Below are 115,343 nucleotides of genomic sequence, written 5' to 3'. Positions count from 1 at the left end.
CATAGTGCAAATGCGCGCCAGTGCTACGGCCTGTGTTACCCACAAGTCCAATTTTAGTTCTGAAATTGATTGTATCACCTTTTTTCACAAGTGTCTTATGAAGGTGACCATAACGTGTTTCAATACCATTACCATGGTCAATGATGATAAAGCGACCGTAGTTGCCTTTCCAGCCAACAAATTTCACATTGCCAGGTGCTGATACGTAAACGGGCGTTTTCTTCGAGGCAGCCATATCAAGACCATAGTGAACAGCCCAACGTTTGTTCACCGGGTCGCGGCGCTTACCATAACGGCTACTGATGTAATAATAATCCAGTGGCTGTGCCAACGGGAGAGACTGTTTGATTTTTTGCAAGCCCTGCCAACGTGCAAGATGGCGATCAACTGCGTTGAGTTGTATCTGTTCAGCTTCTTGAGTTTCTTCACCGTTTTTATTAAGGGCTGCGATAAACGGGCCGCCAGAGGCCGTCGTATCTTCGCCAACAGCGCTCAGCATTTTGTCAGGGTCAAGGCCAGCAAGGCTCAAGATATCTTCAATATCTGAAATCTCTTCACTCGCTTGGTTTGTGACGCGCGCAATCAAGTCTTCTTGAGAATGATTAAGGCGGGCAACCTGAATTTCTGTTTCGCGTAGCTGTTCTTCAATACGTTCTTTTTGAAGCCGTGCTGTGTTGCGTTCCGCTATGGCTGTCTGCAAATCCATTTCCTTTAAAGACAGGTCGCCTTTAAGGGAATAGTTGCGGTTTGCCAATTCACGCATTGAATCTTCAATAGAATTAAGCTGCGTGTTAAGATGCATGCGCGCGATTTGTGCTTCTTTGCGTGCGGCATCAGCACTGACGAGCTTATCTTTATTCTTAAGTACATCCTGACCAAGGCTTGCCACCATCATGGAATGGTTGGCTTCCAACTCGTCACTGATGTTTGTAAATTTTGCTTGGTATTCAGTCACTTCGGTCAAAAGACTACGATACGCAACTTGCACACTGAGGACTTCTTTGTCTTTTGCAAGCAATTCTGAATCATGCATGAAATGCGTGATGCTTGTAAAACTTGTCCAGCTGAGCAATGCAAAGGCACTGGCGGCTACGGACATCTGCAATCGTTTGGAAGCGCGGATATATTTGATATCGGCGTCAGTACGCAAAACGAGTTGACGTTCTGGAAAATATTTATCGGTAATCTCGATGGTTTTGTCTTTTAACTCATCAAACCGTTTTTTAAAGTCGCTCATGTGTCCCTAGAAACTGTTTTACAGACCCTGAATATTTACATTTATTTTTCAAGCGTTTAAGTAGCTTGTTATAAGAGGTCGAAAACTACTATGCAGCCATTCTTCCCTAAAACCCAAGCATTTATACAGTGCTTTGCCCTTTAACGCTATGCCAATAATAAAAAAAATGTAATTTCTTTGCCTATTGGTTTTACTTCATCTTATGATACATCACGATGTGTTAATAATAAGTTTCCAACCATATGGGACGGTTCATTGTGGGTAACGACCAAAAATTAAACAGAGAATTCCTCGTTTCACCTGCAGGTATGCTTGCAACATGGTTTGGCTCCGGCCTTTTACCAAAGGCACCGGGCACATGGGGTTCGCTTGCTGCCCTGCCCTTTGCATGGGGCATTCAGTATTATACGGGCTGGATTGGTTTAACCATTGCGACTGTCGTGGTCTTTCTTATTGGCTGGTGGGCAGCCCATGTTTTTGAAGAAAAAGCGGGCGTCAAAGACCCCGGTGCTGTTGTAATTGATGAAGTTGCCGGGCAATGGATGGTGCTTATTCCTGCTGCACTGGATTGGAAACTCTATATTGTTGGTTTTGTGCTGTTTCGCATTGTTGATATTTTCAAACCTTGGCCTGCCTGTTGGTTTGATAAAAATGTTCACGGTGGATTGGGGATTATGCTGGACGATGTGGTTGCAGCCATTTACGGTCTAATTGCGATTTATTTTATTCAAATCCAGTTGGCGGGGATGTAAAGGCATGTCACTGAATAGTTTAGCAAAAGAAACACTCGTTGCTTGTCGTCGCACTGGCTTGATGGTTTCAACAGCTGAATCTTGCACTGGCGGTATGATTAGTGCAGCCCTTACATCTGTTGCAGGTTCTTCTGATGTGGTGGAATGTGGTTTTGTGACCTATTCAAATACTGCCAAGCAAGCCATGTTGAATATACCTGCCAAAAAGCTGGAAAAACATGGCGCGGTGAGTAAGTCCGTTGCAAAGGCAATGGCTGAAGGCGGGCGCGAGGCGTCCAGAACCGATATTTGCGTTGCGGTCACAGGTATAGCTGGCCCCACAGGCGGCAGTGATGAAAAGCCGGTTGGGCTTGTGTATATCGCATGTGCTAAAAAAGACGGCGAGACCATCGTTGAAAAGCACAAGTTTGAGGGGGAGCGTGAGCAAATACGCCACCAAACGGCAGAACGTGCTTTAAAGCTTATTCAAATTCAGGCCTTGGTGCCGTAAAGCTCAAGCGCGCGCTTTTCAAAAGCGCCGATCATCAGCTGGACCGCTTCGTTAAATACAGCGCCCATAAGTTTTTGCAGTAAAGCTGAGCGAAATTCAAAATCCACGAAAAAATCAATGGTGCAGCCGCCATCGGCCTCATCTTCAAATTTCCAATGGCTATGGAGATATTTGAAGGGGCCGTTTTTATAGACGATTTTAACCTCTTTATCCTGATCAAGGGTGACTTCAGAGGTATATTTCTCACGGATCATTTTAAAGCCGATAACCATATCGGCAACCATATGGTTACCTTCAAGCGAGCGCACACGCGTTGCCACGCACCATGGTAGAAACTCAGGATACTTTGCCATATCGGCGACGAGTGCATACATCTGCGCCGCCGAAAATGGGCTTTTCTTTATTTCTGCATGGGTTGGCATTTATGCGCTCAGGCCTACTTACTTTTGCTTAGCTAACTGTTCCTCACGCGCGGCGCGCAGCTTGGCAAAATCATGATCGGCATGGTAGCTCGAGCGAGTCAAAGGCGTACAAGAGGCCAGCAAGAACCCCTTGCGTTTGGCGATTTTTGTATACTCTTCAAACTCTTCCGGCGTCACAAAGCGATCAATAGCTGCGTGCTTCGGTGTAGGTGCTAAGTACTGCCCTATGGTGAGAAAGTCAACATCTGCGCAACGCATATCATCCATTACCTGAATGACTTCTTCTTTTGTTTCGCCAAGGCCAACCATAATACCGGACTTGGTAAAGATATGCGGATCAATCTCTTTAACCTGTTGAAGAACGCGCAAAGAATGAAAATAGCGCGAGCCTAATTGCACAGATGGAAACAGGCGCGGCACGGTTTCAAGGTTATGGTTAAATACGTCTGGTTTGGCCGCAACCACATGTTCAAGCGCGCCTTCTTTACCACGAAAATCCGGTGTCAGGATTTCAATGGTGGTTTCAGGGGATTTTTCACGAATGCGCTCAATACATTGAACAAACTGATCGGCCCCGCCATCATCAAGGTCATCGCGATCAACTGATGTGATAACTACATGTTTGGCCCCCATGGTGGCAACGGATACGGAAACATTTTCAGGTTCCATCGGGTCGGTTGCCTTGGGCTTACCTGTGATGACGTTGCAGAATGTGCAGGCGCGCGTGCAAATTTCACCAAGGATCATAAAGGTGGCATGTTTGCGCTCCCAACATTCCCCAATATTGGGGCAGGAAGCTTCTTCACAGACCGTATGCAGATTTTTATCACGCATAAGTTCGCGTGTTTCCTTATAGCCCTTGGATACAGGGGCTTTAACGCGGATCCAGGCTGGTTTGCGCTGAATCGGGTTATCCGGGTTTTTCTGCTTTTCGGGATGACGTAGCTTGTTGGCTTCGCTCATGATCTTTTGATCCTTTTCTATGCTTTAGGTGTTCCTACCCACAGCATTTGGTGTTTGGCTTAACCGCTTCGATTGAGGCAGAGGCCACATATTGTTCAATACCGCGCCCCGGTGCCCAGTCTTTAATATAGTCGCGGCTTTCTTCTTTGATATCAATCTTAATATCGCAAAAACCTGCGGCTTTTAGCCATTCTTGCAGGTCTTTTACAGCAGCTGCACCAGAAACACAACCACACAGCAGTTCTGTGTCATTTTGGATATCTTCCGGCATATCGTGGGTTTCAACGACATCGGAAATGGCAACACGCCCGCCCGGTTTCAAGACACGAAAGGCTTCTTCAATCACGCGATGTTTGCGCGGGCTTAGATTAACCACACAGTTAGAGATAATCACATCTGCGGTGTTATCGCCAATGGGCAGGTTTTCAATTTCACCAAGGCGAAATTCGACATTACTTGCCTTTAACTTATCGGCATTGTCTTTTGCTTTGCGCAACATATCGTGGGTCATATCCACGCCAATGACAAAACCATCTTCACCGACTTGTTTTGCTGCAAGGAAACAGTCAAAGCCACCGCCAGAACCAAGGTCAACCACCACCTCGCCTGCTTTCATAGCAGCAATTGCAGATGGGTTACCACAGCCCAAGCCCATATTTGCCCCGTCTGGCACGGCAGCAAGTTCTTCATCGCTATAGCCGAAGTTTTTGGCAAAAGCCTCAGCTGAGGGTGTGTCTGGACCACTTGTTGCAGGTAGGCAACAACCCGCATTGCCACCATCATTGGCGATTTTTGCATAACTTTCTGAGACGTCCTTGCGAACATCATCATCTGTTTTAGGGCCACAACAACCAGACATAAAGAACCTCAATAATAAAAAAAGAACGAGGAGGAAACTATAGCCCCCTCCCCGTCTTAATCAATTCACTTTTTTGTCAACCTTTTCCCAATCGTCATGCTGGACTTGATCCAGCATCTAGCAACGGTCTGGGGCTGACGAGATACTGGCCTTCGCCAGTATGACAGCTTAGGACAGCCTAGAAGTGAATGGCTTTGCCATAGGCATCCAGCACACTTTCATGCATCATCTCAGACAATGTTGGGTGTGGGAAGACAGTATGCATGAGGTCTTCTTCAGTTGTCTCCAGTGTTTTTGCAACACCAAAGCCCTGAATAAGCTCAGTTACTTCTGCACCGACCATATGAGCACCCAGCAGTTCGCCAGTTTTCTCATCAAACACGGTTTTGACCATGCCTTCTGGCTCACCCAACGCAATCGCTTTACCGTTACCCATGAATGGGAAACGACCGACTTTGACTTTATAACCTGCTTCTTTAGCAGCTTTTTCTGTCAAGCCAACGCTTGCGACTTGTGGCTGACAATAAGTACAGCCCGGAATAAGCGATTTATCAAGGGGATGAACGCCTTTCTGGCCTGCAATTTTCTCAACACAGATAATCGCTTCATGAGACGCTTTATGGGCCAAACAGGGGGCACCTGCCACATCACCAATGGCATAAACGCCCTCAGCGGATGTTTTGCAGTAACCATCAATGGCAACAAAGCCACGTTCGTCCAGTTTTACACCCGCAGCATCTAGGCCGATGTTTTCAACGTTTGGCACAACACCAACAGCAGTGATGACTTTATCCACTTTGATGGTTTCAGTCTTGCCGCCTTTTTCAAGGGTTGCTGTAACGCCATCAGCCGCTTTATCAAGTTTCTTCACCAGTGTCCCGGTTTTGAACTTAAGGCCGCGTTTTTCCATGGATTTTTTCGCCATGCCGGAAATTTCTTCATCTTCGACAGGCATGATGGTGTCAAGGGCTTCAACAACCGTCACATCTGCACCAAAGGTATGATAGAAATTGGCAAATTCAATGCCGATGGCACCAGAACCAATAACCAACATGGATTTTGGCACTTCCGTTGGCACCAAGGCTTCCATATAAGTCCAAACCTGCTTGCCATCTGGCTCAAGGCCGGGGAAGGATTTGGCACGTGCGCCTGTGGCCATGATGATGTTTTTGGACGTTAGCGTTGTGAAAACCTTACCGTCTTTTTCAACAGAAAGCTTACCGCCACCCAAAAGTTTGCCATAGCCATCAATGACGGTGACTTTGTTTTTCTTAAGCAAGTGACCGACACCGCCGGACAGCTGCTTTGATACGCCACGTGAACGCTCAACAATTTTGGCGATATCGAAAGAGACCTCTTTCGCACCAAGACCAAATTGTGAAGCATGTTTCATATGTTCGTAGATTTCGGCTGAGCGAAGCAGTGCTTTTGTTGGGATACAACCCCAGTTCAAGCAAATGCCGCCCAGATGATTGGCTTCAACGAGGGCTGTTTTCAGCCCCAGTTGTGCCGCACGGATCGCGCCAACGTAACCACCAGGGCCTGCGCCGACAACAATGACGTCAAAATTTGTATCAGACATCTTAAATTTCCTATCTCTTAAAGCATCAACGCGATTGGGTCTTCAATAAGGCCTTTGAGTTCCTTAATGAAGGTTGCACCCGTGGAGCCATCAATACAACGGTGATCAACAGCAAGCGTAAGTGTCACAACCGTTGCAACGGCAAGGGCACCGTCTTTCACGACCGGGCGTTGCTCACCTGCACCAATAGACAGAATACCGCCTTGTGGTGGGTTGATGATGGAGTTGAAGCTCTTAATCCCGAACATGCCGAGGTTAGAGATAGTGAATGTACCGCCTTGATATTCTTCAGGCGACAGTTTGCCTTCACGCGCACGTCCAGCTAAATCTTTGGCTTCGTTTGCCAAGGTTGCAAGGCCTTTAGAAGCTGCATCTTTGATGATTGGTGTAATCAAGCCACCCTCAACAGCAACCGCGATAGCCATATCAACCTGTTTAAACTTCAAGATCGCACCATCGGTATAGGCAACGTTACAATCAGGAACACGTGACAGCGCCAGCGAAGTTGCTTTGACCAAGAAATCATTTACAGAAATCTTATAGTCAGCGCCATCGCGGGAGTTGAGCTCTTTGCGAAGGGCCATGAGCTTATCAATTTCCACGTCAACCTGAAGGTTAAAGTGTGGAATGTCGCGTGCTGATTCAGTCAAACGTTTGGCAATTGTCTTGCGCATGTTTGTGTTAGGCACAGCTTCAAATTCAGGCAGAAGCTTGAAGATTGGATCATCAACAGAAAGCGCATTGCTTTCAGCGCCAGCTGCTTTTGGTGCAGGGGCTGCTTCAGCTTTTGCGGGTGCTTTACCTGTGCCAGCAGCGATTGCTGCATCAATGTCGCGCTTAACGACACGACCACGTGGGCCAGTACCGGAAACGGCTGTCAGATCCAGACCTTCTTGAGCTGCAATGCGACGTGCAAGCGGGCTTGAGAAGATACGATCACCATTATCAGCTGTTGGTGCAGCCGGGGCTGGTGTGTTTGAAGCAGCTGCGGGTGCAGCTGAGGCTTCAGCAGGCGCTGCTGCAGCTGGTGCAGGTGCGCTTGAGGCAGCACTATCGATGCTTGAGGCATCTTCACCGTCTTCAAGTAACCAAGCGATAAGCTCGTTTACTTTGACAGCTTCGGTGCCATCGGGAATGACAATCTTGCCGATTGTCCCTTCATCAACAGCTTCGACTTCCATTGTGGCTTTGTCTGTTTCGATTTCACACAGAATATCGCCGCTTTCAACAGTGTCGCCTTCTGCAACGCACCATTTCGCCAGATTACCTTCTTCCATTGTTGGAGAAAGCGCAGGCATTAAAATTTGAATAGGCATAATGCTGATTTCCTCTATTTATAACACACAGCTTTTGCTGCTGTTGTGATGTCATCAATGGTTGGCATGGCGAGTTTTTCCAGATTTGCAGCATATGGCATAGGAACGTCTGCACCTGTGATGCGCGTAACGGGTGCATCAAGGTAATCAAACGCATGTTCCATAACTTGCGATGAAATTTCAGAACCGATATTGGCAAAAGCCCACCCCTCTTCAATTGTAACCAAGCGGTTTGTCTTCTTAACCGATTCAACAATTGTATGGGTATCCAGCGGACGAATAGAGCGCAGGTTAATGACCTCAGCAGAGATACCTTCTTCAGCAAGCTTTTCAGCAGCTTCTAAAGCCCAGCCCACTGTGATGGAATAAGCCACCAAAGTTACATCAGTGCCGCTGCGTTCAATTTTGGCTTTACCAAATGGAATGACAAAATCTTCATCCGTTGGGCAATCAAACGTACGCCCATAAAGAAGTTCGTTTTCCAAAACGATAACAGGGTTTGGATCGCGAATGGCTGCTTTCAACAGGCCTTTGGCATCTTCAGCAGAATAAGGTGCGACAACTTTCAAGCCTGGGCAATGTGCATACCAAGAGGCATAACATTGTGAGTGCTGGGCAGCAACACGTGAGGCTGCACCATTACATCCACGAAAGACGATCGGACAAGAAATCTCGCCACCAGACATATAAAGTGTCTTGGCTGCAGAGTTGATAATGTGATCAATGGCTTGCATGGAGAAGTTGAATGTCATGAATTCAACAACAGGCTTTAAATCAGACCAGGCTGCACCAACAGCAACACCTGTGAAACCGATTTCGGTGATCGGTGTATCAACAACGCGTTTGGCACCAAATTCATCCAATAAACCTTGGGAAATTTTATAGGCACCTTGGTATTCAGCAACTTCTTCACCCATGATGAAGACTTTTTCATCTTTGCGCATTTCTTCAAACAAAGTGCTGTTTAAAGCTTGGCGTACTGTAATGGCTTCTGTTGGGCCATCATAGGCATCTTCAACAACAGCGACAGGAGCTGCTGATGCTGTTGGGGCTGATGTTGCTTCTGCTGCGGCAGGGGCAGCGTCTGTTGTGGGTGCAGGGGCTGCACCGCCCGCTGCGTAATTTTCAACAGCAGAGGCGTCTTCACCTTCATCAAGCAACAAGGCAATCAGTTCGTTTACTTTTACGTTTTGAGTGCCTTCTGTAACAAGAATTTTCCCCATAACACCTTCGTCAACGGCTTCAACTTCCATTGTGGCTTTATCAGTTTCGATCTCGGCAATCACATCACCGCTTTCAACGGTATCACCTTCTGCCTTGCACCATTTTGCAAGATTGCCTTCTTCCATTGTTGGAGAAAGCGCAGGCATAAGAATTTCAATAGGCATATTATTTCCTCTTATCTAGCTTTACGCTTCGACCAACACGTCGGTCCACAGCTCACTTTCGGCTGGTTCCGGGCTGGTTTGGGCAAATTCTGCGGATTTTGTCACAACGGCTTTAATCGATTTGTCGATCTCTTTAAGACCGGCTTCATCCATATGACCGCCATCAATAAGAAGCGCGCGTACGAAATCAATCGGATCACTTTCTGAGCGAACTTTTTGAACTTCTTCTTTAGCGCGATATTTCGCAGGATCAGACATAGAGTGACCGCGATAACGATAGGTCTTCATTTCAAGAATGACAGGTCCTTCGCCACGGCGACATTTTTCAGCAGCTTCTTTTGCAGCTTCGCGAACTTCAAGAACACTCATACCGTTAACCTGAATGCCGGGGATACCGTGTGCCGCACCGCGCTCAGAAAGGTTTGTGTTGCTTGAGGCACGTTCAATTGATGTACCCATGCCGTATTGGTTGTTTTCAATTACATAAACAACAGGCAATTTCCAAAGGGCTGCCATGTTAAAGGCTTCATAGACTTGGCCTTGGTTAACAGCGCCATCACCCATATAGGCAAAGTTCACGCCGCCGTCTTCATTGTATTTGTGACCAAAAGCAAGACCTGTTCCCAACGGGATTTGGGCGCCAACGATACCGTGGCCGCCATAAAAACCGCTCTCTTTTGAGAACATATGCATGGACCCACCTTTACCTTTTGACAAACCGCCCTCACGGCCTGTCAATTCAGCCATAACACCGTCTGGGTCCATACCACAGGCGAGCATATGACCGTGATCACGATAAGATGTGATTAAGGTGTCTTGCGGGTTTGCAATGGACTGAATGCCGACAACGACGGCTTCTTGTCCGATGTAAAGGTGACAGAACCCACCGATAAGACCCATGCCGTATAATTGACCTGCTTTTTCTTCAAAGCGGCGGATCAACAACATTTCCTTATAATACTGGATAAGTTCTTCTGGTGTCGCCTCGGGTGCTTTTTTCTTTCCCCGAGTTGTGCGTTTAGTTTGTGTTGCCATAAGGGCTCCCCTTGGCTGACCGTGAAAGGCATTTGTGCGAAGCAAATTTGATGTTCCTTTGAAACGCATATGGAGCTTTATGGCAAGTTTTTCGCACAGGCGAAGGTATTGTTTTGCAATGCAAAATGAATGATTAACTCGATTATGATTAACTTACTTGTCAGGGTTTGTGCGTACGCCCTGTGTGAATATGCAAAAAGGCTAAATTTTAAACCCCTTGGAAAATAAGGGTTTTAACTATAATGCAGTTAATAAAACTGTTGTTAAAGTTGTTCAGTCAGTAAACAAAAACGTCATTTAACTGAAATATAGCTATTTTGCAGTGCGGAAATGGTACTGAAAATGAAAAACGGTATGTCAGTACCAATTGGCTTGTGCGATTCGTTTAATTACGGATCCAGCGATAACCATGTTCGACTTTGGCAATTTGAAGTTGGTAATCTTCATACCATTTATCTTTACCCTTTTGTCTGGCTTCACAATGTTCAACATCGTTTTTCCAGTTTTCGATTGCCGTGGTATCTTTCCAATAAGAAACGGTGATCCCCTTGCCTTTTTCATCGCGCACGCTTTCAAGGCCAAGAAAACCGTTTTGCTGTTCTGCCAGCTCAACCATTTTATCAGCGGTGTGGGAATAGCCATCGCTATCTTGTTCGGTTCGTTGATTAACGAAAATGACTGCATAATAAGGTGGGTTGGGTAAAGATTGAGCAGTCATGGCAGATGCCTCATTTAATAATAATGGCAATTTCATTTGGATGAGCGAAGTTTAAAACGGCGCGGGCGCGTTCTTCAAGCAGGTCGGGATCAAGACTGTCTGAGCGCAACAGAGAAACGCGATGTTCTAGGCGTTCACGTTTGGCTTTGACCTTGGCAAGCTGTACTTTGGTTTTTTCAACGCGGGCTTCATAATCCAAAAGCGCACGAATACCCCCATCACCTTGAACAAAGTAATAAGCAAAATACAGAACTACGAACACACCAAGCACCGGCAGGAATACCCCCGGCTGAAACTTGGTAAGAATGTTGCGCAGTGCCTTCATTTAATCCGACTATCCAAAAGATGTATCAATAGACATTCTTTATGACTCTAAATGGTAAACAAATCCTAACCTGAATTAAGACTCTTGGGGAAAAAATAAAAAAAGGCTGCCTCAATACAGAGACAGCCTTTCTCATGATAAGTCTGACAGGTTAAGACCTGTAGATTCTTTAGCGTAGAACTTTACGACCAGCGTAGATTGCTGTTGAGCCGAGTTCTTCTTCAATGCGGATCAGTTGGTTGTATTTCGCAACACGATCAGAACGGCTCAGTGAGCCTGTTTTGATTTGACCAGCATTTGTTGCAACAGCGATGTCAGAGATTGTTGAATCTTCTGTCTCACCAGAACGGTGAGAGATCACAGCTGTGTATTTTGATTTTTGAGCCATTTCTACAGCTTCCAATGTCTCAGAAAGTGTACCGATCTGGTTTACTTTCACGAGGATGGAGTTTGCTGTGTTGTTCTCAATACCTTTAGCCAAGCGAATTGGGTTTGTCACAAACAGGTCGTCCCCAACAAGTTGGCATTTGTCGCCAATTTTGTCTGTAAGGATTTTCCAGCCGTCCCAGTCATCTTCGTCCATACCGTCTTCGATAGAAACGATTGGGAATTTCTCAACCAGATCAGCCAAGTAATCAGCCATTTCTGCAGAAGAAAGGGATTTGCCCTCGCCCGCCAGCTCATACTTGCCATCTTTATAAAATTCAGAAGAAGCAACATCAAGGGCAAGAACGATATCATCACCCGCTTTGTAGCCAGCATTTTCAATGGCTGTCATGATGAAAGAAAGGGCTTCTTCAGAGGAGGCAACACCCGGTGCAAAACCACCTTCGTCACCCACGTTGGTGTTGTGACCGGCAGCTTTCAAAGCAGCTTTGAGTGCATGGAAGACTTCAGCGCCCATACGGATGGCTTCGCGAATTGAAGCTGCGCCAACTGGCATGATCATGAATTCTTGAATATCAACTGGGTTATCAGCATGTGCGCCACCGTTGATGATGTTCATCAATGGCACTGGCAATTCACGGGCAAATACACCGCCGAGGTATTTATAAAGCGGCAGGCCAGCTTCATCAGCAGCTGCGCGTGCAACAGCCATGGAAACACCCAACATTGCGTTGGCACCAAGGCGGCCTTTATTTTCTGTACCATCCAGATCGATCATGGTGCGATCAACTGCAAGCTGGTCGTCAGCTTCCATACCGCAAAGGGCATCAAAGATTTCGCCATTTACAGCTTCAACAGCATTTTCAACACCTTTACCGAGGTAACGGCCTTTATCGCCATCACGCAGTTCAACAGCTTCGTGTACACCCGTAGATGCACCAGATGGAACAGCAGCGCGACCAAACGCACCGGATTCCAACAAAACGTCAACTTCAACAGTAGGGTTACCACGGCTGTCGAGAATTTCGCGACCGTGAATATCGATAATGGCGCTCATTAAAAAGCCCTCTTTGATCTGGGAAAACAGAAATGTAAATTAATGCGCCCTAGATACTTCTTTGAGGCCCAAAATGCAAGAAATTTAGGGCTGTTTTTTGTTGATTGCTTTTAAGCCTTGATTGACGAGCTTAATAATCTCTCGTCCACGTTTTGTATCATGACACATGATAGCTTCGGCAACCGTTGCAATTTTAGGAGAGATTTCAAAGGTTAGATCCTTCAGCTCTTCTCTTTTTGCAATGAGTTTTGTCAGACCGACTTGGGGAAGAATGGCAATGTCATTTCGTCTTGCTGCAACTTTGCGCAAAATGGTGCTGTGGTTTGGAATGACATCATAGACAACGCCTTCTTGTGGCACGATTGAGGCAATTTCTTCAGGTGCATAGAAACTTCCAACGCTTAAACCAATAAGGTCTTTTTTGGACAAGATCGGCTTTGTGCCTTTACGTTGCACGATGACCCAATCAACAGAACTGAGCGCAGTGGAATCTACAAAGTCGTTTGGCAGGTCGTAATAGGATTTACTGTCTGGCGTCACACAGGAATATCTGCCCTTATAAAAGGCTTCATAGGCATGTTTAGGTGAGGTCAGGTTAAAACTGATTTTATCAGGATATTGGTCAAGGATTTGTTTGACGATTTTACCATGATAGCCATCAAATTTTTTATCAAGATTTAAGCTGATCTCTTCAACGAGAGGAATTGATAAATCAGCATAATACTCTGAGTCAGCACGCGAACCATTGCTGCAAATGAGCAAGGTCAATACGACTATAATATGCAAAACTATGAAGTTTTTATTCATCAGAACAATCTAAAGAAGATGTTTGTTCATGTAAATACTCAATAAGTTGCCATACCAATAAGATCGACAGGGTTTGCTTTTGCCACTTCATCAATGGCTTTGAGTGTTTGCAACACGCCTTTGAGTTTTTGAACCGGGATCATGTTCGGCCCATCTGAAATGGCTTTATCCGGGTCTTCATGTGTTTCGGCAAAGACACCAGCAATACCCAAGGCCAATGCTGAGCGTGCAATAACAGGGGCGAGTTCACGACGTCCACCAGAACTTGTGCCATGTCCGCCCGGCTGTTGAACCGAATGGGTACAATCAATAATCACCGGATAGCCTGTATCAAGGGCCATTTGCGGCAGGCCGCGCATGTCAGTCACAAGCGTGTTATAGCCAAAGCTTGAGCCCCGCTCGGTAATCAGGATATTTTCATTACCTGTTGAGGCGACTTTTTTGACGACATTGGGCATATCGCCAGGTGCCAGGAACTGACCTTTTTTAACATTAACCGCTTTGCCGGTTTGTCCTGCGGCTAACAACAGGTCTGTTTGGCGACATAGAAAAGCTGGGATTTGCATCATGTCACAGACTTCGCCCACAACCGCGCATTGGTCTTCGGTATGGACATCTGTAATTACAGGGCAGCCAAAAACTTCTTTAACTTCTTGAAAGATGGACATGGCCGGCATAATGCCAATCCCGCGGTTACCTTCAACCGAGGTACGGTTGGCTTTATCAAATGAGGATTTGTAAATCAGCCCGATGCCCAGTTCACTGCACATTTCTGTCAGCGCATGGGCCATTTCCAAAGCATGGGTGCGCCCTTCCATTGAACAGGGGCCCGCAATCAAACAAAACGGAAGATCATTGCCAAATGTGACATTGCCGACCTGAACGTGTTTTGGTGCAACCATGCTTTTAATTCCTTATTTTCTTTAAACCAAGCGGCTCTGCTGGATTGCAGCTTCAATGAATGCTGTAAAGATCGGATGTGGGTCTGTTGGGCGTGATTTCAGTTCAGGGTGGAACTGCACGGCAACAAAGAAAGGATGGTCTGGAAGTTCAACGATTTCTGGCAGAACCCCATCAGGAGAAAGACCAGAGAATTTCATGCCAGCTTTTTCAAGCTGATCTTTAAACTCAACGTTTACTTCATAACGGTGACGGTGACGCTCAGAAATTTCATCGGCTTCATGATAGATTTTCCATGCCAATGTATCAGGCACCATCTTACAAGGGTAAGCGCCCAAGCGCATGGTCCCGCCCAGATCACCATCTTGGTCACGGGTTTCTTTGGAACCGTCTTTTTCCCATTCGGTCATCAGGCCAACGATTGGTGTTTTACAGCCACCAAATTCAGATGACCCTGCCCCGTCAATGCCGGCCATATTGCGCGCCATTTCCACAACTGCCATCTGCATACCCAAACAAATCCCAAAATATGGGACCTTGTTGGTACGGGCATAGTTAATAGCCGTAATTTTACCTTCTGCACCACGTTCACCAAAACCACCGGGAACGAGGATTGCATCTTTATCTTCAAGTTGCTTTAAACCATCTTCTTCAAGAAGTGTTTCGGCATCGATCCAATGCTGGTTTACCTTGACCGTATTGGCAATACCGCCATGGGTAAGGGCTTCAGCCAGTGATTTATAAGCTTCTAGAAGTTCAGTATATTTACCAACGATGGCAACATTGACTTCACCTTCTGGCTCAAGCACACGGTGAACGATCTCTTCCCATTTGGAAAGGTCAGGCTCAGGTGCGGCCATGCCGAAGTGTTTCAGAACAACCGTATCAAGTCCTTCTGCATGATAAGAAAGTGGCACACGATAAATGGTGTCTACATCCAATGCCGGAATAACCGCATCTTCAGCCACGTTACAGAAAAGCGCGATTTTGCGGCGCTCACCTGCTGGAATTTCACGATCACAACGACATAGTAATGCATCCGGGCTGATACCCAGACCAAGTAATTCTTTTACAGAGTGTTGTGTCGGTTTTGTCTTCAGCTCACCTGCAGCCGGAATGTAGGGAACCAGTGTGGTGTGCAAATACATGGCACGACCACGGCCCAGCTCATTGCCCATTTGGCGAATGGCTTCCAAGAATGGCAGAGATTCGATATCACCAACCGTACCGCCAACTTCAACAAGAATGAAGTCTTCATCGGTCACATTGTCTTTGGTGAAGTTTTTTATGGCTTCGGTCACATGGGGAATAACTTGTACTGTGGCACCAAGATATTCACCAGCACGTTCTTTTTGAATGACGCTGGAGTAGATTCGACCCGATGTGACGTTATCACTTTGCATGGCGCTTACAGAGGTGAAACGCTCATAGTGACCAAGGTCAAGATCGGTTTCGGCCCCATCATCAGTCACAAAGACTTCACCATGTTGGTACGGGCTCATTGTACCCGGGTCAACGTTTAGATAGGGGTCGAGTTTGCGCAAGCGAACCTTAAATCCACGGGATTGCAAACAAGCGCCTAAAGCCGCAGAACCCAAGCCTTTTCCTAATGAGGAAACCACACCGCCAGTAATAAAGATATAACGTGCTGCCATGTCAAAAACCTAAACGTCGATAAATTTCATTCAAAGAAGAAGAGGCAGCCATTTGACCGCCTCTTTCATCTAATTTCAAGTTCACTTTTAAAAAAATAAAGCGAAAAATTATTTTGCCAGAGGCGCGCCCGGCTCAGTCGGCTTGTCAGCTTTTGGTGCAGCCGGTTGTTCCTGAGCAGCAGGTGCTGTTGTTTCTGTATCCAAGATGGAGGTGTTGTTGCGATCTGCATTGGCAAGCAATGACAGGATCAAGCTTGTCAGCATAAAACCACCAGCCAGAAGGCCTGTTGCGCGTGTAAGTAGGCTGGATGCTGAACGACCTGTCATCAGGCCACCCATGCCACCGCCACTAGCGCCACCGCCACCAAGGCCGCTAAGTGCGCCACCTTCAGAGCGTTGGATCAAAACCAAAATGATCAGGCCGAGGCACAAGACCAAGTGAATAACGAGAAGTACGTTTGTCATCGCTTCTCTTCCATCCTTTAAATCAAACAAGTCAAACGAGCGGGAAAAATCATTTTCACGCCCGTGGTATAAATCTTGGCGCTTCTTTTAGCGCGAAGTTTTGTTAAATGCTAGGACAACTTTGTGCAATTGCCCAAAAATCTTCTGCTTTTAATGATGCACCACCAATAAGCCCGCCATCAACATCGCCTAAAGCCAGCAATTCCTTGGCATTTTCCGGTTTCATGGAACCACCATATAAAATACGAATGCCGTCGGCTTCTTCTTGGCCAAGTTTCTCTGCCAAGACTTTGCGAATGTTGGCGTGAACTTCCTGAACATCATCTGGAGTCGCAACTTTTCCTGTGCCAATGGCCCAAACGGGCTCATAGGCAATGACCGTATTGCCATAAGAAGAATCATCAGGAACGGAGGCTTTAACCTGTTCTGCAACAACTTCTAGGGCTTTGCCGCTTTCGCGTTCTGCTTCGGTTTCACCAACACAGATAATCGCAATCAGGCTTTGTTCATGGGCTGCTTTGGCTTGAGCGTTAACTTGATCATTGGTTTCTGCATGATTTGTGCGGCGCTCAGAATGACCTAAAATCACATGGGAGCAACCTGAATCTGCCACCATGGCGGCACTGATATCACCCGTATGAGCGCCTTTTTCTGCAACATGGCAGGTTTGAGCCCCCAGATAGACACCTGTGTTTTCAATCATCTGACTGACAGCTTCAAGAACAGTAAAAGGTGGGCAGACCAGCAAATCAAAGGCGGCATCAGGCTTGAATTGGCGCAACGTGCCAATCTCAACAGCAAGGCGACGTGCATCTGCGCGAAGGCCGTTCATTTTCCAGTTACCAGCGATCAGGGGGCGACGCTCAGTCATTATAATATGTCCTCTATATCTACAGTGATATTTGATGCTGTTTTTACACAATTCTTATGCTGAGTTCCATTGATTTATTCACTTTGTCACAATCTTGGCAAAATTAACGTGTTTAACCATTGCGGGGTTGTGTTTCCTTTCTTATGATGCGCAACAATTTATAACTTATTTCTATCGGATAGACTTCATCATGCTCGAAGGTTTTCGCAAAAATTCAAATTCAATTGTCGTAAAGACTCTTCTCTTCCTTTTGATTGCAAGTTTTGCAGCTTGGGGAATTGGCGATATGTTGCGCCCTGCTACAACAGGAAGCAGTGTTGCGACTGTTGGGGGTGTGGAAATCTCAGCACAGGAAGTTTATCGCGACTTTCAGCGCGAAATGGCACGTATGCGTCAGCTCACCGGTGATCAGGCTGTGAACGATAACCTTTCCATGGCGATTGGCGGCAGTGTTGTTGATCGTGCTGTAAACCGCACGCTTTTAGCCGTAAGTGCTAATGACATGGATGTTGCCATTAGTGACGAGCTGGTGCGCAAGTCTATTCACGAAACTGAAATGTTTCAAGATAATGGCAAATTCAGCCGCCCACGTTTTGAACAGGTCATGTTTTCCAACCAGTTAAATGAAGCACAATATATTGAGCTGGTGCGTGATGATCTATCGCGCGAACAAATCATTAGCGTCTTGGTGAGTGGCGCAACAATGCCTGAGCAGGTCGCCAAAGACCTTTATAAGCATCGTCAGGAAAAACGTTCTGCCGATGTGGTCTTGATCAAGAAAACGGACGTTGGTGAACTCCCTGCCCCATCTGATGCGGATGTGCGTAAATATTATGATGAGAACATCAAAAACTTCATGGCACCGGAATATCGCAAATTAACTTTGCTACATATTACACCGGGTGATGTGGCTGAAAATATCGATGTGCCATTAGAAAATATCGAAGATGCATTTGCTGAGCGCCAAGGTGATTTCAAAAAGCCCGCGCGTCGCACGGTTGACCAAATTGTCTTTTCAACTGAAGACGAGGCAAAAGCCGCCGCTGCTAAATTAGCCGCGGGTAAAGAATTTTCAGCACTCTCAAGTGATGTTCTCTCCCTTGGTGATGTAACCAAAGAAGAACTCCCTGAAGAATTGCGCGAGGCGACTTTTGCCCTATCTGCGGGTTCTGCCAGTGCGCCGATCAAATCTTTACTGGGCTGGCACATTGTTCGTGTCTCTGCTGTTACGCAAGCGGTGAACCCTTCTTTTGAGGAAGTCCGTGACCAGCTTCGTAATGCACTTGCCACTGAAATGGCGGGTGAAGAATTGTTTGGTATCTCAAACGATGTAGAAGATGCCATGGGTGGCGGTGCAACCATTGAAGAAGCCGCCAAGACAGCAGGCTTTGACCTCATGGTGATTGAAGCGGCTGATAAGTCAGGCTCAAACACAGAAGGCACGCCGATTAAAGCGCTCTTTAATCAGGCGACAATCCTTGAAGAAGCCTTCAAGCTCGATATGAATGCTGAGCCAGCCATGAAGGATGATGGCAATGGCGGATATTTCATGGTGCGCGTTGATGGTGTAACGCAGAGCAAAGCACGTTCGTTTGAAACGGTAAAAGAGGTGGCTAAGACAATCGTTGCCGATAACCAGAAAAGCAATGCAGCCAAAACAAAGGCTGAAGAATTGCTGAAAAAAGTTAAAGGCGGCACGTCTTTGATGGTTGCAGCGAAAGAAGCGAGCTTTGAAGTGAAATCAGAAGCAGGCTTTACACGCTTTAACGCGCCTTTGCCACAAGATGTGGTTAAGGCCTTGTTTGCAGCCAAGGTTGGTGAAACAGCAAGTGGTGAAACACAAGAAGGTCATGTTATCGCGGTTTTGCGCGACATTAAATCTATGGAAGGTACGCAAGATCAAAACCAGATCAATGAATTGCGCCGCTCTATGGCAAATGGTGTATCAACAGACTTGCAAGGTCAGTTTGTAAATGCGCTACGTACGCGTTATCAGGTTAAAGTTGACCGTGGCACAATGAACCGTCTCTTCGTACAAGAGCAGCAGTAACATGAAGACATATCCGGCATTTAAAGATTTTGAGGCGAGCTATAATAAAGGCGAGGCTCAAGTCGTCTGGACAAAGCAGGTTGCGGATTTAGAAACGCCTGTTTCTGCCATGATGAAACTGGCTGATGGCAAGCCTGATAGCTTTTTGCTTGAATCCGTTGAAGGTGGGGCAAAACGTGGTCGTTATTCCTTCCTTGGCTTAAAGCCGGACCTCACATGGCGCTGTTTTGGTCAAAAAGCCGAAATTAACCGCAAGGCTGGCATTGATCGCGATGCGTTTGAGCCTTGTGATAAAGAGTCTTTAAACAGCCTGCGTGCCCTTATTGATGAAAGCTCCATTGATCTACCAGACCATCTGCCCCCTATGGCAGCGGGTCTTGTGGGTTATATGGGCTATGATACGGTACGCTTGATGGAAAAGCTGCCAGATAGTAATCCAGACCCAATTGGCGTTCCCGATGGTTTGTTTATGCGCCCCACCATCATTGCCGCATTTGATAATATTGAAGATGTGGTGACCATTGTTACCCCTGTTCGTGTAGAACAAGGTGTGGATGCGAAAAATGCCTATGATGGCGCGCTTGATCGCCTTCAGGAAATCGTTGAAGATATGCAACAAAGCCTGCGGGTGAATAGAAACTTTAATGATGACATCGGGGATTTGCCCCAACCTGTATCAAACATGTCGCGTGAACAGTTTCATGACATGGTTCATAAGGCACAGGAATATATTCTAGCTGGTGATATCTTTCAGGCGGTTTTATCGCAACGTTTCACCCTGCCCTTTGAATTACCGCATTTTTCCCTTTATCGCTCCCTTCGTCGCCTTAACCCGTCGCCGTTTTTGTTCTTCCTGAATTTTGGTGAATTTACCCTTGTGGGTTCAAGCCCAGAAATTTTGGTACGTCAACGCGATGGTGAAGTGACAATACGCCCAATTGCAGGGACGCGTGTTCGCGGTGCTGATGCAGCAGAAGATCAAGCTTTGAAAGAAGACCTGCTTTCAGACCCAAAAGAGTTGGCAGAACATTTAATGCTGCTGGATTTGGGGCGCAATGATGTGGGGCGTGTGGCAAAAATCGGCACGGTCAAAGTAACCGATCAAATGATTGTCGAGCTTTATTCCCACGTGATGCATATTGTTTCAAACGTTGTGGGTGAGCTGGATAGCGAGCGTTTTGATAATATGGATGCGCTTGTGGGCGGTTTCCCCGCTGGTACGGTTTCCGGTGCGCCAAAAGTGCGCGCTATGGAAATCATTGATGAGCTGGAGCCTGAGCGCCGAAGCTTTTATGCCGGATGTATCGGCTATTTCGGGGCCAATGGCGATATGGATACAGCCATTGCCCTGCGCACAGCCTTGTTAAAAGATGGCAAGATGTATGTGCAAGCTGGCGGTGGTGTGGTTGCTGATAGTAGCCCTGAGGGTGAATATCAAGAAAGCATCAACAAGGCCCGTGCCTTAGTGCGCGCAGCAGAAGAAGCTTATAAATTTGCCTCTGATGAAAGCTCATCAAATTAAGCGATAAATAATGTGTGACACTGGCAAAAGCCAGTGTCCACCTTTGGCCTGATACTGGATGGCTGGCTTTTGCCAGCATGACAGTTTTACCTTATGCCTTACCCATAAAATCAAAGCCCGCATCTTCAACGGCTTCTTTAATGGCAGCTTCATCATCAAGGCCATTGATGGTGACTTTTTTGCTGTCTAGTTCAATTTCAATCTCTGCAGAGTCCTTAATAGACTTAAGCGCATTGGTTACAGCTTGGGCGCAGTGACCACAGGTCATCCCCTCTACGATATAGCTATTAGACATTTTAAACTCCTTAACTGAGGCCTTGGTTTTTCAAGACGATTTGGGAAATGGGAACAAGGGTAAAACCCTTTGATTCAATGAGAGGAAGCCATTCTTTAAGAGCGGCAATTGTGCCATCACGGGGGTGACCAATACCAACAGCGTAACCTGTTTTTAAAGAAACTTTTTCCAATAAACTTAATTGTTTGAGCACAGCATCTTTTTCATTCACATTATCAAGAAAGACGTTGCGCTCAGCAAAAGGCACGCCTTCTTGCAGGGCAATCTTCGCCCCCACAGAACTGGCATTGGTACGGGAGTCTAAAAACAACATTTCACGTGTGCGCAGCTCTTCCATGAGGGCTGTCATGACTTTTTTATTGGCGGTTGCCAAGCTGCCCATATGGTTGTTGACCCCGACATAACCTTCAAAACGCTCAAGGTTCCAATGAATGCGTTCTTTTAAATCTTCATCAGCCAAGCCGGTGTGAAGATGGTTGGGACCTGCATCAACCTTTTGATTAATGGGCTCCATCGGTAAGTGAACAAGCAGTTCGTGGCCTGCCCTTCGTGCCGTACTCGTTTGTTTGCGCAAATTCTTTGAATAAGGAATAAAGGCCATGGTCATGGGGCCGGGCAAGGCCACTGTGCGTGCCGTGCGTTTGCGATCAAGCCCAAGGTCATCAATCACCAGTGCAATCATCGGCTTATGTGGTGTTGGCTTGACTTTTAAGGCATATTTCATCCAGCGCGGCTGTGTCGTGCGAGGGGCTTGGGTTGGTGCAAGAACAGGTTCAGGCTTTTGTACTGTTTTTGGCTTTACGGGAACAATGACCTTAGGCGTATAGACGTCTTGGGGTAGCGCCTCCTCATAGATTGTTGGTGCAGGCGGCTTGGGTTTGGCTGCTAGCTCCACATGTGCAACCCGTGGGGCCTGTTTTTGCTTAAACTCAAGAGTAACAGGCTTTTTGGGTTTGATTTCAACAATCGTTGTATCAATTTCTGCTTCCGTATCGCTTAAGATCAGCGGTGCATCGGGCATACGGATCATACCAACAGGTTCGGTATGGTTTTTATACCAAGCCATGGTGACTTTTTTAGGCGTAACGACTTCTTCCTTGGGCAAAATACGGTCTTTAAAATAGACCCCGCCATAAACAAGTGCGCCCACCAGCAAGACACCAAACATCACCGGATAGTTCAGGCCTTTTTTCTTCGCCTTGCTGCGGCCCTTTTTCTTTTTGCTGTTTTTTCGCTTTTTATTCGGTGCAGCCACAATCACTTTCCTTTGCAAAGCTATTGAGGATCGGACAATCGGGGCGATCGTCACCTTGGCAGCAATCAACAAGGTTTTTCAATGTATTACGAATATCTTCAAGTTCCTGAATGCGAGATTCAATTTCATCGATATGACGCTTGGCAAGTTCGCGCACATCACGCGAGGCACGGTTTTTATCGTTCCATAGCGCCAGAAGGTTACCGACGTCTTTTAGCGGAAAGCCCATTTTGCGCGCACTTTGAATAAAACGCAGAATTTCAACATCTTGGTCGCAATAATCGCGATAGCCATTTTCTGCCCGCGCAGGCTCCGGCATCAAGCCAATGCTCTCATAATAGCGAATGGTCTTTGAGGTTACGCCTGTGAGTTTTGAAACCTTGCTGATATTCATGGCTTCCACCGTTTTAACAATAACGAGTTGGTGACAACACTTACACTACTGAGCGCCATTGCACCACCGGCAATTACCGGATTTAAAAGACCAAAAGCAGCGGCGGGAAGTGCGATCACATTATAGAAAAAGGCCCAAAAAAGGTTCTGTTTGATCTTTTTATAGGTTTCTTTTGAAATTTCAATGGCTTGCGGCACAAGGATCGGGTCTGAGCGCATCAAGGTAATACCCGCGCTATGAATGGCAACGTCTGAACCTGTCCCCATAGCAAAGCTTACATCAGCCGTGGCTAAGGCCGGAGCATCATTGACTCCGTCACCAACCATGGCAACGACAGCGCCTTGTTTTTGGAGTTTAGAAACATGGCTTGCTTTATCTTGGGGAAGCACTTCTGCAAAGGTCGTTTCGATACCGACTTGAGAAGCCAGTTTTTCGGCTGTCCTTTGAGTATCGCCGCTAATCAGGATGGGGTTAATATTTTTTGATTTCAATATATTAACGGCCTGAGTTGAAGTTTCCTTTGAAGTATCGCCAACCGCGAAAATAGAGAGAATTTGCGCCTCGTTTTCAAGCCAGATTACGCTAAATCCGTCATTTTCAAACGTCTCAGCCTGCTCTTGGAAAGCAGATGTATCTGCTTTCATATGCTTGCGGTTACCAAGGCGATAGTGGGTTCCTTCAAGGCTGCCTTCAATGCCGTGGCCTGTTGTGGCTTTGAAATTTTCCACTGTGATGGGGCTATCGGTTGGAAAGGCCTTGGCAAGGGGATGTTCGCTGCCATGTTGTAGGCTGGCGGCAATGTTGAAATATTTGCCACGTTCAGAGGCGATCTGCGGCTTACCTTCTGTGAGCGTGCCCGTTTTATCAAAGATAACCGTATCGATTTGGTTGGCGATTTCAAGGGATTGGGCATCCTTTATTAAAATCCCATATTTGGCCCCAACACCGGTGCCTGCCATAATGGCTGTGGGTGTTGCAAGGCCAAGGGCGCAAGGACACGCAATAACAAGCACGGTGACCGCATTAATGATGGCTTGATCAAGGGTAGCGCCATAAAGGGTCCAGCCGATCAAGGTCACAAGCGCAATCAAACAGACAATGGGGACAAAAACAGCGGCAATTTTATCAGCCAGTTTTTGCACAGGGGCTTTGCTGGCTTGTGCGCCCTGGATCATTTCAATGATTTTGGATAGGACGGTTTCTTTACCCACTGACGTGGTTTTGACAATCAAAAGGCCTGAGCCATTTACGGACCCGCCAGTAACCTTTGCCCCAAATGCCTTGGCAACGGGGAGGCTTTCCCCTGTGAGCATGGACTCATCAACTTCGCTTTCCCCGCTCAGTACTGTGCCATCAACAGGAATATGCTCCCCCGGCTTAATGAGGATTTTATCACCAACGATGATTTCATTGATGGGAACATTGGTTTCACGGTTGTTTTCAAACTTGCGTGCCGTTTCAGGGCGCAGCTTGATAAGGGCGCGAATGGCTTGTGTAACCCCATGCTTGGCGCGGTTCTCCAGCCACTTGCCCAGCAGTACAAGGCTTGTCACGGCTGCGGAGGCTTCAAAGTAAAGGGCGGGATGTGTGTCTGTTGTACCAAAAAGCATATAGAGACTAAGTCCAAAGGCAGCTGTGGTGCCAATGGCAACCAAAAGGTCCATATTGCCTGTAAGCCCCTTTAAAGCCCCCCAAGCAGAGGGATAAAAGCGATAAGTCGCGACAATCTGTACAGGTAAGGCTAAAAACAGCTGAATAAGCCCATCAAGATGGAGGTCTTTGCCAAAAGGCATGGCAATCATAGGGGCAACAAGCGGTGTGGTTAGGGCGAGGCAACCAATTAGCAGGTAAAGCTCGTTTGAATTTGGCTTTTCCTCCTCCTGTTTTGGGGCATCTTCCACAGGGGTTGCGCCAAAACCAGCTTTTTCGATTTTGGTAATGATATCGTCTTGGCTTAAAGTCTCATTGCGAACAAGGACATTGGCCTGTTCAATAGCCAAATTGACACTTGCTTCTTCCACATCATCCATGCGGTTGAGGACTTTTTCGATACGTGCTGAACAGGCTGCACAGCTCATGCCCGTGATTTGTAGTTTATAGGTTGCCATTGTTTTAACTTTCCATCTTACTGTAATGTTATATGCTCCTTCCAGTAAGGGCAAGGTCAAGTGATAAAAATTGCGTCTTGACCTCGCGTCGGTCACCTTGCATTCTGCCCCTTCATGACGGTTTTGAGTCGCTTTTAGTGCTTAGTGTGGTGCTTTAAGTATAGTAAATAAGATATTGAAATGTTTTTATTAATTGATAACTACGATAGCTTTACATACAACCTCGTTCATTATTTTGGTGAACTGGGTGCAGATATAGAAGTACGTCGTAACGATGTGTTAACGGCTGATGAAGCCATGGAAATGGCACCGGATGGAATTATTTTATCGCCCGGTCCATGTGATCCTGATCAGGCTGGTATCTGCCTTGAGTTGATTGAAAAAGCAGCTGGTAAGTTGCCGATCTTTGGTGTGTGTCTTGGTCATCAATCAATCGGTCAGGCATTTGGTGGCAGCGTTGTGCGCGCCCCGCAGCCCATGCATGGCAAGGTCAGCCCCATCGTACACACCAACAAAGGGGTGTTTGTTGATATCCCCTCCCCGCTGGATGTGACGCGTTATCATTCTTTAACGATTGATCCAATGAGCGTACCTGATTGTCTTGAAGTTACAGCAGAAACCCAAGATGGTGTCATCATGGGGGTTCAGCATAAAGAATATCCAATCCATGGGGTGCAGTTCCATCCAGAAAGCATTGCTTCTGAGTATGGACATAAAATTTTGGAAAACTTCCTCACACTTGCCAAAGAACAGGGATAAGCAAATGAGTGACGCAATGAAACCAACCATCGCCAAGGTCGCAGATGGTCAGGCTTTAAGCCAAGATGAAGCCAAAGCCGCCTTTGATCTGATTATGACGGGTGAAGCCACCCAAGCCCAGATCGGTGCGTTTTTGATGGCTTTGCGGGTGCGCGGTGAAACGGTTGATGAAATCACAGCCGCAGCCACAACCATGCGCGAGCAGATGAATAAGGTTTCCGCCCCTGCTGATGCCATTGATATTGTGGGGACAGGCGGGGACGCCAAGGGGACATTGAATATCTCAACAGCCACTGCCCTTGTGGTGGCAGGCTGCGGTCTTTTTGTGGCAAAGCACGGCAATAAAGCTTTGTCGTCAAAATCTGGCGCCGCAGATGTTCTATCTTGCCTTGGGGTGAATATGCAGGCTGAAATCCCGGTGGTAGAAAAAGCTATTGCACAGGCTGGGATCGGTTTCATGATGGCACCGCTTTATCATAGCGCCATGCGCTTTGTCGGTGGACCACGCGTTGAAATGGGCACGCGCACGGTTTTTAACCTGCTTGGGCCTATTTCCAACCCTGCTGGTGTGAAGCGCCAGATGACAGGTGTGTTTGCCAAAGAGTGGGTACGCCCGCTTGCAGAAGTTCTGGGCCGTTTAGGTAGTGAAAAAGTCTGGGTCGTTCATGGTTCTGACGGGATGGATGAGCTCACAACAACAGGTTCGTCCTTTGTGGCAGAATATGCTAACGGCACTGTGCGTGAGTTTGAAATAAATCCGGCAGATTACGGCATCACCCTTGCTCAAGAAGATGATTTAAAAGGTGGCGATGGTGAATATAACGCTGCTGCTATTCATCGCTTACTTGATGGGGAAAAAGGGGCGTACCGCGATGTGGTATTGCTTAATGCCGCAGCGTCCTTAATGGTGGCTGATAAGGTGGAGAGCATTGAGGCGGGTATGGAACTTGCTGCGCAATCCATTGATAGTGGCAAGGCAAAGGACGTTTTGCAAAAACTTGTTACCATCACGAATGAGGGTTAAGCCAGTGAGTGATATTCTTGCAAAAATCTGTGATGACAAGCGTGAGTATGTTGCAGGCTGTAAATCCCGAAAAGATATCAGCATATTGGAAGTCGCCGCCCAACAGGCCTCAGCACCACGTGGTTTTATCAGTGCGTTGCGCTCGCGCGTTCGTGCCAAGCAATATGGCCTGATTGCCGAGATTAAAAAAGCCTCTCCATCTAAAGGGTTGATCCGCGCAGATTTTGACCCGATCACCATTGCCAAATCATATGAGGCAGGTGGGGCGGCATGTATGTCTGTGCTTACCGATGTGCCGTACTTTCAAGGTGCGGATGAATATCTGGTAGTGGCGCGCCAAGCCGTAAACCTTCCGGTCTTGCGCAAGGACTTTATGGTTGATCCTTATCAGGTGGTTGAAGCGCGCGCACTTGGTGCAGATTGTATCTTGATCATCATGGCAGCCCTTAATGATGAAGAAGCTGGCCAGTTAGAAGAACTTGCCATGTCTTATGGGATGGATTGTCTTATTGAGGTCCATGACGAAGAAGAGATGGAACGCGCACTAAAGCTTAAATCCAAATTGATTGGGGTGAATAACCGTAACCTCAAGACCATGGAAATCAGCCTGACAACCACAGAGCGCCTTTCAACCATGGTGCCGCAAGACCGTATGCTTGTGTGTGAAAGCGGGATCTTTAGCCCCGAAGATTTATCACGCATGTCCAAAGTCAATGCGAACTGTTTCTTGGTTGGTGAATCATTAATGCGTCAAGACGATGTAGAAGAAGCAACAAGAACGCTTCTGGCAAAAAAGGACTAAGAAGATTATGGGCGAGAATTTTACGCATATCGATCAAGATGGTAATGCCGTAATGGTGGATGTCTCTGAAAAAGACATTACCGAGCGTGTTGCCACGGCTAAAGGCAGTATCATTATGCAGCCAGAAACATTGGCGCGCATAATGGATGGCACCATGAAGAAAGGTGACGTTCTGCCCGTTGCGCAGCTTGCTGGTATTATGGGGGCGAAAAAGACGCCTGATCTTATTCCGCTATGTCACCCATTGGCATTGACCTCTGTAAAGGTGGAGCTCACCTGCGATCCTGAGCGCAACGCTGTTGATGTGGAAGGCACCTGTAAGCTTAAGGGCCGTACCGGGGTCGAAATGGAAGCTTTAAGTGCGGTCTCCATTGCTTGTTTGACGGTTTATGACATGTGTAAAGCCATCGATAAGGGCATGACGATTACGGATGTGCGCTTGACCTATAAGGACGGCGGTAATTCAGGAAAGTTTATAGCCTCATGAGTTTGCTGCCCCTTGATGAAGCCTTTGCCAAGGTAGAGGCCGGTATCCATACCCTTGCCTCAGAACAAATCAGTGTGGCACAAGCCGTAGGCCGTGTGTTGGCAGAAGATGTAGCAGCGCGCTTAACCCAGCCGCCATCTGCTGTCTCCTCCATGGATGGATATGCGGTTTTATCCTCTGATATTCAAAACCAGCCTGTGAGCTTGACCCGCGTGGGTGAATCACAAGCGGGTGGCCCCTTTGAAGACACGCTTGTGTCAGGTCAATGTGTGCGCATCTTTACAGGTGCTCCCCTACCCGCTGGTGCGGATGCGGTGATCATGCAGGAAGATAGCGATGTAGAGGGCGATCAGATCACTTTTAAAGAAGTGGCCTTTGAAGGTAAGTTTGTGCGCCGTGCGGGCTTGGATTTTAGTGAAGGTGATGTTCTGGTCAAAACGGGGCAATTGCTCAGTGCGCGTGACATCGGCCTTTTATGTGCCATGAATGTCCCATGGGTTAAGGTCTATCGCAAGCCACGCGTTGCCATTCTTGCCACAGGTGATGAGCTGGTCATGCCCGGTGAAGCGGTACGTCAAAGCCAGATTATCAGCTCTAACAGTTTGATGGTCGCTGCTATGGTTACAGCCATGGGCGGGGAAGCAATTAATTTGGGTATTGCAGGCGATACAGAAGAGTCCTTGCGCGCCACATTGGCCGGCCTTGATGGGGCAGATATCCTTGTGACCTCTGGCGGTGTATCAGTTGGGGAATATGACCTTGTGCGCAACGTACTGGGTGAAGAAGGCTTGGATATTGATTTTTGGCGCATTGCCATTAAGCCGGGTAAGCCATTTATGTTTGGCAAAATCGGTGATACGCCTGCCATGGGCTTGCCGGGTAACCCGGTGTCTTCCTATGTAACAGCCTTTATTTTCTTACGTGCCGCATTGCGCAAAATGCAAGGCTTGCCATTTGAGCAGGATAAACCGATCCGGGCGATCCTTGGTGCAGATGTGCCAAAGAACGGTATTCGCCAAGAATATATGCGTGCTGTCTTTTCACGCGATGATGCGGGTCGTTTAGTTGCAACACCGTATGATAAGCAAGATAGCTCTATGCTGGCAAACCTTGCCCATTGTGAAGGGTTTATCATTCGCGCGGTTCATGGCGAAGCTTTAAAGGCAGGTGATGAGACAGACGTGATTTATGTGAATGACAGTTTGCTTTCGGTCTAAGAAAAGTACTTCTTTTGTTCTTGACGATAAGAGGGAACTAAAGTAGAACATTATATGTGTTTTACTTTTGTTCCTTTTTTATTTTGAAGGATGCGACCCATGCTGACGAAAAAACAATATGACCTGCTTTTGTTTCTGGAAAAGCGTTTAAAAGATACAGGTGTGTCGCCCTCTTATGATGAAATGAAAGAAGCGCTGGATTTAAAATCAAAGTCCGGCATTCACCGCTTGATCACAGGGTTGGAAGAACGTGGCTTTATTCGCCGCCTGCCCCATCGTGCCCGTGCGGTTGAAGTGTTGCGCGTGCCTGAAAACCAAGATCAGCTTAATGCGCCACTGCGCTCAGACAGTTCCAAAATCACTGATTTCAATGAAATGAAAAATCAGGTGGGTGGTGTTGAAGCGGCCATTGGCACCAATACAGATGTTCTACCTGATTCTGAAGCGGTCGAGCTGCCCATGGTTGGCAAGATTGCAGCGGGTACGCCCATTGAGGCCTTACAGGATAATTCTAACCATGTGGATGTGCCGGCAAGCCTGTTGGGGCTTGGTAATCACTATGCGTTGGAAGTTGAAGGTGATTCCATGATCGAAGCAGGTATCAATGATGGTGATACGGTTGTGATCCAGAAATGTACCACAGCAGAAAATGGTGCCATTGTTGTGGCACTTGTGGATCAGGAAGAAGCAACTTTAAAGACATTGCGTCGCAAAGGCGGCGCTGTTGCGCTGGAGCCTGCAAACGCAGCTTATCAAACCCGCACCTTTCAGCCAGAACGAGTGAGAATTCAGGGTCGTCTTGTTGGGTTGATCCGTAAATATTAAGGGCTTTGTGTCTGCACGCTTTAATCCCCGTAAACCGTCCAAGGGCGTTGCCCGCGCTTGTCTTTTACGGAAACGATATGAATGTCACCCTCGTTAAAATAGATGGCATGAGCCCCTTTTGTCTTTAGGTCGTGCGCATCAATAATATGGTGCGGTTTTGGGCAATTGAGCGGGCTATTTAACGGGGTAATCAGCAAGTCTGCATTTTGACAGTCTTCTCTTAAGGCAAGGGATTGCCGGTTAAAAATTACTTGCTGGGTTGATTTATGCAGATAACGGCACCCTTGTTGATCACAGTCTAAAAGTTGATCATATGTTTGTGCCGCTGTATCCATCTCTCCCCAGCGTTTTAGCCAGTTGTTTCGGGTATAGCTGCTGTTGCGCATTTGAGACATAAGCACGTGCCCGTTTTCCTGATGAATAGCACTGAGTTTTCCATCCCCATTAATCAAAATATCGGGTGTCTGGTTAAAAAGGTTAAAGCTTAAACCAATCATAAGAACAGCGATGCCAGTATGACGCAAAGGCCCTGTCATAAAGCAAACGATTATCCCGCCTAATGTGATGAGGATGAGGGAGCCAGTTGAGATGGCCTCAATAGAAAGTTGTGCAAAAGGAAGCTCAGCGGTCTGTTGAGCGACCCAAAGCAGGCTTTCAATCCCCCACCCCATGACCATTAAGGGGAAATATTCAAACCCTATTGGCATCAAAGCGAGTGAGAGTAAGCCAAAGGGCATGACCCAGAATACCGTGATGGGAATAGCCAGAAGATTTGCGCCAATCCCCCAAAGGGCGATGCGGTGAAAATGATAGGCCGCAAAAGGCATGGTCGCGCCTGAGGCAATGAGGCTGGAATTAAAAATCTCTTTCACATAACGCACAGGCGCAAAGGAATTGAAATCGGTTTTGCGATTTTCATAAAATGCCACAAGGGCTGTTACGGCAGCGAAAGAAAGCTGGAAGCTGGCCCCAAGCAGGCTTTCTGGGTAAGTCAGTAAAATAACAATGGCGGCTAAGGCCACAGTGCGAAGAGAGATGGCTTTGCGATCAAGCAAGATGCCGCTAAAGACAACTGCGCACATGATAAAGGCGCGCACCGTTGGCACGCTCGCCCCGGTGAGTAATGTAAAGAAAAGGGCTGCGAGTATGGCCCCAACGGCGGCCCATTTTTTAATGGGATAGCGCAAGGCCATGTTGGGGATATAGGCTAAAATCAAGCGAATACTAAAAAAGGCAATGGAGCTGACCAAGCCAATATGAAGGCCTGAAATCGCCAAGAGATGGGCAAGGCCGGATATACGCACGGTTTCGTGGGTGGCTTCATCAATGACATTTTTGTTGCCTGTAAGAAAAGCAATGGCAAGGGCTTTGATATCTTTGTCATCATCTTCATGAAAGGTCTGGCTAATGCGCTCTTGAATAGAAAGGCGCAAATCATCAAACAGGCTGAGAAAACCACCTGGTGTTTCTTTTAGGATTGTAACAGCCCCATAACTAAACCCAATGGCGCCTATTTTTTGAAAGTAGGCATGGCGTTGATAATCAAAACCATCTGGGCTTGAAGGTTGCGGTGGTGGTTTTAACATGGCGCGGGCTTTGACCCATTGACCTGTTCTCACTTGGTTTTTAGTTGAATTTACATGTAATCGCAGGGTGCTTGGCACGTGATCTGCGCGCAATCGGGCGATTTGCAAGTTATCGAGGACAATTTTCACTCCCTTCTCTGTGGGTGTGGCCTGAGCGATTCGGCCCTGAATTACTGCGGGACCAAAGCTATAAGGGAGGATATTTGTATCCACATAATAGCTGCGCAATTGTGCTGAAGAAAAACCGACGAATACTATAGTCAATGCTATAGTACTTAAGTAGGCAATGTAATAATCGCGCAAATAATACGTGGTCACACCACTTATAATTACGCAAGTTAAACCTGTCCAAACAGGTATTTCTGTGGTCATACCAAAATAAAATGCGATCCCAGTACCAAGTAGAACTGGAATCCACAGGAAAAAATTATCTTTTTCTTGGGATTTGAAAGTTCTAATAAGCATTGAAAAATAACGACTTATCGTTTTTTGCCGTTTTTTTAACCACATTTTTTACAAACCAACTAATGCACATCTCTTTTTTATATGGTACACAACGCCACAACTAAAGAAACAACAAAGATTTTGTCTACATGAGTGTCGTTACACGATTTGCACCATCGCCTACTGGCTACCTCCACATTGGAGGGGCGCGCACTGCCCTTTTTAACTGGCTTTATGCCCGTCGTCATAATGGTAAATTCCTTCTTAGAATTGAAGATACCGACCGTGAGCGTTCAACCGACGATGCGGTAGAAAAAATCTATGAAGGCTTAAACTGGCTGGGTCTTGATTGGGACGGTGACGCCGTTTCACAATTTGACCGCCGTGAGCGCCATGCTGAAGTTGCCCAGCAATTGCTGGATGAAGGCAAAGCCTATTATTGCTATTGCACCCCTGAAGAACTCACTGAAATGCGCGAAAAGGCCCGTGCACAAGGTCGCACTGTTGCTTATGATCGCCGCTGGCGCGATAGTGATGCGACACCGCCTGAAGGTGTAAAACCTGTTGTACGTCTAAAAGCACCGCTTGAGGGTGAGACAGTCATTGAAGATTCTGTTCAGGGTGACGTGAAAGTTTCCAACGACAAAATCGATGATATGATTTTGCTGCGCGGCGATGGCACACCGACTTATATGTTGGCTGTGGTTGTTGATGACCATGATATGGGTGTCACCCATGCTATTCGTGGGGATGACCATCTTACCAACGCCTTTCGCCAAAAAGTAATTTATGATGCCATGGGCTGGGAAACACCGCAGTTTGCCCATATTCCACTTATTCATGGATCAGATGGTAAAAAACTGTCTAAACGCCATGGTGCTTTGGCAGCATCGAGTTACCGCGATGAAGGCTTTTTGCCGGAAGCCATGTGTAACTATCTGTTGCGCCTTGGTTGGGGCCGTGGGGATGAAGAATTTATTCCACGCGATAAAGCCATTGAATGGTTTGATCTTGATGGTATCGGCAAAGCGCCAGCACGCTTTGATACGGCCAAACTGACGGCTTTGAATTTTGATTATATCCGCCAATCAGACGATGCGCGACTTGCCGAGCTTGTTTTGCCGCTGATGAAAGCTGAATTGGGCGAGAAATTTAATAGTGAGGGTGAAAGCTGGCTTGTAGCTGGTATGCCCGGACTAAAAGAACGTGCCAAAACTTTGTTGGAACTGGCAGAAAGCGCAAGCTTTTATATGCGCGCCCTGCCCTTTACCTATAATGACAAAGCTTTGAAACTTATGAATAAAGGCAATGCCAAGGAATTGTTAGCGCAGTTTGTGGCAAGCCTTGATACTGTGTCTGACTGGACACAGGAAAACCTTGAAAATGCAGCTAAGTCCTTGGCTGAAAAGCAAGAAGTTGGTTTGGGTAAAATCGCCCAACCCATCCGCGTTGCATTGACAGGTTCAACCGTTTCGCCGTCTGTCTTTGAAGTTATGGCTGTGTTAGGCCATGACGAAACAGTGCGTCGCTTAACAAGCGAGCCTGAAAATCAAGGAGAGTAATTGTTTTTTTGACTTATACGCAGTATTGTCTGCACTAATAATTATAAATGTTAAGTCAGTTCACTTGTGTTGAGCAATCAAGTTCAACCAATTTAATTAAGGGGATGTCTCTATGAGTGATAAGAAGTCCTTCACGCTTACGGATAACCAGTCTGGTAAATCTTTCGAATTGCCAGTAATGGAATCAGCTGTTGGCCCAGATGTTGTTGATGTACGCAAATTTTATGCAGATACAGATCATTTCACATATGACCCAGGCTTTACGTCTACAGGTTCTTGTGAATCCAAAATCTCTTTCATCGATGGTGATAAGGGTATTTTGCAACACCGCGGTTATTCAATCGAAGATTTGGCTGAAAACTGTGACTTCATGGAAGTTGCATACCTTCTGTTGAAGGGTGAATTGCCGAACATGGAAGAAAAATCCAAGTTCGAAAATGACATCACTATGCACACGATGGTTCATGAGCAACTGCACAAGTTCTTCGACGGTTTCCGTCGTGATGCTCACCCAATGGCGATCATGGTTGGTGTTGTTGGTGCATTGTCTGCATTCTACCACGACTCATTGGACATCAATGACCCACACCACCGTATGGTTTCTTCTTATCGTTTGATCGCTAAGATGCCAACAATTGCGGCTTGGGCTTATAAATATTCAGTTGGTCAGCCGTTCATGTACCCACGCAATGACCTGCGTTATGCTGAAGACTTCCTGCACATGATGTTCGCAACACCATGTGAAGAGTACAAAGTAAACCCAGTACTTGCAAAAGCGATGGACCGTATCCTTATTTTGCACGCTGACCACGAACAAAACGCTTCGACTTCTACAGTTCGTCTTGCGGGTTCTTCTGGTGCAAACCCATTTGCTTGTATCGCTGCTGGTATCGCTTGTCTGTGGGGCCCTGCCCACGGTGGTGCGAACGAAGCTGTATTGAACATGCTGCAAGAAATCGGCACTGCTGATCGTGTTGGTGAATTCGTTGCAAAAGCTAAAGATAAGAACGATCCGTTCCGTCTTATGGGCTTTGGTCACCGTGTTTACAAAAACTTCGATCCACGTGCGAAGATCATGGCGAAAACTTGTCACGAAGTTCTTGGCGAACTTGGCATTAAAGATGAGCCACTTCTTGATATTGCTATGCAGCTTGAGAAAATCGCTTTGGAAGACGACTACTTCATCGAGAAGAAACTCTATCCAAACGTTGACTTCTACTCTGGTATCATCTTGAAAGCCATGGGTATCCCAACGTCTATGTTTACGGTTCTGTTCGCTCTGGCTCGTACAACGGGTTGGATTGCACAGTGGCAAGAGATGATCGAAGATCCATCTCAGCGTATCGGTCGTCCACGTCAGCTTTATACAGGTGATGTTGATCGTAAGTTCGTTCCGCTACATCAGCGCTAAGAACTACGGACAGCCTTCCGTATCTACAAAAAACCGTGAGAGGGAAACTTCTCACGGTTTTTTTGTTTTTGATTTTTTAACAAAATAGAAGATTATATGTTCGCACAGCTACAATTTAAAGATTAAAATTATGACTTAATAAACTTAAAAGGAGTTTTGCTGTGGGGTATACAGTTAATTGGTACTATGTTGCTTGGGTTGGTGGTGATAATGAAATAAAAATTTCAAGTTATCATCATAGGTCTAATAGTTTTGAAGACACAATAGAAACGGGGATTAAAACCTCTGCAACACCAAAGCTAATCCAATGCCAAGGGTTTGAGGGAAATATAGCCCGTTGGGCATTGGTTTATTTTGATATGGAAGGCAAACTTTGTTGTCGATATTCTAATTTAAATAGAGTGGCTGCTACTTTAGGTACAATCTGGGAGAATATACAAGCCAACAGCCCGATTGGAAAAATTGCCGCTGTTTGTCCATCTGCTGGGGCAAGAAAAATTTTCTTTCCAAGACAAGTAGAGTCTAAATTGACTCCTTATTCAGTTCCCCTTCGGCCAAGTTGGACGATTTTTGATAACCCATTCCCATTAGATATTAATAATGCAATTAAGGGAATAACAGCAACACTGCATAAAAATACAGGCATGAGTGCATGTCTATCAGATGACCAAATCTGTGTCGTTATTGCGCTGACGGGAACAGGCGATAATTTAAAAAAATCAAATATCGCATTAATTGTTTATAATGTAGCAATGAACACTGTATCTGGTGGATTGGTTTTTCCTAATCCAGGAAGTGATCAAGCTTATCTTACAGACCAAACGCCAACGATTTGTAAAACGAGTGATGGCTCAGGCATTTTAATTGGCTGGACAGGTATTGATGACAACAATAGCCTAAATCTTCTTTACTTAGATAAAGCGAAGATTACAGCGAGTAGAGGAATTGTTGCAGCATCTAATAAGCACACAACAACTTTGAATAATGAGTCATCAGATTATGCGCCTGTATTAGCCCAAAATGTTGGTGAAAACGGTCTTTTCTGGATCGGCAAGGATGCTAATCATCAGTTTAACTATCTAGAGGTCGAGTTAAAGTCAAAGTTGCTTTTATGGAGTCTTTCCACACCGGAAGATAAGCCCGGCTCAAAACATAGTTTTGATTTTCCTTCTAGCCGAAAGTTTGGGCTAGATGTAATTGGTGATTTAAAAGAACAGTTTACGTAACAAGTCATTATTAAAATATAATTTTGCCTTATGGTTTTACATTTCCTGTATTGCTGCCAATGTCTTTGGTTTGAATACAGGAAATTGGTGTTTACAACTGTTCTTTAATTAAACTAAATGCAATTAACCACATGACACTCCCTGTTAGTCCATCAATGACTTTCCATGTTATAGGACGCGAAAGATAAGGCGATGCCCAAGAGGCTGCAAAGGCAAGGAAAGAAAACCAGCATAAACTGGCACTGATGGCCCCAAGGGCAAAATAGAGCCTTGGCTCAAACTCATACTGAGCTGCAATTCCACCCACAAGCACAATCGTATCAATATAGACATGCGGGTTTAAAAAGGTGACGGCAAGTGTGTAGAGGAGTATTTCTTTGCGGCTTTTGCCGTGGGATTTTTCTTTTTCAAGGTGGTGGTTAGAGAATAGAGATTTGAAACTTTTCAGACCATACCAGCCCAAAAAAGCCGCCCCACCCCATGCCATTAATTCTGTCCAAAATGGATTAGAAGAAATTAAGCCGCCCAGACCTGCAACACCAATACTAATAAGCAAGGCGTCACTGAAGGCACAGATAAGTGCTACCATAATATGGTGTTGGCGGCGCAGGCCTTGGCCTAAGAGAAAGGCGTTTTGCGCACCGATGGCGATGATCAAGCCACCACCAACGCCAAAGCCGGTAAGAACGGCACTTATCATTGTTTCTACTCGCTTTTGATTGACAAAGTGACACATTCTTAACTAATTATCTCTATAAAGAGAAATGAATAGTCCTTAATGGCGATTAGACGAGCTTATGAAATGTTAGATTACAAATTGGTTGAGGCCGTTTCGGCAGTTATCAGACTGGGTTCCTTTGAAAAGGCAGCTCAGGAATTGGGGATGACTCAATCAGCTGTTTCCCAACGTATCAAGCTGTTGGAAGAACGCATAGCCCAGCCTCTTGTGGTGCGCTCAAAACCCATTAAGGCAACAGATGCAGGCCAGCGTCTTTATCGTCATTTCCAGCATGTAAATATGTTAGAACAAGAAATTCTTTCTGATATTCCTGAAGATGGCACTAATAGTAATTTCAAAGGCGTTGCACTGGCTGTTAATGCCGATAGTCTTGCTACTTGGTTTATTCGCGTGGCTGAAGTCTTATTCCTTGATTACAATCTACTTGTAGACTTATCCGTGGCGGATGAGACAAATACATTGGATTTGCTAAAGCAAGGCACTGTCATGGCCTCAATCAGTACGCAAGATAAGCGTATTCAAGGCTGTAAAGTCCAGACACTTGGCGCCATGCGTTATGTACCTGTTGCCCGCCTTGATTTTATTCAACGCTATTTCCCTGAAGGGGTGACGCCAAGCGCATTAAGAAAAGCGCCAGCCGTAATTTTTGGGCGTGATGATGAAATACATCAGAAGTTTTTAAAGAAACATTTCCGCATTGCAGCGGGTGAGTTTCCAACGCATGTTGTGCCATCCTCAGAAGGATTTGTTAATGTGTGCCGTACAGGCATGGCCTACGCTCTTGTGCCTGAAAATCAGGTGAAGCCCTATCTTGAAAATAGTGAACTGATCAAGATTTGCGATAAAGAGATGCTGCGTCCCCTTTATCTGCATTACCATAATATCGATAGTACAATGCTGAAATCTGTTGTGAGCGTCACACAGGCAATTGCGGCAATGGAACTTGGTACTTTTAAAGAATAATTACTTTTTTTCAATGAGTTCTATTTTATAACCGTCAGGGTCTTCAATAAAAGCGATGACGGTTTTACCATGTTTCATCGGGCCGGGTTCACGCACGATTTTTGCACCAGATATGCGTAAGCTTTCACATGTTTTATAAATATCAGGCACGCCAAGGGCGAGATGGCCAAAGCCATTGCCTATTTCATAAGGCTCGCTTTGATCCCAGTTATGGGTAAGCTCAATAACTGTGTGATCCTCTTCCCCACCGTAGCCTACAAAGGCAAGGGTGAATTTGCCATCTGGATAATCAGACTTTCTTAAAAGCTTCATACCAAGAATATCTGTGTAAAATGAAATCGATTTATCAAGATCAAACACGCGGATCATGGTGTGGAGAAAACGAAATTCTGACATTTATGAAACGTCCTTTTGAAGTAGGGATAAGACACAATCAGCGGCGCGCTCACTTGGTTTTTGCCCATCGCCAAGCCCAAGTTTTTTCATCGCTGTTTCAATCTCTGCATCCTGTGTATGGCGATGTTTTGCATCGTCAAGGATTTTTGAAACCTCAGTAACGATATTCTCTGGTGTGCAGTCATCTTGAATGAGTTCTGGAATAACGTATCTATCGTGCAACAGATTGACGATGCTGGCGTATTTGACTTTTACGAGGCGTTTTGCCAAAAAGTGTGTCATCTTTTTCATACGATAGGTGATGACACTCGGGGTTTTTGCCAATGCAAGCTCTAAGCTCACTGTGCCAGAGGCTGCAAGGGCAACATCAGCAGCTTTAAACGCACCAAACTTCTCATCATCCCCTTCCACGATAAGAATGGGAATGCCCCACTCCATAGTCATTTCTTTGACATATTGTGACACGGTCGAGACCGTGGGTAAGACAATGCGCAAATTAGGATATTTTGCTTTGAGGCTTGTCACGGCATCTTTAAAAATTGGCAGAAGCTGTGATGTTTCAGTCTGACGGCTGCCCGGTAACATACAAAGTAAAGGGACATCAGCAGGAATACCGTGGCGCTCTTTAAAGGCTGCTGCTGATATGTCATCAATGCCGCTTTCAATAACACTATGACCAACAAATGTGGTTTTAAGACCCTCTTTTTCAAAATAGGGCGGCTCAAACGGTAAGATCACCATGAGATGGTCTAGAAACTGTGCAATCTTCTTTGCCCTGCCCGGTTTCCATGCCCAGACAGTGGGGGCCACATAATGGATCAGAGGGATGTTTTTACCTTTAAGTTTTTTTGCAACCCGAAAGGTAAAACCCGGTGCATCAATGGTAATGAGGCAGTCCGGTTTTTGGCTTTCTACATCTTGTGCTGTCTGTTTAATGCGACGTAGAATTTTAGGGATATGAGGTAATACTTCAGCCAATCCCATTACGGTAAGTTCTGACATGTCAAAAAGGCTTTCTAATCCTTCTTCACACATATGAGGACCACCAATGCCGCAGAAACGGACTTGACCGTTTGTCTTGGCTTTTAACGCCTTCATCAGGCGCGCACCAAGAAGATCACCTGATGGCTCACCTGCAATAAGATAAATAAGTGGGGTTTTCATTATTCAATTCCCATAAGGAAGAGACCGAGCTCATCAGCCTTTGAAATAACTTTGTCCTGATCAACAATAATAGAACCATTAGCTTCAACCGCAACACCTCTTAGGCCTGCTTTATGGGCATTGATAAGTGTTGCAACACCGATTGTAGGTAAATCGGCTCGTTTTTCCTGATTAGGTTTTTTTGCTTTTACCAGAACACCGCCGAAGCCATCACGTTTTACATCTAGACAGCGTTCAAGCATTTTATCAGTGCCTTCAATGGCTTCTACGGCAAGAACAAGACCATCTTGAACAACACAAGCCTGACCGATATCAAGTTCCCCCATGGCGTGGGCAATTTGAAATGCTTTTTGGATATCTTTTTCTGCTTGTTCGTCCGGTTTTGTTTTGCCAAGGATCCCTTTTGGGGCAAGAAGGTCTTCTAAAACGTCATGAGCACCAATAACTTTAAAGCCTTCACCTTCTAAGGCATGGATGATGCGTGTAAGAAGACCATCATCACCAAAAGCCGCAGCACCTGTTTTAGCGAGAAACTTTAATCCCCATGCATCGGGGCGAATGGCAACAAGAGAGGGCCGTTTAATAGGTCCCGCCATTAATAAGCTTTTGACATTTTCTTCTTTGAGAATGGAAAGTGTCTTACCTGCAGCCCCTAACCTAACCCACGTGTGGGGATGACCTGCAACCAGTTCTGGCTCAGTTTGGCCTTTAAAGGCGATGATATGAAAAGGGCGACCCTCGCTCACACATTTTTGAACAATGCGTTTGGGAAGGTCGCCTTTACCAGCTAATAGTCCGAGTTTATCCGCCATGTTATTTCGGCGTACAGACGCCCCGCGATGAATCCTGTCTGATGAATTTAACAATCTCCATCACTGGCTCAACGTCTTTAAACATATTTGCAACATCTTCAACGCGTTCTGCCATTGTACCTTCTTGGGCAAATAACAGACGGTAGGCTGTGCGCATAGAATGAATGGCTTCACGATCAAAATTGCGACGCTTAAGTCCAACAATGTTCAGCCCAGCCAGACGAGCACGGTTGCCTGTGACAGAACCGTATGGGATTACATCATTTTCGATGCCAGACATACCACCGATCATGGCGTGGCGACCAATACGGCAGAATTGGTGAACAGCAGAAAGCCCACCAATAATTGCCCAGTCTTCAATAGTCACATGGCCTGCAAGCGTTGCGTTATTAACAAGAATAACATTATCACCAACTTGGCAATCATGACCGATATGAGCGCCAACCATCACCAGACAGTTACTGCCCATTTTGGTAAGCATTCCCCCACCCTCTGTACCAGGGTTAATGGTGACATGTTCACGAATGGTGTTGTTTTCACCAATTTCAAGGCGTGAAGGTTCGCCATTATATTTCAGGTCTTGTGGACAGTGACCGATTGAAGCAAATGGGAAAATTTTATTGTTGTTGCCAATCGTCGTGCGGCCTTCAACAACCACGTGAGAGAGCAGTTCAACATTCTCGCCAATTACAGCATCAGGACCCACCATACAAAATGGGCCAATCTTTGCACTCTCAGCAACTTGCGCTTTTGAATCAACAACAGCGCTTGGATGGATATTAGCCATTATTCGTTCACAATCATTGCTGTAATAACGGCTTCAGCCATTAGGGTATCATTTGAATAGGCTTCACCTTTGAACTTCCAGATGTTGCCGCGTTGACGTTCTTTCTTCACTTTGATGTGAAGCGTATCGCCGGGACCAACGGGTTTTCTAAAACGACAACCATCAATGGACATGAAGTAGACAAGCTTGCCTTCAATCTCAGAACCTTCCGTATGAACAACAAGAACAGCAGCGGTCTGTGCCATAGCTTCGACGATCAAAACACCTGGCATAACCGGTTTTGTTGGGAAGTGGCCGGGGAAGAAAGGTTCGTTAATTGTAACGTTTTTGATACCCGTTGCGCTTTCACCAGCAACAAGGTCTTCAACGCGATCAACCAGCAAGAATGGATAACGATGCGGGATCATTTCCATAATGCGCATAATATCTACTGATGTGACTTCATTTTCTGACATTGATTGTCGTCCTCTTTATTTTTTTCCGCGTGTCAGCTTTTCAATCATGCCGACTTGACGTAACCATTTCCATTGTGGAATAGCAGGGAAACCGCCAACGGTCTGTCCTGCTTCAACATTTCTCATAACACCAGCTTTTGCCGCAATAACAACGCTATCGCCAATTTCAAGATGGCCTGCAACACCGGCTTGACCACCCACAACAACAAAGTTGCCGAGTTTCGTACTGCCTGAGATACCTACATGGGAGACAATGACGCACCCCATGCCAATTTGCACGTTATGGCCGATTTGAACGATGTTATCAATTTGGGTCCCTGCCCCAATGACAGTATCGGGCCCAGCACCTCGATCAATTGTTGTCGCAGCCCCGATATTGACATGATCACCGATAAGGACCCTGCCCAATTGGGGGATGCGAACATGGCCTTGCGCACCACTGGCAAAGCCAAAGCCATCTTGACCAATTTGACAACCAGGATGGATTGTAACGCCATTGGAAATGATTGTGTGGCTCAGGGTAACATTGGGGTGGATAATGCAGTTTTCACCAACTGTCACACCATCACCAAGCACAGCATTTGACTTGATCCATGTACCCTTGCCAATGATGACATTCTCACCAACATAGGCACCAGCTTCAATGATCACACCATCAGCAATTGTCGCTGTTTCTGAAATATTTGCTCTTTCAGAAATTTTAGCTTTTGGAAAGGTAACCGGATAAAATGTCGATGCAATCTTTGCATAGCCCATATAAGGCTCTGCCGTTACCAATAATGACATGCCTTCAGGGGCTTTATCTGCGACTTCAGGGTGGACAAGGCATAAGCCTGCTTTGCTTTTGGTAAAAGCCTTGACGTATTTGCGGTTGTCCAGAAATGAAACCTGTTCACTTGTTGCTTGGTCAATACTTGCAACATCAGTAATTAAAGCATCTTTATCACCGACAAGCTCTGCAGAAGCAATATCTGCAAGCTCATGGGCTTTAAAAGGGCCATTACATTTAAAAAATCGACTGTCTGCCATGTGTCTACTTTGTTGTTACAACGACTTTAGGAAGGGTTTTATTTAGTTCTGTGATAACTTGATTTGTAATATCAAATTGTTCTGCAACGACAATTGTCTGTGCGCGACGAAGAACAAGTGTAAAACCTTGTTGTTGTGCAAGAGCAATCACCACTTTGCTAAGCGCCTGTTTGACTTTTGCTTGTGCTGCATTTTGTGCTTTTTGAAGTGAAAGGTTCTTTTGTTGAACTTTCTTTTGAACACCAAGAACCTTTTGCTCAAATTTACGTCGCTCTTCCTTAAAAGCTTCTTGGCTTAACAAAGTTTTTTTCTGTGCGAGTGATTGGTTTGCTTGGTGTAAAGCTGTTTCTTCTTTTTTCACTTCACTACGATATTGTGATCTGATTTTATTAACCTGTTCACGAATACTTTTCGGTGCAGTTGACTTAATAAGGACTTGCTCCATATCAACAACGGCAATCTTTATAGGAACCTGCTGAGCATGAGCAGGACTTGCAAAGTGCAAACCCAAGAGAGCGAATACGGCAAGAGCGATGAGTTTCTGGCTAATCTTCATTTATATATTCCTAGAAACGTGTTCCGAAAGTGAAACGGAAGTTTTCAGTTTTATCATGATCTTCTTCTAAAACAGGGAAAGCCCAATCAATGCCGATTGGCCCCATGGGGGATACCCATGATAACCCAAGGCCAACTGAGGCACGTAGTGCCGAGTTATCAATTGTTTTACTATCAGTTGGGTTTAATTCCGTTAATGTACCGTAATCAGAAAACGCCACGCCTGAAATTTGATATTCATTTGGTAAACCAAGAGGGAAGCGAAGTTCAGTAGAACCGTTAACGATATATTCACCACCCAGTGAATCACTTGTGGAGCTATCACGAGGACCTACACCACTGTCTTCAAAACCACGTAAAGTGCTCCCACCTAAGAAGTAGCGGTTTTGGACTTTTACATCTTCACCAAGGCCCACGATATGACCTATACGTCCTTTAGTGCTCAAAATCCATTGATCTTCTAGTGGATAATAATATGAAGCTGTCACTTGGTTACGAAGATAATAAACTGTACCGCCTAAGCCCGCGACTGTATTACTGACGCGCAAACGATAACCTTCTGTGGGGGCTACGCGACTGTCACGATTATCATAGGTAAGTGCATGTGAAATTGAGGATGTCATTTCCTCGCCTTCTTGTGACTTAATCAGGGAAGAGGCATCTGAAGCAACATTTTCAATGGTTGTTTCATCAAGCTTATAACTCCATGCCTGAGTCATATGATCCGAAAATGGATAGCTTGCTCTTAAAGCAAAACCAAGGCTACTTACATCATAGGAACTAGAATCTTGCTTTTCTTGTGTTGTCTTGTATAGATCAAAACCTGCAGCAAGTTCGCGATCAAGGAAGTATGGTTCAGTAAAGGCGAGGTTATAACTTGTTTTTTCTGCGGCGATATTTGCTGAAAGGCTCAGGTTTTGACCTTTACCGAGCAGGTTTGCCTCTGAAATACCAAATTCGACCATGGGGCCGTCTTCTGTGGAAAAACCAGCACCAACGGAAAGAGATCCCGTTGACTTCTCTTCAACAGTCACGTCAATAATTTTTTGATCAGGCGCACTGCCTGGAGACTGGGCGACCTGTACATTTTCAAAGAAGTTAAGGTTGTTAATACGTTTTTTTGAACGTTTTAGTTTTGCAGCATTTAGTGCATCGCCTTCAACCAATTGGAATTCACGTCGCACAACTTTATCAAGGGTGCGGAAGTTGCCATTGATGTTGATACGTTCAACAAAAACACGAGGTCCTTCATTGATGTTAAATGTTAAGTCAATTTGTTTGTTTTCTGTATCTTTATCAACTTGAGGGCTGACTTTAACAAAAGGGAACCCTTGAAAACCCACATTATCAATCAAATCTTCAACAGAATCATCAACTTCATCTGCATTATACCAATCACCGACTTCAATATCAGAAACACCTTCAAGGCTTTCGTCCTGCAGGCCTTCCAATGAGTTTTCAATGTTCACGCTTCTAATCTCGTAACGTGGTCCTTCATCAATTGTATATGTGATGAAGAATTCTTCACGTGACGGGCTGAGCTCTGCAACAGCAGATGTTACTTTAAAGTCAGCAAAACCACGTGATAAATAGAAACGACGCAACAACTCTTTATCATAGTTAATACGATCAGGGTCGTAGTTATCATCAGCTGTCAGGAAATTATACCAACGCGACTCACGTGTGCGCACAACATCAAGGAGCTTGCTGTCACTATATTCTTTGTTACCAACAACCCGTATTTTCTCAACGCCCGTTGGATCACCTTCTTCAATTTCAAAAACCAAATCAACACGGTTTTGATCTAGCTGAATGACTTTAGGTTCAATTGTTGCTGCAAAACGACCGCTGCGACGATAAAGCGTTAAAATACGCTCAACATCTTGTTGAACGCGCGTGCGTGTGTAGATCACACGTGGGCGCAATGTCACTTCAGAATCAAGAGTCGGATCATCAAGTTTACGGTTACCTTCAAAGGCAATGCGGTTAATAACAGGGTTTTCAATGACGTTAATAACCAGATTAGTACCTTCACGCTTGAAGGTCACATCTGCAAATAAACCTGTTGCAAAGAGCTTTTTCAAGGAACGGTTAAGCTGGCGTGAGCTGTAGTTATCACCTTCTTGAAAAGTCAGGTACGTGCGTACAGTTTCGGGCTCAACACGTTGTGCACCAACGATTGTGATCTCTTCAATCAAACTGTTTGCCATGGCACTCGCGCTTGTCAAAGCAGCGGTTAGTCCAAATGCTACGCCAGCACTGATTGATGTAATACGATTGCGTTTTTTCACCTTAGTCCCCCATTATCGAGTTATCGCTCAGGTGAAGAGCTGTGTGATAAAATCGAATACTTTCAACTGCACAAGGTCATTCCATGTTGCAAAGACCATTAAACCCAATACCAGAGTTAGGCCAAAACGGAAACCATATTCTTGCGCCCTTTCACTTAAAGGCTTACCTCGTATGGCTTCTGCAGCATAGAATACCAGATGTCCACCATCCAGCATCGGAATTGGAAACAAGTTTATCAGACCAAGGTTAACAGAAAGTACCGCCATCAAATAAATTAAACTATCAAAGCCGGATTTGGCAGCATCCCCTGAAACCTGTGCGATGCGCAATGGCCCGCCAAGGTCCTTCATGCTGCCCCCACCTGTGATTAGTGTGCCAAGGTGGGATAGGATTTGTGCAGATAGGTCATAGGTACGCTCAATCCCCATCCAAACGGCAACAACAGGATTATAACGCACATATTCAGCCTGTTCCGCATCCGGGCGAATACCAAGCTGACCTACCATCTTATCACCCGCTTCGCGCGCTTTTGGTGTGACTTTAATTGCCAGCTCTGAGCCATTTCGCAAAACAATAGCATCAAGCGCTTTATTTGGGCTTGCCATAACGATTTCACGTAAATCATCAAATGTATCTAGCTTTTGTCCGCCTAGGCTTAGAATAAGGTCGCCTTTTTCAAGCCCTGCTTCAGCAGCAGCACTTTCAGCCACAACTTCGCCAACACCAGCATGGAATTTCTCCGGAACGCCAACTGCCATATAAAGCAAAGCAAAAAGAACAGCTGCAAGAATGAAGTTTGCAATAGGGCCCGCGGCAACAATAGCAGCACGGGCACCTAGTGATTTATAATAAAAAGAAACTTTCATTTCTTCATCACTAAAGGGGCGTTCTTCACTTTCGGTTGAACCGCTACTGGCAGCATCGGTGTCGCCAAACATTTTGACATATCCACCAAACGGCATGAGACAGACTTTCCAGCGTGTATCAGACTTATCATTCCAGCCAAAAAGTTCTGGGCCAAAACCGATGGAAAAGATTTCCACCTTTACACCATTGCGTCGCGCAACCCAGTAATGACCGAGTTCGTGGAAGAAAACCAAGACACTGAGGGCAAAGATAAAAGCCACAATGGGGTTGGCGAAAAGGATATCGTACATTTAAAAAACCGAATTATTTGAATGAGTGCGTAAAATAAGCCTATTTACTTATTTTTTCAATGGCTTGAAGGGCTAATTGTCGGGCTTTTTTATCAGCCTCTATTACCTGCTCGATTGTTTCAAGCTCGTGATGTTCATATTTGCTTAAAATTGCTTCAACCGTAGAGGGGATATCTAGAAAACCAATCTGGTTATTTAGAAAGGCGCTCACGGCTATTTCATTTACACCATTAAGAACACATGGGGCAGATTTACCAGTTTGCAAGGCTTCGCGCGCAAGCCTTAAGGCAGGGAAACGTTCAAGGTCGGGCTCCTCGAAATTAAGCTGTGCAATTTCAGCTAAATTAAGTTTAGCCGATGGCGCTTTCATTCTTTGTGGCCATGCCAAGGCATAGGCAATAGGGGTTCTCATATCAGGTGAGCCCAATTGAGCAAGCACAGAGCCATCAATATAAGAAACCATAGAATGGATGACCGATTGAGGGTGAACCAAAACGTCAATATTTTTTTCTTCAACTGGGAAAAGGTGGAAGGCTTCGATTAACTCAAGACCTTTGTTCATCATACTGGCAGAATCAACAGAGATTTTTGCCCCCATGGACCAGTTCGGATGGGCAACGGCCTCTTTTGGGGTAACCTTAGACATCTTATCAAGCGAAGAGGTTCTAAAAGGCCCACCCGAGGCGGTAAGAATGATCTTATCAATCCCTTCAGGGCGATCAAAATCAAGCACCTGAAAAATAGCATTATGTTCAGAATCAACAGGAAGCAATGTGGCGCCATGATCCTTCACAGCCTGCATCATGAGATCACCCGCACACACGAGGCTTTCTTTATTGGCAAGGCCGATTGTGGCCCCACGTTTAATCGCTTCAAAAGTGGGGGCCAAGCCCGCAGCGCCCACAATTGAGGCCATGACCCATTGTGCATCACGTTGAGCTGCTTCTAAAACAGCGCTCTCCCCTGCCCCGACTTCAATATCTGTTCCGCTTAAAGCTTCTTTAAGGACTTGATAGTTATCGCCATTGGCACTACATACAAAATCGGCCTTAAGGTCTTTAGCTTGTTTGGCCAAAAGCTCAATATTTGAATTTCCTGTAAGGGAAACCACATTAAACTGATCTGGGTTTTTAGAAATCAGATCAATGGTGCTTGTGCCGATTGAACCGGTTGAACCCAAGATACTAATGGATTTTTTTAAAACCATGTGAGGATCTGCCCATTAGTTGCAAGGATTAAGCCTGCAAAAGCGATACCTGCGGCAATCATCCCATCCATGCGGTCAAGCACACCACCATGACCGGGAATAATATTGCTTGAATCCTTCACATCAAAGCGTCTTTTGGCATGTGATTCAAAAAGATCACCGACTTGGGCAATAAAGGCAAGGCAGCTGCTGATTAAACCAACAATAAAGGGGGCTTGCCAATCAAATAGGTTCGCCAGTAAAAGACCAACCAGAAAAGCAGAAAACATACCGCCTAAAAGCCCTGCCCATGTTTTCTTTGGGCTGATACGTGGGGCAAGTTTCGGCCCGCCAATGGTCAAGCCAAATCCGTAGCCGCCTGTATCGGTTGCCACAACGCTCAGGGCTAACCAATAGACAAGCTGCACACCAATTTCTTCCGTATTTCGAAGGAAAATGAAGGAGGCTATGGGGAGACTAAGGTACAGACTGCCAATGGCAAAAAAGTTTCGACCTTCTTTGGAGAGGTTCAGGGCAAAAAGAAGCGCAAGAAACACGGGGGCAATAAGGATCGCTTCTAATAATTCAAGTCCGATAATAGGAAGCCAAGGAATAAAGCCAACAAAAGCAGCCAAGATAAAGCCTGACAGCTTAAATTCATCAAGGCACAGCTTGGACCATTCCCACGCCATTAAAACACCGAGCAAAGAAATGAAAATATTAAAAAAAGGAGTGCCAAATTCAATGGCTGCCAATGCAGGGCCTGCAATGACGATGGCAGAGATCACTCGCAAACCAAAATTACTCGGAAGAGTTTTACCCACTGATCATTCCATATCTTCTGTCACGACCAGAAAGCTCGCCTAAAGCTTCCTCAAGGTGTGATTTGTTAAAATCAGGCCAGAGAACATCCATAAAGACAAACTCGGTATAAGCCAGTTGCCATAAGAGGAAATTACTTACACGTTGCTCGCCACTGGTGCGAATAAGCAGGTCTGGGTCAGGTGTATCAACTGTATAAAGCGATTGTGAAATTGTCTCTTCACTGATGGCCTCAGGGTCAAGCTGACCGTCCTTTACCTTCTTGGCAATTTCTTTTGTTGCATGCAGTAACTCAGCACGACCACCGTAGCTTAGCGCAATGGTGAGATAAAGGGTCGTGTTCTTCTCTGTCAGCTTTTCACTTTCTTCAATGGCTTCAACAATATCATTTGAAAGTCGTGTGCGATCACCGATAAAACGAATACAGACACCTTCTGAATGAAGTCGTTTGACCTCATTGGCAAGATAATGACGAAGAAGCCCCATAAGGGTGCTGACTTCTTCTTCTGGTCTTTTCCAGTTTTCTGAAGAAAAGCCAAAGAGCGTTAAGTGGGTCACACCCAACTCAACAGCCGCTTCGATACAACGACGCACAGCATCGGCCCCTTTTTTATGGCCTGCTGTGCGCGGTAAAAAGCGTTTTTTCGCCCAACGTCCGTTGCCATCCATAATGATGGCAACGTGTAAGGGCTCTATGTCTGTTGAAGTTTTCAAAGAATTCTGACCCATGCGAGTTAAACTTGCATGATCTCTTCTTCTTTATGAGCCAAAGTCTCGTCAACTTTTTTGATGGCTGCATCAGTTTCACTTTGAATTTCTTTTGCGTAATCTCTGTGCTCGTCTTCAGAGATCGCACCGTCTTTTTCCATTTTCTTTAGCTCGTCATTACCATGACGGCGCACGTTACGAATGGCAATGCGTGTGTCTTCAGCATATTTACCAGCAACTTTTACAAGCTCTTTGCGGCGCTCTTCGTTCAGTGGCGGAATAGGAATACGAACTAACGTGCCATCAGCTTGTGGGTTAAGACCTAGACCAGCTTCACGAATGGCTTTTTCAACCATTTTCACGTTGGACTTATCCCAAACCTGAACAGAAAGCATACGCGCTTCTGGAACGCTTACTGTACCAACCTGATTGATGGGCATTTTAGAGCCATAGACATCAACCATGATCGGGTCAAGAAGGCTTGTTGAGGCACGGCCTGTGCGCAAGCCTGCAAATTCGTTATGCAGAACATCAACAGCTTTATCCATTTTGCTGTGAAGTTCTTTTTTGAGAGAATTAAAATCAGACACGAGTTTTCCCCTTAATTAATCTTTGATAACCGTAAACAGGCCTTGTTGATTAACAACATCGGCAAAAGAGTCCGGTTTATGCATTGAGAATACAACGATTGGCAGGTCGTTTTCACGTGCCAGTGTAATGGCCGCTGCATCCATAACTTTTAAATCGTTAGTCAGAACGTCTTTATAGGTCAGTGTATCATAACGTTTCGCTTCAGGATCCTTCTTTGGATCTGCGCTATAAACACCATCAACCTGCGTCCCTTTTAAGATCGCATCACAGCTCATTTCAACAGCGCGCAAGGCAGCAGCTGTGTCAGTGGTGAAGAACGGGTTACCAGTGCCAGCGGCAAAAATAACAATACGTCCTTTTTCCATATGGCGAATGGCGCGACGACGGATGTAAGGTTCACAAACGCTTTGCATCGGAATTGCTGATTGAACGCGGGTTTGAACACCCAATCGCTCTAATGAGCTTTGCATGGCAAGGGCGTTCATGACGGTTGCCATCATGCCCATATGGTCTGCACTGGTTCGATCAATACCTGCTGCTGCATCGGAAATACCGCGGAAAATATTTCCGCCACCGATAACAAGGCAGATTTCTGTACCGAGTTTATGAACTTTGATAACTTCACTGGCAATCTGGTCGACATATTCTGTATCAAGACCAAATTGTTTTTTCCCCATAAGACCTTCACCAGAAAGCTTAAGGAGAACGCGTTTAAATACCGGAGTATCTGACATAATAATATTGCCGCTCTAACCATATGTGAATGGAGAGCTACATTTACCCTGCCCAGCCCCATTAATCAACGGCTGTTTAACGTCTTCTTTAAGAAAAAATAAACGGCGGCGAGGATTTAGCCCTCACCGCCGTCTAAATAATCTTCAAAGATCAAAAAAGCTTAATGCTTATGAACCTGCAGCAGCAGCTACTTCAGCAGCAAAGTCTTCTTCTTTCTTTTCGATACCAGCACCCAGTTCGTAACGAACATAGCCAGTCAATTTGATGTCAGAACCCAGCTCTTTAGCGAGGTTTTCAATAGCTTTACCAACTGAATTGTCAGGATCGATAACAAAAGCTTGTTCGATCAGGCAGTTTTCTTGGTAGAATTTGCGCATACGGCCTTCAACCATCTTGATGGCGATTTCTTCAGGCTTACCTGCTTCTTTAGCTTGTTCGATGAGAACTGTACGCTCACGCTCGATATCAGTTGCATCAACGCCGTCACGGTCAAGTGCCAGTGGGTTTGTCGCAGCAACGTGCATTGCAATCTGTTTACCCAGTGCATTGAGCTGGTCTTTGTCGCCTTCTGATTCCAAACCAATCAAAACAGCAATTTTACCAAGGCCTTCAGCCGCAGCATTGTGCATGTAAGTTGCAACAACACCGTTAGAAACAGTTAGCTTTTCCATACGGCGCAGGTTCATGTTTTCACCAATTGTGCCAACAAGAGCTGTGAGTGTTTCTTCACAGTTCTTTTCAGAACCTGGGTAAGCAGCAGCTTTAAGTTCGTCAAAGCTGTTTACACCCAGTGCAACACCGGCAGCATCTTTAACATAAGCTTGGAACTGTTCGTTTTTCGCAACAAAGTCAGTTTCAGAGTTAACTTCGATAACCGCAGCAGTAGCGTCGCCGGAAGCGAATGCAACGAGGCCTTCAGCAGCAACGCGACCTGATTTTTTAGCCGCTTTTGCCAAACCTTTTTGACGAAGCCAGTCTTGTGCAGTCTGAATGTCGCCATCATTTTCGTTGAGTGCTTTTTTGCAGTCCATCATGCCTGCGCCAGAGAGTTCGCGCAGTTCCTTTACGAGCGCAGCAGTAATCTGAGCCATAGGATTGTCCTCTTAATTCGATAAAGTAAAAAATCAAATGCTTTTACATATGTTTCAATGTGAAAGCGATGACAGTGGAGAAGTAACTTCCCCACTGTCTAAATACTTATGCTTCAGCAGGAGCAGCAGCAGCTTCTTCAGCTTGTGGCAAGTTCTCTACTGGAGCTTGCTCTTGTGCGCCAACGTCGATGCCAGCAGCAGACATTTGGCTTTGGATGCCGTCAAGAACGGAACCAGCAAGCAGGTCACAGTACAGTTTCAAAGCACGAATAGAGTCATCGTTACCAGGAACTGGGTGTGTGATGTTCAGCGGAGAGCTGTTGGAGTCGAGGATCGCAACAACAGGAATACCAAGGTTTTTGGCTTCGTTAATTGCAATAGCTTCTTTTTGTGTATCAAAAACAACCATGATGTCCGGCAGGCCGCCCATCTCTTTAATACCACCCAAAGTACGCTCAAGTTTTTCACATTCGCGTGTCAGGTTGAGTTGTTCTTTTTTCGTCAGGCCAGCCATGTCGCCAGAAAGAAGTGCTTCAAGAGACTTCAGGCGTTTGATTGAACCAGAAACAGTTTTCCAGTTAGTCAGCATACCGCCGAGCCAACGGTGGTTTACGTAGTACTGGCCACATTTTTGTGCCGCTTCAGCAACAACTTCAGAGGCTTGACGCTTTGTACCAACGAAAAGTACGCGACCGCCACCAGCAGTTTTGTCACGAACTTGTACCATTGCTTGATGAAGCAAAGGAACAGTCTGACCAAGATCGATGATGTGAATACCGTTGCGAACACCAAAGAGGAATTGATCCATCTTAGGGTTCCAGCGACGTGTGTTGTGTCCAAAGTGAACACCAGCTTCAAGGAGCTGGCGCATAGTAAAGGTTGGCAGTGCCATTTCAATATCCTTTTCCGGTTGATCCTCCGCGGGAAAGTTGAGTTCTATTCGAACACCGGATCGAATGTATGGGATGTCTCCCCATACTTCCGTGAATTCCCACGTGTGAAGTAAGGCGCGCTAAATACGCCCTTTTTAGGCTGAGCGCAAGGTTTATTTTATTCAGCCGGTATTTTACCTTCAGTTGATAAAAGCAAACGATATGTTTCCATGAGATGACGCACGTCATGAGAGGCGCGATGGGGGCGCAGGTTTAAATTTGCCCAAGCCTGCAGTCCAAAGGTATCCATAATACGATCAAAGCGCGCCATCTTATGGACTGTTGAGCCGTCATCGTTTTCGCGATCATCATCTGCAACATGGAGATCAAACAGCTCAACGGCAGAGGCCATTCTAAAAGCGGGTCTCTCATTTGCCGCTTCAAACAGCCTTGCCAGCCAGAAACCGTCAAATTGCGGGGCATCACTATATATAACGCCCCCTTTAAGGGCGATGTTCATTTTCTGTGCGACAAGTTTGATGGGCTCTCCAAGATGGTCTAGCTCTTCACGGCTAATCTGATGGGCATCTTTTTCAGCTGTGTCATCCCAATGTGTCCAGCTTGCAATAGAACTCACATGTAAAAGCATGGACTCAACGCTGCCATCCGCATTGTTCCACGCAACTTCAATGGGATATGAGTCTTCGCCAAAACCGCTGGCTTCAAAATCTATAAATCTGGGATATGATGCATTATTATTCATGATCAAATCTCCTGTACATCGGCAATCCCGGGAACGGCCTTCACCGCTTGAAGGAGGCCCGGTGTGATATTATAACGATCTTTGAGCTGAATTTCAGCTTCTGTTGTCGCATCTATTCGAGCCATGATGGTGACATTGCCCCTGCCCTTGCCTTCACGGTCCAACAGCTCTTTAACCAAGCCCACAGCGCTTTGGTCTTCTATATAAAGTTTTAACCCGGCTGTGGATTTTGCTGCCTTGATGTCGAGCAATTCAACCGCATTTACCGAATATTTAACGTTATCTTCTTCAAATTGGGCCGCTGCCATCATGAAAACGGATTGGCCTGTTTCCCAGATGTCTCTGGAGACCGAATATGTCTCTGCCCAAACCGCAACTTCAAAGGCAGCAGAAGAATCGGAAAGTTGGATAAAGCCAAAACGACTGCCATTTTTCTTGGAGATCATTTCGCGCTTGCTAATAACCGTCCCTGCAATTTTAACAGGGCCAGATATACCATTTTGCAAGACTTCAACATGGGATTTCACCCCCAAACGTTTTAGGGTCGTCTTGTAAGCATCAAGCGGGTGAGCAGACAGGTAAAAACCAATTGCTGAAGCTTCTTCGCGCAAACGGTCCATTAAAGGCCAGTCTGGCACGTTGGGAAGCTGGGCTGCCTTTTTCATGGCGCTGTCATCAGCCCCAAACATGCCGATCTGATCAGAACTTCTTTCTTCAGCAGCGAGGTTGGAATGTTTGATCAGTGTTTCAATACCATCAAAGACCTGACGGCGATTTGAATTAATCCCATCAAAAGCACCTGAGCGAACAAGGTTTTCAAGGATACGTTTGTTTACACCCTTGCTGTCAACCCGATTGGCAAAATCAAACGGGTCCTTAAAAGGGCCATTGACAACACGTTCTGCAACAACTGATTCCATCGCCGCATCACCCACATTGCGAATGGCAGATAGCGCATAACGCACGGCCTTAATGGTACCGCCGACTTCTTCATTGGGATTGGGGATTTCTTCGACACCGAAAATCACGTTTGATTTATTGATATCAGGTTGAAGTAACGGGATTTTCAATTTATCCAGTTCTTGGCGAAACATATTAAGCTTATCGGTATTGTTCAAATCCAAAGACATGATACCCGCCATAAATTCTGCCGGGTAATTGGCCTTTAGATAGGCTGTTTGATAGGCCACATAGGCATATGCCGCCGCGTGTGATTTGTTGAAACCATATGAGGCGAACTTGGCCATAATATCAAAAATATCACTGGCTTTTTGTTTGGGCACACCGCGTTCAACGGAGCCTTCCACAAACATGGCACGCTGTTTTTCCATCTCTTCAGCGATTTTCTTACCCATGGCACGGCGTAGCAAATCCGCACCGCCAAGACTATAGCCTGCCATGACCTGCGCAATCTGCATGACCTGTTCCTGATAGATCATAATTCCGTAGGTTTCTTTCAGGATCGGCTCAATGGTCGGATAGAGATAATCCGGTTCTTCTCGTCCATGTTTGCGTTCAATGTAGCTTGGGATATTATCCATTGGACCCGGGCGATAAAGCGCCACAACCGCGATCAAATCTTCAAGTCTGTTGGGCTTCATGGAGCGCAAGACACCACGCATGCCTTCAGATTCCAACTGAAAGACGCCCCCACCCTCACCGCGACCGAGCATTTCATAGGTGCGCTTATCATCAAGCGGGATTTTTGTAATATCCAGCGGTGTTTCACGCCCCTTATTAATAAATTTCAGGGCCGTTGAAATTACCGTTAGGGTTTTTAGGCCCAAAAAGTCAAACTTGACCAAACCAGCTTGCTCAACGAACTTCATGTTGAATTGAGTCACAGGCATGTCTGATTTGGGGTCGCGATAAAGCGGGACGAGCTTATCAAGGGGGCGATCACCAATTACCACACCGGCTGCGTGGGTGGAAGCATGGCGATAAAGCCCTTCAAGCTGCTTGGCAATCCCCACCATGCGCTCAACCGTTTCATCATCGCGAACTTCCTGTTTAAATTCAGGAATTTGCTCAAGGGCTTCTTCAACGCTTAGGGCTTTACCCGGATCATTAGGGACATATTTACACAGGCGGTCAACCTGACCAAAGGGCATTTGCAACACACGTCCGGTATCGCGCAAAACCGCACGGGCTTGAAGCTTACCAAAGGTGATGATCTGGGCCACATGGTCATAGCCGTATTTATCTTGAACGTATTTAATCACCTCTTCACGGCGGTCTTGGCAGAAATCGATATCGAAATCAGGCATGGACACACGTTCGGGATTAAGAAAACGTTCAAACAGCAGTGCGTAGCGAAGAGGGTCAAGATCAGTAATGGTTAAGGCATAGGCCACGAGGGAACCCGCACCAGAACCACGGCCCGGCCCCACGGGGATATCTTGTTCTTTGCCCCATTGGATGAAATCAGCAACAATGAGGAAGTAGCCCGGGAACCCCATCTGGTTGATGATGCCAAGCTCATATTCTAAACGTTCCCAATAAGGTTTAGAGACTTCGTCGCGTTCTTCTGGTGTCATGCCTTCTGTATAAACACCATCGATAAGACGTTGCTTAAGCCCGTCTTCAGACATTTTGCGCAGTTCATCTTCCTCATTTCGCCCTTCCCCACAATCAAAGGGCGGCAAAATTGGCGGGATGTTTTCAACCTTGATAGCGCAACGTTTTGCAATGGTTAGTGTATTGTCACAAGCCTCAGGTATATCTTTAAACAGCTCGCGCATTTCAGCGGCTGTTTTTAAATAATGTTCGGGTGTGAGTTTGCGCCGATCAGTTTGGTCAACGTAAGACCCAGCCGCGATACAAACAAGAGCATCATGGGCAGAATACATGTCTTTGTTTGGATAGAAAGCTTCATTTGTCGCCACAAGGGGAATATTTAACCCATAGGCCAGATCAACGAAGTCATCTTCGATTTGATCTTGTTCTGGCAGGTTATGGCGTTGGAGCTCCACATACACTCGGTCCGGATAGGCACTTTTAATGCGCGATAGTAAAGACTCAGCTTTTTCCTTATGGCCTTGAAGCAAAAGCTGTCCAATAGGCCCAAGGTGCCCACCTGTGAGCAAAATAAGACCTTCATTATGGTCAAGCACATCCTCAATGGAGATTTGAGGGTCTTCGCCGTCAGGTGATGTGAGAAAAGCATTACTCACAAGTTTCATCAGGTTGCGATAACCGGGATCATTTTGGGCAAGTAACACAATGGGCTGCGGCGCTGTGGGGCCAATATTTTTAACACTTAAGCCTGCATTCTCATCATCATTGGGCTGGGCTGTGATGGCGATTTGACAGCCGATAATCGGTTGAATGCCAGCCCCAGACATGGTTTGGGAAAACTCAAGACCACCAAACATATTGTTCGTATCCGTCATGGCGATGGCGGGCATCTTTTCAGCTTCTACCCATTTGGGGAGCTGCTTGATACGGATCGCACCTTCAGACAAAGAATAAGCCGTATGAAGGCGAAGATGGACAAAATCAGCGTGGGACATTGTGTGATAAAATCTTGAGTAAGTGATAAGTTAAGTGCACATTGTCCATCCTAACTGTCTTTGGATAATCTGAAAACATTTTTGTTTATTTATATATTTGTATAAAATAGGCCTAACCTTATGAATTTATGGAAAAAAATCACTTTTCCACGCCAGCCGATCCAATATGTTTTATTTTATGGTTTTGGCGGGCTGATTCTTCTGGCTGTGGCTGTGGTTTTATATTTAGGGTTAAGCTCAACCACAAAACTCACCAAAGATTATCACCATATATTAATTGAGACCGCGCTTGATAAGCTAACAAGTGAGGTCGAAGGGCTGTTGCTTCCGGTTGAAAGCCAGACACTTTGGATCAGTGATCAGTTTAAAGAGGGGAAAATTAACCTTCATGATCACAAACAGATAAAGACATTTCTACGTGGTGTTCTCGCTGGAACACCAAATGTCAGCGGCTTGGGCTTGCAATATAAAGATGGCATTACACGTTATATGTTGCGCAAAGATAACCAGTGGATTGAAAAAAAACGAATTAGCACAGCAGAAAACACAAGATTGTTTAGTTTGATGTCCATGGCAAAAACGAATGTCTGGAGCAAGCTGATTTGGGATGACAAAGAAGAACAAACCATTGTGGATGTACGCACACCGATTTATCAAGATGGTGAGTTAAAAGCTATTTTATTTATTGGTGTAACAGTTGCCGATCTGTCCAAAACAATTTTAAGCACCTCGTCAGACCGTTTTCTAACCCCCTTTATCTTATATGGTCGCAACCATATTCTTGCCCATCCCCTTTTAACCAGCGGGCGGACTGTCTCTGATGAGTTAGGGGCACGCGCTGATTGGATTACAGGCAAAGGTGATATCCCCTTGCCTTCTGTTGATGATTTTCAAGATGTGAAGTTGGCAAGCCTTGTTCATGGCTCAGTCACAAAGGCGGGCTTAATTACGCCTATTGATAATGTGCAGGTCAATCGCGCGCGCGTTGATGGTGATATGTATATTGTCGCCACAAAAGAAATTGTTCGCTTTGGTCAAACACCATGGGTGTTGGGTGTTTATATTAATGCGGGAAAGTCTGATAGCACAGCGGCTTTGCAGCTTTTTGAAATGGCAGGTGCTGGCCTGATAGTTTTGGTGATTTCTGTCATTCTCTCCATGAAAGTCGGTAAAAAACTAGCCCGCCCGATTGTGCGCCTTGCAGAATCAGCAAAAACCGTTCGCAAAGGTGAATTAGATAACGTCCCGCTTTTACCACGAAGCCGCTTGCGTGAACTTGACCAAGCCGCCCTTGCCTTTAACGAAATGGTTCAAGGCATTCAGGAACGCGACATGATCCGCGAAGTCTTTGGTCGATATGTCCCTGAATCAATCGCATCATCCCTTATGGAAGAAGATGGGGAGTTGCAGCCCATTGCCACAGAGGCCACTATTTTATTTTCCGATATTGAAGGGTTTACCCAACTAACGGAAAAAGTTGGCCCCGATAAAATCGTTGCGATCTTAAACCAGTATTTCAATGCGGTTGTGAATGTGTTGGAGCGTCACGGCGGTGTGGTCACACAATTTCAAGGCGATGCGGTTTTGGCAACATTTAACGTTCCTATTAAATCTGATGATCACGCAGAAAATGCCTTAAAGGCGGCCTTAGAAATTAAACAGATGCTGTTAGGTGAAAAGTTTGATGGCATCACCATAAAAAGCCGCATTGGTTTAAATACGGGCAATGTGGTTGCAGGGGCAGTCGGGGCTGAAGGACGGCTTAATTATACCGTACATGGCGATGCGGTGAATCTAGCCTCGAGAATTGAAAATTTGAATAAACACTTCAAAACGGACATTCTAATCTCAGGAAATACGGCAAAACAGATAAAAACAATATCGCTGGAAACCGTTGGTACGACTGAGGTTCGAGGCTTAACTGCACCTGTGAGGCTTTATGTTCCAAAAACGTAACTTGTACTTATCCTCTTGTTATATTATGAAAAAATAAATGAATATATAAATTAAGGCGCTTTTCGTTAGATGAATCCCGGTATTAAAAGATTTATTGGCCTGTTTGTTGGAGCCCTGCGTGATCTGGCACCGATCATCCTTGTGATCGCCTTTTTCCAGATTATTGTTCTGCAACAACCCTTCCCCAATTTGGATAAAGTCATCCCCGGCCTGTTTTTGGTCGTGATGGGATTGGCCTTCTTTATTCAAGGTCTGGAGATGGGGCTGTTTCCCCTTGGCGAAAGCATGGCAAATGCCTTTGCCAGAAAAGGTAGCGTGATTGCGATTTTGGCTTTTGCCTTTGCCTTGGGCTTTGGCACAACCATTGCCGAACCTGCCTTGATTGCGGTTGCCGCAGAAGCAGCTGAAATTGCAGCCAAAGGCGGGCAGATCCCGCTAAATGCAGAAGCCCAATCCACCTATGCCAACCAGTTGCGCATCGTGGTGGCCCTTTCTGTGGGCTCCGCCATTGTATTAGGTGTCTTTCGTATCTTAAAAGGCTGGCCGATCCAGTATTTCATCATTGGTGGTTACGTCCTCGTCATCATCATTACAAAATTTGCACCGCCTGAGATTGTGGGTATTGCTTATGATAGTGGTGGGGTGACAACATCAACCGTGACGGTACCTTTGGTGACCGCATTGGGTGTGGGCCTATCTTCTACCATCCGTGGACGTAACCCGATGATTGATGGCTTTGGTCTTATCGCCTTTGCCAGCTTGACGCCGATGATCTTTGTCCTTCTCTTTGGTATGGTGATGTAATGCTTGAATGGATCATCAACATATCAGAAGCAGCGATTTCGACTTGTCGTGATATCGCACCGATCATCGCTATTTTGCTTGGTTTCCAGTTTTTGGTTATCCGCAAGAAAATACCGAATTTTAAGAAAATCCTGATTGGTTTTTTCTATGTTTTAATCGGCTTGACCCTTTTCTTGGTTGGCTTAGAACAAGCCCTCTTCCCCCTTGGGGAATCAATGGCAACCCAACTGTCAGACCCTGAATTCCTTGGTGCAAATGGGGACCCATCCTCACTGACATGGCAGGATTATTACTGGGTTTACATTTTCGCAGCAGCTATTGGTTTTGCAACAACCGTTGCTGAGCCTTCCTTGATTGCCGTTGCCATTAAAGCAGAAGAAATTTCAGGTGGAAATATTAGCGCGTGGGGATTGCGCGGCGCTGTTGCCATTGGTGTTGCCGTTGGCGTGTCTTTGGGAACTTTCCGGATTGTAACAGGCACGCCCCTTCCCGATTATATTATGGTCGGTTACATAATCGTCATCATTCAAACATTTTTTGCAGCTAAAACTATTATACCACTGGCTTATGACAGTGGCGGGGTGACCACCTCAACGGTAACAGTACCTGTTGTGGCAGCCCTTGGTCTTGGTTTGGCATCAACCGTGCCCGGGCGTAGCCCCTTATTGGACGGTTTCGGTCTGATTGCCTTTGCAAGTGTCTTTCCAATTATGTCCGTACTGGCATATGCCCTGATCGCTGAAGCGATTGCAAAAAAGGGTAAAAAAGCAGAAGGTACGGATGAGTCTTCATCAGGGAGTGAAGTATGAATTTAAAACTAATCGTGGCTATGGTAGCTGACGAAAAAACAGATGTGGTGATCGATGCCGCACGTGAAGCCGGTGCAACTGGTGCAACCACCATCAGCTCGGTTCGTGGTGAAGGTATGACACCGGAAAAAGGGTTTATGGGCCTTGAACTCACAGCACAGCGTGATGTGATCTTGTTCTTGGTTGCAGGTACGCAAGCACGTCGTATTTTGGAAACCATCAATACAGCGGGTAACTTTGAAGACGAACCCGGTGCAGGTGTGGCTTTCCAAATCGATATTGAAGATGCTGTAGGCCTAAACACACAATTACCAAAAATCATGGAAGAAATTGCAGGTGAAGTATGACTGAGAACTCCTTTATCCGCGTCAGCGACGTTATGAGCCCGAATGTGAAAACAATCGGCCGTGTAGCTACAATTGCTGAAGCGATTGAAATGATCAAAGAAGAAAAAGTAAGCTCTTTGATCGTTGAGCGTCATGACGAGGGCGATGAATTTGGCATGCTGACCATTCGCGACATTGCACGCGAAGTTGTGGCAACCGACCGCCCTGCGGGTCGCACAAGTGTTTATGAAGTGATGCGCAAACCCGTTATGACGGTTCCCGCAGAAATGAACATCAAATATGCCGTGCGCTTGCTCGTGCGTTTCAGCCTGTCACGCGCAGTTGTGATTGATCATGATCGCAACCCTGTAGGTATCGTGACATTGCGCGATATGGTTCTTGGTTATTCTGAATAACCTAAAAGAATAAAAAATATTTAAAAAGGCTGTTTCTTCCCTGAGAGACAGCCTTTTTTTATTGTTCAATTAGATGACCATCTTCTAATTTTACAACCCGATCCATTCGTTTAGCTAATGTGGGGTTATGGGTGGCAATAAGGGCTGCTAATCCTTCTTTGCGCACTTCTTCTAAAAGAAGGTTAAACACATGATCGGAAGTGACCGGATCAAGGTTGCCTGTGGGCTCATCTGCAAGCAAGAGCTTAGGCTTATTTGCAAGGGCTCGTGCAATGGCGATGCGTTGCTGCTCACCACCGGAAAGCTCAGCCGGGCGGTGTTCATCCCGTTTGGAAAGCGAGACAGCCTCAAGCAGCTCTTGTGCGCGCACATTGGCCTCTGCTTTTGATTTGCCATTAATCATCTGTGGGATGACAATATTCTCACTGGCTGAAAATTCAGGCAGAAGATGATGATATTGATAGACAAAACCAAGATGATTGCAGCGCAAACGTGTGAGTTCTTTATCACTCAGCTTACTGGTATCAGTCCCGCCAATACGAATTGTACCCGTATCAGGCTTTTCTAACAGGCCAGCAGTTTGTAACAAAGTTGATTTGCCTGCCCCACTTGGGCCGACCAAGGCAACGATCTCACCTTGATTGATGATTAGATCAGACTCTTTAAGAATATGAAGTGTGTCCGTCCCCTGTTTAAAGGTACGACAAAGCTTTTGCAGTTCAAGAACGGCTTTACTCATAACGAAGTGCCTCAACAGGGTCTAGACGGGCTGCACGCCATGACGGATACAATGTGGCAAGGAACGATAAGCCAAGCCCCATGCCGACAACCAGCGTGACTTCACTATAATCAACAATGGCGGGAAGTTTTGAGAGGAAATAAATCTCAGCTGCAAACAATTCTGTGCCGCTTAAACCTTCAATCCATTGCCGTATGGTTTCAATATTTTCAGAAAAAGCCAAGCCTAGGATAAAACCAAGCACAGTGCCAAACACCCCAACACTTGCCCCGGCAATAAGGAAAATCCGCATGATACTTCCCCGGCTTGCCCCCATGGTGCGCAAGATCGCAATGTCTTTTCCCTTGTCTTTTACAAGCATGATCAGGCCAGAGATAATATTGAAAGCAGCCACAATAATGATCAAGGTTAAGATCATAAACATTACATTACGTTCGACCTGTAAGGCATTGAAAAAGCTTGAATTAGTACGCTTCCAATCAACAGGGTTTAGACCCTTTCGACCAAGTTCAAGTCGAATGTCATAAGACACACTTTCAGCTTGGCTTGCACTTGGGGTGAGGACTTCAAGGTAGTTCACACCGGGAATTCTAAAATAGGTTTGAGCAGCTTTTAGGGGCATGAAGACAAAGCTTGAATCATACTCATACATGCCAATATCAAACGTGGCAGCGATGATAAAACTGCGCATTCGTGGCACGGTGCCAAAGGCTGTGACATTTCCTTTAGGTGAAATTAAAGTTATACGATCGCCCACCCATAAGCCCAGCTTAGAGGCAAGGCGCGAGCCGATAATAACCCCCTCGCCTGCTTCAAACAGTTTTATGGAGCCTGCTTTCACACTGTTAAAAAGCAGATCACGCTTTTTAAAATCAGCACCGCTTAACCCCCGCACCATGGCCCCGCTTGAAGCCCCTTTACCCGTTGCCATGACTTGGCCTTCAATCATGGGGGTAACGCTTTTCACCCCGTCAATTTTGGCAAGCTCTTCAGACAATGAATTATAGTTGGGGATAACGCGGTTATGACCATAGACATTGATATGGCCATTGATCCCCAAAATGCGGCTTAAAAGCTCTTCACGAAAGCCATTCATCACTGACATGACGATGATCAGGGTTGCCACACCAAGGGCAATACCGAGCAGGGAAAACCATGCAATGACGGACACAAAGCCTTCACGGCGTCTTGCTCGCAGGTAGCGCGCCGCCATCATCCATTCAAACGCTTTGAACATTATGGTTTTCCCTTCATCGCCAAAGTGACGTATGGGTTATTTTGAGAAATGAGCAACCAGATCGGTGATTGCGATTTCTTGTTTTTCACCAGACTTGCGGTTTTTAACTTCCGCAACACCGTTTTTAAGACCACGTGGACCAATAACCACATGCCAAGGAATACCGATCAGGTCCATATTCTTGAACTTACCACCAGCACGCTCGGCTGTATCATCAATCAAGGTTTCAACACCTGCTGCGTTGAGCTCTTTATAAAGCCTATCACAGGTCTCATCACATGTTTCATCGCCTGTTTTCAAGTTGATGATACCCACGGTGAATGGGGCAACACTTTCAGGCCAGATGATACCGTCATCATCATGGCTGGCTTCAATGATTGCACCGATCAGACGCGAAACACCAATACCGTATGAGCCCATTTGCAGGTCAATTTCAGTACCATTTTGGTCTGTAACTGTCGCGCCCATTGGTTTTGAATATTTTGTGCCGAAATGGAAGATGTGACCAACTTCAATACCACGTGCAGCTAAAAGATCATCACCAAGCTCGGCTTCAACGCCTTCTTCGTGTTTCTCATCTGTTGCGGCGTAAAGTGATGTCCATTTATCAACGATAGGCTGAAGGTCTTCGTTATAATCCACATCATCGCCCGGGATATCAAAATCTAGAACGTCTTTGTGAACAAACACACCAGACTCGCCAGTATCAGCTAGAACGAGGAATTCATGTGAAAGATCACCGCCAATAGGCCCTGTATCAGCACGCATAGGAATAGCTTTTACGCCCAAACGGTTGAACGTGCGCAGGTAAGCCACGAACATTTTATTATAAGCTGCTTTTGAAGATTCGTAATCAATATCAAAAGAGTAGCTGTCTTTCATGAGGAATTCACGACCACGCATAATACCAAAACGCGGGCGTACCTCATCGCGGAATTTCCATTGGATGTGATAGAGCATCTTTGGCATGTCTTTGTAAGACTGACATTCCATTTTCACCACATCAGTGATGGCTTCTTCGTTTGTTGGGCCATAAAGCATGTCACGACCGTGGCGGTCAGTGATGCGCAGCATTTCTTTACCGTAATCATCATAACGACCACTTTTCTGCCACAGCTCTGATGGTTGAATTGTTGGCATCAAGACTTCTTGACAGCCAGCCAAGTCCTGTTCTTCACGAACGATTTGTTCGATCTTACGCAAGACGCGCAAGCCCAATGGCAGCCAGTTATAAATACCCGCAGATGATTGGCGGATCATGCCCGCGCGCAGCATCAAACGGTGGGAAACAATTTGTGCTTCAGATGGGTTTTCTTTTAGGGTCGGTAGGAAATATTGCGAAAGGCGCATTTTAGTCCTCAAAACAGATAGAATAATGTTGAGCTGACTTTAGATAAACCCCTGCAAAAACGCAATGAAATCGTTGTTATTTTTGCCCATATTGTGCAAGGCAGGCATCCAAAATGGCGTTATTTTCATCTTGGCCCAGTTTTTGACCGTTCCAATAGACGTTACGCCCCTTCACTTTGACCTTTCCAAGATTGGCTTTGCCGTAAAAACCTGTACCCATATTGTATTTTTCTGCCAGATCAATTCCAAAATCAAAGGTGATTTCATCAGGAAGTTTGATTTTATGCCCACCGTTTAAATCGGCACCGACAACCTTATTGCCACGCATATCGACACCGGCTTTATAGTCTGCGCTGCTAAAGGAATTAATTCGAATGAGTTTGCGACATTCTTTTTCTGTGATGGAGACAGCACTTTCAACGCTATCGGCCCATGTGGGAGAAGAAACAAACATGAAAGTTAGCAAAAGCATCAGTCTCATAAAAGGCATCCTTAGCTTGCAATGTCATTAGGGCGTAAAATCCAGTATACTATAACGCAAAAGCATTGGTAACTGGGAGGTTTAGATGACAAAATTATTGATTTCAAAGGATATGCCGGACGGTCATACATTAGAAGATGTATTTCGAATGATCCGTGGTGATATTTTAGAGCGCTGTCATGAGATGCATAGTGACAGCCACCCGGAAATTCAGGAAGTTTTGAGCAATAACATGTATATACTGGGGCTGATGGAACAAATTATTGCCCATGCAGAAAGTTCATCTGAAATTATGAAACGCATTTATGGTAAATCACAAAGCCAATAAAAGACTAGCCTTCTTTATAAATTGATTGGTCAACCTGCATCCAAGGTGGGTTGGTTTTCTCAAGCCTTTTATAGATAGGACAGTCTTCACGGTGTGTGCCGGGTAAATATCCAGTACTCATTAAAAATTCACCCGTAATTTCCCCACCGGTAAATTTAAACGTCTTTTTAAAAAGCTTAACCCATTCAGCTTTGGGTTTTGGATGATGGCTTTTAATCCAGTTTGCAAAGCTGCCATGTTCTTTTTGAAGATTTTGGATCACGCCTGCATTATGGATGATGGCATTGATCTTGAGCTTATTGCGAATAATGCTGGCATCACTCAGCAGTCTTTCGCGCTCAATCTCACCGTAGGCAGCGACTTTATCAATATGAAACTGTTCAAAAGCTTTGATAAAGGCGTCTTTCTTCTTAAGGATGATCAGCCATGAAAGACCCGCTTGCATGATCTCAAGACATAAGCGTTCAAATAATTTGTGGTCCTCACTTAAAGGAAAGCCATATTCACTTTCATGATAAGGCCCATGAAATTCATGACCGGGGGCGACGTCACAATACCAGTTCATCGCTTAAAACTCACCCATTCCATAAGGAACGCACCATAACAAATAACCAGCGTTGCCGCCGCCATCATAGCCGATTGGGTGATCATGCAACCAAGGCAAGGACGCATGTCTTCATTATGGTCGCTGCTCATATATTTTTGGTCAGCGCGCATTTTTACGCCAAAGTAAAACAGCCACCATAAAATAATAAAGGCGACAAGCAAGATGGCTTCTGTTTGACCAAAATTCATAAGACAACATCCAGTATTAAAAATGAAAATGCCCCCGCATAAACGAGGGCACTTCACATTAAATATTAAGCTTGTTCTAGCTCAACCAACGCACCGTTGAAATCTTTTGGGTGCAAGAAGAGAACCGGATTGCCATGGGCGCCGATTTTTGGCTCCCCATTACCAAGAACGCGTGCGCCTTCAGCTTTTAACTTATCACGGGCTTCAATGATGTCATCAACTTCGTAACAAATATGGTGAATGCCACCAGCTGGGTTTTTCTCAAGGAAACCTGCAATTGGAGAGTTCTCACCCAATGGGTAGAGCAGCTCAACCTTCGTGTTTGGTAATTCAACAAAAACAACTGTTACACCGTGATCAGGCTCGTCTTGTGGTGGGTTTACCTTTGCACCCAAAGTGGATGCATATGTTTTTGTTGCCGCTTCCAGATCAGGAACAGCAATAGCGATATGGTTCAAGCGTCCAATCATTTTTATAGAACTCCTAAGTTTAAACTCTTAACAAATGGATATGGGTTATTGCACGTTTGCCAAAGGTTTTTCTAAACCAGCGGCGTGCATTTAAGCGTAAGTTTTCCTCTAGCACCGCATCGTCTTTTCGATCGCGTTTGGGCATAGAGTCAACCGTATTATAAATAATATCAAACAGCTGATCCCAAAGGTCATCATCCCCATCTGGGTCAAGCAGGCCTTCCGTTGTGATGATGGGCTCAGAGAGGATTTTACCCTCGCCATCTACCGCAACAGAAACAACACAAGAGCCATTAAACAGTGCGCGTTTACGCGTCTGGACAACTTCTGAATTCATGGGCACAGCGCGGCGACCTTCCCATGCCAGACGGCCTGTTTCCACTTCATCAATAATGCAGGGCATATCTTTTTCAAGCTTGACCACATTACCATTTTCAATGACGAAAGCTTTTTTCACACCGCAGTCTTCAGCCAATGCCGCATGGGCCTGAAGGTGGCGAAACTCACCATGCACAGGCACGGCGATTTGCGGCTGTACGCGGCGGAATAATTCACGCAGCTCGTCTTGTGCCGGGTGACCTGAGACATGAACGAAATGATCATGTGACGTCACAATCTCAATGCCTTTGCGCGCAAGCTCGTTTTGAATGCGGTAAATTGATTTCTCATTGCCCGGAATGGTGCGTGAAGAGAAAATCACGACATCGCCATCACCAAGGGAGATGTTTTTATGCTGACCACTGGCAATGCGCGCAAGTGCTGCACGCGGTTCACCTTGGGACCCCGTACAAATGACAAGCAGTTCATCATCCGGAATATGACGGGCTTCGTCTTCGGATAAGAAATCAGGCGTGTCCATCATGTAACCATTGGCGTGCGCAGCTTCCATCATTTTTGAGAATGACCGCCCAGAGACAACGATTTGGCGACCATTTTCTTTTGCAGCAACAGCAATAGTATGAAGGCGCGCAAGGTTTGAGGCAAAACAAGTCACACAGACTTTGCCTGTTTTATAGCTGCCTATTAATTCAGTAAGGCTGCCTTCAAGGTCTTCTTCTGATCCTGTTTTTCCTGTGGAAAAGACATTTGTTGAATCGCAAATAAGGGCAAGGACACCTTCTTTACCAATTTGGGAGAGGCGATCAACATCTGTTGTGCGCCCAATGACCGGACCATCATCAAGCTTCCAATCCCCTGTATGAACAACGGTGCCTTCAGCTGTGCGAATGGCAAGGGCGTTGGGCTCCAAGATAGAATGGGTAAAGGTGATAAATTCAACTTCAAATGGATCGAGATTAAAAGTGCCACCTAAAGGAATTTCATGAACGATATCAAGATGACCAAAACCTGCTTCTTTTAACTTGCCACGCGCAAGTGTCGCGGTAAAAGGTGTGCAATAAACTGGGCATTGCACACGGTCCCACATATAGGCCAAGGCTCCGATATGATCTTCATGGGCATGGGTGATGACCATACCTTTAATTTTGTCTTTGCGCTGTTCAATAAAGGTTGGGTCAGGCAGGATAACATCAATACCCGGTGTTGTATCATCGCCAAACGTAATACCGTAATCGACGATCAGCCAATCTTCCTCTTCAGGCTTACCATAGCCATAGAGGTTGAGGTTCATGCCGATTTCCCCTGCTCCACCGAGCGGAACAAAGATTAGTTCTTTTTTGGTCATACGTTTTGATTTCTTTTATAAATTGTCAGAAGGCCGCGCAGTGTCAGGTCAGGGTCGCTATATTGGATGACGCTGGTTGATTTGGCAAAAAGTGCGGAAAGCCCGCCTGTGGCAATCACCGTCATTTCAGAGCCAAATTCATCTTTCATTCGTTGGGTCAGCCCTTCAATCATACCGATATAGCCCCAGAAGATACCAGATTGCATGGCTGTTGTCGTGCCTTTACCGATGGCTTTTTCAGGTCGACCAATGGCAACACGTGGAAGTTTAGCCGCATGCATATGCAAAGCTTCAAGAGATAGGTTAATCCCCGGTGCAATCGCACCGCCACAATAATTGCCGTCAATATCAACCACATCAAATGTGGTGGCCGTACCAAAATCAATGACGATGAGCGGGCCGTCATAAACATCATGGGCGGCAATGGCATTAACAAGGCGGTCAGCCCCAACTTCTTCGGGACGGTCCAGATAAATTTCAATACCAAGATCCACATTGGGATCACCCACAACGATGGGTTCAATCTTGTAATATTTTCTGCATAATGATTGCAGGTTAAAGAGCATGGCGGGGACAACCGTTGCAATGATGGCGGCATCAATATCTTTTGCATTAATGCCCTCAAAAGACATCAATTGAGATAACCAGACGGCAAATTCGTCTGCTGTGCGGTTGGCATTTGTGGAACTGCGCCATTCACCGCGCACTTTACCATCATCATCAAACACGGAAAAAACGGTGTTTGTATTGCCTGAATCAATTGCCAAAAGCATTGCTAACTTACCCTTAAGCTCTTAGTCGAAGAATACATCGCCAGCGGTTATTAAACGCTGTCCATCCTTGGTTCGTAGGACAAGCGCGCCCTCAGCGTCAAGGGTTTCAAAGGTCCCGCGCAACTGCTCATCACTTAAATTAACCGTGATTTCTTCACCAACCCCTTTGGCACGATCCAACCAAGCATTACGAATGGCAGTAAAACCAAGGCTTTCCCAGCGTTCAAACCAAAGTTGGAAGTGTTTGAGAAGGATTTCCAACATCTCAGGTGGTGTGATGGCTTTTTCACGATAGGCATTGATATACCCACATGGATAAGGTGTCTCAGCCGGTGCATGCGCCAAATTTATGCCGATTCCAACAATCAGCCAATCAAGTTCATTTGATTGAGGAATTACCTGTGACTCAAGCAAAATACCACTGACTTTATAGCCATCAACCAACACATCATTAGGCCATTTACACGTCACATCACAATCAAAGCCTTCAACGGCTTCACTAATGGCATCGTAAATGGCAAGCGCACTGACAAAACTTGCCTTTGAGGCTTCAGCGAGTATGACATTTGGCTTTTGTAAGATGGAACAAAAGAGATTTCCCGGTTCACTTACCCATGTGCGACCTCGCCTGCCCCTGCCCTTTGTTTGCTCAAGCGCGCAAACAACAGTGTTGGGAAGGCAACCTGCAACAGCGCGACGGCGTAACTCGTCATTGGTGCTATCAACAGACTCAAAAGCCGCCAGCGAAAACGCCGACGGCTTTTTAAGATCAAATATATTTGACTGCTTCATTTATCCAGCAAACAGGCTAGCTGCAGCAGAGGCTGCACTATCTGTAATCAGTGAAGGATAGATGAAGAAGGCCAAGATCACGATTGCAGCAGCCGCCACAACCAGATTGATCTCAGTACCTGCTTTGCGATCCAAAGCTTCTTCTGCATCATCAAAATACATGATTTTGATGAGACGAATGTAATAGAAACACCCAACAACAGAAGAAAGAACCCCGATAACAGCCAAGATAACAAGGCCTGCTTCAAGTGCTGCTAAGAAGACGTAAAGCTTACCAAAGAAACCAGCCAGTGGTGGAATACCTGCCATGGAGAACATAAAGATCGCCAGTGCAGCCGCCATCAACGGGTTAGATTTAGAAAGGCCTGCCAAGTCGTTGATGTTTTCAACGCTTTGACCGTTACGTTTCATAGCCAAGATGCAACCAAATGTACCAAGGGTCATGATCACATAGATGGTCAAATAGACCAACATGGATTCAATCCCGTTTTGCTGGACTTCAGTTCCACTTGCAACCGCACCACCAACAGCCAAACCAACAAGCATGTAACCGACGTTACCGATTGAAGAATAAGCCATCAGTCGTTTGATGTTTGTTTGTGCAACAGCGGCAAAAGCACCAATGACCATAGAAGCAACCGCGATGAATTTCACGACTTGCTGCCATTGGCCTGCCAGATCGCCAAACGCACCAACCATCACAAAGATGAAGAGTGACAGGGCCGCAACCTTAGGAGCTGCAGCAAAAAAGGCCGTAACAGGCGTTGGGGCACCTTCGTAAACATCTGGTGTCCACATGTGAAATGGTGCAGCTGAGACTTTAAAGGCCAGCCCGACCATGACAAAGACGATACCAAAGATCAAGCCAGTGCTTGGACCATGTACACCTGTTGTTTCATGGGCCAAAATGTCAGCCATTGCGCCAAAGTTCGTTGTCCCGGCAAAACCGTAAACCAAGCTTGAGCCATAAAGAAGCATACCAGATGCAAGCGCGCCCAGAACAAAATACTTGAGACCAGACTCAGTTGATTTCAGGTCATTGCGCATGATGGAAGCCATCACGTACAAAGAAAGCGATTGTAGCTCAAGACCCATATAAAGTGCGATGAGATCATTGGCTGAAACCATCATCATCATCCCCAATGTGGCTAAAACAGCCAGCACGGGGAATTCAAAACGATGAACACCAACACGATCAAAGAAATCGCGCGACATAAACAAGGTCACAGCACTTGCTGCCAAAATCAGGACTTTGGCAAAGGCTGGGAATGCACCTGTAATAAACAGGCCGTTAAAAGTTGTACCTGCTTGTGTTGAAAAGGCCGTCACCAACAACAAAGCCAAGATCATCGAGCCTGTTGCAAGCAAAGAAACTGTGCGTGTAACCGCTTTAGCTTCGCCCTTCATAAAGACACCGACCATCAAAAGCGCCATAGCAACGCAGGCCATGAAGATTTCCGGCAATGCCGGGGTGAGATTTGGAAGCTCACTCATGAATGCCTACTCCTATTGTGCAGCTACTTGGGCGCCGGCGGCGTCCAAAGCAGCATGGTAGTTGTTGACGAGGTTTTCGACAGAGGCATGCATCACGTCAAGAAACGGCTGCGGGTATACACCAGCAAACAGTGTCAGAACGATCAGCGGTGCGAAAACCAATACTTCGCGACGGTTCATATCGAGGATCGATTTGAGGTTTTCTTTTGTTAATGAACCAAAGACGATACGACGATAGAGATACAGCGAGTAAGCCGCACCCAAGATCGCACCCGTTGCAGCCAAAGCAGCAACCCATTGGTCAACTTGGAAAACACCAACAAGAACAAGAATTTCACCAACGAAACCAGATGTACCCGGCAGACCGACAGAGGCCATCATAAACAGCATGAAGATCAACGCATATTTAGGCATGCGATCAACCAAGCCACCGTAAGCGGCGATTTCACGTGTATGAATACGGTCATAGATCACACCAACGATCAAGAAGAGCGCGGCAGAAACAACACCGTGTGACAACATAGTGAAGATCGAGCCTTCAATACCTTGGATCGTGCCTGTGAATGCACCGATGGTCACAAAACCCATATGCGCGATAGAGGAATAAGCAATAAGCTTTTTCATATCATCTTGCACAAGGGCAACCAGCGAGGTGTAGATCACAGCAATGATGGACAACGTATAGATTAGCGGTGTGAAGTCTGCACTTGCAAGCGGCATCATCGGAATGGAGAAACGAAGGAAACCGTATCCACCCATTTTCAAAAGCACACCGGCAAGAATAACTGAACCCGCAGTCGGTGCCTGTACGTGGGCATCAGGTAACCAGGTATGGACGGGCCACATGGGGACTTTCACAGCGAAAGACGCAAAGAAGGCCAGCCAGATCCATGTTTGCATTTGTGCCGGGAATTGATGTGCCATCAATGTTGGAATATCGAACGAATTCGCATCCCAATACATAGCCAACATCGCAACCAACATCAGTACAGAACCAAGCAATGTGTAAAGGAACAGCTTAAACGCCGCATAAATACGGTTTTGACCGCCCCATACACCGATAATGATGAACATCGGGATCAAAACACCTTCAAAGAAGATGTAGAACAGCATCATATCCAAGGCACAGAACATACCGATCATCATTGTCTCAAGAATGAGGAAGGAGATCATATATTCTTTGGCGCGTTTCGTAACCGCATCCCATGCTGACAAGATACAAATCGGTGTCAGCAATGTAGAGAGCAGTACGAACAGCATGGAGATACCATCGATACCCATGTGATAATTAACACCAACACCCGGCAACCATTCGGCTTTTTCAACAAACTGGAAATCAGCCGTTGTTAAATCAAAGCCCGTCCATACACCTAAAGAGATGATGAAAGTTGCGACAGATGTCAGTAGCGCAATTTGTTTTGCGCTTTTGCTATCATCTTTTACGTCACCACGAACCAGAAGCAGGATCATAGCAACACCTACGAGAGGCAGAAAAGTGATAACACTGAGAAGAGGAATATTACTCATCTTACTTTCAGCCCTTCGTAAACAGATACCAGGTGATCAGGATGGCAGCACCTGCCAACATGACGAACGCATAGTGATACAGGTATCCCGTTTGCAAACGTGACGCTCTACCCGCCAGTGCTTTGGTCGCACGGGCAAAGCCGTTTGGACCGACACCGTCGATAAGCTCTTCATCACCAGCTTTCCACAGGCCGCGACCCAGATAGAAAGAAGGTTTAACAAACAGGAAGTCGTACAACTCGTCCCAGTACCATTTGTTGAGCAGGAATTTGTACAAGCCATTAAATGTGCTTGCCAGTTTGCCCGGAATACTTGGTACTGCAAGATAGAAGACATAAGCCAAGCTGATACCGATGATGCCAACAACCAACGGCAGGTACTTAACCCAAGCCGCCACATGGTGTGCATTTTCAAGACCAGGGTGAGATGGCAGGATCAAAATTGCATTGTTCCAGAACGCTGTTGCATTCGCGCCAACGAAATTGTCATAACCGAGGTAACCTGCAAACAGGGCCCCCAATGCCAATGGGATCAAAGGCAAGATCATGATTTTCGGACTCTCATGAACATGGGCCATAACCGTATCGTTTGCACGAGGTTTGCCATGGAACGTCATGAACAACAAACGCCAAGAATAGAATGCTGTCATGAAGGCTGCGCCAATCCCCATCCAGTAGGCAAAAATACCAACATCTGTGTGGGAGGCATAGGCCGCTTCAAGCACGATATCTTTTGAGAAATAACCCGCAAATGGTGGAATACCTGCAAGCGCAAGGTTACCAATCCACATCAAAGCATAGGTGATCGGGATCATTTTCCAGATACCGCCCATCTTGCGCATGTCTTGTTCATCAGACATGGCGTGGATGACAGAACCAGCACCCAAGAACAACAGGGCTTTAAAGAAGCCGTGTGTCATGAGGTGGAAGACACCCGCTGAATAAGCAGAAACACCACAGGCAAAGAACATGTAACCAAGCTGTGAACAAGTTGAATAAGCGATCACGCGCTTGATATCGTTTTGTACACAACCGATTGTGGCAGCAAAGAAACAAGTTGCCGCACCCACAATGGTCACCACATTCAACGCAACGTCTGAATATTCAAACATTGGCGAAAGACGTGCAACCATGAAGACACCAGCCGTTACCATTGTTGCGGCGTGGATCAATGCAGATACAGGTGTTGGACCTTCCATCGCATCAGGCAGCCAAGTATGAAGACCAAGCTGAGCTGATTTACCCATCGCCCCAACAAAGAGCAACAGGCAGATGATTGTCATAGCGTGCCATTCGGTGCCAAACAGTGTGATCACTGTGTCAGCTTGCCCCGGTACAGCAGCAAAGATCGTGTCGAAATCGGCAGTGCCGAACAACAAGAAGGTTGCAAAAATACCAAGGGAGAAACCAAAGTCACCTACACGGTTGACCAAGAAGGCTTTAATCGCAGCCGCGTTTGCAGATGGTTTATGATACCAAAAACCAATCAACAGGTAAGATGCCAGACCTACACCTTCCCAACCAAAGAACAGTTGCAGCAGGTTGTCTGCTGTAATCAGCATCAACATGCAGAAGGTAAAGAGCGACAGGTACCCCATGAAGCGCGGGATGTTTGGATCGTGTGACATATAGCCACAAGAATAAACATGCACCATGGAAGAAACGCCCGTTACAACGATCATCATCACAGCGGTCAGCGTATCAAAACGCAACGCCCATGAGACATCGAATGTACCGGACTGGATCCATGTAAACAGATGAACTGTCTTTGCATTACCGTTTAAGCCAACATCGAAGAAGATGGCAATGGCCAAAGCTGCAGAGATCAACATACCTGAGCAGGTAACGATCTGTGCAAGGCGGTCATTTGCCTTTCGCTTTTTCTCGTCTTCAGGCGTAAAGAGCGCAAGAGCACCTGCGATCAAAAAGCCAACGAGAGGGAGGAAAATTGCAGCAGTATACATTCTTAACCTACCCTTTCATCGCGTTAATATCTTCGACCGCGATGGAACCACGGTTACGGAAGAAGACCACAAGGATCGCCAGACCAATAGCTGCTTCAGCAGCAGCAACGGTGAGAACGAAAATCGAGAATACTTGACCCATCATATCTCCAAGGAAGGAGGAGAAGGAAACCAAGTTGATATTCACAGCCAGCAAGATCAATTCCACAGACATAAGTATAACAATCATATTCTTCTTGTTAAGGAAGATACCAAGGATACCCAATGTGAAAAGAATAGCGGCAAGGCTGAGATAATGTGCAAGACCAATTTCTAACATTACACACCCTTTCCAATTTCGACCTTTTTGAACTCGGCCACATCTTCGACCTTCAAGTTCACCTGATCAGCAATAACCTGTTTGCGAACACCTGGACGTTTGCGATGTGTCAGTACAATTGCACCAATCATCCCGACCAGCAGGACAAGACCCGCTGCTTGGAACAGATAGATGTAATCAGTGTACAAAATCGCACCCAACGCATGTGTGTTGGTCATGGTTTCAATAGGCGGTGTCGGTGCGGTTGCGACTTTTGCAACATCTGGCGCAAAATGCCAGCCCCCCGCAACAACAGCGAGTTCGGCCAAAACGATGATGCCGATAGAAGCCCCAAGCGGCATATACTGTAAGAAGCCTTGACGAAGTTCTACGAAGTTGATGTCAAGCATCATTACAACGAAGAGGAACAAGACCGTTACAGCACCAGCGTAGACAACAACCAGCAACATAGCGAGGAATTCAGCGCCAAGCAGAACGAAAAGACCTGCAACGTTGAATAAGGCAAGAACAAGGAACAGAACCGAGTGAACCGGGTTTTTCGCCGTGATAACCATCACGGCACTTCCCACAGTCACGGCTGCAAAAAGATAGAAAGCGAGAGCTTGAACTATCATGCGACCCCCTGGCCGGACATCCGGCTATTCAGGTATGTGATAAACATAGTCATAATTTTTTCCCCTACCCCCATTTATCGATACGGCGCATCGAGACGGATGCGGGCAGCAAGTTCGGTTTCCCAACGCTCACCATTCGCAAGAAGCTTATCTTTGTCATACATAAGTTCTTCACGAGTTTCAGTGGCGAATTCGAAGTTCGGACCTTCAACAATGGCATCTACTGGACAGGCTTCCTGACAGAAACCACAGTAGATACATTTTGTCATGTCGATGTCGTAACGCGTTGTGCGACGAGAGCCGTCATTGCGCGGTTCAACTTCGATGGTGATGGCTTGTGCCGGACAAATTGCTTCACACAATTTACAGGCGATGCAACGCTCTTCACCGTTCGGGTAACGACGCAGCGCATGTTCACCACGAAAACGCGGTGACAGCGGGCCTTTTTCGAACGGATAGTTCAAGGTTACTTTCTGTTTAAACATATAACGGAACGTAATCCACAAACCTTGCAGCAGTTCTTTTAAGAAGAACGCGCGAGCTGTACGAGACATTAAACTCATTATTCAGTTCTCCTTATTGAATGCCAGGTGCAAAGCCACCGTAAACGGCAACCGCAGAAGTGATGATCACACCAGCAAGCGACAATGGCAGGAAGACTTTCCAACCCAGACGCATCAACTGGTCATAACGGTAACGTGGGTAAGCCGCACGCAACCAAATGAAGATGAAGAGCAAAGAGCAAATCTTTAAGATCAACCAGATTGGGCCCGGAATGAATGACAAGAAGTCAAACGGAGGCAACCAACCACCCATGAACAAAATCGCTGTAAAGGCAGCCATCATGATCATGTTGGCATATTCACCAAGGAAGAACAGGGCAAACGCCATGCCGCCATATTCAACGTTGTAACCACCAACCAGCTCGGCTTCCGCTTCAGGAAGGTCAAACGGATGACGGTTTGTCTCTGCCACACAAGAGATGAAGAACATCACTGCAAATGGGAAGAGAGGCGTGAACATGAACCAGACATCAGATTGCGCTTCAACAATGTCATTTAGGTTAAGTGAACCTGTAAAGACCAGCACCGTGATGATGATGAAGCCCATAGAAACTTCATAAGAAACCATCTGCGCAGCAGAACGAAGCGACCCAAGAAATGCATACTTTGAGTTTGACGCCCAACCGGCCATCAAAATACCGTAAACACCCAGACCAGAGACTGCAAATAAGTACAAAACACCGACATTAATGTCAGAAAGTACCATGTCTTTATCAAACGGAATAACCGCCCAAGCAATCAAGGCAAGGATGAGGGTCAGCATAGGTGCGATTAAAAATACACCACGGCTTGCCCCTGTCGGGATCACGATTTCCTTGAGGAAAAGTTTCAAACCATCAGCTAAAGGCTGCAGTAAACCCCAAAGCCCAACAACGTTAGGGCCGCGACGCATGTGCATGGAGCCGATGACTTTACGTTCAGCCAGTGTCAGGTATGCAACAGCACCCATAACCGGCCCAACAATGGCGACGATCTTAATGACAATCCAGAGCGTCGGCCAAATATAACCGTCCCAGAGCTCAGCCATTTGTACCAGTCCTTTGTTGCGGGTTAATCAGGGCCTCGGTACATTGTGCCATCGTTTTAGAAACGCGGCTGACCGGGTCCGTCATGTAATAGTTTGCGATCGGTGAGCAAAGCGGTGTTGCCGCGATATCACCTTTAGAACCAAAGTCTTCCCAAGCAGCAGCCTGAATTTCTTCCGGATTAGCAAATGTCGCACTGACCTCTGCCAATTTCGCACGCAACTGAATAAGGTTGTCAAATGGCAGTGTTTTGCCGATGACTTCAGAAAGTGCACGGATGATTGTCCAGTCTTCTTTTGCTTCACCCGGTGCAAATGTAGCTTGATAGCCATATTGCATACGACCTTCGGTATTGACGTAAGAACCGTCTTTTTCCGTATAAGCCGCACCCGGCAGGATCACGTCTGCACATTGTGCACCCGCATCACCGTTGTGACCTTGGTAGATCACAAAAGAGTTGGAAAGTTTTGATGTATCAATTTCGTCTGCACCCAAAAGATAGATTACTTCAGCACCGCCATTGGCGATTGCTGCTGTATCCATCCCATCTTCAGAAGGCACAAAGCCCATTTCAAGGCCGCCAACGCGGGCTGCTGCTGTGTGCAGAACGTTAAACCCGTTCCAGCCTTCAACAACAAAACCATATTTGTCAGCAATTTCTTTGGCTGCGGCCATGATGGCAGCACCGTCTTCACGAACCAAAGCGCCTTGACCAATGATCAACATCGGCTTGGAAGCATTTTTGAGAACTTCTGCATAAGCGTTAGAGCCATCAAGGATAGACTGAAGTACATCAGCCGTTTCACCAAGATGTTCTGTTTTATATGTCAGGTTCAGGTTCTCACCCACAACAGCAGGTACAAAACCGTGATTGATGTAACGTTTGCGAAGGCGTGCATTGATAATCGGTGCTTCCCAACGTGGGTTAGAACCAATGATCAAGCAGGCATCAGCCTCATCAATACCAGCGATTGTCGTGTTGAACAGGTAAGATGCACGTTTGGACGCATCCAATGCCGCCCCATCTTGGCGACAATCGATGTTTTTAGAACCAAGGGCGTCAGCCAAAGACTTCAGCGCAAACATGGCTTCTGCATCCACCATGTCACCTGCCAGAGCAGCAAACTTAGAGCCATCCAGCCCGTTAAGTTTTTCAGCGATTACTGCAAAAGCTTCATCCCATGTTGCGGGCTGAAGTTTGCCGTCTTTGCGTACATAAGGGCGATCCAGACGTTGTGCTTTCAAACCATCAATGGCATAGCGACCTTTATCAGCCAACCATTCTTCGTTTACATCCTCATTTAGGCGAGGAAGAACACGAAGAACTTCATTGCCACGGGTATCAACACGGATGTTTGTGCCAACCGCGTCAAACACGTCCACACTTTCCGTTTTTTTGAGTTCCCATGGGCGTGCTGTGTAGCTGTAAGGCTTTGAAGTCAAAGCGCCAACCGGGCAAAGATCAACAAGGTTGCCTGCCAGCTCGGTTTCAATGGCTTTTTCAACATAAGTGCCAATTTCAGTAAAATCACCACGGTATGTGCCGCACATATCGGCAGTACCCGCAACTTCTTCAGTGAAACGTACACAACGGGTACAATGAATACAGCGTGTCATGAACGGACGAATGATCGGACCGAAGTCCTTGTCCTTTACAGCACGCTTTTCTTCAGCATAGCGACCTTTGTCCCCGCCATAAGCCATGGCTTGGTCTTGAAGGTCACATTCCCCACCTTGGTCACAGATTGGACAATCCAGCGGGTGGTTGATGAGCAGAAGCTCCATCACATTTTCACGCGCGGTACGGACTTTTTCATTGTCCGTATGGATGACCATTCCTTCACCAACAGGCATGGCACAGGAGGCGATAAGTTTCGGCGCTCTTTCCATTTCAACAAGGCACATACGACAGTTACCTGCGATGGAGAGACGCTCGTGGTAGCAGAAACGCGGAACTTCGATCCCGGCTTGTTCACATGCTTGCAGCACGGATAAACCGTTTTCGACTTCGATTTCGCTACCGTCAATTGTCAGCTTGGGCATTCAATCTATCTCCTAAGCTGCTGCGTTCTTCGCAGCGTTATATGCTGCGATACGAGCTTCCATTTCCGGACGGAAATGTTTGATGAGACCTTGGATCGGCCACGCCGCGGCATCGCCAAGGGCACAGATTGTGTTACCTTCAACCTGTCGTGTGACAGCTTCAAGTAAATCAATCTCTTCCACAGTAGCGTTACCAACGACCATGCGATGCATCATACGCTGCATCCAGCCAGTCCCCTCGCGACACGGTGTACATTGACCACAGCTTTCATGATGATAGAAATCAGAAAGACGTGTGATCGCCTTAATAATATCCGTATCTTTTTTCATCACGATAACAGCCGCCGTTCCCAAACCAGAACCATGTTCACGCAGACCATCAAAATCCATGATCGCGTTGTCACACATCTCTTTGGTCATCACCGGAACGGAAGACCCACCAGGGATCACAGCCATCAGGTTGTCCCAACCGCCGATCACGCCACCGCAGTGTTTTTCCAAAAGCTCTTTCATGGTGATGCCCATGGCATCTTCAACAACACAGGGGTTATTAACGTGACCTGAGATCCCGTATAATTTTGTCCCTGTGTTGTTTTCACGACCGATACCCGCAAACCAAGAACCCCCGCGACGCAGAATTTCTGGCGCAACAGCAATTGATTCAACATTATTTACAGTCGTTGGACAACCATAAAGACCGGAGCCTGCCGGGAAAGGAGGCTTCAGACGAGGCTGACCTTTCTTACCTTCAAGGCTTTCGATCAGAGCTGTTTCTTCACCACAAACATACGCCCCCGCACCGCGGTGAACGTAAAAATCAAAGTCCCAACCATGGACGTTGTTTTGACCAATCATCTTGTTTGCATAACATTCATCAATGGCGGCTTGTAAAGCTTCAGCTTCACGTACAAATTCACCGCGAATGTAGATGTAACAAGCATGAGCCTGCATGGCGAAAGAGGCGATTAACGCACCTTCGATCAGTGTGTGGGGATCATTGCGCATGATCTCACGGTCTTTACAGGTGCCGGGCTCGCCTTCATCAGCGTTGATGACCAAATAATGTGGACGATCGCCCACTTCTTTAGGCATGAAGCTCCATTTGATACCGGTAGAGAAACCCGCACCACCGCGACCACGAAGACCGGAAGCCTTCATTTCTTCGATGATCCAGTCTTTACCTTTTTCAAGAATACCCTTGGTGCCATCCCAGCAACCACGCGATTGCGCGCCCTTAAGGCTTTTATCCTTAAGACCATAGATATTCGTGAAAATGCGATCCTTATCACTAAGCATTAAGCATCTCCCGTCAAGCTGGTCAATTCACCAAGCGGTGCAGCCCCGGTGCGACCGTTTTGTGGCCCTGTTGCAGGTTCTTTACCAGAGCGCAGATCGTTGATGATCCGCGTGGCGTCTTCCCCTGTCAGGTCTTCAAAATAATCGTCGTTGATTTGCATCATCGGTGCGTTCGAACAAGCGCCCAGACATTCCACTTCCCACAGGGTGATCAAGCCATCAGCAGATGTCTCACCTGTGTTAATTTCAGCCGCTTGCTGAACAGCTGTGACGATATCGTCAGAACCGCGCAGCCAGCAGGAAATGTTGGTGCAAACCTGTACGTGGTGTTTACCCACAGGTTCTTTGTTGAACATGGTGTAAAAAGTAGCCACTTCATAAACGCGTACAGGTGCCATACCAAGCATGTCGGCAACGACATCCATGGCAATTGTTGGCAACCAGCCGTATTGGCGTTGCGCCAAATCCAGCAGCGGCATACATGCGCTTTGTTGTTTACCTTCTGGGTACTTGGCAATGTGTTTTTTGGCAAGTTCCAGATTTTCTGGTGAAAACTCAAAGCTATCCGGTTGTTGAAAATTCATATTACTCATCGATCAATCTCACCGAAAACAATATCAAGGGAACCGATGTTTGCTGTGATATCGGCCAGCATGTGCCCTCTCGACAGGAAGTCCATGGCTTGTAAGTGAGCAAAGCCCGGTGCGCGGATGTGACAGCGATAAGGTTTGTTTGAGCCATCTGAAACCAGATAGACCGCAAACTCGCCTTTTGGCGCTTCAACCGCACAGTAAGTTTCGCCCGCAGGGACCTTGAAACCTTCTGTGAAAAGTTTGAAGTGATGGATCAACGCTTCCATGGAAGTTTTCATCTCACCACGCATAGGTGGTGAAAACTTATTATCCGTACATTTAACCGGCTCACCCACACAGGCATCCAGCTTGTCACATGCTTGAAGGATGATTTTGCACGTTTCATACATTTCAAGAACACGCAGGTAGTAACGGGCAAAACAATCGTTTTTGCCTTTACCGACCGGAATGTCGAAATCAAACTCTTCATATGAATCGTAAGGTTGGCTTTTGCGCAAATCCCAAGGCACACCAGAACCACGCAAGTTTGGACCAGAGAAGCCCCAATCCTGTGCGTCTTCAAGGCTGATTTCACCAATATCAACTGTGCGCTGACGGAAGATGCGGTTATCAGTCAAAAGTGTTTCAATATCTTGAACAACTTTTGGAAAACGCTCTGCCCATGCACGAACATCATCGGTTAAACCCGCAGGGATGTCTTGTGCAACACCGCCCGGGCGATAGTAGTTCATGTGCATACGTGCGCCACAGGCACGTTCGCAGAACTCATAAAGCACTTCACGCTCTTCAAAACCCCAAAGGAACGGTGTCATCGCACCAACATCCATGGCGTAGGAACAAACGTTCATCAAGTGGTTTTGAATACGACCAAGTTCAGAGAAAAGAACACGGATATACTGGCCACGTTTTGGAACTTCCATCCCTGTCAACTTTTCAATAGCCAGACAGAAGGCATGTTCCTGATTTTGTGGAGCAACATAATCTAAACGGTCAAAATACGGCGTACCTTGGCTATAGATTTTGTTTTCCAGCAGCTTTTCCGTCCCACGGTGTAAAAGACCGATATGGGGGTCAGCACGATCTACAATCTCACCATCAAGCTCCAGAACCAGACGAAGCACACCGTGTGCTGCGGGGTGCTGGGGACCGAAGTTAAGATTGTAGGTTTTAATTTGATTATCAGACATTAGGCATTGCCCTCCGCTTTCTCATCGCCCGGCAGAACGCCTTGCAGACCTTCCCATGGGGACAGGAAGTCAAAGTTACGGAAGTCCTGAGTAAGTTTTACTGGTTCATAGACAACGCGTTTTTGCTCATCATCATAACGCAGTTCAACATAGCCCGTTAGCGGGAAGTCTTTGCGCAGTGGGTGTCCCTCAAAACCGTAATCCGTCATAATACGACGCAGGTCAGGATGGCCATCGAAATAGATGCCATAGAGGTCCCATGCTTCACGTTCAAACCAGCCAGCTGCACTAAACACCCCTGTCACACTTGGCACAGGTGTATCTTCGTCAGTGGTGATTTTAACGCGCACACGCAGGTTGTGGCTTGTGCTCAACAGATTGTAAACAACGTCGAAACGTTCTTCACGCTCTGGATAATCAACACCACAAAGGTCCATCATGAATTTGAACAGGCAGTTCGCATCATCGCGCAGGAATGTCAGAACCTTACAAACAGAATCACGGCGAGCATGAACAATCAGCTCCCCGTTGAGAATTTCTGTTGAAGTCACGTCTTGTGCAAGCTTTACAGCAAGGACATCACAAAGTTCGTTTAAAGCTTCAGTCATATGTAAAGACCCCTTCCCTTAGCGGAACAACGTACCTGTGCGGCGGATTTTCTTCTGTAATTGAAGAATGCCGTACAGGAGCGCTTCTGCAGTTGGAGGGCAACCCGGGACATAAATGTCAACGGGAACGACACGGTCACAACCACGTACAACGGAATATGAATAATGATAATACCCACCACCGTTCGCACAGGACCCCATAGAGATCACATAGCGGGGTTCTGCCATTTGGTCATACACACGACGAAAAGCAGGAGCCATCTTGTTGGTTAAAGTACCCGCAACGATGATCACATCTGATTGACGCGGTGATGGACGTGGAACCACGCCAAAACGGTCAAGGTCGTAACGCGCCATATAGGCGTGCATCATCTCTACCGCACAACAAGCCAAACCGAAGGTCAAAGGCCAAAGTGAACCGGTACGTGCCCAGTTCACAACCTTATCTAACTGCGCAACGACGAAACCACGATCTTGGATTTCGTCGGTAACAGCTTTTAATAGTTCGTCTTGTTCCGTCCCCGCAGGGATCAGTGCTTGAGAGCCGGGCTTGGAATCTACTCCCATTCCAGAGCTCCTTTCTTCCATTCATAAACGAAACCGATGGTGAGAACACCAAGGAACACCATCATTGACCAAAAACCAAACACACCAATATTGCCCAGTGAGATAGCCCACGGGAACAAGAAAGCGACTTCAAGGTCGAAGATGATGAAAAGGATGGCAACCAAGTAGAAACGTACATCAAATTTTGTACGTGCATCTTCAAAGGCTGCAAAGCCGCATTCAAATGCGGAGTTCTTTTCCGTATCGGGGCGCTGTGGCGACACGATAAACGGTGCAACGATCATAATCCCGGCGATCGCGATAGCAATGCCAAGGAAAATAATGATCGGTAGATATTCTTGCAGGAGTGCTTCCATTGTAGCGTTCCTTTAATGCCTTGCGAATTAAACCCGATAGACCTATCTAAAAATGAAAGGCTAATGGAGCAATCCGAACGAAGGCTCTTCATAAAACAAAAAAATTTCTAAAGAGAATTCCGGTGATTTAACGTCGCAACATTTTCTTTTTAAAAGCGATCTCCCCTTTGATCGTTAGGTGCTTTGTAATTACACCTGCGTTGCGCCGTTAACCCATTTATATCGTTATGGGCCATCCGGCAATAGAATGGCGAGAGTGACGAGACTCGAACTCGCGGCCTTCGGCGTGACAGGCCGACGCTCTAACCAACTGAGCTACACCCCCACTTAGGTAGGTTTTGGTTTTTAGATCACCGCGTAACTACTGTCAAGTAAATGGAAAACGTAGGTTTTTGCTGCAATGCGCAATCTTTTTTGTATTGATTTTATGAAGCCTATGAAAAGCTTTGATACAGCGTGTATAACAGGTATCTCTAATGTCTATTACTGTTTAATATGAATATTTTAGTAAATATTTTTTTTGATTATGCGGGTGCATAAATAGAGAAAATAGAGGCTTTTGGATTTTTTCAATATTTTCGAGTCTTTGGTATGAAGAACTCATCATCCAAAAAACAAAAAAGCCGTCTTAAAAGACAGCTTTTTGAAGATGGTGGGCGTCGAGAGATTCGAACTCCCGACCCCCTCGGTGTAAACGAGGTGCTCTAACCAACTGAGCTAGACGCCCTTCATCTTAACAACTTCTTGAACATTCAAATTTGAATGGTGGGCGTCGAGAGATTCGAACTCCCGACCCCCTCGGTGTAAACGAGGTGCTCTAACCAACTGAGCTAGACGCCCCCAAGAAGTTGAGGTGTTTATAATCTAATTTTTTAGCGATGCAACAGTTATTTTAAGAAAAAATCACATGCACTAAAAAAAGTAAAACCGGCTACCTTTCGGCAACCGGTTCCACAGGATACATGAACAGTGTAAACTTAGTTCACGGCGTCCTTTAAGCCTTTACCAGCTTTAAATTTCGGCTGTTTAGAAGCCGGAATTTGAATTTTTTCGCCGGTACGTGGGTTACGACCTTCAGAAGCAGCACGTTGTGCTACAGAGAAAGTGCCGAAACCTACAAGGCGAACTTCGTCGCCAGATTTTAGTGCGTCAGTGATAGCGCCGAAAACGCCGTCAACTGCTTTTGAAGCATCAGCCTTGGAAAGACCGGTGCCAGAAGCAACTGCAGCCACAAGATCGTTCTTGTTCACCTGGGCCCCCTATAAAGTGGTTATTATTTAAAAAGCGAAGACTTTTGATTGTTTCCAACCAATTGTCGAAGACTGGCAAAGTTTACTTTCGCGATCTGCCTGCGTCAATCGAAGATACGCAGAAAAACGTTGTTTTTTCGCTTTTTTCAGCCTGTTAACGCTCACATCTATAGATCAAGTTATAGATGTTCTAAAAAATTAACTCTGGATAGTGTGGTTTGAGGTTTGCACAAACAAAAACACCACCTTTTGACAGGTGGTGTTTTCAATGATTCTCGTTGAAAAATCTAATGTGTCATAACACCGTTAGATTCTTCATCTCCAGATGTGGATGAAATCTCAGCCTGATTCTCTTCTTCTTCGTCCCATTCAATAGGAACAAGAGGTGCTGTTAAGGCCGTTTCAAGTACCTCATCAACATATTGAACGGGCATGATTTTCAAACCGCGTTTGACATTATCCGGGATTTCTTTCAAATCCTTTTCATTGTCATGGGGAATGAGGACTGTCTTGATGCCTGCGCGATGGGCAGCAAGAAGCTTTTCTTTCAACCCACCAATTGGAAGAACGCGACCACGCAAGGTCACCTCCCCTGTCATCGCAACATCTTTTCGAATAGGAATACCTGTCAGGGCAGAAACGATTGAAGTCACCATGCCAACACCCGCACTTGGGCCATCTTTTGGCGTAGCACCTTCAGGAACATGGACGTGAATGTCTTTTTTGCTAAAGACAGTTGGTTTGATCCCAAAAGAAACACTTCGTGACTGGACATAAGTTGTTGCAGCTTGAATAGATTCTTTCATCACATCACCCAGCTTACCCGTAAATTGGGCGACACCTTTACCCGGTGTCACAACAGCTTCAATTGATAGAATTTCACCGCCAACTTCTGTCCAAGCAAGACCTGTGACAACACCAACCAGATCTTCTTCTTCAACTTCACCGTAACGGAACTTCTTAACACCTGCGTATTTTTCAAGATTACGCGACGTAATGTTCACTTTCTCTGACTTCTTAAGCAGAATATCACGGGTTGCTTTGCGACATAACATGGCGATTTCGCGCTCAAGGTTACGTACACCGGCTTCACGCGTGTAATAACGGATCAGATCACGAATAGCACCTTCTGAAATTGACCATTCACCTTCTTTAAGTCCAGCAGCTTTTTTCTGCTTGGAAATCAGGTGACGTTTGGCAATTTCGACTTTTTCATCTTCTGTATAACCAGATAGACGCAAGATTTCCATACGATCCAGAAGTGGTTGCGGCATATTCAAAGAGTTTGCCGTTGTTACAAACATCACATCTGAAAGATCGTAATCCACTTCCATATAGTGATCTTGGAACTTATCGTTTTGTTCTGGATCAAGAACTTCAAGCAATGCTGATGCTGGGTCGCCACGGAAATCACTGCCCATTTTTTCAATCTCATCAAGAAGGAAAAGCGGGTTTGATGCCTTGGCCTTTTTCATACCTTGAATGATTTTACCCGGCATAGAACCAATGTAGGTACGACGGTGACCACGAATTTCAGACTCATCGCGCACACCGCCAAGCGCCATACGGACATATTTACGTCCTGTTGCACGGGCAATGGATTTACCCAATGAGGTTTTACCCACACCAGGAGGGCCAACCAGACACAGGATCGGGCCTTTCATCTTTTTAGTACGTTGTTGAACAGCCAAATATTCAAGGATACGTTCTTTGACTTTTTCCAGACCATAATGATCCTCATTGAGAATCTTTTCAGCCAGTGCCAAATCTTTCTTCACCTTAGAGCGTTTTTTCCAAGGAATTGTCAGCATCCAGTCCAGATAGTTGCGCACAACCGTGGCTTCTGCAGACATGGGGCTCATGGACTTAAGCTTTTTCAATTCACCCAGTGATTTCTCACGGGCTTCCTTTGAAAGCTTGGTCTTTTTGATCTTATCTTCAAATTCGCTATTTTCATCTTTACCGTCTTCACCCTCGCCCAGTTCGTTCTGAATGGCTTTGAGCTGTTCGTTCAGATAGTATTCACGTTGTGATTTTTCCATCTGACGCTTAACGCGGTTACGGATTTTCTTCTCAACTTGAAGAACGCCAATTTCAGTTTCCATAAAGGAGAACACACGCTCAAGACGGTCAATCACAGCCGGCATTTCAAGTAGTTCCTGCTTCTCAGAAATCTTGAGCGCAAGATGAGAGGCAACCGTATCTGAAAGTTTACCGGACCCTTCGATCTGGTTAATGGAAACCATCACTTCAGGCGGGACTTTTTTGTTGAGATTTACATATTGCTCAAACTGCGTCACCACAGAACGGCCCAAAGCTTCAACTTCTTCGTCTTCACCTTCTTCTTCAGGAATTTCACTTACGCTAGCCTGAAAGAAATCTTCAGTTTGCGTATATTCGTCAATACGGGCACGACGACCACCTTCAACGAGAACTTTTACAGTCCCGTCTGGAAGCTTGAGAAGTTGCAGAACAGTCGAAACCGTACCCACTTCATAAATATCTTCGGCTTTTGGATCATCATCCGTTGCGTTTTTCTGAGCGACGAGGAGGATTTGTTTATCTTCCTTCATAACATCTTCTAGCGCACGCACGGATTTTTCACGCCCGACGAAAAGCGGCACGATCATGTGCGGGAAAACGACAATGTCACGAAGTGGCAGGACGGGATAAGAACCGTCAGAATTATTTTCGAACATAAGACCCTTTTTCAAAACTGTCTGTTCAGTAATTACGACCCCTATCACAGGCGATCGTTGATTTAAGTTATCTTAGACTAAAAAGAATTTAGCTCCCAAGAAGAAAACTTCAAGGGAGCTAAAAAAGTAATAAAAAACTATGAAAAAAGCCTTTAAGCGCTTGAATCAGCTTCTTCAGGCTTATCTGCATAGATTAAAAGCGGGCTGGCGTCGCTATCAACAGCTTCTGTGTTGACGACAACTTCATCAACATTGTCCTGCCCTGGCAGGTCAAACATCGTATCAAGTAGGATTCCTTCCATGATGGAACGAAGCCCACGTGCACCTGTTTTACGCTCAATCGCCCTGTCCGCGATTGAAACCAAAGCGCCTTCTGTAAAGGTCAGATCAGAATCTTCCATTTCAAAGAGACGTTGATATTGTTTAACCAATGCATTTTTCGGTTCTGTCAGAATGCGGACCAACGCCTCATTATCCAAATCTTCAAGGGTTGCAAGCACAGGCAAGCGACCAACAAATTCAGGAATGAGACCAAATTTCAACAGATCTTCCGGCTCCATCCCATGAAGGATATCACCAACGCCGCGATCATCTTCGCTGCGCACATCTGCGCCAAAGCCGATGGATGTATCACGACCACGCTGAGAGATGATCTTATCAATACCAGCAAAAGCACCGCCACAAATAAACAGGATGTTCGTGGTATCAACTTGGAGAAATTCCTGCTGCGGATGTTTGCGCCCACCTTGTGGGGGAACAGAAGCAACAGTGCCTTCCATAATTTTCAAGAGAGCTTGTTGAACCCCCTCGCCCGATACGTCACGTGTGATGGACGGGTTATCGGATTTACGAGAGATTTTATCAACCTCGTCAATGTAAACGATACCGCGTTGTGCGCGTTCCACATTGTAATCTGCTGATTGCAACAGTTTGAGAATGATATTTTCAACATCTTCACCCACATAACCGGCTTCGGTCAATGTGGTGGCATCTGCCATTGTGAACGGAACATCAAGAATACGTGCCAGTGTTTGGGCCAAAAGCGTTTTACCGCAACCCGTTGGACCCACAAGCAGGATATTTGATTTCGCCAGTTCAACTTCACCTGTTTTACCAAGGTGGTTTAGGCGTTTGTAATGGTTATGTACGGCCACAGAAAGTACGCGTTTTGCGTGACGCTGGCCGATGACGTAATCTTCAAGAACGTCAAAAATTTCTCGCGGGGAAGGAACGCCCTCTTCGGATTTGCTCAGGCTCGTTTTATTTTCTTCACGGATAATATCCATGCAAAGTTCAACGCACTCATCACAAATAAAGACGGTAGGCCCGGCGATCAGTTTGCGGACTTCATGTTGGCTTTTGCCACAGAAGGAGCAGTAAAGTGTGTTTTTTGAGTCGTCACCGGAAGACTTAGTCATGTTTTCTCCGTTATGCGGTGTTTGACACCTGTTTGATTTTTTAATCTACATACAGATTAGCCCGACTTTAGTTCAGACTACAATGCCTAAAATGAACTTTTAGACAGGAAAATGTCATAAAATATACGTATGGATGAAACAACTTGTGTGCATTGGAAATGAAAACGCCCGCTGGGTGAGCGGGCGTTTTGCAATATTCTAATTATGTTTCATCATCTTCTGAGGTTGGTCGGGTACTGACGACCTCATCGATCAAGCCAAATTCCTTGGCTTCTTCTGGCTGCATGAAGCGGTCACGCTCCAAGGCATCTTCGATTTGTTCGAGCTTTTTACCAGTGTGATCAACGTAAATCTCATTCAAACGACGTTTCAGGGCAAGAATCTCACGAGCCTGAATTTCAATGTCGGTTGCTTGGCCTTGGGCCCCACCACTTGGCTGGTGAACCATGATACGAGAATTTGGCAGTGCATAGCGTTTACCAGCTGTACCAGCAGCCAACAGCAAGGACCCCATAGAACAGGCCTGACCAAGACAAACGGTTGATACATCCGGGCGGATATATTGCATGGTGTCATAGATGGAGAGACCAGATGTCACAACGCCGCCGGGGGAGTTGATGTACATAGCAATGTCTTTATCTGGGTTTTCAGATTCCAAGAACAAAAGCTGTGCACAAATCAGGCTGGCCATATGATCTTCCACTTGGCCTGTCACAAAGATAATACGTTCTTTTAACAGACGAGAATAAATATCATAGGCGCGTTCCCCACGGTTGGTGGTTTCTACGACCATCGGGACCAAGTTGCTCATTACGCTCAAAGGATCGTGCATTATATTTTCGTTCCATAAATTGCATTAAAAAACCCACCTCACGAATGCAAGGTGGGTTTAAACTACGAAGCCTTTTCAATTCCCGCAAGGGGAAGATGATGAAAAGTTCGAAAAAGATTACTCTTCGTCTTTAGCTTCTGCTTTTTTCTTAGCTGGAGCCTTTTTCTTAGCTGGTGCTTTTTTCTTTGCAGCGGCTTTTTTCTTAGGCTTAGCTTCTTCTTCTTCGTTCAAAGAATTCATCAGGTCTTCAGCTGTTACTTCTTTGTCAGAAACGTCAGCAAGCTCAAGGATGAAGTCTACAACTTTTTCTTCAAACAACGGTGCACGAAGTGATTCGATAGCCTGTGGGTTGTTTTTGAAATATTCAAACACAGCCTGTTCTTGACCAGGGTAACGACGCGCTTCGTTCATAACCGCTTCGTTGAGGTCTTCTTGTGAAAGTTCCAGCTCGTTTACACGGCCGACTTCAGCAAGGACCAAACCAAGACGTACACGACGATCAGCGATCTTCGCATATTCTTCTTTCAGCTCATCATCAGATTTGCCTTTGTCAGCTTCGTCGATTTGATCTGGGTTGTTTTTACGCGTTTCTTCGTATTGGCTCCAGATTTGATCGATTTCGCCTTGAACCAATGTTTCAGGTAGCTCGAAAGAATGTGCTTCGTCCAAAGCGTCCAACAGGTGCTTTTTAACGTGCTGGCGTGTCATTTGTTCAAACTCTTTAGAGCGTTCTTCACGAATCGCATCTTTCAGAGCGTCCAAAGTTTCCATGCCGACTTTCTTGGCAAGTTCGTCATCCAACTCAGCTGGTACAACTGTGCGGATTTCGTTTACTTTACATTTGAACAGGGCGTCTTTACCTGCAAGGTTTTCAGCGCCGTATTCTTCAGGGAACTTAACTTCAACGTCTTTTTCTTCACCCGCTTTAAGGCCGATCAACTGGTCTTCAAAGCCTGGGATGAATGTGTTGGAACCAACTTCGAGGTTGTAGTTTTCGCCTTTACCACCTTCGAACTCTTCGCCATCAACAGAACCGACAAAGTCGATAACCGCGATGTTGCCTTTAGCAACCTTCTTGGCTTTAGACTTAGCTGGCTCAGAAGATTTGTTAGAATCAGCGATACGTTCCAGTGTTTCTTGAATTTCTTCGTCCTTAACAGGAACAACCAGACGCTCAAGTGAAACTTTTTTGAAGTCCATCAGATCAAACTCGGGGAACAGCTCAACAGCCATTGTGAATTCAAGATCAGTACCTTCTTCGAATTTTGTGATTTCGATTTTAGGCTGAGCTGCTGGACGCAGTTCATTATCAGCAATTGTTTTTGCAGACGCTTCGTTTACAGCACCTTCCAAAACTTCGCCCATGATGGACTGGCCGTATTTCTGGCGCAGAACCTTCGCAGGAACCTTACCCGGACGGAAACCAGGAATTTTTACTGTTTTAGAAATTTCGCCGAGACGAGTTGTAACTTTTGTTTCAATGTCAGTCGCCGCAACGACAACAGTGTATTCACGGTTTAGGCCTTCGGCCTTGGTTTCAGTAACCTGCATGTTTGGGATCTCTATAAAGATGAGTTATACGAATTCGTTGAGATGAATTCGGTGTGGCTGCCAAAAAATGTAAGAGATTTTTTGGTGCGGGTGGAGGGACTTGAACCCCCACGGCTTGCGCCACCAGAACCTAAATCTGGCGTGTCTACCAATTTCACCACACCCGCATTTCAAAAAACCGTCTTCAATAGCGCCGAACGCCTCGAATCCAATTCGGCGCACACTCTATACATTCCCTGCGGCAAGTCAATAAGAAGAATGCATATTTTTTAATGTTTTTATTACGCTAGGCAAAATATCGCCAATATCCTCAGCAATCAGCCCTTCTTGAAAGGCCTCAGCACATCGCCCATGAAGCCAACTTGCAAGAGATGCCGCTTTAAATCCATCCAAACCTTGTGCAAAAAGCCCCAAACAGATTCCACTTAGAGAATCACCACTGCCTGCTGTGGCGAGCCAGGGTGTGCCAGAATCATTAATAACCGCTCGCCCATCTGGGGCGGCAATGACCGTATCGGGCCCCTTTAAAAGAACAGTACAATTAGATTGTTTTGCCGCAGCTTTGGCTTTTTCAAGTTTTGAGCCTGTGATTTCTGGAAAGAGCCGTGAAAATTCACCTTCATGAGGGGTGAGTATGGTCTCAGCATTGCGTTCTTTCCATTGCCAGTCTTTCAGCATGGTTAAAGCATCAGCATCAAGGATCAGCGCTTTTGAACTTTCCAAGAGCTGCTCTACAACCAATTGTCTTTTTTCACCAATGCCAAGACCGGGGCCAATAAGGAAAGCATTTTTGCGTGGATCATTAAGGTGAGTATCCAAATCATCATTAGAAACAATGTTTCCCGCTTCACCCTGTCGATAGATCATATAAGCCGCACCATGGGCACTTATTGTAATAAGCCCTGCCCCAACACGACGCGCACAAATGGCACCAAGCCGTGTCGCCCCCGTCATTTGTTGCCCCCCGATAATAACGCCGTGACCTTTTTTATATTTATGTGTTTCTTCATCAGGCCAAGGGAAATAGTCTTGCGGTTGGTTGACCTCTGTTTGCGGATTAATGGTTTCAATCACATGATCGGGAATTCCAATATCAGTGACAATCAATTCCCCGCATAGTTTTTTGGCAGGATAGAGATAATGGCCTGTTTTTGGACGACAAAAGGTAATGGTGAGGTTGGCAGGTAATGTGGTACCCAGAACCTGCCCCGTCCCGCCATGAATGCCACTTGGAGTATCAACCGCAACAACAGGAACCTGTAACTTTTTTGCAGCTTCAAGCGTTTGGGCAACAATGCCATCAACCTCACGGGCAAGCCCTGCACCAAAGATCGCATCAACGATTAAATCCGCGCCATGAAGATGATCTGGCGATAAAGGTAAAACATCATGGGCCCAACGATCTGAATTGATCTTGGCATCGCCTCTAAGCTTATCCCTCTCGCCCAATAAGAGGACTTGGGCTTTTAATCCTCTTTCTTCAAGAAGGCGCGCAACAACAAAACCATCGCCACCATTATTACCCGGGCCACAGAGAATAACCGTTTTTTTCGGGCTCCATCGTTTGGTGATTTCGCGGGTAATGGAAAGGCCCGCGGCCTCCATCAAGTCAATGCCAGCTAAGCCGCTTTCTATCGTAAGGCGGTCAGCCTCATACATCTCAGAAACAGATAAAAGACGGTTTTTTGTATTTTTCCCCATAGCTTCCTTGCCTTTAGCCCCAACTGCTTTTAAATACCAGTTCGTTACTATAACAAGAAACGGTGTATCTTGTCGTGAGAGTATTGGTCCTAGGCGCAGGGGTGGTTGGCACAACAACGGCTTTTTATTTAAAAAAGGCCGGACATGATGTTGTTGTGCTTGATCGTCAACTTGAACCCGCCATGGAGACCAGCTATGCCAATGGTGGGCAGATTGCTGCGGCTCACGCTGATCCATGGGCAAGTCCGGCAACCCCGTTTAAAGCCTTAAAATGGCTTGGTAAAAAAGAAGCCCCCCTTCTCTTTCATTTATTTCGTTTTGATCCGGCCTTATGGGGCTGGTGCTTAAAATTTCTGACAAACTGCACCGCAAAGAAAACCGATATTAATACGGAGCGCACGTTACGTGTGGCGCTTCACAGTCGGCAATGCCTTAAAGAACTTAGGAAAGAGATTGATCTAGATTATGATCATCGCGAAGAAGGCATTATTCATTTTTACCGCGACGAAAAAGAATTTGATCTAGCGGTACATGCGGCTGAGACCATGAAGAAATATGGTTTAAACCGTCAGGTTCTTTCCCCAGACCAATGTGTGGAAACAGAAAATGCGCTTGGTCATGTAAAAAACCGTCTTGTGGGTGGGATTTATTCAAAAGATGATGAAAGTGGCGATGCCCATCGCTTTACAAAAGCCATTGCGCAAAAAGCTGTGGATGATGGTGTTGAGTTTCACTTTGATCACCAGATCATTGAGCTCATACTTAAAAACAACAAGGCCGTGGGCGTAAAAACAGATCAAGGTGATTTCTTTGCTGATCAGGTGGTTGTCTGCCTGGGTAGTTTTAGCAAACACTTACTGGCAAAAAACGGTCTGAATTTGCCGATTTATCCAGCAAAAGGCTATTCAATCACCCTGCCCCTTTCTCATCCTGAAAAAGCCCCTCAAGTGAGCTTGACGGATGATGAGTTTAAACTGGTTTTTAGCCGTTTTGGAAATCGTCTTCGTGTTGCAGGCACGGCTGAACTTGGTGGATATAGCACGGCGGTGAATGAACTTCGTGCGCAATTTATTTTAAATAAAACCATGGAACTTTTCCCCGGTTGTGCAAATCCAGATGATGTTGAATTTTGGGCAGGCTTAAGACCAAAAACACCAGATAGTGTGCCGCTGCTTGGTCAAACATCCATCGATTCTTTATATTTAAACACCGGACATGGCACCTTAGGCTGGACAATGTCATGTGGCTGCGCACAAATTTTATCAGACATTATTAGCCAAAAATCACCGAAAATAAGTCTTTCTGGCCTTGGTCTTCAGCGTTTCTGATTGAGGCGTTGCACCAATGGCTTGCTAATCGGTTTCGATAAGGTAACATTCGCGGCGTCAATTTGATGATATATTTATGGGGAGGCTTTAATGGCTGCCAAGATTCTAACCATCGCCCAACAAAAAGGTGGTGCAGGTAAAACAACTGTGGTTGCACAACTGGCAACTGCATATGCTGCACAAAAGAAAAACGTGGCATTGGTTGATATCGACCCACAGGCCAGCCTGACCTCATGGTTTGCAGAGCGCAAACGTTCCCTTGGTGAAGATAACCGCCTTGTGCTTTCAAGTGTGGGCGGCTGGCGTCTTAAAAATGAGCTAGACCGTCTGAAGCAAGATTTTGACGTGATCCTTGTGGATGCCCCACCGCACGCTCAAACCGAAGCCAGCATTGCCATTCGTTATGCAGATTTGCTTGTCATTCCGGTCCAGCCAAGCCCCATGGATGTTTGGGCAACAGCACCCACATTTAAGCAAGCCAAAAAAGAAAAAACCGATGCGATTGTTTTGCTTAACCGCATCCCGCCACGTGGCAAGCTTTTAGATAAAATCCGCAATATGCTTGAAGAAGACGAGCGCCCTATGTTGAAATCAACCTTAGGCAACCGTGTTGCTTTTGCCTCTAGCATGATCGATGGTCTTGGCGTTGTTGAATCAGAAAAACGCAGCACGGCAACCACAGAGATCAAAGCCTTGGCAAAAGAAATCTGGGGCAAATAATGGCGAAATCAAATTCTGATTATGCTGAGTTTAATAAAGATGACGTTGAAGTCATTGATAAGACGACTCCTTTTAAAAAGTATTTTCAGGTTGATGAATATACACTGCGCCATAAAAAACACGAAGGTGGCTGGTCTCAACCCATAAACCGTGAAATTTTTGAGCGCGGTCACGCCTCTGGCATGTTGCCTTATGATCCTGTGGCAGATGTGATTATCCTCGTTGAACAATTTCGCCCCGGCTCATTTGCAGCGGGTTATAACCCATGGCTTTTGGAAGTCCCTGCCGGGATCATTGAAGAAGGCCAAACCCCAGAAGATGTTGCCATTCGTGAAACACACGAAGAAACAGGCTGCACAGCCAAGCGTCTTGAGCTGATTGCGGATTATCTCGTTTCCCCCGGTGGTTCAACAGAAAGCCTGCATTTATATTGTGTAGAAGTCGATAGTACTGAGGCTCTTGAATTTGCAGGGCTTGAGCATGAAGGTGAACATATTCGTGTTTTAAAAGTCCCTGTGGCTGAGGCCTTTGACATGCTTGAAAATGGTTACATGCATAATTCAACAGGAATTATTGCCCTGCAATGGCTTAAAATGAACCATAAAGATATACGCGATAAATGGTGTAAATAAAAATAAATCACATTTACATTAGATTAAATATTGAATTATTCCAAATTAAGAACTATTTTCACTTCAACTGATTTTCATGTTGAAGAGAAAACTTATGGATATTCGTAACGGTTTTGTGGGCACTGTTGGTAACACGCCTCTTATTCGTCTTAAAAATGCCTCTGAAGAAACGGGCTGTGAAATTCTGGCAAAAGCAGAGTTTTTAAACCCCGGTGGCTCCATTAAAGATCGCGCAGCACTGGCTATTATTAGAGATGCCGAAGCCAAGGGATTGTTAAAGCCCGGTGGTGTGATCATTGAAGGCACAGCAGGCAATACGGGTATTGGTATTGCGCTTGTGGGGCGTGCGTTGGGTTATCGCAGTGTAATTGTGATGCCGGAAACACAAAGTCAGGAAAAAAAGGACATGCTACGCCTATGTGGGGCGGACCTTCGCCTTGTTCCGGCTGTACCTTATAAAAACCCAGATAACTATGTGCATTATTCGCGTCGCCTTGCCGAAGAACTGGCAAAGACAGAACCAAATGGGGCCATCTGGGCTAATCAATTTGATAATGTGGCAAACCGTCAAGGCCATATGGACACAACAGCCCAAGAAATCTGGCAGCAAACCGATGGTAAAGTTGATGGTTTTGTTTGTGCCGTTGGCACGGGTGGCACACTTGCGGGTGTTTCCATGGGGCTTAAAAAACATAATGAAGACATTCAAATCGCCATTGCAGACCCTATGGGGGCCGCGCTTTATAACTACTACAAAAATGGTGAGTTAAAGGCTGAAGGTTCCTCCATCACGGAAGGGATTGGTCAGGGGCGCATTACAGCAAACCTTGAAGATGCTGTGATTGATAAAGCCTATCAAATCCATGATGAAGAAGCCGTACTGATTGCCTTTGACCTGTTGAAAAGTGAAGGTCTATGTGTTGGTGGCTCATCTGGGGTGAATGTGGCAGGTGCCATTCGTTTGGCAAAAGACCTTGGGCCGGGCAAAACGATTGTTACAGTGCTGTGTGATAGTGGAACACGTTATCAGAGCAAACTTTATAATCCGGAATTTTTAAAAGAAAATAACCTTCCAGTGCCAGATTGGATGTGATTATTTCAAAGTGAATTAAAGGAGGGGCCATCCCTCCTTTTTTTATGGGGAAAACTGTAATTTTTCCTTGCCTTATGGCCTTTTAACGTGCCCAATATGTCAAAACCAATGCAACGATATGGGGGCAAAAATGAGCTTTAAAAACCCGCAAGGTCTTGTGACTACGGAATGGTTGGCACAACATATGGACGCACCTGATGTTCATATCGTGGATGCCACATACTTTTTACCTGTTGAAGGAAAAAGTGCAAAAGACGCCTATATGGAAGCGCGCATTCCCGGTGCGCAGTTTTTTGATGTAGACGAAATTGCAGATACTAAAAACCCCCTGCCCCATATGCTGCCAAGTGCTGAAAAATTTTCCTCACGGGTGAGAAAACTTGGCCTTGGTGATGGGGTTCGCATTGTGGTTTATGATTCTCGCCATGGCGGCTGTGCAGCTGCACGTGTGTGGTGGACCTTCCGTGTCTTTGGTCATGAAGATATTGCCGTTCTTGATGGTGGTTTAACCAAATGGATTGATGAAGGCCGCCCTGTTGAAGAAGGCCCCGTTGAACCCGTACAAGAACGCCACTTCACGCCACGGCTTAACAACTTCATTATTCGTGATAAAGCCCAGATGCTTAAAAATATTGAGCGCAAGCGTGAACAGATTGTGGATGCGCGCTCAGCTGAGCGTTACCGCGGTGAAGGGGCTGAGCCATGGAAGGTAACCAAAGTTGGTAAAATCCCGAATTCGCACAATGTGCCATGGGATAGTCTGATTGATAAAAATAAAGGCGGCATCTTTAAAACGGCTGAAGAAATCACAGAGCTGTTTGACCAAGCGGGCATTGATCCACGCAAACCCATGGTCGCAAGCTGTGGCTCTGGTGTAACCGCCTCTGTCCTCACCTTTGCGGCTTACCTTTTAGGCAATAAAGATGCGGCAGTTTATGATGGGTCTTGGGCCGAATGGGGTTCCAGTGAAGATACACCTGTTGAATAAACACTAAAATGATTTTGAGAAAAGCCCCGCTGTTGTGAGCGGGGTTTTTTATGTATAAGTTCTTTTAAGACACGCTGATTTAACCAAGGCCATACATAAATGAAAAAAGAAACCCATATCCTTCACGCTGGACGCAATGCTTCTGAGAATTTCGGCATTGTAAATCCGCCTGTTTATCATGCCTCAACCGTGACATTTCCAAGCGTTGATGCCATGAATAAAGCGGGTCAAAACCCCACAGAAGGTATTTATTATGGGCGTATGGCAACCCCAACATCGCAAGCTTTTGAACAATCTGTTGCAGCCCTTGAAGGCAGTGATAAAGCCATTGCGGTGCAATCGGGCCTAGCGGCTATTACCGGGGCAATACTGGCCTTTGTGAAACATGGTGATCATATCTTGGTGACTGATTCGGCTTATTTCCCCACTAAAAAATTCTGCAATACGGTGTTGAAGAATTATGGCGTGGAAACGACCTATTTTGACCCGAGCATTGGCGGGAATATTGAAAAGCTGATTAAAGATAATACCAAAGTCATTTTCACAGAATCACCGGGCTCCCTCACCTTTGAAGTGCAAGATATTCCGGCAATCACCAAGGTTGCCAAAGATCACGGCATTATCACCATGATCGATAATACATGGGCAGCAGGTTATTACTTTAATGCGTTTGAACATGGCTGTGATATTTCCATTCAGGCCGCCACAAAATATATTGGCGGTCATTCCGATGTCATGTTGGGCACAATCGCTTTGGGCCAAGACCTGTATAAAAAAGTGAAAACATTTGTTTATGGCCTTGGTTACTGCGCGGCACCAGATGATTGTTATTTGGCCCAACGCGGCATTCGCACCCTGCCCGCTCGCCTGAATGTGCATCAGGAAAATGGCTTGAAATTGGCGGGGTGGTTAAAAGAACGTGAGGAAGTTACAAAAGTACTTCACCCTGCTTTTGAAGATTGCCCCGGTCATGAGATTTGGAAGCGTGATTTCACAGGTGCCTGCGGGCTTTTCTCAGTTGTTTTGGATAGAAAATTCACCCCCACAGCAGTTGCTGCTATGTTGGATAATCTTGAGCTTTTCCCCATGGGCTATAGCTGGGGTGGATATGAAAGCTTGGTTATTCCGTTTGATCCAACAGGTGCCAGAGATGCTTCTGTCTGGTCTGAAAAAGGACCATGTCTTCGTTTCCATGCTGGCCAAGAAAATATCGATGATTTGATTAATGACCTTGAGAAAGGTTTTGAGCGGTTGAATAAGGCGTAATCAGCCCTTATAAGAATGTATCTAAACAGATCGGAAATGAAGTTATGGGCGAAGTTACAAAATATAACGGTGATACAAAGGCACAGACCATTGGCAAAACAGTTTTAAAACTGGCCTTGGTGTCCTTACTTGTCGGGCTTGTTATGTCTTGGTTTGATATTACGCCACAGTCCATTATGGAAAACTTTGGCGAAACGGTTGCAAAAGCCTATTCTACAATGACAGGCTGGATCCGCTGGATGGTGCCTTATATCTTGCTGGGCGCAACAATTGTTATTCCGATCTGGGCCATTCTTGCTTTGCTAAGAATGGGCGGGCGCAATAAATCTGATTAAGCGGCAAGAACGTTTTCAATCGTTTTTTTCAACTCAACAGCTTTGACCGGTTTTAACAAAGATGCATCAAAAAAGGCTTCTCCCATATTAACCGCGTCATTGGCGCTAATACGATCGGTGCCACCTGAAACTAGAATCTTCTTAACCGGATCACCCTTTTCAAGCAGTTTATTCATAATTGAAAAACAATCACCATCCGGTAAGAACATATCACTGATAATTACATCGAAATTATGGGCTGAGATTTTCTCTACTGCTTCATGACATGAAAAAGCCGGCACGATTTCATAGCCTGCAATTTCAAGAAACATACTTGTTGCTTCTGAAATACAAACATCATCTTCGATGAGTAAAATTTTAACGCCGTCAGACATAATTCTTACATTACCTTATGTTGTTGGCGGCAATCTACAGCACTATCACGTTCATGTTAAATATTGCTATTACCTAAGTAAGCTTACGGATGCAGCTTTTGAGGTGAAATATACTTCACAAACTTCAACTTGTTAGTTATAAAAGGTTCTATAAAAAATGAATGCCGAGGGACGCAAATGATACGTTTAGAATGGGATGACCAAACCTTTAGTGTTGGCCATCCAGACTTAGATTCTCAACATAAAAAATTGCGTGATGTAATTATCGATTTTGCAACGCATCTAAATATTGATTATTGCGAAAGTCAGGTACATGCAAGGCTACTTGGTTTTATTGAGCTGTCAAAAGAACACATGATGTGTGAAGAACAGCTTATGAAAACGCACGATTACCCTGATTCTGAAGCCCACCATAAAATCCACAAAGCGCACTTCATCAAACTTCTCTCGCTTGTTAGTGACGATGAGAAATATGAACAAAAAGACGTGGAACATATTATTGATTACCTTGCACAATGGTGGCTCTCACATATCCAGAATGAAGATATGAAATATAAGCCTTTTTTGAAGAAAAAAGACTAAGCTTACGCCCTAATGAACCGTACTACTCAATCATTTGGGTTTTGATAGTTTTAGGTAATCTCTGGCCGCTTGGAGAGTTTGTTCAACCTTTTTGCAAGAACACTTACATTGAAGTGGGTCATCAAGGTTTACAGCTCTTAGATTACCCCTATGTTCAACGCAAGGGGTGCAAATATCTTCTTTGATGACACGCAAATATGACTCAGCAATTTTTTTGAGCTCTTCAGGGTCATGATCATCAAGCATTTAACTACCTTGTTTAGGTGTTTTACTCTTAATGCATATTAGGTTAATTTAATTCAATTGAAAATTCATCCCCTGTTTAGGTGATAAAGATGAAACAAGAAAGCTAGGTATAATGTCACAAGTTAAAACTGGGCGTTACATTCACTACAAAGGGAATGAATATATTGTTATCGGCGTTGCTCAACATTCAGAAACAGCAGAGAAATTGGTCGTATATCAACCCCAGTATGGTGAAAAAGCTCTTTGGGTGAGGCCTATGGATATGTTTCTTGAAAATGTCACGATAGAGGGACAAACGGTCCCGCGGTTCAAATATATCGGTGATTAGTAAGCCTCAGGCTTAAAAAAAAAGCCCTTAGAAAGACATCTAAGAGCAATATAAACTTTATGCTAAAAAGAAATGGCGTGCCCAGAAGGATTCGAACCCTCGACCGTCCGCTTAGAAGGCGGATGCTCTATCCAGCTGAGCTATGGGCACCCATGAACAGGTTCTTTGTTTTAAGAAACCTGAAAATTAGATAATGCGATCAAGTGCGAAGTTATCCGCATAGTTTTTGATCTGAAGCTTGCGTGCTTTAGGTTCTTTTACTTCATAAGAAAGGTTTTTCTTTTCAGCAAAAGTAATCGCATTTTCTTTGCTGCTAAATTTCATTTGAAGTTGCTTGCGGGTATCCCCACCACCAGACCAGCCCATCAATTCGTCAGCACGCTCTGCAGCAATTGGATTAAATTCTAAAATCCAAGTGTTGGTTTTGGCGTGACCAGATTGCATAGCATTCTTTGCAGGTTGGTAAATACGAACGTCCATTGTCAAACACCTATCAAGATTTATAACAGCATCCTGCGTGAATGCCCCAATCTGTGCGTGGCGTCAAATGAATTTTTCAAAACTCATTGAAAAAACAGCAAACTAATAATCAATTTTCTTTAAGATTGCGAAAACCGTCAGGTTAATTCATGATAATCTTCTTATGGGAGAAGGTTTATTCATGGCAGCTAGAAAAAACAAGAATATCAACCTATCTAGCGTTTTTGATTTTTCTGAAGCGGCGCTTTACCTTGATAAGGATGCTAAAATCCTTGATGTAAATCCCTTAGCAAATAAGCTCTTTGGCTATTCCAAGGGTCACCTTAAAGGTAAAAGCGCAAAACTCCTGATCCCAGAAAGTTATGCAGAACTAAAATCCCTTCTGAGCATTCAAAATATTGCAGATAGCAAGAGAGTAAAACGTTTCAATAAGCGAGCAATCAATAGCCAAACAAAAAATTCAAATAAGCTGAAACTCGGGGTAAACTTATCCTTTATCAACTATCCAGATGAGAGAAACCGAATTGCGGTTCTTCTTTGTCTTGATATTACCTCACGCTTTAATGAACGAGAGCGCCGCCTTCAAGCTGAAGAAATGCTGCATGAAGCCATTGAAACGATCCCTGATGGCTTTGTTATTTATGATCAAGATGACAAGTTACTCACCTGTAACTCTGCTTATCTTGATATCTACAAAACCTCTGCTGAGGCCATGAAGAAAGGCGTTACTTTTGAAAAGATTATTCGCTATGGGATAGAGCGTGGCCAATATCCACAGGCGGGCCAAACTAAAGAAGAACAAGAAGAATGGCTTGTTGAACGTTTAAGACGCCACAGAAACCCCGATAAGGTGGTTATTCAACAAACTGATGAGGGCCGCTGGTTAAAAATTGATGAGCGAAAAACAAAACATGACCTTATCGTTGGAATCCGCACCGATATTACAGACTTAAAAAATGCTGAATATAACCTGATTGAACAACGAAAGCTTCTTGAAGAACAAGCCGTTGAGCTTCAAAACCTTGCACAAGAATATCTTGAAGAAAAAGAAAGAGCAGAAGCAGCCTCAAAAGCGAAAAGTGAATTTTCTGCTATTATCAGTCATGAATTGCGCACGCCCCTAACCGGGATTATGGGCATCACGGACCTGTTGCTTTCTTCTGAACTGCCTGCACAACATCGCAAGTATATCGAGGGGCTAAAGTCTTCTTCAAACAACCTTCTTTTACTACTTAATGATATTTTAGATTATTCAAAGTTTGAAGCTGAACAGGTAAGTCTTGAGCCTGTTGTGTTTGATTTTGAACAGCTCCTTAAAAATATTGTGACAACGTTAAAGCCCGCGGCTGATGAAAAACTTCTAAAAATTTTAAAAGAGGTTAGATCGGATATCTCACCGCTTGTTATTAAGGCTGATAAAACACGCTTGCGCCAAGTCATTTTAAACTATGCAACAAACGCCATTAAATTCACCCATTTCGGGGCTGTGGTGATCAGGGTCATGCTAAATGATGAAACGGCAGAAACCCTTAAATTACGTATTGAAGTCGATGATACAGGCATCGGCATACCTGAGGAATATAAGAGCAAGCTCTTTAAACCCTTTAGTCAGGGCGATAGTTCAACAACGCGTAAATATGGCGGCACCGGGCTTGGCCTTGCCATCTGTAAACAGCTTATCGACACAATGGGCGGTGACATTGGTTTTGAAAGTGAAGCCGGTGTTGGCAGTACATTCTGGTTTGAATGTAATTTCCCAAAAGCCCAACAGGCTGAACTGAGTGGTTTAGATACCAAACTCAATTCCTTAGGTGCATTAGACCATGGCCAACCTGCCCATCCGCTCAAGCTTTTGCTGGCAGAAGATAATCCCATTAACAGCAAAATCATCATGACGGTTCTTAAAAAGATGGGGTATGAGGTTGATTTGGCTCAAAACGGCCTTGAGGCTTTTGAAAAAGCCAAAGCTGATTCTTTTGATCTGATTCTCATGGACATGCAGATGCCAAAAATGGATGGGTGTCAGGCAACAGAGGAAATCCGCAAGCTTGATGGCGCGGTTGCCAACATCCCAATCATTGCCCTCACCGCAGATGTAAAAGCCGAAAAGAATGAACGCTATCAAAAGGCAGGGATTAATGCCTTTTTATCAAAACCTGTTGATTGGTTGCTATTAGAAGAAACAATCAAAAAATTGAAACAAGTCCCTGAAACGTAAAAAGCTTCGAAAAACCAAAAAAGGTTTTCGAAGCTTTTAAACTGGTCGGGGAGACAGGAATTGAACCTGCGACCCCTTGTACCCAAAACAAGTGCGCTACCAGGCTGCGCCACTCCCCGACGGCCCGAAACATATTGAGACAGAGGCCCTTTGGCAAGCACTTTTTTTCACTTTTTTGAAAAAAATTAATTCTGGATAATTACGCTGTCTCCAATCCCAATTCCAAAGTCTTCTGCACTGCCGCCAATCATTTCTAAAACGGCAGAAACCTGCCCTCCTGAATGTATCTTGCGTGTTGAGTTAGGTTCAGTTTTCTCTTCAATCTGACGAATGCGGCCTTTTCTGTTGATAAAGATCATATCAAGCGAAAGAGGTGTATTCTTCATCCACATCGCAACCGCACGCGGTTTTTGATAGATAAAAAGCATGCCTTCTTTTTTTGGGAGTCTCTTTCGAAACATCAATCCTTTTGCTTTTTCAGCCGGTGTGACCGCATATTCAACAAGCACCTTTACCGGGCCTTCTTTTGTGACAATCGTGATATAGCCCTTGCCTGCACTCATAGCTGGTGATGTAAGAGCAAAAAGTGAGATTATAAAAACTAAAGATAATCTTGATAGCTTATTGATAAACAAGGCAGCCCTCCGAATCCGGTCATGATACTATGTCGCTTTAAGCGTGGATAACCTATGAATTGTCGATACCACAGGTTTGATTTGAATAAATCATAGCCTGAAATACGTATAATTACCTTAATTTCTTCTCAAATAAGCCAAATTTCGCCTTGTAATGCCAATTGCGGGCATAGCGAGACGATTTGATGTTGCTATCCGTTAATGAATTGTTATCTTTTAAGTAATGAGCAGAGTCTGAATCTCTTTCAGGTGATGCATTTAATAATAAACAGTCAGGGGAAATCCTGTGGCAAGCTCTATAAGCCTTTGGGTCTTTCTATATGTGTTTTGGTTTTTGCTTTCCGGTCATACCGAGCCGCTCTTGCTTGGTTTTGGCGCAATATCCTGCACGCTCGTCGTTTACATTGCCCATCGTATGGATGTGATCGACCATGAGGGACACCCTTCTCATATATCTTTTAAAATCCTTCCGTACTGGATTTGGCTTTGCTGGGAAATCGTGAAAGCAAACATTGATGTTGCTAAAGTCATTCTTTCCCCAAAAATGCCGATCAGTCCGGTTATGTTTAAAACGAAAGCCAGTCAAAAACGTGAACTGGGCCAAGTGATCTATGCAAACTCGATCACACTGACACCTGGCACGGTTGCCGTTGGCCTTGAAGATGGCGTTTTGGAAATTCATGCCCTTACGAAAGAAGGGGCCGAAGGTGTTTTAACTGGTGAAATGGACCGCAAAGTCTGTTGGTGCAAAGGCGAGATGGAGGGCAAATCATAATGTTTGTTGCTGCGGCTGCCGCCCTTATTGTTGCCATTTTACTTGGTTTAGTACGAGCTCTTGTCGGACCGACAATTTATGACCGTATTCTTGCTGGTAATATGATTGGCACGCTCACCGTTATCTTGATTGCTGTTCATGGCTTTTTAGCAGGTCGTCCAGAATTTCTGGATATCGCTTTAGTTTATGCCTTGATCAACTTCATCGGTACCATTGCCATTCTTAAATATTTCCGCTTTAAGGATTTGGGACATTCTGGTGCTGATCATGGTGAAGCCAAGGAGGATATGTAAATGGATATGATCCTCGATTTATTAAGCTGGTTCTTTATTTTACTTGGCAGTGCCTTTGTCCTCATTGGGGCAATTGGTGTTATCCGCCTACCAGAAGTCTTCACCCGCTCTCATGCTGCTGGAATGGTTGATACCTTTGGCACAGGCATGATTGTACTTGGTCTTATGTTCCAAGCTGGCGGGTTCAACCTTGTTTTGGTGAAACTTGTAATGATTGGTTTCTTCCTCTTCTTTACAAGTCCGGTTTCCAGCCATGCCTTGGTGCGTGCTGCCATGGCAGACGGTGCGAAACCTCTTCTTAAAGAAGGCGTCGAGTTAAAAGGCGCCCATAAAGACGAAGGAGATAAGCCATCCTAGAGATTCTCAATATAATCCTGCTGCTCTTCATGGCTGTTGCTGCTATTGGTATTTTGCGCATGAAGAACCTGTTTGGGGTTGTCATGCTCGGCGGTATTTATAGTTTGCTGTCAGCCTTGATGTTCGTAAATCTGGATGCGGTTGATGTGGCCTTTACAGAAGCTGCTGTTGGTGCGGGGATTTCCACCGTTTTGATGCTGGGTACGCTTGCGCTTACCTCGCGTGAAGAAAAACAGGAAAAGAAACCAGCCCATACAATCTGGCTTCCTTTAATCGTTGTTGTCGCAACAGGTGTTGCCCTTATCTATGGTACATTGGATATGCCAGCCTATGGCGACCCAAATGCACCTGTTCATAACCATGTCGCACCTCGTTACTTAACAGATTCTGAAACCGAAGTGGGTATGCCCAACATCGTGACCTCTGTTTTGGCGAGCTATCGTGGTTTTGATACGCTTGGGGAAACAACCGTGGTGTTTACTGCCCTTGTGGGTGTGCTCATCTTATTGGCGGGTCGACGTCGCAAAGAAGACGATGCCCCAACATTGGAAGAACTTGAAGAACGGGAGGATGAGGCATGATGAGACGAAAGCCTATTCTACGGGTCACTTCAAAGGTCTTTATGCCCTTTATTCTGATTTATGCCCTTTATGTGCAATTCCACGGTGATTTCGGTCCCGGGGGTGGTTTTCAAGCTGGTGTAATTTTTGGGTCGAGCTTCATTTTGTACGCACTGATCTTTGGTTTGCACGATTGTAAACTGGTCCTGCCCGCAACTGTGCTTGAGATTATGTCTGCACTGGGTGTCTTGCTTTATGCAGGTGTTGGGGTTGTCAGCTTTTTCATGGGGGATAATTTCCTTAATTATAATTCTCTCGCCCATGATCCACTGCATGGTCAGCATTACGGTATTTTGCTGGTTGAGCTTGGCGTTGGTATGACGGTCTTCTCGTCCATGACGCTGATCTTTTATATTTTTGCAGGACGGGGGCGTTAAGTTATGGAATATAACGAAATTTTCAACCCCGGCCTTTATAACTACTGGATCGTTATCTTTTTGATGATGGTCGGTTTTTATATTGTTATTGCACGGGGTAATCTGGTTAAAAAACTGGTTGGATTGAACATTTTTCAAACCTCCGTTTTTATTCTTTATATCAGTATGGGTAAAGTAACTGGCGGTACTGCACCAATTTTTGGTGAGGGTCTTACGGTCTTTTCCAACCCCCTGCCACACGTTTTGATCCTGACAGCGATCGTTGTAGGTATTGCGACAACCGCCCTTGGCCTCGCCTTGGTGGTTCGCATTCGTGAAGCCTATGGCACGATCGAAGAAGAAGACATTCATGCTCAGGAGGAAGACTTTTAATGACTGCCCATCTTCCTATTTTGCAAATCATCATTCCTTTGATGGCTGCACCGCTTTGTATTGTGCTGCGCCACCGCGATATCGCATGGGGAATTGCTTTGCTGGTCAGCTTGGTAAGCTTTGTCATCTCGTTGATGATTTTAGACCAAGTCCTGACCCAAGGTGTCATATCCTATTTCATGGGCGATTGGCCTGCCCCTTGGGGGATCGAATTCAGAATTGATGTGGTTAACGCCTATATTCTGCTGATCGTTTCTGCCATCGCTGCCATTGTTGCCCTTTATGCACGTCATAGCGTGAATAAAGAAATCCCGCGTGAACAAATCACCCTTTTCTACACGGCCTTTTTACTGTGTTTGACGGGTCTGCTGGGAATGACGGCAACAGGTGATGCCTTTAACCTGTTTGTTTTCCTTGAGATTTCATCACTTTCAACATATGCACTGATTTCCCTTGGTAAAGATCGCCGCGGTTTAACGGCCTCTTACCAATACCTCATTATGGGAACGTTAGGTGCAACCTTCTATGTAATCGGTCTTGGTCTTCTTTATATGATGACCGGAACGCTAAACATTGTTGATCTGCATGAAAAACTCATGGCTATGGATGGGAGCATTCGCACGCTCCAAGCCGCCCTTGCCTTCCTTACCGTTGGTTTGAGCCTGAAGTTGGCTTTATTCCCGCTGCATCTGTGGCTGCCTAATGCCTATACATACGCGCCAAGTACGGTAACGGCCTTTTTGGCAGCAACAGCAACAAAAGTTGCGGTCTACGTCATGCTTCGTGTTTTCTTCACCATCTTTGGTGTGGATATTTTCGAAGAAACAGGTCTTGCCCCTGTGCTTATGACTTTGGCTATTATCGGTATGTTTGTAGCCTCAACAGTTGCAATCTTCCAAAATAACCTGAAGCGCTTGCTGGCATATTCATCTGTTGCGCAAATTGGCTATATCATGTTGGGGATTAGTTTCCTCAATGTGACAGGTGTATCGGCTGGTATTGTTCACTTGCTTAACCATGCGGTGATGAAATCAGCTTGTTTCCTTGCCATGGGTTGTATCATGTATCGTATGGGCTCTGTTCGTTTAGAAGACCTGCACGGCATTGGTAAGAAAATGCCATGGACAATGGCAGCCTTTGTTATTGGTGGCATGAGCCTGATTGGTGTACCCCTAACGGTTGGCTTTGTTTCCAAATGGCAATTGATTATGGCCGCCATGCAAGCTGAGATGATGCCGATCGCCTTCTTGATCTTGTTAAGCTCGCTTCTTGCGGTTGTTTATGTCTGGCGCATCATTGAGGTGGCTTACTTTAAAACACCAGCCAATGGTGATTTAACAGTAAAAGAAGCCCCGCTTTCCATGCTTATTCCGCTTTGGATTATGGCGCTTGCTTCTATCTACTTCGGAGTTGATACGGATATGACACTTGGTGTTGCACAATTGGCTGCCGAGATGCTGGTTGGAGGTGCGCCATGAGTATGGAACTTGCAATTATCCTCTCTATGGTCATTCCGGCTGTAGGTGCTGTCCTGATTGCCCTTACAGGTAAAAGCCCGAACTTGCGTGAATCTGTCACCATGCTTACGGCTGTTGCCCTGTTCTTGAACGTGTTGTTCCTTTTGGGCCCTGTTCTTGATGGGGAACGTCCTGAGGTTACGTTACTTGAAATGTTCCCGGGGCTTTCAATCGCCTTTAAGGTTGAGCCTTTGGGCATGATGTTCTCCCTCATTGCCTCTGGTCTGTGGATATTAAATTCCATTTATTCCATCGGCTATATGCGGGGTAATTCAGAGAAACATCAAACCCGTTTCTATATCTGCTTTGCTGTTGCGATTTCTGCGACTTTGGGTCTGGCTTATTCAGCTAACCTGCTGACATTGTTTATCTTCTATGAAGTATTGACATTCAGCACTTACCCGCTTGTTTCGCATAAAGGTGATGAGAATGCGGTTAAGGGTGCACGCACGTATCTTGGTATTTTGGTAACGACTTCTGTTGCCTTCCTCTTCTTTGCCATTGCATGGACATACTATGCATCAGGTACACTTGATTTCGTCTCAGGCGGTATCTTGGGTGGTAAAGTAGAAGGCCCTATGATGGGCTTGCTCTTGATGCTGTTTATTTACGGTATCGGTAAGGCCGCTGTTATGCCTGTTCACCGCTGGTTACCTGCAGCCATGGTCGCACCAACACCTGTATCTGCATTGCTGCACGCTGTGGCGGTTGTGAAATCCGGTGTGTTCTCGGTCGTGAAAGTGGTCGTTTATACCTTTGGTATTGATAACCTTGTCGATTCTGGTTCAGCCGATTGGCTTGTCTATGTGTCAGGCTTTACGATTATCGCCGCCTCCATGGTTGCGCTTCGCCAAGATAACTTGAAACGCAGACTTGCTTATTCGACCATCTCGCAATTGTCTTATGTTGTTTTGGCAGCAGCCATTTTAACACCGATTTCTGCAGTGGGGGCCGCCCTTCATATTGCGGCTCACGCCTTTGGTAAGATCACGCTCTTCTTTGCAGCGGGGTCTATTTACACAGCGGCACATAAAACAGAAGTCAGCCAGCTTGATGGGATTGGTTGGAAAATGCCAATTACCATGACAGCCTTTGCCATTGGCGCGCTGTCTATGATTGGCTTGCCACCCACGGCGGGCTTTATATCTAAATGGTATATTATTCAAGGTGCCATGAGTTCTGAGAACTTTGCTGCCTTGAGCGTTATTATCTTGAGTACGCTCTTAAACGCGGGTTACTTCCTGCCGATTATTTATAAAGCGTTCTTCAAGAAACCCGCTTCTCACGGAACGGATAGTGGCGGCCATCATGATGATCATGGTGAAGCGCCGCTGCCGATTGTTATTGCAATCACCTCAACGGCATTGCTGACAATTTTGATGTTCCTATTCCCAGACGTTGCCCTTGAGTTGGCACAACAAATGATTGGGGGTGCACAATGAGTGAACAACAAGACGTTCACTGGCTCTGCCGCCCTGAGACCATAAAAAAATTATGGGTCATCGGCATTGTCATTTTGGTCATTACAGTGGCTTTGGAATTCACCATCCACCCACACCCTTATTTTGAGGTTGACGGTTGGTTTGGCTTTAATGCTTGGTTTGGTTTTGGTGCCTGTGCAGCCATGGTTTTATTTGCCAAACTGCTGGGTATTTTCTTAAAACGGAAGGACACCTATTATGATGATTAACAGTGCTCTTCCCCCTGGGCTTATTTTGATCCTAGGCGCTTTATTCTTACCTGCACTGGTTGGTAATGCGCGCAAAACAGCCATGCTGTTATTACCTGTTATCACCATGTATTTCATCTGGGGTGTTCCCGATGGCGTGCAGATGACGGTGCAGTTCCTTGATTATACGCTGGAACCATTACAGGGCGATAAGCTTTCACGCCTCTTTGCCACCATCTTTACCTTGATGGCCTTTGTGGGTGGTATCTTTGCCTTAAACCAGAAAAGCCAGATTGAGCTTATGTCTGCCTACGCCTATGCAGGTGGTGCAGTCGGTGTGGCCTTGGCTGGTGATTTGGTTACAGTCTTTGTCTTTTGGGAATTTATGGCAGTTGCCTCAACCTTGGTGATTTGGTCTGCGCGCACTAAAGAATCTTATGGCGCGTCCATGCGCTATATCATCGTTCACCTTTTTGGTGGCGTTGTGTTGATGATTGGCATTATCGGTCAAATCTATCATTCAGGTTCTGTTGAATTTAGTGCCATGCAAGCCGATAGCTGGTGGACATGGATGTTACTGGCAGGCTTCCTGATTAACGCAGGTGCGCCTCCCTTTTCCGCATGGTTGCCCGATGCCTATCCAAGCGCATCTTGGTCGGGTAGTGTTTTCTTATCTGCCTTTACAACCAAGACAGCTGTTTATGTTTTGATCCGTAGTTTCCCCGGTGAAAATGTTCTCATCTTTGTTGGGCTCTATATGGTTTTCTACGGCATTATCTATGCCTTGTTAGAAAACGACATGCGCCGCATTTTGGCCTATTCGATCATCAACCAGGTTGGTTTCATGGTTGTGGGTATCGGAATTGGGACGGAACTGTCACTTAATGGTGCCTCCGCTCACGCCTTTGCTCATATCATCTATAAAGCCTTGCTGTTGATGTCGGCTGGTGCGGTGATGTATGAGATCAACAAACGCAAATGTACGGACCTTGGCGGGCTTTATAAGGCCATGCCACTGACCATGATTTGCGGCACGATCGGTGCCTTGGCGATCTCTGGCTTTCCGCTAACCTCTGGTTTTACGACCAAGACCATGATTGCTTCGGCTGCGGCCAGTGAACATATCGGTTATGCGTGGTTCTTGTTAGAAGCAGCTTCTGCGGGTGTATTCCTGCATGCGGGGATTAAATTCCCGTGGTTTGTCTTCTTCCAACGCGCGCCGGGTTATGTTGAAAAACATTTCAATGCCAAACCAAAAGACCCACCCTTTAACATGCGTCTTGCCATGTTGATTATGGCTGGTTTCTGTATTGGTTTAGGTGTTTATCCAGAACCACTTTATGCATTGCTGCCATATGCGGTTGATTATGTGCCTTACACAGGTACGCATGTTGTCCATATGCTTGAGTTGCTGTTGTTCTCTGGTTTTGCTTTCTTCGTTTTATTGAAGATGATGAAACGTACATTGACCATCACGCTCGACTTTGACTGGTTTTATCGAAAATTCTTTAACCTACTGCACGAAGAGTTTTTCGTTCGTCACGGTGGAGCAGCTTTTGTTGCCTTTAAGAAAGGCTCATTAAGCCGCCTTGATGCGTTAGTAAAGCATGTGACACGCCATCATGGACCCCATGGTATTTTGGCACGCACATGGCCAACAGGCAGCATGGTCCTTTGGGTTGCGATCCTTTTAGGTCTCTATCTACTGGTCTATTACATGTAGTCAAAGTGTTGATCGTTCAAAAAGTAAAAAGGCTCCTTTATCTCGGAGCCTTTTTCTTTGCCTGTTTTGAGGCCAGCGGGGTGGCCTGTGCGACTTTTCGAAGACCCGGTGCCCATGACTTGGCTTCAACTGCCCTACCCTGATGGGTGCGGACGACTTTGGGCTTAAGTACTTTATCCACACCGGGTGCCGTTTTTGATTTGTTGAAACTTAACACCATTTCTTTGAACGGTATTTCAGTGCGCTTGCCTTTCTTAATGGCCTTTTTAAAGGCAGGCGTGCGTGTTGTAATGTCGTTTAATTTATCTGCTGAAAATGAGCCAAAGCGACGCCAAATCCCATCAAGGAATTCATCGACATAAGGCGGCATTGTTGTATTGAGATAAAAACTCGGGCGCCCTTGCTCAAACGCACGAAACACATGGGGCTCAATCGGTCCCATATCATCGGCAACAAACGTACAAGGGGCGAGTTTTTTGCCATGATAGGCCAGTGCAAAATAACTTTGGGATAGAAACAGTAAACGATGCATCTTCATAGGTTGAAGATATTCATTATCATTTAGTGCATGGTCCATGAACCAAGCGGCAACGTCATACATGGTTTCTACGGCAGCAGCCATTGTACCCTCTTAAATACTCACTTTTGTAATTTTAATATACACAGCAAAATGTTTCCACCTACTTAACGCATGTGAAAATACTTAAAGACAAATGTGTGAATGATTACATCGCGATATTAAGTGAGCCGCCCCTTACCTTAAGTTCACCACTAATTGCGCGTGTGCTGGTCTCATATGTAGAGGTCGCACGAGCCATATAGGCTTGGAAAGCAGGCTTTCCGGATGTTGCAGAGTTTTCTTCATCATAATAACCTTCCTCACTTAGTGCATTTGCTTCATGTTGAGATTCTTCAAAAAGCATTGCAAAGGTGCGCGATGTACCATGCAATTTAAGCGTATGAGGCTGTTCATGAGAATTATTACGATGCTGCTGGCCTTGATTAAAGTTATCAAAACCCTTGTTTTCCTCTTCTCCTTTGACCCCTGTTTGGGCAAAAAGTTCAGAGACAAGCCCTGATTGAGAAGCGACCTGACGAGCACTGTTACCCGAACGGCTCGATGCCACCGGGGAGGTACTAGCTGCAACTGGCTTAGTAACGCTCGACATAACAGGTCTTTCAATGTTTCGAAACATATGAACGGATGTGTGGTCCATTCATAAAATACACGTACGTACTATCTAATTTACGCGAGCATTAGATAAATAGCAAGTTTTATAGGGGAATTTACGGGTCCCACGGCGCACATAACTACATAAGTGTTTGAATTACTGCGGTTTTAGGTCTTCTGGCAATTCTGGCGGAAGATCAGCGCTTGGTGCAGGTGTTACATTTACTGATTTTCTTGACAGCGAATCTTTTGCATTGACGTTATAGCGACATTCAAAAGTAATGCGGTTTGGCGTCACCAACGGGCAATCCCACTTGTCATTTTCAACGTAAACCAGCTTTAAAGAAGCAATCATTGCTTCGATACGACGTTGACGTTCAATAGGGCCTGCAAAGCTTGCGCCTTCTGCTTCACGCAGGTAACGTACATTTTGCAGCTTACCTGTTTGAACAAGGTTTTGAACTTCACTAATGCGTGCTGTGCATTCTTCTTTAGCAAGCTCACTAACAAGTTCACGACTATGTGAGGTTTGTTCAAAACAAACAGAAACAGTAATCTCACCGTCAGGGATAGACGAAATACGCTCACGCTTCCAATCCTCTATAAAGGGAGTGGGTGTACATGCCTGCACTAAAAACAATAAAGCGAATGCCGCTAGGGCTTTATAAATTTTAAAAACGGGCACGAGTTTAATTTCCTATCAATCCAGAAGATCAGTTTCTTCAATTTGTAATTCTTCATGATCCATTGCGGTGTCATCTTCCTTTTCTTCTAATGGAATTAAACCTGAATGCAAACCATCACGTAACTGTGGGGCTTTTTTTCCATTAGAGGATGTCATCAAGGACATGTCTTGCAACGGGCCTGTTATTTTAACAAAGCCTTTTTTATTTAGATGACTGATTAAGCTGTCAAAATTGATATCAACTTCTTTTTCAATAAGATCAACACGCGCACTGCCTGTGACATCAACAGATGGGGCAATGAATTCAATCATCTCACTATAAATCTGCCCTCGATTGCCTTCAACACGTCCTTTAAGTTCCGTAAACTCAAAAGCTTTCGTGTTATGCCCTGTCAAAGATAAAGCAATATCCTTATTAAGGATGGAACCATCAATCACAGAATAATCACCATGAATGCGCGCTGTTTCTATTAATGACAAAATAGACCCACCTTCAGACTGAATTTCAATCCCGGCTTTTAACGCGCCCGTCATTGAAATATCAAACCCAAGATCTTTTTGGAGCTTTTTTAAATCAATACTGTTTGTATCGATGCGCAAATCCATATAGCCATTCTCTAGGCCTTCATACCAGCGAAAACGTATATTTGACAGCCCATCAAATGCAGCAAATTGATCACTGGTGAGCGACAGGCGACCATCACTAAGTAACAGTTTTACGTTCGGCTGGATGATAAGACCTGAGGGGAAACGAACGCCTTGATATTTTACATCGACATTCGCATCAAACGTATCCAAGAACAGATTTCTAAAACTAAATTTTTGAACATCTCTTAGGGAGGTATAAAAACTCTCTATCGGCCTGATCGGTATGGTGATCGTCCCGGTGACTTCAGGAATGGATGTTTTAAAATCAACCGCCCCTGTTGCCAGAAAAGTAAAAGGATTTTGTGTATAGCTGGCATTTTCAATTTGCAAACGCTGATCACGCAGGCGCAAATCCGTTTTTACCAGTAAATTACCCTGATACTCGTCACACTGTGTTGAGGCTGAAAGCCACCTGCAATACTCATTAAGCGATGGAATATCAAGACGCAAATCCCCTTGGGCAACAAAGGTCGAGCGTTTTGCCGCACTGCCAAGGAACTCAAGGCGTAAGGGAGATGAG

At 45.6% G+C, this 115,343-nt stretch carries 118 protein-coding genes and 6 tRNA genes (2 of these 124 only partly in view); 40 read left to right on the top strand and 84 right to left on the bottom strand.

All coding sequences use genetic code 11. From position 1 onward, the window contains the following. Positions 1–1,237: the 5' portion of a M23 family metallopeptidase gene (locus tag MTBPR1_RS18250; RefSeq protein ID WP_069185788.1), read on the bottom strand. Its footprint begins 74 nt before the window's first position; only the first 1,237 of its 1,311 coding nucleotides appear in the window; its start codon is at positions 1,235–1,237; its stop codon lies off the left edge, out of view. A 257-nt stretch (positions 1,238–1,494) separates the two neighbouring features. On the opposite strand from MTBPR1_RS18250, the gene MTBPR1_RS01600 reads away from it, so the two are divergent. Beyond that, the gene (locus MTBPR1_RS01600) at positions 1,495–1,989 is read left to right on the top strand and encodes a phosphatidylglycerophosphatase A family protein (protein ID WP_240492841.1); all 495 of its coding nucleotides are present in this window, start codon (positions 1,495–1,497) and stop codon (positions 1,987–1,989) included. Positions 1,990–1,993: 4 nt separating this feature from the next. Beyond that, entirely contained in the window at positions 1,994–2,479 is a 486-nt protein-coding gene (locus MTBPR1_RS01595; RefSeq protein WP_069185786.1) for a CinA family protein, read from the top strand. Here the strand turns inward: MTBPR1_RS01595 and MTBPR1_RS01590 are convergent. The 15 genes from MTBPR1_RS01590 to tpiA all read right to left on the bottom strand — a co-directional run bounded on the left by MTBPR1_RS01590 (position 2,461) and on the right by tpiA (position 17,229). Next, a complete protein-coding gene (locus tag MTBPR1_RS01590) occupies positions 2,461–2,901 on the bottom strand; it encodes a type II toxin-antitoxin system RatA family toxin (RefSeq protein WP_069185785.1) in 441 nt (146 codons plus the stop codon). The genes MTBPR1_RS01595 and MTBPR1_RS01590 overlap by 19 nt on opposite strands. Before the next feature lie 18 nt (positions 2,902–2,919). Next, positions 2,920–3,864, bottom strand: coding sequence for a lipoyl synthase (lipA, locus tag MTBPR1_RS01585; protein WP_069185784.1), 945 nt, complete (start codon positions 3,862–3,864; stop codon positions 2,920–2,922). A 34-nt stretch (positions 3,865–3,898) separates the two neighbouring features. Then, complete coding sequence (gene arsM, locus MTBPR1_RS01580; protein ID WP_069185783.1) at positions 3,899–4,723, bottom strand: arsenite methyltransferase; 825 nt, start codon at positions 4,721–4,723, stop codon at positions 3,899–3,901. A 178-nt stretch (positions 4,724–4,901) separates the two neighbouring features. Beyond that, a complete protein-coding gene (gene lpdA, locus MTBPR1_RS01575; RefSeq protein WP_069185782.1) occupies positions 4,902–6,305 on the bottom strand; it encodes a dihydrolipoyl dehydrogenase in 1,404 nt (467 codons plus the stop codon). Positions 6,306–6,322: 17 nt separating this feature from the next. Beyond that, positions 6,323–7,621 (bottom strand): pyruvate dehydrogenase complex dihydrolipoamide acetyltransferase, encoded by a 1,299-nt coding sequence (locus tag MTBPR1_RS01570; protein ID WP_069185781.1) that lies wholly within the window; start codon positions 7,619–7,621, stop codon positions 6,323–6,325. 14 nt (positions 7,622–7,635) lie between these two features. Beyond that, the gene (locus MTBPR1_RS01565) at positions 7,636–9,009 is read right to left on the bottom strand and encodes a pyruvate dehydrogenase complex E1 component subunit beta (RefSeq protein ID WP_069185780.1); all 1,374 of its coding nucleotides are present in this window, start codon (positions 9,007–9,009) and stop codon (positions 7,636–7,638) included. A gap of 21 nt (positions 9,010–9,030) precedes the next feature. Beyond that, positions 9,031–10,044: a pyruvate dehydrogenase (acetyl-transferring) E1 component subunit alpha gene (gene pdhA, locus MTBPR1_RS01560; protein ID WP_069186066.1), complete on the bottom strand. Its 1,014-nt coding sequence runs from the start codon at positions 10,042–10,044 to the stop codon at positions 9,031–9,033. A 385-nt stretch (positions 10,045–10,429) separates the two neighbouring features. Next, complete coding sequence (locus tag MTBPR1_RS01555; protein ID WP_069185779.1) at positions 10,430–10,762, bottom strand: antibiotic biosynthesis monooxygenase family protein; 333 nt, start codon at positions 10,760–10,762, stop codon at positions 10,430–10,432. A gap of 10 nt (positions 10,763–10,772) precedes the next feature. Next, entirely contained in the window at positions 10,773–11,087 is a 315-nt protein-coding gene (locus MTBPR1_RS01550; RefSeq protein WP_083222817.1) for an FtsB family cell division protein, read from the bottom strand. 169 nt (positions 11,088–11,256) lie between these two features. Beyond that, on the bottom strand, positions 11,257–12,531 hold the full coding sequence (gene eno, locus MTBPR1_RS01545) for a phosphopyruvate hydratase (RefSeq protein ID WP_069185778.1): 1,275 nt from the start codon (positions 12,529–12,531) through the stop codon (positions 11,257–11,259). An 84-nt stretch (positions 12,532–12,615) separates the two neighbouring features. Beyond that, positions 12,616–13,338: a type 2 periplasmic-binding domain-containing protein gene (locus tag MTBPR1_RS01540; RefSeq protein WP_069185777.1), complete on the bottom strand. Its 723-nt coding sequence runs from the start codon at positions 13,336–13,338 to the stop codon at positions 12,616–12,618. Positions 13,339–13,376: 38 nt separating this feature from the next. After that, complete coding sequence (kdsA, locus tag MTBPR1_RS01535; RefSeq protein ID WP_069185776.1) at positions 13,377–14,240, bottom strand: 3-deoxy-8-phosphooctulonate synthase; 864 nt, start codon at positions 14,238–14,240, stop codon at positions 13,377–13,379. Positions 14,241–14,261: 21 nt separating this feature from the next. Next, the gene (locus tag MTBPR1_RS01530) at positions 14,262–15,893 is read right to left on the bottom strand and encodes a CTP synthase (protein WP_069185775.1); all 1,632 of its coding nucleotides are present in this window, start codon (positions 15,891–15,893) and stop codon (positions 14,262–14,264) included. 108 nt (positions 15,894–16,001) lie between these two features. Next, on the bottom strand, positions 16,002–16,358 hold the full coding sequence (gene secG, locus MTBPR1_RS01525; RefSeq protein ID WP_069185774.1) for a preprotein translocase subunit SecG: 357 nt from the start codon (positions 16,356–16,358) through the stop codon (positions 16,002–16,004). 103 nt (positions 16,359–16,461) lie between these two features. Beyond that, positions 16,462–17,229 (bottom strand): triose-phosphate isomerase, encoded by a 768-nt coding sequence (gene tpiA, locus MTBPR1_RS01520; protein WP_069185773.1) that lies wholly within the window; start codon positions 17,227–17,229, stop codon positions 16,462–16,464. Positions 17,230–17,419: 190 nt separating this feature from the next. Here tpiA and MTBPR1_RS01515 point away from each other — a divergent pair, with 190 nt between their 5' ends. Continuing rightward, positions 17,420–19,279, top strand: coding sequence for a peptidylprolyl isomerase (locus MTBPR1_RS01515; RefSeq protein ID WP_069185772.1), 1,860 nt, complete (start codon positions 17,420–17,422; stop codon positions 19,277–19,279). Between the two features lies 1 nt (position 19,280). Then, entirely contained in the window at positions 19,281–20,801 is a 1,521-nt protein-coding gene (gene trpE, locus MTBPR1_RS01510; RefSeq protein ID WP_069185771.1) for an anthranilate synthase component I, read from the top strand. 91 nt (positions 20,802–20,892) lie between these two features. On the opposite strand, the gene MTBPR1_RS01505 is transcribed toward trpE, so the two are convergent. Genes MTBPR1_RS01505 through MTBPR1_RS01490 form a run of 4 tightly spaced genes read right to left on the bottom strand, consistent with a single transcriptional unit; the run spans position 20,893 to position 24,853 of the window. Further along, positions 20,893–21,096: a heavy-metal-associated domain-containing protein gene (locus tag MTBPR1_RS01505; protein WP_069185770.1), complete on the bottom strand. Its 204-nt coding sequence runs from the start codon at positions 21,094–21,096 to the stop codon at positions 20,893–20,895. Between the two features lie 10 nt (positions 21,097–21,106). After that, complete coding sequence (locus MTBPR1_RS01500) at positions 21,107–22,351, bottom strand: divergent polysaccharide deacetylase family protein (RefSeq protein ID WP_069185769.1); 1,245 nt, start codon at positions 22,349–22,351, stop codon at positions 21,107–21,109. Continuing rightward, positions 22,335–22,745 carry a Cu(I)-responsive transcriptional regulator gene (cueR, locus tag MTBPR1_RS01495; RefSeq protein ID WP_069185768.1) on the bottom strand — a complete coding sequence of 137 codons (411 nt, stop codon included), beginning with the start codon at positions 22,743–22,745 and terminating at the stop codon, positions 22,335–22,337. Before cueR ends, MTBPR1_RS01500 begins: the two co-directional genes overlap by 17 nt. Then, positions 22,742–24,853, bottom strand: coding sequence for a heavy metal translocating P-type ATPase (locus MTBPR1_RS01490; RefSeq protein ID WP_069185767.1), 2,112 nt, complete (start codon positions 24,851–24,853; stop codon positions 22,742–22,744). The genes cueR and MTBPR1_RS01490 overlap by 4 nt, the downstream gene beginning before the upstream one ends. Before the next feature lie 180 nt (positions 24,854–25,033). On the opposite strand from MTBPR1_RS01490, the gene MTBPR1_RS01485 reads away from it, so the two are divergent. The 6 genes from MTBPR1_RS01485 to lexA all read left to right on the top strand — a co-directional run bounded on the left by MTBPR1_RS01485 (position 25,034) and on the right by lexA (position 29,967). After that, positions 25,034–25,612, top strand: coding sequence for an anthranilate synthase component II (locus tag MTBPR1_RS01485; protein ID WP_069185766.1), 579 nt, complete (start codon positions 25,034–25,036; stop codon positions 25,610–25,612). A 4-nt stretch (positions 25,613–25,616) separates the two neighbouring features. Further along, complete coding sequence (gene trpD, locus MTBPR1_RS01480) at positions 25,617–26,636, top strand: anthranilate phosphoribosyltransferase (RefSeq protein WP_069185765.1); 1,020 nt, start codon at positions 25,617–25,619, stop codon at positions 26,634–26,636. 4 nt (positions 26,637–26,640) lie between these two features. Then, a complete protein-coding gene (gene trpC / locus MTBPR1_RS01475) occupies positions 26,641–27,438 on the top strand; it encodes an indole-3-glycerol phosphate synthase TrpC (RefSeq protein ID WP_069186064.1) in 798 nt (265 codons plus the stop codon). A gap of 7 nt (positions 27,439–27,445) precedes the next feature. Beyond that, positions 27,446–27,925: a cyclic pyranopterin monophosphate synthase MoaC gene (gene moaC / locus MTBPR1_RS01470; RefSeq protein ID WP_069185764.1), complete on the top strand. Its 480-nt coding sequence runs from the start codon at positions 27,446–27,448 to the stop codon at positions 27,923–27,925. Next, positions 27,922–29,142 carry a molybdopterin molybdotransferase MoeA gene (locus MTBPR1_RS01465; protein ID WP_069185763.1) on the top strand — a complete coding sequence of 407 codons (1,221 nt, stop codon included), beginning with the start codon at positions 27,922–27,924 and terminating at the stop codon, positions 29,140–29,142. Before moaC ends, MTBPR1_RS01465 begins: the two co-directional genes overlap by 4 nt. Positions 29,143–29,241: 99 nt before the next feature. Beyond that, entirely contained in the window at positions 29,242–29,967 is a 726-nt protein-coding gene (gene lexA, locus MTBPR1_RS01460) for a transcriptional repressor LexA (protein WP_069185762.1), read from the top strand. A 20-nt stretch (positions 29,968–29,987) separates the two neighbouring features. Here the strand turns inward: lexA and MTBPR1_RS01455 are convergent, their stop codons facing one another. Further along, positions 29,988–31,925: a ComEC/Rec2 family competence protein gene (locus MTBPR1_RS01455; RefSeq protein ID WP_165602589.1), complete on the bottom strand. Its 1,938-nt coding sequence runs from the start codon at positions 31,923–31,925 to the stop codon at positions 29,988–29,990. Positions 31,926–32,146: 221 nt separating this feature from the next. On the opposite strand from MTBPR1_RS01455, the gene gltX reads away from it, so the two are divergent. The 3 genes from gltX (at position 32,147) to MTBPR1_RS01440 (ending at position 36,196) form a co-directional block, all read left to right on the top strand. After that, positions 32,147–33,559 (top strand): glutamate--tRNA ligase, encoded by a 1,413-nt coding sequence (gene gltX, locus MTBPR1_RS01450; protein WP_069185760.1) that lies wholly within the window; start codon positions 32,147–32,149, stop codon positions 33,557–33,559. Between the two features lie 112 nt (positions 33,560–33,671). Further along, positions 33,672–34,970 carry a citrate synthase gene (gene gltA, locus MTBPR1_RS01445; RefSeq protein ID WP_069185759.1) on the top strand — a complete coding sequence of 433 codons (1,299 nt, stop codon included), beginning with the start codon at positions 33,672–33,674 and terminating at the stop codon, positions 34,968–34,970. A 161-nt stretch (positions 34,971–35,131) separates the two neighbouring features. After that, positions 35,132–36,196: a hypothetical protein gene (locus MTBPR1_RS01440; RefSeq protein WP_069185758.1), complete on the top strand. Its 1,065-nt coding sequence runs from the start codon at positions 35,132–35,134 to the stop codon at positions 36,194–36,196. A 91-nt stretch (positions 36,197–36,287) separates the two neighbouring features. Here the strand turns inward: MTBPR1_RS01440 and MTBPR1_RS01435 are convergent, their stop codons facing one another. Then, on the bottom strand, positions 36,288–36,896 hold the full coding sequence (locus tag MTBPR1_RS01435; protein WP_069185757.1) for a LysE/ArgO family amino acid transporter: 609 nt from the start codon (positions 36,894–36,896) through the stop codon (positions 36,288–36,290). A 78-nt stretch (positions 36,897–36,974) separates the two neighbouring features. Here MTBPR1_RS01435 and MTBPR1_RS01430 point away from each other — a divergent pair, with 78 nt between their 5' ends. Further along, positions 36,975–37,898: a LysR family transcriptional regulator ArgP gene (locus tag MTBPR1_RS01430; RefSeq protein WP_083222815.1), complete on the top strand. Its 924-nt coding sequence runs from the start codon at positions 36,975–36,977 to the stop codon at positions 37,896–37,898. Here the strand turns inward: MTBPR1_RS01430 and gloA are convergent, their stop codons facing one another. From gloA to dnaE, 18 genes are all read right to left on the bottom strand, one after another. Then, on the bottom strand, positions 37,899–38,294 hold the full coding sequence (gene gloA / locus MTBPR1_RS01425; protein ID WP_069185755.1) for a lactoylglutathione lyase: 396 nt from the start codon (positions 38,292–38,294) through the stop codon (positions 37,899–37,901). Beyond that, complete coding sequence (gene lpxB / locus MTBPR1_RS01420; RefSeq protein ID WP_069185754.1) at positions 38,295–39,458, bottom strand: lipid-A-disaccharide synthase; 1,164 nt, start codon at positions 39,456–39,458, stop codon at positions 38,295–38,297. Next, positions 39,458–40,270: an LpxI family protein gene (locus MTBPR1_RS01415; protein ID WP_069185753.1), complete on the bottom strand. Its 813-nt coding sequence runs from the start codon at positions 40,268–40,270 to the stop codon at positions 39,458–39,460. The genes lpxB and MTBPR1_RS01415 overlap by 1 nt, the downstream gene beginning before the upstream one ends. Position 40,271: 1 nt before the next feature. Then, positions 40,272–41,057: an acyl-ACP--UDP-N-acetylglucosamine O-acyltransferase gene (gene lpxA, locus MTBPR1_RS01410; RefSeq protein WP_069185752.1), complete on the bottom strand. Its 786-nt coding sequence runs from the start codon at positions 41,055–41,057 to the stop codon at positions 40,272–40,274. Continuing rightward, on the bottom strand, positions 41,057–41,512 hold the full coding sequence (fabZ, locus tag MTBPR1_RS01405) for a 3-hydroxyacyl-ACP dehydratase FabZ (protein WP_069185751.1): 456 nt from the start codon (positions 41,510–41,512) through the stop codon (positions 41,057–41,059). The genes lpxA and fabZ overlap by 1 nt, the downstream gene beginning before the upstream one ends. 15 nt (positions 41,513–41,527) lie before the next feature. Continuing rightward, a complete protein-coding gene (lpxD, locus tag MTBPR1_RS01400) occupies positions 41,528–42,541 on the bottom strand; it encodes a UDP-3-O-(3-hydroxymyristoyl)glucosamine N-acyltransferase (protein ID WP_069185750.1) in 1,014 nt (337 codons plus the stop codon). A gap of 4 nt (positions 42,542–42,545) precedes the next feature. Next, on the bottom strand, positions 42,546–43,097 hold the full coding sequence (locus MTBPR1_RS01395) for an OmpH/Skp family outer membrane protein (protein WP_069185749.1): 552 nt from the start codon (positions 43,095–43,097) through the stop codon (positions 42,546–42,548). Positions 43,098–43,107: 10 nt separating this feature from the next. Then, complete coding sequence (gene bamA / locus MTBPR1_RS01390) at positions 43,108–45,387, bottom strand: outer membrane protein assembly factor BamA (protein ID WP_240492840.1); 2,280 nt, start codon at positions 45,385–45,387, stop codon at positions 43,108–43,110. A 27-nt stretch (positions 45,388–45,414) separates the two neighbouring features. Continuing rightward, a complete protein-coding gene (gene rseP, locus MTBPR1_RS01385) occupies positions 45,415–46,545 on the bottom strand; it encodes an RIP metalloprotease RseP (protein ID WP_069185748.1) in 1,131 nt (376 codons plus the stop codon). Between the two features lie 40 nt (positions 46,546–46,585). Next, the gene (locus tag MTBPR1_RS01380; protein WP_069185747.1) at positions 46,586–47,752 is read right to left on the bottom strand and encodes a 1-deoxy-D-xylulose-5-phosphate reductoisomerase; all 1,167 of its coding nucleotides are present in this window, start codon (positions 47,750–47,752) and stop codon (positions 46,586–46,588) included. After that, a complete protein-coding gene (locus MTBPR1_RS01375) occupies positions 47,743–48,555 on the bottom strand; it encodes a phosphatidate cytidylyltransferase (protein ID WP_083222814.1) in 813 nt (270 codons plus the stop codon). Before MTBPR1_RS01375 ends, MTBPR1_RS01380 begins: the two co-directional genes overlap by 10 nt. Next, positions 48,548–49,282, bottom strand: a complete 735-nt coding sequence (locus MTBPR1_RS01370; protein ID WP_069185746.1) for an isoprenyl transferase — start codon at positions 49,280–49,282, stop codon at positions 48,548–48,550. Before MTBPR1_RS01370 ends, MTBPR1_RS01375 begins: the two co-directional genes overlap by 8 nt. Positions 49,283–49,287: 5 nt before the next feature. Beyond that, the gene (gene frr, locus MTBPR1_RS01365) at positions 49,288–49,809 is read right to left on the bottom strand and encodes a ribosome recycling factor (protein WP_069186061.1); all 522 of its coding nucleotides are present in this window, start codon (positions 49,807–49,809) and stop codon (positions 49,288–49,290) included. 57 nt (positions 49,810–49,866) lie between these two features. Further along, the gene (gene pyrH / locus MTBPR1_RS01360) at positions 49,867–50,586 is read right to left on the bottom strand and encodes a UMP kinase (RefSeq protein WP_069185745.1); all 720 of its coding nucleotides are present in this window, start codon (positions 50,584–50,586) and stop codon (positions 49,867–49,869) included. Positions 50,587–50,754: 168 nt separating this feature from the next. Further along, positions 50,755–51,678: a translation elongation factor Ts gene (tsf, locus tag MTBPR1_RS01355; protein ID WP_069185744.1), complete on the bottom strand. Its 924-nt coding sequence runs from the start codon at positions 51,676–51,678 to the stop codon at positions 50,755–50,757. A 106-nt stretch (positions 51,679–51,784) separates the two neighbouring features. Continuing rightward, positions 51,785–52,570, bottom strand: a complete 786-nt coding sequence (gene rpsB / locus MTBPR1_RS01350) for a 30S ribosomal protein S2 (protein ID WP_069185743.1) — start codon at positions 52,568–52,570, stop codon at positions 51,785–51,787. Between the two features lie 158 nt (positions 52,571–52,728). Next, complete coding sequence (locus MTBPR1_RS01345; RefSeq protein ID WP_069185742.1) at positions 52,729–53,313, bottom strand: hypothetical protein; 585 nt, start codon at positions 53,311–53,313, stop codon at positions 52,729–52,731. Positions 53,314–53,315: 2 nt separating this feature from the next. Further along, on the bottom strand, positions 53,316–56,825 hold the full coding sequence (dnaE, locus tag MTBPR1_RS01340; RefSeq protein WP_069185741.1) for a DNA polymerase III subunit alpha: 3,510 nt from the start codon (positions 56,823–56,825) through the stop codon (positions 53,316–53,318). 120 nt (positions 56,826–56,945) lie between these two features. Here dnaE and MTBPR1_RS01335 point away from each other — a divergent pair, with 120 nt between their 5' ends. From MTBPR1_RS01335 to MTBPR1_RS01315, 5 genes are all read left to right on the top strand, one after another. Next, the gene (locus MTBPR1_RS01335; RefSeq protein ID WP_069185740.1) at positions 56,946–58,781 is read left to right on the top strand and encodes an adenylate/guanylate cyclase domain-containing protein; all 1,836 of its coding nucleotides are present in this window, start codon (positions 56,946–56,948) and stop codon (positions 58,779–58,781) included. 69 nt (positions 58,782–58,850) lie between these two features. Next, positions 58,851–59,585 (top strand): DUF1538 domain-containing protein, encoded by a 735-nt coding sequence (locus MTBPR1_RS01330; RefSeq protein WP_069185739.1) that lies wholly within the window; start codon positions 58,851–58,853, stop codon positions 59,583–59,585. Beyond that, a complete protein-coding gene (locus tag MTBPR1_RS01325; RefSeq protein WP_069185738.1) occupies positions 59,585–60,394 on the top strand; it encodes a DUF1538 domain-containing protein in 810 nt (269 codons plus the stop codon). Before MTBPR1_RS01330 ends, MTBPR1_RS01325 begins: the two co-directional genes overlap by 1 nt. Beyond that, a complete protein-coding gene (locus MTBPR1_RS01320) occupies positions 60,391–60,741 on the top strand; it encodes a P-II family nitrogen regulator (protein ID WP_069185737.1) in 351 nt (116 codons plus the stop codon). The genes MTBPR1_RS01325 and MTBPR1_RS01320 overlap by 4 nt, the downstream gene beginning before the upstream one ends. Then, the gene (locus MTBPR1_RS01315; RefSeq protein WP_069185736.1) at positions 60,738–61,136 is read left to right on the top strand and encodes a CBS domain-containing protein; all 399 of its coding nucleotides are present in this window, start codon (positions 60,738–60,740) and stop codon (positions 61,134–61,136) included. The genes MTBPR1_RS01320 and MTBPR1_RS01315 overlap by 4 nt, the downstream gene beginning before the upstream one ends. 58 nt (positions 61,137–61,194) lie before the next feature. Here the strand turns inward: MTBPR1_RS01315 and MTBPR1_RS01310 are convergent, their stop codons facing one another. The 4 genes from MTBPR1_RS01310 to MTBPR1_RS01295 form a co-directional block, all read right to left on the bottom strand. Next, a complete protein-coding gene (locus tag MTBPR1_RS01310; RefSeq protein WP_069185735.1) occupies positions 61,195–61,875 on the bottom strand; it encodes an ABC transporter ATP-binding protein in 681 nt (226 codons plus the stop codon). Continuing rightward, positions 61,868–63,115: a lipoprotein-releasing ABC transporter permease subunit gene (locus MTBPR1_RS01305; protein ID WP_069185734.1), complete on the bottom strand. Its 1,248-nt coding sequence runs from the start codon at positions 63,113–63,115 to the stop codon at positions 61,868–61,870. Before MTBPR1_RS01305 ends, MTBPR1_RS01310 begins: the two co-directional genes overlap by 8 nt. A 33-nt stretch (positions 63,116–63,148) precedes the next feature. Further along, positions 63,149–64,462: a proline--tRNA ligase gene (gene proS / locus MTBPR1_RS01300; protein WP_069185733.1), complete on the bottom strand. Its 1,314-nt coding sequence runs from the start codon at positions 64,460–64,462 to the stop codon at positions 63,149–63,151. Between the two features lie 76 nt (positions 64,463–64,538). Further along, positions 64,539–64,943, bottom strand: coding sequence for a hypothetical protein (locus MTBPR1_RS01295; RefSeq protein ID WP_069185732.1), 405 nt, complete (start codon positions 64,941–64,943; stop codon positions 64,539–64,541). A gap of 85 nt (positions 64,944–65,028) precedes the next feature. On the opposite strand from MTBPR1_RS01295, the gene MTBPR1_RS01290 reads away from it, so the two are divergent. Continuing rightward, positions 65,029–65,271: a hypothetical protein gene (locus tag MTBPR1_RS01290; RefSeq protein WP_069185731.1), complete on the top strand. Its 243-nt coding sequence runs from the start codon at positions 65,029–65,031 to the stop codon at positions 65,269–65,271. A 4-nt stretch (positions 65,272–65,275) separates the two neighbouring features. Here the strand turns inward: MTBPR1_RS01290 and MTBPR1_RS01285 are convergent, their stop codons facing one another. The 30 genes from MTBPR1_RS01285 to MTBPR1_RS01140 all read right to left on the bottom strand — a co-directional run bounded on the left by MTBPR1_RS01285 (position 65,276) and on the right by MTBPR1_RS01140 (position 93,391). Further along, a complete protein-coding gene (locus MTBPR1_RS01285; protein WP_069185730.1) occupies positions 65,276–65,836 on the bottom strand; it encodes a DNA-3-methyladenine glycosylase I in 561 nt (186 codons plus the stop codon). After that, positions 65,833–66,066, bottom strand: coding sequence for a hypothetical protein (locus MTBPR1_RS01280; RefSeq protein ID WP_069185729.1), 234 nt, complete (start codon positions 66,064–66,066; stop codon positions 65,833–65,835). The genes MTBPR1_RS01285 and MTBPR1_RS01280 overlap by 4 nt, the downstream gene beginning before the upstream one ends. A gap of 65 nt (positions 66,067–66,131) precedes the next feature. Next, entirely contained in the window at positions 66,132–66,536 is a 405-nt protein-coding gene (gene mce / locus MTBPR1_RS01275) for a methylmalonyl-CoA epimerase (protein ID WP_069185728.1), read from the bottom strand. Between the two features lie 19 nt (positions 66,537–66,555). After that, a complete protein-coding gene (locus tag MTBPR1_RS01270; protein ID WP_069185727.1) occupies positions 66,556–68,220 on the bottom strand; it encodes a ribonuclease J in 1,665 nt (554 codons plus the stop codon). Then, entirely contained in the window at positions 68,217–68,993 is a 777-nt protein-coding gene (locus tag MTBPR1_RS01265; RefSeq protein WP_069185726.1) for a type III pantothenate kinase, read from the bottom strand. Before MTBPR1_RS01265 ends, MTBPR1_RS01270 begins: the two co-directional genes overlap by 4 nt. A 21-nt stretch (positions 68,994–69,014) precedes the next feature. Then, entirely contained in the window at positions 69,015–69,785 is a 771-nt protein-coding gene (locus MTBPR1_RS01260; protein ID WP_069185725.1) for a biotin--[acetyl-CoA-carboxylase] ligase, read from the bottom strand. After that, the gene (gene nuoN / locus MTBPR1_RS01255; protein WP_069185724.1) at positions 69,786–71,279 is read right to left on the bottom strand and encodes an NADH-quinone oxidoreductase subunit NuoN; all 1,494 of its coding nucleotides are present in this window, start codon (positions 71,277–71,279) and stop codon (positions 69,786–69,788) included. A 12-nt stretch (positions 71,280–71,291) separates the two neighbouring features. Beyond that, positions 71,292–72,806: an NADH-quinone oxidoreductase subunit M gene (locus tag MTBPR1_RS01250; RefSeq protein WP_069185723.1), complete on the bottom strand. Its 1,515-nt coding sequence runs from the start codon at positions 72,804–72,806 to the stop codon at positions 71,292–71,294. A gap of 7 nt (positions 72,807–72,813) precedes the next feature. Further along, complete coding sequence (nuoL, locus tag MTBPR1_RS01245) at positions 72,814–74,769, bottom strand: NADH-quinone oxidoreductase subunit L (RefSeq protein WP_069185722.1); 1,956 nt, start codon at positions 74,767–74,769, stop codon at positions 72,814–72,816. Between the two features lie 7 nt (positions 74,770–74,776). After that, positions 74,777–75,088 (bottom strand): NADH-quinone oxidoreductase subunit NuoK, encoded by a 312-nt coding sequence (gene nuoK / locus MTBPR1_RS01240; protein WP_069185721.1) that lies wholly within the window; start codon positions 75,086–75,088, stop codon positions 74,777–74,779. Beyond that, positions 75,088–75,702, bottom strand: a complete 615-nt coding sequence (locus MTBPR1_RS01235) for an NADH-quinone oxidoreductase subunit J (RefSeq protein WP_069185720.1) — start codon at positions 75,700–75,702, stop codon at positions 75,088–75,090. The genes nuoK and MTBPR1_RS01235 overlap by 1 nt, the downstream gene beginning before the upstream one ends. A gap of 74 nt (positions 75,703–75,776) precedes the next feature. Further along, positions 75,777–76,265 carry an NADH-quinone oxidoreductase subunit NuoI gene (gene nuoI / locus MTBPR1_RS01230; RefSeq protein ID WP_069185719.1) on the bottom strand — a complete coding sequence of 163 codons (489 nt, stop codon included), beginning with the start codon at positions 76,263–76,265 and terminating at the stop codon, positions 75,777–75,779. Positions 76,266–76,278: 13 nt separating this feature from the next. Next, on the bottom strand, positions 76,279–77,292 hold the full coding sequence (gene nuoH, locus MTBPR1_RS01225; protein WP_069185718.1) for an NADH-quinone oxidoreductase subunit NuoH: 1,014 nt from the start codon (positions 77,290–77,292) through the stop codon (positions 76,279–76,281). Further along, on the bottom strand, positions 77,285–79,333 hold the full coding sequence (gene nuoG, locus MTBPR1_RS01220) for an NADH-quinone oxidoreductase subunit NuoG (protein WP_069185717.1): 2,049 nt from the start codon (positions 79,331–79,333) through the stop codon (positions 77,285–77,287). The genes nuoH and nuoG overlap by 8 nt, the downstream gene beginning before the upstream one ends. 12 nt (positions 79,334–79,345) lie before the next feature. Then, a complete protein-coding gene (gene nuoF, locus MTBPR1_RS01215) occupies positions 79,346–80,629 on the bottom strand; it encodes an NADH-quinone oxidoreductase subunit NuoF (protein ID WP_069185716.1) in 1,284 nt (427 codons plus the stop codon). Continuing rightward, complete coding sequence (gene nuoE / locus MTBPR1_RS01210; protein ID WP_069185715.1) at positions 80,629–81,222, bottom strand: NADH-quinone oxidoreductase subunit NuoE; 594 nt, start codon at positions 81,220–81,222, stop codon at positions 80,629–80,631. The genes nuoF and nuoE overlap by 1 nt, the downstream gene beginning before the upstream one ends. Further along, a complete protein-coding gene (locus tag MTBPR1_RS01205; RefSeq protein WP_069185714.1) occupies positions 81,219–82,409 on the bottom strand; it encodes an NADH-quinone oxidoreductase subunit D in 1,191 nt (396 codons plus the stop codon). The genes nuoE and MTBPR1_RS01205 overlap by 4 nt, the downstream gene beginning before the upstream one ends. Further along, positions 82,409–83,017 carry an NADH-quinone oxidoreductase subunit C gene (locus MTBPR1_RS01200; protein ID WP_069185713.1) on the bottom strand — a complete coding sequence of 203 codons (609 nt, stop codon included), beginning with the start codon at positions 83,015–83,017 and terminating at the stop codon, positions 82,409–82,411. Before MTBPR1_RS01200 ends, MTBPR1_RS01205 begins: the two co-directional genes overlap by 1 nt. An 18-nt stretch (positions 83,018–83,035) precedes the next feature. Further along, on the bottom strand, positions 83,036–83,584 hold the full coding sequence (locus MTBPR1_RS01195; RefSeq protein WP_420808119.1) for a NuoB/complex I 20 kDa subunit family protein: 549 nt from the start codon (positions 83,582–83,584) through the stop codon (positions 83,036–83,038). After that, complete coding sequence (locus MTBPR1_RS01190; RefSeq protein ID WP_069185711.1) at positions 83,575–83,940, bottom strand: NADH-quinone oxidoreductase subunit A; 366 nt, start codon at positions 83,938–83,940, stop codon at positions 83,575–83,577. The genes MTBPR1_RS01195 and MTBPR1_RS01190 overlap by 10 nt, the downstream gene beginning before the upstream one ends. 248 nt (positions 83,941–84,188) lie before the next feature. Continuing rightward, positions 84,189–84,265: transfer RNA gene (locus MTBPR1_RS01185), tRNA-Asp, on the bottom strand. Positions 84,266–84,590: 325 nt separating this feature from the next. Beyond that, positions 84,591–84,667 (bottom strand) — tRNA-Val (locus tag MTBPR1_RS01180). A gap of 36 nt (positions 84,668–84,703) precedes the next feature. Further along, positions 84,704–84,780 (bottom strand) — tRNA-Val (locus MTBPR1_RS01175). Positions 84,781–84,917: 137 nt separating this feature from the next. Further along, positions 84,918–85,190 carry an HU family DNA-binding protein gene (locus MTBPR1_RS01170; protein WP_069185710.1) on the bottom strand — a complete coding sequence of 91 codons (273 nt, stop codon included), beginning with the start codon at positions 85,188–85,190 and terminating at the stop codon, positions 84,918–84,920. Positions 85,191–85,477: 287 nt separating this feature from the next. Beyond that, a complete protein-coding gene (gene lon, locus MTBPR1_RS01165; protein WP_069185709.1) occupies positions 85,478–87,889 on the bottom strand; it encodes an endopeptidase La in 2,412 nt (803 codons plus the stop codon). 152 nt (positions 87,890–88,041) lie between these two features. Next, entirely contained in the window at positions 88,042–89,307 is a 1,266-nt protein-coding gene (clpX, locus tag MTBPR1_RS01160; protein WP_069185708.1) for an ATP-dependent Clp protease ATP-binding subunit ClpX, read from the bottom strand. Between the two features lie 202 nt (positions 89,308–89,509). Next, the gene (gene clpP, locus MTBPR1_RS01155; RefSeq protein WP_276204523.1) at positions 89,510–90,118 is read right to left on the bottom strand and encodes an ATP-dependent Clp endopeptidase proteolytic subunit ClpP; all 609 of its coding nucleotides are present in this window, start codon (positions 90,116–90,118) and stop codon (positions 89,510–89,512) included. Positions 90,119–90,256: 138 nt separating this feature from the next. Next, positions 90,257–91,690, bottom strand: a complete 1,434-nt coding sequence (gene tig, locus MTBPR1_RS01150) for a trigger factor (RefSeq protein WP_069185706.1) — start codon at positions 91,688–91,690, stop codon at positions 90,257–90,259. 82 nt (positions 91,691–91,772) lie between these two features. Further along, positions 91,773–91,857 (bottom strand) — tRNA-Leu (locus MTBPR1_RS01145). Positions 91,858–91,936: 79 nt separating this feature from the next. Continuing rightward, positions 91,937–93,391 carry a bifunctional ADP-dependent NAD(P)H-hydrate dehydratase/NAD(P)H-hydrate epimerase gene (locus MTBPR1_RS01140; protein ID WP_069185705.1) on the bottom strand — a complete coding sequence of 485 codons (1,455 nt, stop codon included), beginning with the start codon at positions 93,389–93,391 and terminating at the stop codon, positions 91,937–91,939. 74 nt (positions 93,392–93,465) lie between these two features. On the opposite strand from MTBPR1_RS01140, the gene MTBPR1_RS01135 reads away from it, so the two are divergent. The 7 genes from MTBPR1_RS01135 to MTBPR1_RS01105 all read left to right on the top strand — a co-directional run bounded on the left by MTBPR1_RS01135 (position 93,466) and on the right by MTBPR1_RS01105 (position 99,753). Then, the gene (locus MTBPR1_RS01135; RefSeq protein WP_069186060.1) at positions 93,466–94,719 is read left to right on the top strand and encodes a D-amino acid dehydrogenase; all 1,254 of its coding nucleotides are present in this window, start codon (positions 93,466–93,468) and stop codon (positions 94,717–94,719) included. 90 nt (positions 94,720–94,809) lie between these two features. Continuing rightward, positions 94,810–95,439 (top strand): ParA family partition ATPase, encoded by a 630-nt coding sequence (gene parA, locus MTBPR1_RS01130; protein WP_069185704.1) that lies wholly within the window; start codon positions 94,810–94,812, stop codon positions 95,437–95,439. Then, positions 95,439–96,071, top strand: a complete 633-nt coding sequence (locus tag MTBPR1_RS01125) for an NUDIX domain-containing protein (RefSeq protein WP_069185703.1) — start codon at positions 95,439–95,441, stop codon at positions 96,069–96,071. The genes parA and MTBPR1_RS01125 overlap by 1 nt, the downstream gene beginning before the upstream one ends. A 94-nt stretch (positions 96,072–96,165) precedes the next feature. Beyond that, entirely contained in the window at positions 96,166–97,164 is a 999-nt protein-coding gene (locus MTBPR1_RS01120) for a cysteine synthase A (protein ID WP_069185702.1), read from the top strand. A gap of 130 nt (positions 97,165–97,294) precedes the next feature. Then, positions 97,295–98,152 carry a 3-mercaptopyruvate sulfurtransferase gene (gene sseA, locus MTBPR1_RS01115; protein ID WP_069185701.1) on the top strand — a complete coding sequence of 286 codons (858 nt, stop codon included), beginning with the start codon at positions 97,295–97,297 and terminating at the stop codon, positions 98,150–98,152. Between the two features lie 99 nt (positions 98,153–98,251). After that, entirely contained in the window at positions 98,252–99,418 is a 1,167-nt protein-coding gene (gene metC / locus MTBPR1_RS01110) for a cystathionine beta-lyase (RefSeq protein ID WP_069185700.1), read from the top strand. 44 nt (positions 99,419–99,462) lie between these two features. Continuing rightward, positions 99,463–99,753, top strand: coding sequence for a DUF6460 domain-containing protein (locus MTBPR1_RS01105; protein WP_069185699.1), 291 nt, complete (start codon positions 99,463–99,465; stop codon positions 99,751–99,753). Here MTBPR1_RS01105 and MTBPR1_RS01100 read toward each other — a convergent pair. Beyond that, positions 99,750–100,127: a response regulator gene (locus MTBPR1_RS01100; RefSeq protein ID WP_069185698.1), complete on the bottom strand. Its 378-nt coding sequence runs from the start codon at positions 100,125–100,127 to the stop codon at positions 99,750–99,752. The genes MTBPR1_RS01105 and MTBPR1_RS01100 overlap by 4 nt on opposite strands. Before the next feature lie 177 nt (positions 100,128–100,304). Between MTBPR1_RS01100 and MTBPR1_RS01095 the strand changes: the two genes are divergently transcribed. After that, the gene (locus MTBPR1_RS01095) at positions 100,305–100,709 is read left to right on the top strand and encodes a bacteriohemerythrin (protein ID WP_069185697.1); all 405 of its coding nucleotides are present in this window, start codon (positions 100,305–100,307) and stop codon (positions 100,707–100,709) included. A 30-nt stretch (positions 100,710–100,739) separates the two neighbouring features. Here MTBPR1_RS01095 and MTBPR1_RS01090 read toward each other — a convergent pair whose 3' ends face one another. After that, entirely contained in the window at positions 100,740–100,955 is a 216-nt protein-coding gene (locus tag MTBPR1_RS01090) for a hypothetical protein (protein ID WP_069185696.1), read from the bottom strand. A 112-nt stretch (positions 100,956–101,067) separates the two neighbouring features. Between MTBPR1_RS01090 and MTBPR1_RS01085 the strand changes: the two genes are divergently transcribed. Next, positions 101,068–101,283, top strand: a complete 216-nt coding sequence (locus tag MTBPR1_RS01085) for a DUF1653 domain-containing protein (protein WP_069185695.1) — start codon at positions 101,068–101,070, stop codon at positions 101,281–101,283. A gap of 73 nt (positions 101,284–101,356) precedes the next feature. On the opposite strand, the gene MTBPR1_RS01080 is transcribed toward MTBPR1_RS01085, so the two are convergent. Next, positions 101,357–101,433: transfer RNA gene (locus MTBPR1_RS01080), tRNA-Arg, on the bottom strand. A gap of 36 nt (positions 101,434–101,469) precedes the next feature. Beyond that, on the bottom strand, positions 101,470–101,763 hold the full coding sequence (locus tag MTBPR1_RS01075) for an ETC complex I subunit (protein WP_069185694.1): 294 nt from the start codon (positions 101,761–101,763) through the stop codon (positions 101,470–101,472). A gap of 181 nt (positions 101,764–101,944) precedes the next feature. Between MTBPR1_RS01075 and MTBPR1_RS01070 the strand changes: the two genes are divergently transcribed. After that, positions 101,945–103,981: an ATP-binding protein gene (locus MTBPR1_RS01070; RefSeq protein WP_069185693.1), complete on the top strand. Its 2,037-nt coding sequence runs from the start codon at positions 101,945–101,947 to the stop codon at positions 103,979–103,981. A gap of 42 nt (positions 103,982–104,023) precedes the next feature. On the opposite strand, the gene MTBPR1_RS01065 is transcribed toward MTBPR1_RS01070, so the two are convergent. Beyond that, positions 104,024–104,100 (bottom strand) — tRNA-Pro (locus tag MTBPR1_RS01065). A gap of 66 nt (positions 104,101–104,166) precedes the next feature. Further along, positions 104,167–104,616: a DUF192 domain-containing protein gene (locus MTBPR1_RS01060; protein ID WP_126464938.1), complete on the bottom strand. Its 450-nt coding sequence runs from the start codon at positions 104,614–104,616 to the stop codon at positions 104,167–104,169. Between the two features lie 286 nt (positions 104,617–104,902). On the opposite strand from MTBPR1_RS01060, the gene MTBPR1_RS01055 reads away from it, so the two are divergent. From MTBPR1_RS01055 to MTBPR1_RS01010, 10 genes are read left to right on the top strand one after another with little or no spacing between them, the layout of a single operon-like run. Then, positions 104,903–105,391, top strand: coding sequence for a Na+/H+ antiporter subunit E (locus MTBPR1_RS01055; RefSeq protein ID WP_069185691.1), 489 nt, complete (start codon positions 104,903–104,905; stop codon positions 105,389–105,391). Then, on the top strand, positions 105,391–105,684 hold the full coding sequence (locus MTBPR1_RS01050; RefSeq protein WP_069185690.1) for an MrpF/PhaF family protein: 294 nt from the start codon (positions 105,391–105,393) through the stop codon (positions 105,682–105,684). The genes MTBPR1_RS01055 and MTBPR1_RS01050 overlap by 1 nt, the downstream gene beginning before the upstream one ends. After that, positions 105,685–106,041 (top strand): monovalent cation/H(+) antiporter subunit G, encoded by a 357-nt coding sequence (gene mnhG, locus MTBPR1_RS01045; protein ID WP_069185689.1) that lies wholly within the window; start codon positions 105,685–105,687, stop codon positions 106,039–106,041. A gap of 29 nt (positions 106,042–106,070) precedes the next feature. Beyond that, positions 106,071–106,622 (top strand): DUF4040 domain-containing protein, encoded by a 552-nt coding sequence (locus tag MTBPR1_RS01040; protein WP_069185688.1) that lies wholly within the window; start codon positions 106,071–106,073, stop codon positions 106,620–106,622. Continuing rightward, positions 106,619–107,038 (top strand): Na(+)/H(+) antiporter subunit B, encoded by a 420-nt coding sequence (locus tag MTBPR1_RS01035; protein WP_240492839.1) that lies wholly within the window; start codon positions 106,619–106,621, stop codon positions 107,036–107,038. Before MTBPR1_RS01040 ends, MTBPR1_RS01035 begins: the two co-directional genes overlap by 4 nt. A 3-nt stretch (positions 107,039–107,041) precedes the next feature. Beyond that, positions 107,042–107,410, top strand: a complete 369-nt coding sequence (locus tag MTBPR1_RS01030) for a cation:proton antiporter subunit C (RefSeq protein WP_069185687.1) — start codon at positions 107,042–107,044, stop codon at positions 107,408–107,410. Further along, on the top strand, positions 107,410–108,888 hold the full coding sequence (locus MTBPR1_RS01025) for a monovalent cation/H+ antiporter subunit D family protein (RefSeq protein ID WP_069185686.1): 1,479 nt from the start codon (positions 107,410–107,412) through the stop codon (positions 108,886–108,888). Before MTBPR1_RS01030 ends, MTBPR1_RS01025 begins: the two co-directional genes overlap by 1 nt. Further along, positions 108,885–110,369, top strand: a complete 1,485-nt coding sequence (locus tag MTBPR1_RS01020; protein ID WP_069185685.1) for a monovalent cation/H+ antiporter subunit D family protein — start codon at positions 108,885–108,887, stop codon at positions 110,367–110,369. Before MTBPR1_RS01025 ends, MTBPR1_RS01020 begins: the two co-directional genes overlap by 4 nt. Next, positions 110,366–110,617 carry a hypothetical protein gene (locus MTBPR1_RS01015; protein ID WP_069185684.1) on the top strand — a complete coding sequence of 84 codons (252 nt, stop codon included), beginning with the start codon at positions 110,366–110,368 and terminating at the stop codon, positions 110,615–110,617. Before MTBPR1_RS01020 ends, MTBPR1_RS01015 begins: the two co-directional genes overlap by 4 nt. Next, a complete protein-coding gene (locus MTBPR1_RS01010) occupies positions 110,607–112,319 on the top strand; it encodes a Na(+)/H(+) antiporter subunit D (RefSeq protein WP_240492838.1) in 1,713 nt (570 codons plus the stop codon). The genes MTBPR1_RS01015 and MTBPR1_RS01010 overlap by 11 nt, the downstream gene beginning before the upstream one ends. 37 nt (positions 112,320–112,356) lie before the next feature. Here MTBPR1_RS01010 and MTBPR1_RS01005 read toward each other — a convergent pair whose 3' ends face one another. The 4 genes from MTBPR1_RS01005 to MTBPR1_RS00990 form a co-directional block, all read right to left on the bottom strand. Beyond that, entirely contained in the window at positions 112,357–112,941 is a 585-nt protein-coding gene (locus MTBPR1_RS01005; RefSeq protein WP_069185683.1) for a Panacea domain-containing protein, read from the bottom strand. A 103-nt stretch (positions 112,942–113,044) separates the two neighbouring features. Continuing rightward, complete coding sequence (locus MTBPR1_RS01000; protein ID WP_069185682.1) at positions 113,045–113,488, bottom strand: hypothetical protein; 444 nt, start codon at positions 113,486–113,488, stop codon at positions 113,045–113,047. A gap of 159 nt (positions 113,489–113,647) precedes the next feature. After that, on the bottom strand, positions 113,648–114,175 hold the full coding sequence (locus MTBPR1_RS00995; protein ID WP_069185681.1) for a hypothetical protein: 528 nt from the start codon (positions 114,173–114,175) through the stop codon (positions 113,648–113,650). Positions 114,176–114,190: 15 nt separating this feature from the next. Further along, positions 114,191–115,343 carry the 3' portion of an AsmA family protein gene (locus MTBPR1_RS00990; protein ID WP_069185680.1) on the bottom strand. It continues 713 nt past the right edge of the window, so 1,153 of the gene's 1,866 nt are visible here — the last part of the coding sequence; its start codon lies beyond the right edge, outside the window — the gene reads right to left on this strand; it ends in the stop codon at positions 114,191–114,193.

It is taken from the genome of Candidatus Terasakiella magnetica (assembly GCF_900093605.1).
In the GTDB taxonomy this organism is placed as follows: Bacteria; Pseudomonadota; Alphaproteobacteria; order Rhodospirillales; family Terasakiellaceae; genus Terasakiella; species Terasakiella magnetica.
This window is presented reverse-complemented; position numbering and strand designations above follow the sequence as displayed.

Coding starts and splice junctions, on each gene's coding strand:
- MTBPR1_RS01595 (WP_069185786.1), top strand. CDS start 1,994: ATGTCACTGAATAGTTTAGCAAAAGAAACACTCGTTGCTTGTCGTCGC.
- MTBPR1_RS01590 (WP_069185785.1), bottom strand. CDS start 2,901: ATGCCAACCCATGCAGAAATAAAGAAAAGCCCATTTTCGGCGGCGCAG.
- lipA (WP_069185784.1), bottom strand. CDS start 3,864: ATGAGCGAAGCCAACAAGCTACGTCATCCCGAAAAGCAGAAAAACCCG.
- arsM (WP_069185783.1), bottom strand. CDS start 4,723: ATGTCTGGTTGTTGTGGCCCTAAAACAGATGATGATGTTCGCAAGGAC.
- lpdA (WP_069185782.1), bottom strand. CDS start 6,305: ATGTCTGATACAAATTTTGACGTCATTGTTGTCGGCGCAGGCCCTGGT.
- MTBPR1_RS01570 (WP_069185781.1), bottom strand. CDS start 7,621: ATGCCTATTCAAATTTTAATGCCTGCGCTTTCTCCAACAATGGAAGAA.
- MTBPR1_RS01565 (WP_069185780.1), bottom strand. CDS start 9,009: ATGCCTATTGAAATTCTTATGCCTGCGCTTTCTCCAACAATGGAAGAA.
- pdhA (WP_069186066.1), bottom strand. CDS start 10,044: ATGGCAACACAAACTAAACGCACAACTCGGGGAAAGAAAAAAGCACCC.
- MTBPR1_RS01555 (WP_069185779.1), bottom strand. CDS start 10,762: ATGACTGCTCAATCTTTACCCAACCCACCTTATTATGCAGTCATTTTC.
- MTBPR1_RS01550 (WP_083222817.1), bottom strand. CDS start 11,087: ATGAAGGCACTGCGCAACATTCTTACCAAGTTTCAGCCGGGGGTATTC.
- eno (WP_069185778.1), bottom strand. CDS start 12,531: ATGAGCGCCATTATCGATATTCACGGTCGCGAAATTCTCGACAGCCGT.
- MTBPR1_RS01540 (WP_069185777.1), bottom strand. CDS start 13,338: ATGAATAAAAACTTCATAGTTTTGCATATTATAGTCGTATTGACCTTG.
- kdsA (WP_069185776.1), bottom strand. CDS start 14,240: ATGGTTGCACCAAAACACGTTCAGGTCGGCAATGTCACATTTGGCAAT.
- MTBPR1_RS01530 (WP_069185775.1), bottom strand. CDS start 15,893: ATGGCAGCACGTTATATCTTTATTACTGGCGGTGTGGTTTCCTCATTA.
- secG (WP_069185774.1), bottom strand. CDS start 16,358: ATGACAAACGTACTTCTCGTTATTCACTTGGTCTTGTGCCTCGGCCTG.
- tpiA (WP_069185773.1), bottom strand. CDS start 17,229: ATGACTGAGCGTCGCCCCCTGATCGCTGGTAACTGGAAAATGAACGGC.
- MTBPR1_RS01515 (WP_069185772.1), top strand. CDS start 17,420: ATGCTCGAAGGTTTTCGCAAAAATTCAAATTCAATTGTCGTAAAGACT.
- trpE (WP_069185771.1), top strand. CDS start 19,281: ATGAAGACATATCCGGCATTTAAAGATTTTGAGGCGAGCTATAATAAA.
- MTBPR1_RS01505 (WP_069185770.1), bottom strand. CDS start 21,096: ATGTCTAATAGCTATATCGTAGAGGGGATGACCTGTGGTCACTGCGCC.
- cueR (WP_069185768.1), bottom strand. CDS start 22,745: ATGAATATCAGCAAGGTTTCAAAACTCACAGGCGTAACCTCAAAGACC.
- MTBPR1_RS01490 (WP_069185767.1), bottom strand. CDS start 24,853: ATGGCAACCTATAAACTACAAATCACGGGCATGAGCTGTGCAGCCTGT.
- MTBPR1_RS01485 (WP_069185766.1), top strand. CDS start 25,034: ATGTTTTTATTAATTGATAACTACGATAGCTTTACATACAACCTCGTT.
- trpD (WP_069185765.1), top strand. CDS start 25,617: ATGAGTGACGCAATGAAACCAACCATCGCCAAGGTCGCAGATGGTCAG.
- moaC (WP_069185764.1), top strand. CDS start 27,446: ATGGGCGAGAATTTTACGCATATCGATCAAGATGGTAATGCCGTAATG.
- MTBPR1_RS01465 (WP_069185763.1), top strand. CDS start 27,922: ATGAGTTTGCTGCCCCTTGATGAAGCCTTTGCCAAGGTAGAGGCCGGT.
- lexA (WP_069185762.1), top strand. CDS start 29,242: ATGCTGACGAAAAAACAATATGACCTGCTTTTGTTTCTGGAAAAGCGT.
- MTBPR1_RS01455 (WP_165602589.1), bottom strand. CDS start 31,925: ATGACCACAGAAATACCTGTTTGGACAGGTTTAACTTGCGTAATTATA.
- gltX (WP_069185760.1), top strand. CDS start 32,147: ATGAGTGTCGTTACACGATTTGCACCATCGCCTACTGGCTACCTCCAC.
- gltA (WP_069185759.1), top strand. CDS start 33,672: ATGAGTGATAAGAAGTCCTTCACGCTTACGGATAACCAGTCTGGTAAA.
- MTBPR1_RS01435 (WP_069185757.1), bottom strand. CDS start 36,896: ATGATAAGTGCCGTTCTTACCGGCTTTGGCGTTGGTGGTGGCTTGATC.
- MTBPR1_RS01430 (WP_083222815.1), top strand. CDS start 36,975: ATGGCGATTAGACGAGCTTATGAAATGTTAGATTACAAATTGGTTGAG.
- gloA (WP_069185755.1), bottom strand. CDS start 38,294: ATGTCAGAATTTCGTTTTCTCCACACCATGATCCGCGTGTTTGATCTT.
- lpxB (WP_069185754.1), bottom strand. CDS start 39,458: ATGAAAACCCCACTTATTTATCTTATTGCAGGTGAGCCATCAGGTGAT.
- MTBPR1_RS01415 (WP_069185753.1), bottom strand. CDS start 40,270: ATGGCGGATAAACTCGGACTATTAGCTGGTAAAGGCGACCTTCCCAAA.
- lpxA (WP_069185752.1), bottom strand. CDS start 41,057: ATGGCTAATATCCATCCAAGCGCTGTTGTTGATTCAAAAGCGCAAGTT.
- fabZ (WP_069185751.1), bottom strand. CDS start 41,512: ATGTCAGAAAATGAAGTCACATCAGTAGATATTATGCGCATTATGGAA.
- lpxD (WP_069185750.1), bottom strand. CDS start 42,541: ATGGCAGACAGTCGATTTTTTAAATGTAATGGCCCTTTTAAAGCCCAT.
- MTBPR1_RS01395 (WP_069185749.1), bottom strand. CDS start 43,097: ATGAAGATTAGCCAGAAACTCATCGCTCTTGCCGTATTCGCTCTCTTG.
- rseP (WP_069185748.1), bottom strand. CDS start 46,545: ATGTACGATATCCTTTTCGCCAACCCCATTGTGGCTTTTATCTTTGCC.
- MTBPR1_RS01380 (WP_069185747.1), bottom strand. CDS start 47,752: ATGGTTTTAAAAAAATCCATTAGTATCTTGGGTTCAACCGGTTCAATC.
- MTBPR1_RS01370 (WP_069185746.1), bottom strand. CDS start 49,282: ATGGGTCAGAATTCTTTGAAAACTTCAACAGACATAGAGCCCTTACAC.
- frr (WP_069186061.1), bottom strand. CDS start 49,809: ATGGATAAAGCTGTTGATGTTCTGCATAACGAATTTGCAGGCTTGCGC.
- pyrH (WP_069185745.1), bottom strand. CDS start 50,586: ATGTCAGATACTCCGGTATTTAAACGCGTTCTCCTTAAGCTTTCTGGT.
- tsf (WP_069185744.1), bottom strand. CDS start 51,678: ATGGCTCAGATTACTGCTGCGCTCGTAAAGGAACTGCGCGAACTCTCT.
- rpsB (WP_069185743.1), bottom strand. CDS start 52,570: ATGGCACTGCCAACCTTTACTATGCGCCAGCTCCTTGAAGCTGGTGTT.
- MTBPR1_RS01345 (WP_069185742.1), bottom strand. CDS start 53,313: ATGAATAATAATGCATCATATCCCAGATTTATAGATTTTGAAGCCAGC.
- dnaE (WP_069185741.1), bottom strand. CDS start 56,825: ATGTCCCACGCTGATTTTGTCCATCTTCGCCTTCATACGGCTTATTCT.
- MTBPR1_RS01335 (WP_069185740.1), top strand. CDS start 56,946: ATGAATTTATGGAAAAAAATCACTTTTCCACGCCAGCCGATCCAATAT.
- MTBPR1_RS01330 (WP_069185739.1), top strand. CDS start 58,851: ATGAATCCCGGTATTAAAAGATTTATTGGCCTGTTTGTTGGAGCCCTG.
- MTBPR1_RS01325 (WP_069185738.1), top strand. CDS start 59,585: ATGCTTGAATGGATCATCAACATATCAGAAGCAGCGATTTCGACTTGT.
- MTBPR1_RS01320 (WP_069185737.1), top strand. CDS start 60,391: ATGAATTTAAAACTAATCGTGGCTATGGTAGCTGACGAAAAAACAGAT.
- MTBPR1_RS01315 (WP_069185736.1), top strand. CDS start 60,738: ATGACTGAGAACTCCTTTATCCGCGTCAGCGACGTTATGAGCCCGAAT.
- MTBPR1_RS01310 (WP_069185735.1), bottom strand. CDS start 61,875: ATGAGTAAAGCCGTTCTTGAACTGCAAAAGCTTTGTCGTACCTTTAAA.
- proS (WP_069185733.1), bottom strand. CDS start 64,462: ATGCGCCTTTCGCAATATTTCCTACCGACCCTAAAAGAAAACCCATCT.
- MTBPR1_RS01295 (WP_069185732.1), bottom strand. CDS start 64,943: ATGAGACTGATGCTTTTGCTAACTTTCATGTTTGTTTCTTCTCCCACA.
- MTBPR1_RS01290 (WP_069185731.1), top strand. CDS start 65,029: ATGACAAAATTATTGATTTCAAAGGATATGCCGGACGGTCATACATTA.
- MTBPR1_RS01285 (WP_069185730.1), bottom strand. CDS start 65,836: ATGAACTGGTATTGTGACGTCGCCCCCGGTCATGAATTTCATGGGCCT.
- MTBPR1_RS01280 (WP_069185729.1), bottom strand. CDS start 66,066: ATGAATTTTGGTCAAACAGAAGCCATCTTGCTTGTCGCCTTTATTATT.
- mce (WP_069185728.1), bottom strand. CDS start 66,536: ATGATTGGACGCTTGAACCATATCGCTATTGCTGTTCCTGATCTGGAA.
- MTBPR1_RS01270 (WP_069185727.1), bottom strand. CDS start 68,220: ATGACCAAAAAAGAACTAATCTTTGTTCCGCTCGGTGGAGCAGGGGAA.
- MTBPR1_RS01265 (WP_069185726.1), bottom strand. CDS start 68,993: ATGCTTTTGGCAATTGATTCAGGCAATACAAACACCGTTTTTTCCGTG.
- MTBPR1_RS01260 (WP_069185725.1), bottom strand. CDS start 69,785: ATGAAGCAGTCAAATATATTTGATCTTAAAAAGCCGTCGGCGTTTTCG.
- nuoN (WP_069185724.1), bottom strand. CDS start 71,279: ATGAGTGAGCTTCCAAATCTCACCCCGGCATTGCCGGAAATCTTCATG.
- MTBPR1_RS01250 (WP_069185723.1), bottom strand. CDS start 72,806: ATGAGTAATATTCCTCTTCTCAGTGTTATCACTTTTCTGCCTCTCGTA.
- nuoL (WP_069185722.1), bottom strand. CDS start 74,769: ATGTATACTGCTGCAATTTTCCTCCCTCTCGTTGGCTTTTTGATCGCA.
- nuoK (WP_069185721.1), bottom strand. CDS start 75,088: ATGTTAGAAATTGGTCTTGCACATTATCTCAGCCTTGCCGCTATTCTT.
- MTBPR1_RS01235 (WP_069185720.1), bottom strand. CDS start 75,702: ATGATAGTTCAAGCTCTCGCTTTCTATCTTTTTGCAGCCGTGACTGTG.
- nuoI (WP_069185719.1), bottom strand. CDS start 76,265: ATGAGTTTAATGTCTCGTACAGCTCGCGCGTTCTTCTTAAAAGAACTG.
- nuoH (WP_069185718.1), bottom strand. CDS start 77,292: ATGGCTGAGCTCTGGGACGGTTATATTTGGCCGACGCTCTGGATTGTC.
- nuoG (WP_069185717.1), bottom strand. CDS start 79,333: ATGCCCAAGCTGACAATTGACGGTAGCGAAATCGAAGTCGAAAACGGT.
- nuoF (WP_069185716.1), bottom strand. CDS start 80,629: ATGCTTAGTGATAAGGATCGCATTTTCACGAATATCTATGGTCTTAAG.
- nuoE (WP_069185715.1), bottom strand. CDS start 81,222: ATGAGTAATATGAATTTTCAACAACCGGATAGCTTTGAGTTTTCACCA.
- MTBPR1_RS01205 (WP_069185714.1), bottom strand. CDS start 82,409: ATGTCTGATAATCAAATTAAAACCTACAATCTTAACTTCGGTCCCCAG.
- MTBPR1_RS01200 (WP_069185713.1), bottom strand. CDS start 83,017: ATGACTGAAGCTTTAAACGAACTTTGTGATGTCCTTGCTGTAAAGCTT.
- MTBPR1_RS01195 (WP_420808119.1), bottom strand. CDS start 83,584: ATGGGAGTAGATTCCAAGCCCGGCTCTCAAGCACTGATCCCTGCGGGG.
- MTBPR1_RS01190 (WP_069185711.1), bottom strand. CDS start 83,940: ATGGAAGCACTCCTGCAAGAATATCTACCGATCATTATTTTCCTTGGC.
- lon (WP_069185709.1), bottom strand. CDS start 87,889: ATGTTCGAAAATAATTCTGACGGTTCTTATCCCGTCCTGCCACTTCGT.
- clpX (WP_069185708.1), bottom strand. CDS start 89,307: ATGACTAAGTCTTCCGGTGACGACTCAAAAAACACACTTTACTGCTCC.
- clpP (WP_276204523.1), bottom strand. CDS start 90,118: ATGAGCAACTTGGTCCCGATGGTCGTAGAAACCACCAACCGTGGGGAA.
- tig (WP_069185706.1), bottom strand. CDS start 91,690: ATGCAGGTTACTGAAACCAAGGCCGAAGGCCTAAACCGTGAATACACT.
- MTBPR1_RS01140 (WP_069185705.1), bottom strand. CDS start 93,391: ATGGGGAAAAATACAAAAAACCGTCTTTTATCTGTTTCTGAGATGTAT.
- parA (WP_069185704.1), top strand. CDS start 94,810: ATGGCTGCCAAGATTCTAACCATCGCCCAACAAAAAGGTGGTGCAGGT.
- MTBPR1_RS01125 (WP_069185703.1), top strand. CDS start 95,439: ATGGCGAAATCAAATTCTGATTATGCTGAGTTTAATAAAGATGACGTT.
- MTBPR1_RS01120 (WP_069185702.1), top strand. CDS start 96,166: ATGGATATTCGTAACGGTTTTGTGGGCACTGTTGGTAACACGCCTCTT.
- sseA (WP_069185701.1), top strand. CDS start 97,295: ATGAGCTTTAAAAACCCGCAAGGTCTTGTGACTACGGAATGGTTGGCA.
- metC (WP_069185700.1), top strand. CDS start 98,252: ATGAAAAAAGAAACCCATATCCTTCACGCTGGACGCAATGCTTCTGAG.
- MTBPR1_RS01105 (WP_069185699.1), top strand. CDS start 99,463: ATGGGCGAAGTTACAAAATATAACGGTGATACAAAGGCACAGACCATT.
- MTBPR1_RS01100 (WP_069185698.1), bottom strand. CDS start 100,127: ATGTCTGACGGCGTTAAAATTTTACTCATCGAAGATGATGTTTGTATT.
- MTBPR1_RS01095 (WP_069185697.1), top strand. CDS start 100,305: ATGATACGTTTAGAATGGGATGACCAAACCTTTAGTGTTGGCCATCCA.
- MTBPR1_RS01090 (WP_069185696.1), bottom strand. CDS start 100,955: ATGCTTGATGATCATGACCCTGAAGAGCTCAAAAAAATTGCTGAGTCA.
- MTBPR1_RS01085 (WP_069185695.1), top strand. CDS start 101,068: ATGTCACAAGTTAAAACTGGGCGTTACATTCACTACAAAGGGAATGAA.
- MTBPR1_RS01075 (WP_069185694.1), bottom strand. CDS start 101,763: ATGGACGTTCGTATTTACCAACCTGCAAAGAATGCTATGCAATCTGGT.
- MTBPR1_RS01070 (WP_069185693.1), top strand. CDS start 101,945: ATGGCAGCTAGAAAAAACAAGAATATCAACCTATCTAGCGTTTTTGAT.
- MTBPR1_RS01050 (WP_069185690.1), top strand. CDS start 105,391: ATGTTTGTTGCTGCGGCTGCCGCCCTTATTGTTGCCATTTTACTTGGT.
- mnhG (WP_069185689.1), top strand. CDS start 105,685: ATGGATATGATCCTCGATTTATTAAGCTGGTTCTTTATTTTACTTGGC.
- MTBPR1_RS01040 (WP_069185688.1), top strand. CDS start 106,071: ATGGCTGTTGCTGCTATTGGTATTTTGCGCATGAAGAACCTGTTTGGG.
- MTBPR1_RS01035 (WP_240492839.1), top strand. CDS start 106,619: ATGATGAGACGAAAGCCTATTCTACGGGTCACTTCAAAGGTCTTTATG.
- MTBPR1_RS01030 (WP_069185687.1), top strand. CDS start 107,042: ATGGAATATAACGAAATTTTCAACCCCGGCCTTTATAACTACTGGATC.
- MTBPR1_RS01025 (WP_069185686.1), top strand. CDS start 107,410: ATGACTGCCCATCTTCCTATTTTGCAAATCATCATTCCTTTGATGGCT.
- MTBPR1_RS01020 (WP_069185685.1), top strand. CDS start 108,885: ATGAGTATGGAACTTGCAATTATCCTCTCTATGGTCATTCCGGCTGTA.
- MTBPR1_RS01015 (WP_069185684.1), top strand. CDS start 110,366: ATGAGTGAACAACAAGACGTTCACTGGCTCTGCCGCCCTGAGACCATA.
- MTBPR1_RS01010 (WP_240492838.1), top strand. CDS start 110,607: ATGATGATTAACAGTGCTCTTCCCCCTGGGCTTATTTTGATCCTAGGC.
- MTBPR1_RS01005 (WP_069185683.1), bottom strand. CDS start 112,941: ATGGCTGCTGCCGTAGAAACCATGTATGACGTTGCCGCTTGGTTCATG.
- MTBPR1_RS01000 (WP_069185682.1), bottom strand. CDS start 113,488: ATGTCGAGCGTTACTAAGCCAGTTGCAGCTAGTACCTCCCCGGTGGCA.